At 63.2% G+C, this 114,167-nt stretch carries 103 protein-coding genes, 2 tRNA genes and 1 riboswitch (2 of these 106 running past the window's edge); of the genes, 39 read left to right on the top strand and 66 right to left on the bottom strand.

Going from position 1 to position 114,167, the window contains the following annotated elements:
- Window positions 1-307, top strand: the end of a protein-coding gene (locus tag OSJ75_RS20785) for a glutathione S-transferase family protein (protein ID WP_250014657.1). It extends 314 nt beyond the left edge of the window; the window shows 307 of its 621 coding nt (coding positions 315-621); its start codon lies beyond the left edge, outside the window; it ends in the stop codon at window positions 305-307.
- Between the two features lie 453 nt (window positions 308-760).
- Window positions 761-1,699, top strand: a complete 939-nt coding sequence (locus tag OSJ75_RS20780) for a DUF2336 domain-containing protein (protein WP_267229344.1) — start codon at window positions 761-763, stop codon at window positions 1,697-1,699.
- Here the strand turns inward: OSJ75_RS20780 and OSJ75_RS20775 are convergent, their stop codons facing one another.
- Genes OSJ75_RS20775 through OSJ75_RS20765 form a run of 3 tightly spaced genes read right to left on the bottom strand, consistent with a single transcriptional unit; the run spans window position 1,700 to window position 4,812 of the window.
- A complete protein-coding gene (locus tag OSJ75_RS20775; RefSeq protein WP_267229343.1) occupies window positions 1,700-2,053 on the bottom strand; it encodes a DUF1491 family protein in 354 nt (117 codons plus the stop codon).
- Window positions 2,054-2,066: 13 nt separating this feature from the next.
- Complete coding sequence (locus OSJ75_RS20770) at window positions 2,067-2,960, bottom strand: peptidoglycan-binding protein (protein ID WP_267229342.1); 894 nt, start codon at window positions 2,958-2,960, stop codon at window positions 2,067-2,069.
- Window positions 2,935-4,812 carry a PAS domain-containing sensor histidine kinase gene (locus OSJ75_RS20765; protein WP_267229341.1) on the bottom strand — a complete coding sequence of 626 codons (1,878 nt, stop codon included), beginning with the start codon at window positions 4,810-4,812 and terminating at the stop codon, window positions 2,935-2,937. Before OSJ75_RS20765 ends, OSJ75_RS20770 begins: the two co-directional genes overlap by 26 nt.
- A 371-nt stretch (window positions 4,813-5,183) precedes the next feature.
- Between OSJ75_RS20765 and OSJ75_RS20760 the strand changes: the two genes are divergently transcribed.
- Together OSJ75_RS20760 and OSJ75_RS20755 are read left to right on the top strand one after the other, a co-directional pair.
- Window positions 5,184-5,690, top strand: a complete 507-nt coding sequence (locus tag OSJ75_RS20760) for a DUF5330 domain-containing protein (RefSeq protein WP_267229340.1) — start codon at window positions 5,184-5,186, stop codon at window positions 5,688-5,690.
- 71 nt (window positions 5,691-5,761) lie between these two features.
- Complete coding sequence (locus OSJ75_RS20755; protein ID WP_267229339.1) at window positions 5,762-6,205, top strand: SufE family protein; 444 nt, start codon at window positions 5,762-5,764, stop codon at window positions 6,203-6,205.
- Between the two features lie 7 nt (window positions 6,206-6,212).
- Here the strand turns inward: OSJ75_RS20755 and OSJ75_RS20750 are convergent, their stop codons facing one another.
- Window positions 6,213-7,016: a DUF6456 domain-containing protein gene (locus tag OSJ75_RS20750; protein ID WP_267229338.1), complete on the bottom strand. Its 804-nt coding sequence runs from the start codon at window positions 7,014-7,016 to the stop codon at window positions 6,213-6,215.
- Window positions 7,016-7,465, bottom strand: a complete 450-nt coding sequence (locus OSJ75_RS20745) for a helix-turn-helix domain-containing protein (RefSeq protein ID WP_267229337.1) — start codon at window positions 7,463-7,465, stop codon at window positions 7,016-7,018. Before OSJ75_RS20745 ends, OSJ75_RS20750 begins: the two co-directional genes overlap by 1 nt.
- A gap of 195 nt (window positions 7,466-7,660) precedes the next feature.
- Between OSJ75_RS20745 and OSJ75_RS20740 the strand changes: the two genes are divergently transcribed.
- A complete protein-coding gene (locus tag OSJ75_RS20740; protein WP_250014669.1) occupies window positions 7,661-7,951 on the top strand; it encodes a cytoplasmic protein in 291 nt (96 codons plus the stop codon).
- Between the two features lie 72 nt (window positions 7,952-8,023).
- Here the strand turns inward: OSJ75_RS20740 and OSJ75_RS20735 are convergent, their stop codons facing one another.
- On the bottom strand, window positions 8,024-8,461 hold the full coding sequence (locus tag OSJ75_RS20735) for a MucR family transcriptional regulator (RefSeq protein ID WP_250014671.1): 438 nt from the start codon (window positions 8,459-8,461) through the stop codon (window positions 8,024-8,026).
- 393 nt (window positions 8,462-8,854) lie between these two features.
- On the opposite strand from OSJ75_RS20735, the gene msrB reads away from it, so the two are divergent.
- The 3 genes from msrB to OSJ75_RS20720 all read left to right on the top strand — a co-directional run bounded on the left by msrB (window position 8,855) and on the right by OSJ75_RS20720 (window position 11,968).
- Window positions 8,855-9,259, top strand: coding sequence for a peptide-methionine (R)-S-oxide reductase MsrB (gene msrB, locus OSJ75_RS20730; protein WP_250014673.1), 405 nt, complete (start codon window positions 8,855-8,857; stop codon window positions 9,257-9,259).
- Between the two features lie 188 nt (window positions 9,260-9,447).
- Window positions 9,448-11,550, top strand: a complete 2,103-nt coding sequence (locus tag OSJ75_RS20725; RefSeq protein WP_267229336.1) for a S9 family peptidase — start codon at window positions 9,448-9,450, stop codon at window positions 11,548-11,550.
- 79 nt (window positions 11,551-11,629) lie between these two features.
- Window positions 11,630-11,968 carry a metallophosphoesterase gene (locus tag OSJ75_RS20720; protein ID WP_250014677.1) on the top strand — a complete coding sequence of 113 codons (339 nt, stop codon included), beginning with the start codon at window positions 11,630-11,632 and terminating at the stop codon, window positions 11,966-11,968.
- Between the two features lie 10 nt (window positions 11,969-11,978).
- Here OSJ75_RS20720 and OSJ75_RS20715 read toward each other — a convergent pair whose 3' ends face one another.
- The 5 genes from OSJ75_RS20715 to OSJ75_RS20695 form a co-directional block, all read right to left on the bottom strand.
- Window positions 11,979-12,902: a cytochrome c gene (locus OSJ75_RS20715; RefSeq protein ID WP_267229335.1), complete on the bottom strand. Its 924-nt coding sequence runs from the start codon at window positions 12,900-12,902 to the stop codon at window positions 11,979-11,981.
- 11 nt (window positions 12,903-12,913) lie between these two features.
- On the bottom strand, window positions 12,914-13,366 hold the full coding sequence (locus tag OSJ75_RS20710; RefSeq protein WP_267229334.1) for a c-type cytochrome: 453 nt from the start codon (window positions 13,364-13,366) through the stop codon (window positions 12,914-12,916).
- Between the two features lie 196 nt (window positions 13,367-13,562).
- On the bottom strand, window positions 13,563-13,925 hold the full coding sequence (locus OSJ75_RS20705; protein WP_267229333.1) for a hypothetical protein: 363 nt from the start codon (window positions 13,923-13,925) through the stop codon (window positions 13,563-13,565).
- 225 nt (window positions 13,926-14,150) lie between these two features.
- Complete coding sequence (locus OSJ75_RS20700; protein WP_267229332.1) at window positions 14,151-14,750, bottom strand: superoxide dismutase; 600 nt, start codon at window positions 14,748-14,750, stop codon at window positions 14,151-14,153.
- Window positions 14,751-14,903: 153 nt separating this feature from the next.
- A complete protein-coding gene (locus OSJ75_RS20695; RefSeq protein ID WP_250014689.1) occupies window positions 14,904-15,782 on the bottom strand; it encodes a branched-chain amino acid aminotransferase in 879 nt (292 codons plus the stop codon).
- 331 nt (window positions 15,783-16,113) lie between these two features.
- Here OSJ75_RS20695 and OSJ75_RS20690 point away from each other — a divergent pair, with 331 nt between their 5' ends.
- A complete protein-coding gene (locus tag OSJ75_RS20690; RefSeq protein WP_267229331.1) occupies window positions 16,114-16,824 on the top strand; it encodes a L,D-transpeptidase in 711 nt (236 codons plus the stop codon).
- A 34-nt stretch (window positions 16,825-16,858) separates the two neighbouring features.
- Here the strand turns inward: OSJ75_RS20690 and rfbD are convergent, their stop codons facing one another.
- Genes rfbD through rfbA form a run of 4 tightly spaced genes read right to left on the bottom strand, consistent with a single transcriptional unit; the run spans window position 16,859 to window position 20,280 of the window.
- Window positions 16,859-17,758: a dTDP-4-dehydrorhamnose reductase gene (rfbD, locus tag OSJ75_RS20685; protein ID WP_267229330.1), complete on the bottom strand. Its 900-nt coding sequence runs from the start codon at window positions 17,756-17,758 to the stop codon at window positions 16,859-16,861.
- Window positions 17,755-18,837 (bottom strand): dTDP-glucose 4,6-dehydratase, encoded by a 1,083-nt coding sequence (rfbB, locus tag OSJ75_RS20680; protein ID WP_267229329.1) that lies wholly within the window; start codon window positions 18,835-18,837, stop codon window positions 17,755-17,757. The genes rfbD and rfbB overlap by 4 nt, the downstream gene beginning before the upstream one ends.
- A gap of 10 nt (window positions 18,838-18,847) precedes the next feature.
- Window positions 18,848-19,399, bottom strand: a complete 552-nt coding sequence (gene rfbC / locus OSJ75_RS20675; protein WP_250014698.1) for a dTDP-4-dehydrorhamnose 3,5-epimerase — start codon at window positions 19,397-19,399, stop codon at window positions 18,848-18,850.
- Between the two features lie 2 nt (window positions 19,400-19,401).
- Window positions 19,402-20,280: a glucose-1-phosphate thymidylyltransferase RfbA gene (gene rfbA / locus OSJ75_RS20670; RefSeq protein WP_250014701.1), complete on the bottom strand. Its 879-nt coding sequence runs from the start codon at window positions 20,278-20,280 to the stop codon at window positions 19,402-19,404.
- 178 nt (window positions 20,281-20,458) lie between these two features.
- Here rfbA and OSJ75_RS20665 point away from each other — a divergent pair, with 178 nt between their 5' ends.
- Window positions 20,459-21,283, top strand: a complete 825-nt coding sequence (locus tag OSJ75_RS20665; protein WP_267229328.1) for a glycosyltransferase family 2 protein — start codon at window positions 20,459-20,461, stop codon at window positions 21,281-21,283.
- Window positions 21,284-21,295: 12 nt separating this feature from the next.
- Here OSJ75_RS20665 and OSJ75_RS20660 read toward each other — a convergent pair whose 3' ends face one another.
- The 4 genes from OSJ75_RS20660 to OSJ75_RS20645 form a co-directional block, all read right to left on the bottom strand.
- Window positions 21,296-22,975 (bottom strand): methyltransferase type 11, encoded by a 1,680-nt coding sequence (locus tag OSJ75_RS20660; RefSeq protein WP_267229327.1) that lies wholly within the window; start codon window positions 22,973-22,975, stop codon window positions 21,296-21,298.
- Window positions 22,976-22,987: 12 nt separating this feature from the next.
- Window positions 22,988-23,728 (bottom strand): ABC transporter ATP-binding protein, encoded by a 741-nt coding sequence (locus tag OSJ75_RS20655; RefSeq protein WP_267229326.1) that lies wholly within the window; start codon window positions 23,726-23,728, stop codon window positions 22,988-22,990.
- Between the two features lies 1 nt (window position 23,729).
- Entirely contained in the window at window positions 23,730-24,581 is an 852-nt protein-coding gene (locus OSJ75_RS20650; protein ID WP_250014709.1) for an ABC transporter permease, read from the bottom strand.
- Window positions 24,582-24,773: 192 nt separating this feature from the next.
- Entirely contained in the window at window positions 24,774-26,291 is a 1,518-nt protein-coding gene (locus OSJ75_RS20645; RefSeq protein WP_250014710.1) for a helicase HerA-like C-terminal domain-containing protein, read from the bottom strand.
- Between the two features lie 333 nt (window positions 26,292-26,624).
- Between OSJ75_RS20645 and OSJ75_RS20640 the strand changes: the two genes are divergently transcribed.
- Window positions 26,625-26,990 (top strand): DUF2267 domain-containing protein, encoded by a 366-nt coding sequence (locus tag OSJ75_RS20640; RefSeq protein WP_250014711.1) that lies wholly within the window; start codon window positions 26,625-26,627, stop codon window positions 26,988-26,990.
- Window positions 26,991-27,060: 70 nt separating this feature from the next.
- On the opposite strand, the gene OSJ75_RS20635 is transcribed toward OSJ75_RS20640, so the two are convergent.
- Window positions 27,061-27,825 (bottom strand): SDR family oxidoreductase, encoded by a 765-nt coding sequence (locus OSJ75_RS20635; RefSeq protein ID WP_267229325.1) that lies wholly within the window; start codon window positions 27,823-27,825, stop codon window positions 27,061-27,063.
- Between the two features lie 204 nt (window positions 27,826-28,029).
- Between OSJ75_RS20635 and OSJ75_RS20630 the strand changes: the two genes are divergently transcribed.
- From OSJ75_RS20630 to OSJ75_RS20620, 3 genes are read left to right on the top strand one after another with little or no spacing between them, the layout of a single operon-like run.
- A complete protein-coding gene (locus OSJ75_RS20630; RefSeq protein ID WP_267229324.1) occupies window positions 28,030-29,469 on the top strand; it encodes a methylmalonyl-CoA mutase subunit beta in 1,440 nt (479 codons plus the stop codon).
- The gene (gene scpA / locus OSJ75_RS20625) at window positions 29,469-31,601 is read left to right on the top strand and encodes a methylmalonyl-CoA mutase (protein WP_267229323.1); all 2,133 of its coding nucleotides are present in this window, start codon (window positions 29,469-29,471) and stop codon (window positions 31,599-31,601) included. The genes OSJ75_RS20630 and scpA overlap by 1 nt, the downstream gene beginning before the upstream one ends.
- Window positions 31,602-32,594, top strand: a complete 993-nt coding sequence (locus OSJ75_RS20620) for a magnesium transporter CorA family protein (RefSeq protein WP_267229322.1) — start codon at window positions 31,602-31,604, stop codon at window positions 32,592-32,594.
- Between the two features lie 15 nt (window positions 32,595-32,609).
- Here the strand turns inward: OSJ75_RS20620 and OSJ75_RS20615 are convergent, their stop codons facing one another.
- The 4 genes from OSJ75_RS20615 to OSJ75_RS20600 all read right to left on the bottom strand — a co-directional run bounded on the left by OSJ75_RS20615 (window position 32,610) and on the right by OSJ75_RS20600 (window position 36,155).
- Window positions 32,610-33,080, bottom strand: a complete 471-nt coding sequence (locus OSJ75_RS20615) for a GreA/GreB family elongation factor (RefSeq protein ID WP_267229321.1) — start codon at window positions 33,078-33,080, stop codon at window positions 32,610-32,612.
- Window positions 33,081-33,142: 62 nt separating this feature from the next.
- Complete coding sequence (locus OSJ75_RS20610) at window positions 33,143-34,165, bottom strand: asparaginase (protein WP_267229370.1); 1,023 nt, start codon at window positions 34,163-34,165, stop codon at window positions 33,143-33,145.
- A 103-nt stretch (window positions 34,166-34,268) separates the two neighbouring features.
- Window positions 34,269-34,985 (bottom strand): class I SAM-dependent methyltransferase, encoded by a 717-nt coding sequence (locus OSJ75_RS20605; protein ID WP_267229320.1) that lies wholly within the window; start codon window positions 34,983-34,985, stop codon window positions 34,269-34,271.
- A gap of 3 nt (window positions 34,986-34,988) precedes the next feature.
- Entirely contained in the window at window positions 34,989-36,155 is a 1,167-nt protein-coding gene (locus tag OSJ75_RS20600) for an acetyl-CoA acetyltransferase (RefSeq protein ID WP_267229319.1), read from the bottom strand.
- A gap of 150 nt (window positions 36,156-36,305) precedes the next feature.
- On the opposite strand from OSJ75_RS20600, the gene betI reads away from it, so the two are divergent.
- The 4 genes from betI (at window position 36,306) to betB (ending at window position 41,596) form a co-directional block, all read left to right on the top strand.
- Complete coding sequence (gene betI, locus OSJ75_RS20595; protein ID WP_250014723.1) at window positions 36,306-36,896, top strand: transcriptional regulator BetI; 591 nt, start codon at window positions 36,306-36,308, stop codon at window positions 36,894-36,896.
- A complete protein-coding gene (gene betC, locus OSJ75_RS20590) occupies window positions 36,893-38,413 on the top strand; it encodes a choline-sulfatase (RefSeq protein WP_267229318.1) in 1,521 nt (506 codons plus the stop codon). The genes betI and betC overlap by 4 nt, the downstream gene beginning before the upstream one ends.
- A 7-nt stretch (window positions 38,414-38,420) precedes the next feature.
- Window positions 38,421-40,070 (top strand): choline dehydrogenase, encoded by a 1,650-nt coding sequence (gene betA / locus OSJ75_RS20585; protein WP_267229317.1) that lies wholly within the window; start codon window positions 38,421-38,423, stop codon window positions 40,068-40,070.
- A gap of 62 nt (window positions 40,071-40,132) precedes the next feature.
- The gene (gene betB, locus OSJ75_RS20580) at window positions 40,133-41,596 is read left to right on the top strand and encodes a betaine-aldehyde dehydrogenase (RefSeq protein WP_250014729.1); all 1,464 of its coding nucleotides are present in this window, start codon (window positions 40,133-40,135) and stop codon (window positions 41,594-41,596) included.
- A 17-nt stretch (window positions 41,597-41,613) separates the two neighbouring features.
- On the opposite strand, the gene OSJ75_RS20575 is transcribed toward betB, so the two are convergent.
- Window positions 41,614-43,854, bottom strand: coding sequence for an AGE family epimerase/isomerase (locus tag OSJ75_RS20575; RefSeq protein ID WP_250014731.1), 2,241 nt, complete (start codon window positions 43,852-43,854; stop codon window positions 41,614-41,616).
- A gap of 190 nt (window positions 43,855-44,044) precedes the next feature.
- Between OSJ75_RS20575 and OSJ75_RS20570 the strand changes: the two genes are divergently transcribed.
- From OSJ75_RS20570 to OSJ75_RS20560, 3 genes are all read left to right on the top strand, one after another.
- Window positions 44,045-44,121: transfer RNA gene (locus tag OSJ75_RS20570), tRNA-Pro, on the top strand.
- 813 nt (window positions 44,122-44,934) lie between these two features.
- Window positions 44,935-46,008, top strand: coding sequence for an HPP family protein (locus tag OSJ75_RS20565; protein WP_250014733.1), 1,074 nt, complete (start codon window positions 44,935-44,937; stop codon window positions 46,006-46,008).
- Window positions 46,009-46,062: 54 nt separating this feature from the next.
- Window positions 46,063-46,431, top strand: coding sequence for a DUF427 domain-containing protein (locus OSJ75_RS20560; protein ID WP_250014735.1), 369 nt, complete (start codon window positions 46,063-46,065; stop codon window positions 46,429-46,431).
- Here OSJ75_RS20560 and OSJ75_RS20555 read toward each other — a convergent pair.
- The 9 genes from OSJ75_RS20555 to OSJ75_RS20515 form a co-directional block, all read right to left on the bottom strand.
- The gene (locus tag OSJ75_RS20555) at window positions 46,428-47,213 is read right to left on the bottom strand and encodes an ABC transporter ATP-binding protein (protein ID WP_250014737.1); all 786 of its coding nucleotides are present in this window, start codon (window positions 47,211-47,213) and stop codon (window positions 46,428-46,430) included. The two genes, OSJ75_RS20560 and OSJ75_RS20555, sit on opposite strands and share 4 nt — an antisense overlap.
- Window positions 47,210-48,013: an ABC transporter ATP-binding protein gene (locus OSJ75_RS20550; protein WP_267229316.1), complete on the bottom strand. Its 804-nt coding sequence runs from the start codon at window positions 48,011-48,013 to the stop codon at window positions 47,210-47,212. Before OSJ75_RS20550 ends, OSJ75_RS20555 begins: the two co-directional genes overlap by 4 nt.
- The gene (locus OSJ75_RS20545) at window positions 48,010-48,843 is read right to left on the bottom strand and encodes an ABC transporter permease (protein ID WP_267229314.1); all 834 of its coding nucleotides are present in this window, start codon (window positions 48,841-48,843) and stop codon (window positions 48,010-48,012) included. The genes OSJ75_RS20550 and OSJ75_RS20545 overlap by 4 nt, the downstream gene beginning before the upstream one ends.
- On the bottom strand, window positions 48,840-49,820 hold the full coding sequence (locus OSJ75_RS20540) for an ABC transporter permease (RefSeq protein WP_267229313.1): 981 nt from the start codon (window positions 49,818-49,820) through the stop codon (window positions 48,840-48,842). The genes OSJ75_RS20545 and OSJ75_RS20540 overlap by 4 nt, the downstream gene beginning before the upstream one ends.
- Before the next feature lie 66 nt (window positions 49,821-49,886).
- Window positions 49,887-51,530 (bottom strand): ABC transporter substrate-binding protein, encoded by a 1,644-nt coding sequence (locus tag OSJ75_RS20535; protein WP_267229312.1) that lies wholly within the window; start codon window positions 51,528-51,530, stop codon window positions 49,887-49,889.
- A gap of 2 nt (window positions 51,531-51,532) precedes the next feature.
- Window positions 51,533-52,621, bottom strand: a complete 1,089-nt coding sequence (locus OSJ75_RS20530; protein WP_267229311.1) for a pyridoxal-phosphate-dependent aminotransferase family protein — start codon at window positions 52,619-52,621, stop codon at window positions 51,533-51,535.
- A gap of 155 nt (window positions 52,622-52,776) precedes the next feature.
- Window positions 52,777-53,664, bottom strand: a complete 888-nt coding sequence (locus tag OSJ75_RS20525) for a transglutaminase family protein (protein WP_250014750.1) — start codon at window positions 53,662-53,664, stop codon at window positions 52,777-52,779.
- A gap of 10 nt (window positions 53,665-53,674) precedes the next feature.
- The gene (locus OSJ75_RS20520) at window positions 53,675-56,074 is read right to left on the bottom strand and encodes a circularly permuted type 2 ATP-grasp protein (RefSeq protein WP_416362591.1); all 2,400 of its coding nucleotides are present in this window, start codon (window positions 56,072-56,074) and stop codon (window positions 53,675-53,677) included.
- Between the two features lie 68 nt (window positions 56,075-56,142).
- Entirely contained in the window at window positions 56,143-59,511 is a 3,369-nt protein-coding gene (locus OSJ75_RS20515; RefSeq protein WP_267229310.1) for a DUF2126 domain-containing protein, read from the bottom strand.
- Between the two features lie 166 nt (window positions 59,512-59,677).
- Window positions 59,678-59,887, top strand: a riboswitch (cobalamin riboswitch).
- A 295-nt stretch (window positions 59,888-60,182) separates the two neighbouring features.
- Here OSJ75_RS20515 and OSJ75_RS20510 point away from each other — a divergent pair.
- From OSJ75_RS20510 to OSJ75_RS20495, 4 genes are all read left to right on the top strand, one after another.
- Window positions 60,183-60,992 (top strand): ABC transporter ATP-binding protein, encoded by an 810-nt coding sequence (locus OSJ75_RS20510; RefSeq protein WP_267229309.1) that lies wholly within the window; start codon window positions 60,183-60,185, stop codon window positions 60,990-60,992.
- Window positions 60,989-61,945 (top strand): ABC transporter substrate-binding protein, encoded by a 957-nt coding sequence (locus OSJ75_RS20505; protein WP_267229308.1) that lies wholly within the window; start codon window positions 60,989-60,991, stop codon window positions 61,943-61,945. The genes OSJ75_RS20510 and OSJ75_RS20505 overlap by 4 nt, the downstream gene beginning before the upstream one ends.
- Complete coding sequence (locus tag OSJ75_RS20500) at window positions 61,946-62,968, top strand: FecCD family ABC transporter permease (protein WP_267229307.1); 1,023 nt, start codon at window positions 61,946-61,948, stop codon at window positions 62,966-62,968.
- 149 nt (window positions 62,969-63,117) lie between these two features.
- Entirely contained in the window at window positions 63,118-64,086 is a 969-nt protein-coding gene (locus tag OSJ75_RS20495; RefSeq protein WP_267229306.1) for a glycosyl transferase family 90, read from the top strand.
- Here the strand turns inward: OSJ75_RS20495 and cysQ are convergent.
- The 4 genes from cysQ to OSJ75_RS20475 form a co-directional block, all read right to left on the bottom strand.
- Complete coding sequence (cysQ, locus tag OSJ75_RS20490) at window positions 64,083-64,898, bottom strand: 3'(2'),5'-bisphosphate nucleotidase CysQ (RefSeq protein WP_267229305.1); 816 nt, start codon at window positions 64,896-64,898, stop codon at window positions 64,083-64,085. The genes OSJ75_RS20495 and cysQ overlap by 4 nt on opposite strands.
- A gap of 89 nt (window positions 64,899-64,987) precedes the next feature.
- Window positions 64,988-66,940, bottom strand: coding sequence for a sulfate adenylyltransferase subunit CysN (gene cysN, locus OSJ75_RS20485; RefSeq protein ID WP_267229304.1), 1,953 nt, complete (start codon window positions 66,938-66,940; stop codon window positions 64,988-64,990).
- Window positions 66,940-67,845, bottom strand: a complete 906-nt coding sequence (gene cysD / locus OSJ75_RS20480; RefSeq protein ID WP_250014760.1) for a sulfate adenylyltransferase subunit CysD — start codon at window positions 67,843-67,845, stop codon at window positions 66,940-66,942. The genes cysN and cysD overlap by 1 nt, the downstream gene beginning before the upstream one ends.
- Before the next feature lie 318 nt (window positions 67,846-68,163).
- A tRNA-Gln gene (locus OSJ75_RS20475) sits at window positions 68,164-68,238 on the bottom strand.
- Window positions 68,239-68,392: 154 nt separating this feature from the next.
- Here OSJ75_RS20475 and OSJ75_RS20470 point away from each other — a divergent pair.
- Window positions 68,393-69,397 carry a glycoside hydrolase gene (locus OSJ75_RS20470; protein WP_267229303.1) on the top strand — a complete coding sequence of 335 codons (1,005 nt, stop codon included), beginning with the start codon at window positions 68,393-68,395 and terminating at the stop codon, window positions 69,395-69,397.
- Here OSJ75_RS20470 and OSJ75_RS20465 read toward each other — a convergent pair.
- On the bottom strand, window positions 69,394-71,229 hold the full coding sequence (locus tag OSJ75_RS20465) for a polysaccharide biosynthesis protein (protein WP_250015427.1): 1,836 nt from the start codon (window positions 71,227-71,229) through the stop codon (window positions 69,394-69,396). The genes OSJ75_RS20470 and OSJ75_RS20465 overlap by 4 nt on opposite strands.
- 194 nt (window positions 71,230-71,423) lie before the next feature.
- Here OSJ75_RS20465 and OSJ75_RS20460 point away from each other — a divergent pair, with 194 nt between their 5' ends.
- On the top strand, window positions 71,424-72,584 hold the full coding sequence (locus OSJ75_RS20460; RefSeq protein ID WP_267229302.1) for a DUF2793 domain-containing protein: 1,161 nt from the start codon (window positions 71,424-71,426) through the stop codon (window positions 72,582-72,584).
- A gap of 8 nt (window positions 72,585-72,592) precedes the next feature.
- Here OSJ75_RS20460 and uraH read toward each other — a convergent pair whose 3' ends face one another.
- The 7 genes from uraH to OSJ75_RS20425 all read right to left on the bottom strand — a co-directional run bounded on the left by uraH (window position 72,593) and on the right by OSJ75_RS20425 (window position 79,325).
- Complete coding sequence (gene uraH / locus OSJ75_RS20455) at window positions 72,593-72,949, bottom strand: hydroxyisourate hydrolase (RefSeq protein WP_267229301.1); 357 nt, start codon at window positions 72,947-72,949, stop codon at window positions 72,593-72,595.
- Window positions 72,949-73,461 (bottom strand): 2-oxo-4-hydroxy-4-carboxy-5-ureidoimidazoline decarboxylase, encoded by a 513-nt coding sequence (gene uraD / locus OSJ75_RS20450; RefSeq protein WP_267229300.1) that lies wholly within the window; start codon window positions 73,459-73,461, stop codon window positions 72,949-72,951. The genes uraH and uraD overlap by 1 nt, the downstream gene beginning before the upstream one ends.
- Window positions 73,458-75,791, bottom strand: a complete 2,334-nt coding sequence (xdhB, locus tag OSJ75_RS20445) for a xanthine dehydrogenase molybdopterin binding subunit (protein ID WP_267229299.1) — start codon at window positions 75,789-75,791, stop codon at window positions 73,458-73,460. Before xdhB ends, uraD begins: the two co-directional genes overlap by 4 nt.
- Window positions 75,788-77,200, bottom strand: a complete 1,413-nt coding sequence (gene xdhA / locus OSJ75_RS20440; RefSeq protein WP_267229298.1) for a xanthine dehydrogenase small subunit — start codon at window positions 77,198-77,200, stop codon at window positions 75,788-75,790. Before xdhA ends, xdhB begins: the two co-directional genes overlap by 4 nt.
- 110 nt (window positions 77,201-77,310) lie before the next feature.
- On the bottom strand, window positions 77,311-77,820 hold the full coding sequence (locus tag OSJ75_RS20435) for an ureidoglycolate lyase (RefSeq protein ID WP_267229296.1): 510 nt from the start codon (window positions 77,818-77,820) through the stop codon (window positions 77,311-77,313).
- On the bottom strand, window positions 77,817-78,731 hold the full coding sequence (gene puuE, locus OSJ75_RS20430; protein ID WP_323748402.1) for an allantoinase PuuE: 915 nt from the start codon (window positions 78,729-78,731) through the stop codon (window positions 77,817-77,819). Before puuE ends, OSJ75_RS20435 begins: the two co-directional genes overlap by 4 nt.
- Window positions 78,732-78,737: 6 nt before the next feature.
- Window positions 78,738-79,325: a biotin transporter BioY gene (locus OSJ75_RS20425; RefSeq protein ID WP_267229295.1), complete on the bottom strand. Its 588-nt coding sequence runs from the start codon at window positions 79,323-79,325 to the stop codon at window positions 78,738-78,740.
- A 102-nt stretch (window positions 79,326-79,427) separates the two neighbouring features.
- Between OSJ75_RS20425 and OSJ75_RS20420 the strand changes: the two genes are divergently transcribed.
- The gene (locus OSJ75_RS20420) at window positions 79,428-80,327 is read left to right on the top strand and encodes an MBL fold metallo-hydrolase (protein ID WP_267229294.1); all 900 of its coding nucleotides are present in this window, start codon (window positions 79,428-79,430) and stop codon (window positions 80,325-80,327) included.
- Window positions 80,328-80,352: 25 nt separating this feature from the next.
- On the opposite strand, the gene OSJ75_RS20415 is transcribed toward OSJ75_RS20420, so the two are convergent.
- The gene (locus tag OSJ75_RS20415; protein ID WP_250014778.1) at window positions 80,353-81,162 is read right to left on the bottom strand and encodes a DUF1499 domain-containing protein; all 810 of its coding nucleotides are present in this window, start codon (window positions 81,160-81,162) and stop codon (window positions 80,353-80,355) included.
- A 178-nt stretch (window positions 81,163-81,340) separates the two neighbouring features.
- Between OSJ75_RS20415 and OSJ75_RS20410 the strand changes: the two genes are divergently transcribed.
- Window positions 81,341-81,697 (top strand): hypothetical protein, encoded by a 357-nt coding sequence (locus OSJ75_RS20410; RefSeq protein WP_250014779.1) that lies wholly within the window; start codon window positions 81,341-81,343, stop codon window positions 81,695-81,697.
- 102 nt (window positions 81,698-81,799) lie between these two features.
- A complete protein-coding gene (locus OSJ75_RS20405; protein WP_267229293.1) occupies window positions 81,800-83,191 on the top strand; it encodes an aminotransferase in 1,392 nt (463 codons plus the stop codon).
- Window positions 83,192-83,256: 65 nt separating this feature from the next.
- Here OSJ75_RS20405 and OSJ75_RS20400 read toward each other — a convergent pair whose 3' ends face one another.
- The 9 genes from OSJ75_RS20400 to OSJ75_RS20360 all read right to left on the bottom strand — a co-directional run bounded on the left by OSJ75_RS20400 (window position 83,257) and on the right by OSJ75_RS20360 (window position 96,218).
- Window positions 83,257-84,612: an esterase-like activity of phytase family protein gene (locus OSJ75_RS20400; RefSeq protein WP_267229292.1), complete on the bottom strand. Its 1,356-nt coding sequence runs from the start codon at window positions 84,610-84,612 to the stop codon at window positions 83,257-83,259.
- 113 nt (window positions 84,613-84,725) lie between these two features.
- Window positions 84,726-85,475 carry a polysaccharide deacetylase family protein gene (locus OSJ75_RS20395; RefSeq protein WP_267229291.1) on the bottom strand — a complete coding sequence of 250 codons (750 nt, stop codon included), beginning with the start codon at window positions 85,473-85,475 and terminating at the stop codon, window positions 84,726-84,728.
- A 67-nt stretch (window positions 85,476-85,542) separates the two neighbouring features.
- The gene (gene ppdK / locus OSJ75_RS20390; RefSeq protein ID WP_267229290.1) at window positions 85,543-88,209 is read right to left on the bottom strand and encodes a pyruvate, phosphate dikinase; all 2,667 of its coding nucleotides are present in this window, start codon (window positions 88,207-88,209) and stop codon (window positions 85,543-85,545) included.
- Between the two features lie 139 nt (window positions 88,210-88,348).
- The gene (locus OSJ75_RS20385; protein ID WP_267229289.1) at window positions 88,349-91,807 is read right to left on the bottom strand and encodes a chromosome segregation SMC family protein; all 3,459 of its coding nucleotides are present in this window, start codon (window positions 91,805-91,807) and stop codon (window positions 88,349-88,351) included.
- Window positions 91,808-91,883: 76 nt separating this feature from the next.
- On the bottom strand, window positions 91,884-92,549 hold the full coding sequence (locus OSJ75_RS20380) for a DsbA family protein (RefSeq protein ID WP_250014788.1): 666 nt from the start codon (window positions 92,547-92,549) through the stop codon (window positions 91,884-91,886).
- 119 nt (window positions 92,550-92,668) lie between these two features.
- Window positions 92,669-93,175: a DUF721 domain-containing protein gene (locus OSJ75_RS20375; protein WP_250014790.1), complete on the bottom strand. Its 507-nt coding sequence runs from the start codon at window positions 93,173-93,175 to the stop codon at window positions 92,669-92,671.
- Between the two features lie 24 nt (window positions 93,176-93,199).
- Window positions 93,200-94,174: an NAD-dependent epimerase/dehydratase family protein gene (locus tag OSJ75_RS20370; protein WP_267229288.1), complete on the bottom strand. Its 975-nt coding sequence runs from the start codon at window positions 94,172-94,174 to the stop codon at window positions 93,200-93,202.
- A complete protein-coding gene (locus tag OSJ75_RS20365) occupies window positions 94,171-95,469 on the bottom strand; it encodes an O-antigen ligase family protein (protein WP_250014792.1) in 1,299 nt (432 codons plus the stop codon). Before OSJ75_RS20365 ends, OSJ75_RS20370 begins: the two co-directional genes overlap by 4 nt.
- The gene (locus OSJ75_RS20360) at window positions 95,466-96,218 is read right to left on the bottom strand and encodes a glycosyltransferase family 25 protein (RefSeq protein WP_267229287.1); all 753 of its coding nucleotides are present in this window, start codon (window positions 96,216-96,218) and stop codon (window positions 95,466-95,468) included. The genes OSJ75_RS20365 and OSJ75_RS20360 overlap by 4 nt, the downstream gene beginning before the upstream one ends.
- A 187-nt stretch (window positions 96,219-96,405) precedes the next feature.
- Here OSJ75_RS20360 and mutY point away from each other — a divergent pair, with 187 nt between their 5' ends.
- Window positions 96,406-97,494 (top strand): A/G-specific adenine glycosylase, encoded by a 1,089-nt coding sequence (mutY, locus tag OSJ75_RS20355; protein WP_267229286.1) that lies wholly within the window; start codon window positions 96,406-96,408, stop codon window positions 97,492-97,494.
- A complete protein-coding gene (locus OSJ75_RS20350; protein WP_267229368.1) occupies window positions 97,494-98,105 on the top strand; it encodes an HAD family hydrolase in 612 nt (203 codons plus the stop codon). Before mutY ends, OSJ75_RS20350 begins: the two co-directional genes overlap by 1 nt.
- Window positions 98,106-98,178: 73 nt before the next feature.
- Here the strand turns inward: OSJ75_RS20350 and OSJ75_RS20345 are convergent, their stop codons facing one another.
- The gene (locus OSJ75_RS20345) at window positions 98,179-99,312 is read right to left on the bottom strand and encodes a site-specific DNA-methyltransferase (protein ID WP_250014796.1); all 1,134 of its coding nucleotides are present in this window, start codon (window positions 99,310-99,312) and stop codon (window positions 98,179-98,181) included.
- 189 nt (window positions 99,313-99,501) lie between these two features.
- Between OSJ75_RS20345 and OSJ75_RS20340 the strand changes: the two genes are divergently transcribed.
- The gene (locus OSJ75_RS20340; protein ID WP_267229367.1) at window positions 99,502-100,191 is read left to right on the top strand and encodes an HAD family hydrolase; all 690 of its coding nucleotides are present in this window, start codon (window positions 99,502-99,504) and stop codon (window positions 100,189-100,191) included.
- 36 nt (window positions 100,192-100,227) lie between these two features.
- Here the strand turns inward: OSJ75_RS20340 and OSJ75_RS20335 are convergent, their stop codons facing one another.
- On the bottom strand, window positions 100,228-100,827 hold the full coding sequence (locus OSJ75_RS20335; RefSeq protein ID WP_250014797.1) for a hypothetical protein: 600 nt from the start codon (window positions 100,825-100,827) through the stop codon (window positions 100,228-100,230).
- Window positions 100,828-100,970: 143 nt separating this feature from the next.
- Here OSJ75_RS20335 and thrC point away from each other — a divergent pair, with 143 nt between their 5' ends.
- The 4 genes from thrC to OSJ75_RS20315 are packed head-to-tail and all read left to right on the top strand — an operon-like array spanning window position 100,971 to window position 107,178.
- A complete protein-coding gene (gene thrC, locus OSJ75_RS20330; RefSeq protein WP_267229285.1) occupies window positions 100,971-102,368 on the top strand; it encodes a threonine synthase in 1,398 nt (465 codons plus the stop codon).
- A gap of 10 nt (window positions 102,369-102,378) precedes the next feature.
- Entirely contained in the window at window positions 102,379-103,674 is a 1,296-nt protein-coding gene (locus OSJ75_RS20325) for a M16 family metallopeptidase (protein ID WP_250014802.1), read from the top strand.
- A gap of 6 nt (window positions 103,675-103,680) precedes the next feature.
- Window positions 103,681-104,262, top strand: a complete 582-nt coding sequence (locus OSJ75_RS20320) for a GNAT family N-acetyltransferase (RefSeq protein WP_250014804.1) — start codon at window positions 103,681-103,683, stop codon at window positions 104,260-104,262.
- A 39-nt stretch (window positions 104,263-104,301) separates the two neighbouring features.
- Window positions 104,302-107,178 carry an EAL domain-containing protein gene (locus OSJ75_RS20315; protein WP_267229366.1) on the top strand — a complete coding sequence of 959 codons (2,877 nt, stop codon included), beginning with the start codon at window positions 104,302-104,304 and terminating at the stop codon, window positions 107,176-107,178.
- Window positions 107,179-107,184: 6 nt separating this feature from the next.
- On the opposite strand, the gene OSJ75_RS20310 is transcribed toward OSJ75_RS20315, so the two are convergent.
- Window positions 107,185-107,787 (bottom strand): YqgE/AlgH family protein, encoded by a 603-nt coding sequence (locus OSJ75_RS20310; protein WP_250014806.1) that lies wholly within the window; start codon window positions 107,785-107,787, stop codon window positions 107,185-107,187.
- A 161-nt stretch (window positions 107,788-107,948) separates the two neighbouring features.
- On the opposite strand from OSJ75_RS20310, the gene OSJ75_RS20305 reads away from it, so the two are divergent.
- Both OSJ75_RS20305 and OSJ75_RS20300 read left to right on the top strand, forming a co-directional pair.
- Window positions 107,949-108,746: a protein-disulfide reductase DsbD domain-containing protein gene (locus tag OSJ75_RS20305; protein WP_267229284.1), complete on the top strand. Its 798-nt coding sequence runs from the start codon at window positions 107,949-107,951 to the stop codon at window positions 108,744-108,746.
- Between the two features lie 79 nt (window positions 108,747-108,825).
- Window positions 108,826-109,311, top strand: a complete 486-nt coding sequence (locus OSJ75_RS20300; protein WP_250014812.1) for a peroxiredoxin — start codon at window positions 108,826-108,828, stop codon at window positions 109,309-109,311.
- Window positions 109,312-109,378: 67 nt separating this feature from the next.
- On the opposite strand, the gene rnhA is transcribed toward OSJ75_RS20300, so the two are convergent.
- The 7 genes from rnhA to OSJ75_RS20265 all read right to left on the bottom strand — a co-directional run.
- The gene (gene rnhA, locus OSJ75_RS20295; protein ID WP_267229283.1) at window positions 109,379-109,831 is read right to left on the bottom strand and encodes a ribonuclease HI; all 453 of its coding nucleotides are present in this window, start codon (window positions 109,829-109,831) and stop codon (window positions 109,379-109,381) included.
- Window positions 109,828-110,808, bottom strand: coding sequence for a homoserine kinase (locus OSJ75_RS20290; RefSeq protein ID WP_267229282.1), 981 nt, complete (start codon window positions 110,806-110,808; stop codon window positions 109,828-109,830). Before OSJ75_RS20290 ends, rnhA begins: the two co-directional genes overlap by 4 nt.
- 2 nt (window positions 110,809-110,810) lie before the next feature.
- Window positions 110,811-111,812, bottom strand: coding sequence for a 4-hydroxy-3-methylbut-2-enyl diphosphate reductase (gene ispH, locus OSJ75_RS20285; protein ID WP_250014819.1), 1,002 nt, complete (start codon window positions 111,810-111,812; stop codon window positions 110,811-110,813).
- An 83-nt stretch (window positions 111,813-111,895) separates the two neighbouring features.
- Window positions 111,896-112,642 (bottom strand): SURF1 family protein, encoded by a 747-nt coding sequence (locus tag OSJ75_RS20280; protein ID WP_267229281.1) that lies wholly within the window; start codon window positions 112,640-112,642, stop codon window positions 111,896-111,898.
- A 3-nt stretch (window positions 112,643-112,645) separates the two neighbouring features.
- Entirely contained in the window at window positions 112,646-113,044 is a 399-nt protein-coding gene (locus OSJ75_RS20275) for a DUF983 domain-containing protein (protein WP_250014823.1), read from the bottom strand.
- Between the two features lie 10 nt (window positions 113,045-113,054).
- Entirely contained in the window at window positions 113,055-113,555 is a 501-nt protein-coding gene (locus OSJ75_RS20270; RefSeq protein WP_371929588.1) for a L,D-transpeptidase family protein, read from the bottom strand.
- Between the two features lie 89 nt (window positions 113,556-113,644).
- A protein-coding gene (locus tag OSJ75_RS20265; protein WP_250014825.1) for a cytochrome c oxidase subunit 3 crosses the window boundary here: on the bottom strand, window positions 113,645-114,167 show its 3' portion. It continues 356 nt past the right edge of the window; 523 of the gene's 879 nt are visible here — the last part of the coding sequence; the start codon falls outside the window, past its right edge; the stop codon is at window positions 113,645-113,647.

The following is a 114,167-nucleotide window of genomic DNA, read 5'->3' as shown; positions in this document are numbered from 1 at the left end:
GACGATCTATTTCGAGAACCTGATCAAGCCGAAACTCGGCTTCGGCGAGCCCGACACGGCCATCGTCGCGGAGGCGAGCGGCTTTGTGCAGAAATATGGCGCCGTGCTCAACGAACATTTGAAGAGCCGCGACTATCTGGTGGCCGACCGGCTGACGCTGGCGGATTTTGCCGTGGCGACGACGCTGCCCTTTGCAACCGAAGCGCGTATTCCCATCGAGGCGTTCGACGCCATCAACCGCTGGTATGGGCGCCTGATGGAGATACCCGCATGGCGTGAGCCATTCCCGGCGCGGCAGGTCAATTAACGCTTGAAGCGGCAGGGCTGGCTGGCGCCCGGGATCGAGCGCCACGCAATAGTGCGGCCGAGGTTCGGATTTGCGCCGTCTCAGCTTGGCTGAGGCAATTTGTCGAAAAAGCCGTTGCGCAAATCCGGCTTGCTTCGGTTCGGCTTGCCGGCGGAAAGGCGCTCATAGCGCACGCCGGGGAAGATCGTGATCTCAGCCGTGACCTTGCCTTTGGGGGAAGGCCTGTTCCTGCGTCTCATGGCACTGACTGGAAATGCTATGACAAATCCCATCTTGCTGATCCGTGTGTGGTTGATCTCCTGAACTCTGCTGCTACGCGGATTCGTACCTTATGCCCTCTGCGCGATTTGCGCGATAATTTTATTACACACGCCGATGGTTAACGGCTTGCTAACGCTTCGGCGCTAATTTTAGCTGCGGAAGCGTTGTTTTGCGTCGAGTTGGAGTGTGTTCGTGAAGTATCCTGAGTTTCGGGCGCTTGAAGACCGCAATGGCGGCAGCAAGGCTGACGATCTCCTGACCGCGTCCATCACCGCCTTTTCGAGCGTTGCGCGCCCGACCAGAAGCGACGCGCAGCAACTCGAGGATCTGGCCGTTCCCCTGCTCGCCCTCGTTTCGCCGCGCGTCCGCCGCCACGCCGCCGCCATCCTTTCCGAGCTTCCCCATGCGCCAAAACGGCTGATCCAGACGCTGGCCCGCGAGGACGTCGATATCTCGGCCCCGCTCCTGCTGCGCTCCGCCGCCCTGTCGACCGACGACCTCATTGAAATCATTCACGAAAAGGGCATTGCCCATGCCCGCGCCGTGGCGCGCCGCTCGGTCCTCGAGCCGGAGCTGGTCGAGATCCTCCGCGCCATGCGGGACAGCGCCATCGACAGGAGCCTTGCGCTTGCCGCCGAAGCCGAGCCCCACGAGGAAGCGGATACCGGCAGCGGCGAATCGGAGCGTCTGCGCCAGGCCCGCGCCGCCTTGAAGGCGCTGGTACAGGCCGGCCAGCCAGCTGGATCAGGCGCGGCGAGCCTCGCCGACCGTCTCATCGATGCCGCGCTGCTCGACCAGACCGACCGCTTCCACAGGGAATTCGCCGAGGCGCTGGATCTCGATGCGGAAAGTGTCACCGGCATTGTCGGCCATGGGCTCAATGCCGAACTGACCATCGCCCTTGCCGCGCTCGGGCTGAGCGCCGAGGCGGCGCATCTCGTGCTTACGGGGCTGTTCGGGCTGGTGCACGAGGATCTGAACTCGCTGCGCCTCTTCGTGCATTCCTATCGCCAGATCGACCGGGAGAAGGCGCAATCCACCGTCCTGCGCTGGAAAACGCGCGAACATTCGCGCAAATTGCGGCAGAAGCTGCAGGAAATGGCTGCCGCCGACGAGCGCCGCATATCCTGATCAATAGTCGAAATCGGTGACCGGAAAGAGATCGTCCCGCGCGGCGCGATAATCCTCGATCTCGACGATCCACAGGTCGCGGTCCCACCGCATCTGCCGCTGCAATTCGTCATCGACCTCCATTTCCGCCACGCCGGTCTTGACGAGCACGAAGATGCGCTCGTCCGGCTTGCGCTCGTCATAGGCGAGTTGCGGCGCGGGCCCGAAAAGGTCGTAGCTGCCATCCTTGTTGCGGAACTTGATGAAGATGGCGCCGGCTTCCGCCGCGCCCTTGTTGCCGAGCGCGGCAAAGGCACCGCTGTCATTGACGCGGCGCACAAGGGCGGCGACCCAGAATTCCGATGTCAGGCGCATCCCGGCCGTCCCGTCAATTGATCAGCCCGATTTCCTGCATCTTCGCCAGCAGCTTCGCATCCGGATCGCCGGTGACGGGCAGCCGGAACAGTTTCTGGAACTCGCTGACCGCCTCGCGCGTCGAATTACCGACCTTGCCGTCTATCTCGACCTTGTCATTGCCGAAGGCGCGAAGGCCGGCCTGGACACGGACGATATCGGCGGGAGCAAGCCCGCCGCCTGCCGTGCCGGTGGCATCGTCGGCCTTGGCAGAGACCTTCTGCACCGTCGCGCCGCCATCACCGGCAGGCGCGGCATCGGGCTTGCGCGCCGGAATGGCGATGCTCGCGGTCGTGTCTTCCGGGCTGCCGACGGCGGGCTCCGCCTCGATGCCGAGTTCGGCGCTCGCCTTGCGGTAGGCCTCCATGGCGGCGCGGGTGCCCTTGCCGGAAATGCCGTCGACGGTACCGTGGTAGAAGCCGAGCTCGAGCAGCTTCTGCTGCAACTTCGCCACTTCCGGATCGCCGCCGGGGCCAAGCACGGGATTGCCGCCGGAATCGCCCCCCGCGTCGCCATTGATGGCGGCCGCGATCGCATCCTGGCTCTTCGGGATCGGCACCGAATTCACCTTGCGCACCGGCGCATCGACGGAGGATTGCCGCTTGTCGCCCTGCAGCGTCACCGGCTCCTGTTTCACCGGCTTGAACACGAGTTCCGGCCGGGTGCGGAAGAACACGCCCTCATGCACCTGCGGCTGATACCAGAGCGCATTGGCCGAAACGAAGCCGAGCGTAACGAGAAACGCCGTCGTACCGCCGGCAATGCCGGGATTGCTGGCGATAAGGCTTCCCGTTGCGATCAATGCCCTCGCCGCGCGGCCGCGCTTCGGGGCGCGCCGCTTGCTAGGCCGTTTTGCGGGCTTCCCCATGGGAACCTCCCTTCACATCGCTATCTACTTTGAATTCCACGATATTGCCGCCGGCCGACTCCAGCGCGGCCTTGCCGCCGGTTTGCCCCAAGGCGGCGTCGTCCATGACGGCGGGGCAGGCCTGGCCGTCCAGCGGCAGGCGCACTTCCACCACGGTGCCACGGCCGGGCAGGCTGTCGATCTTCATCTCGCCGCCATGGAGATGCACGAGGCCCTTGACCGTCGCGAGGCCGAGGCCGGTGCCTTCCTGCTGGCGGGTATAGTCGTTCTGCACCTGGCGGAAGGGCTGGCAGAGCGTCGCAAGGTCGGCGGCGTCGATGCCGATGCCGGTATCGCTGACGACGAAGACCAGCGTGCCGTCCTCCACCTGCGCGTCGATGGTGACGACGCCGCCGGCCTCGGTGAACTTCACGCCATTGCAGACGAGATTGATCAGCACCTGCTGGATGGCGCGGCGATCGGCGACGACCGTGCCGATGCGCGGGCTGACCCGGTCGCACAGCGTGACATTCTTCTGCTGCGCCTGGTGGCCGAGCATGTCGCTGACCATGACGACCGCCTCCTTGAAGGCGAAGGGCTCGGCGGTGATCGGATAGGCGCCGGCCTCGATCCGCGAAATGTCGAGTATCGAATTGACCACCGACAGGAGATGATTGCCGGAGCGATGCACCAGTTCGACATATTCGCGCTGGCGGCTGTCCGGCAGCTTGCCGCAGATTTCCTGCAGCAGGATATCGGAGAAGCCGATGATGGAATTCAGCGGCGTGCGCAATTCATGGCTGACCGTCGAAAGAAAGCGGTTCTTGGCGCTTTCCGCCGTCTCCACCTTGCTGCGCGCCACGGCCAGCGCATTGCGGTCGGCGACCGCCTGCGAAATGTCGCTGGCAACGACGAGGAACCCGCCTCCCCGGCTGCGCTGGACGGCGCAGAGCCGATAGGTGGCAAAGCGCACCCGGTGGGCATGTTCGCCCGTATCCGCCGGCGCGACACAGCGAAGCCGGACTTCGGCCGTCGCGCGCCCGGCACCGTCCTTCAAATCGGCGAGGAAGCTCAGATAATGCACGCGGTCGCCGACATGGACCCGCTCGAAAAGCGGCGTGCCGATGAGTAGATTGCGCGCAACGCCGAAATGTTCCTGCGCCGAGGCAGAGAGCGATTTCAACAGCCCGTCGGCGCCGAGGACGAGGCTGACGCCTTCCAGCGCCCGCTCCATGTCGGCGGCCTCGTCGGCGCGGCTGGCGGCGCTGGCCGCATCTTCGGCGATGGAGCGCGACAGGCGCGCGAGCACGAAGCCGCCATAGGCAAAGGTGCCGAGCAGCGCCGGAGCGGACAGGCCGACTTCGCCGCCATGGCCCGAGGCAACGGCAAGGAGCACGACGGTCACCGCGCCGGCGGCAAGCAAAGACGGCAGCAGCATGCGCCGGCTGCGCTCGATGAAGCGGACTTCGAGCGGAATGGCGGCGGCCATGGTCCAGAGCATCAGATTGGCCGATGAAGCGCCGAGCGCTATTGCCGCCAGCGCCAGAGCATAGGTGGCAAGCGCGCTGAGCCCGACCGGACGATGGTCGCGGCAGGTCAGCAGCAGGCCGCAGAAGATCATAGGCAGCGCCAGAACGCCGAGCGCCAGCGTAACGACCTCCTCCGCGCCGATGGGCAGACTGGAACCCAATGCAGCTGCCAATGCAGCGGCAAGCGCGCCGGCGAGCGCGACCGGCATGGCGAGGAACACGCCGAACAGCCGCTGCCTCTGCGCGCGGATGGCGGCAGTGGCAGCCGATGCCCCGGCCCAGCGCCCGCAAAGACGCTGGTAGGAAGCGGCAATTTCGGATCGGTTGACGGAACTGAACGGCACTAATTTCTTCCTGCTTACCCGCCAATCCCGATCGATGAACCGGGGCTGGCGGTCATGTCCCGAATGTCGTCGCCAACATTCTCTTCGCCGTTAACCTTTGCAGACGAGGCTTTAAGGAAAGGATAAAACGCGGGTGCGGAACGGGGTTTCGGCCAATTGTGACGGGCATGGTAAATGAAGGGTTGCGCGCTTTGCCGCGTGCGGCGGCGAATCGCCCCGATCGCCGTTTTCGACCTCAGCGATTGTTAATCCTTGGTTTCTATCATGGGCCAAAAGCACTGAAAGCGCTCAACCGGTTCTTGCCGCCTTCCGTGCCAATATCCGCCGATGTCCGCAGCTATGGGCATTCTGTTTCAAGCCGTGGGGCCGACATGTTCTTCTTGATCAGGTTTGCGATCAAATTCTGCTTCTGGATGTGGCTCGTATCGCTGTTCATGCCGAATCTCGCCGGTGACGACAGCAAGGGGCCGGGGGCGATCGAAGCGCTGATCGCGGCGCAGGAGACGATCAGCGATCTCTCCGGCTTCTGCGAGCGCAAGCCCGACGCCTGCGCCACGGGCAAGGCGGCGCTTGCCGATGCGGGGCTGCGCGCCGGCGAAGCGGCGAAGGCGGGATTCGACTATCTCGGCACGCGGCTTGCCAATACGCCGCCCGATCCGGATGCCGCCGTCGCCGCCGCCCATCAGGGCAGCGAAACGGCGCTGGACGGCGAAAGCCTGAAGGCCAGGCTGCGCGATGCGGCCATGCGCGAGATCATCTCATCCGCCAAACGGCAATATAATGCGGGCGCCGAGCATACGGGTTCTGTCAAGCCCACTCCCAGGCCCACTCCCAAGCCCACTCCCAACCCCGGCCCAAAGCCCGTATCGGCCGAGTGATCGCCTGTTGCGATTTGAGGGGTGACCTTTGCGCTCGGCGTCACTATATGTGACGCAACAGGACGGATATAATGGCACAGACGATCGACGACATCATTGCGGATTTCGACTTCCTCGACGATTGGGAAGACCGCTATCGCTATGTCATCGACCTCGGCCGCGACCTCAAGCCCTATCCCGATGCGGCGCGCGATGCGCAGCACAAGGTCAATGGCTGCGTCAGCCAGGTCTGGCTGAAAAGCACCATCGGCGATGGTCCCGACCCGACGATCGAACTGCTCGGCGATTCCGACGCCCATATCGTGCGCGGTCTCGTGGCGATCATGATGGCGCTCTATTCCGGGCGGCGGGCTTCCGAAATCCTCGCCATCGACCCCGAAGCCATCCTGCGCAAGCTCGGGCTCAACGAGAACCTGACGCCGCAGCGGTCCAACGGGCTGCGGGCCATGGTCGGCCGCATCCGGCGCGAGGCCGAAATGGTGCTGGGCGCGCAGCAAGGCGCCACCCAGCACTAGGTCATCGTCAGCTGCGCGGCATTTGCGGCCGGTAATCGGCGGCACCCCAATGCAGCAGGGTTTTCGAGCGCCGCCCCGGCGCGGCCGGATGATAATGCCGGTCGAGTACGGCGAGCGCCGTCTTCAACACCACTTTCGCCGAACGCACCGGCCAGCTGCGTTCGCGCTCCACCATTTCCAGCCCTTTCAGGAAACAGCAGATGTCGATCAGCACATCCGCCAGTTCCGGCCCCACCGCCTCCAGCGCCTGCTCGACCCGCTGGCGCGCCGCCAGCGCCGCATCCGTCGCTTCGAGCATGCCGTTGCGGCGCGTGCCGGAACCCGACGCGCTCCAGTCGACACCGATGGAAGGCAGCATCTGGCCAAGGGTGAAATCCTGCCGCAGCCGCTCGCCCGCCTTGAAGGCCTCCTCGCTGATCAGCGGCTGTCCGGTGGCATCCTTGCGGCTGCGAAGCAGGGTCAGCGGCGATTCCGCATCATTGGCGAGCACGAAGCTCGCGCCATCGTCGCGGGTCACGAGCCTCTCCGCGCGGTGCTGGGCCGCAAAGGGATCCATGACGGCGGCGTAGCGGCGCAGCCATGCGCGTCCGGCCTCATTGGGCAGGATGGCATTGCCGGCGCGGGCAACCAGCCCACGGCTCAGCGCCGCCGCCAGGATGGCGGCATCGACGGCAAGGACGCCGTGATCCGCGCTCTCCAGCGCCAGCCTGCCCGCCTGCGCCGTCGCCGCCGGCAATGCCCGGCCCTTGGCGATAAAGCTCAGCAGGCGCAACATCTTTCGCCGGTCGCCGGCGGGAACGGGACGCACCATCAAAATACCCTCCCCGTTGGGCTGAAGGCGACGCGGATGATGGCCTCGACGCGGCTGATGACGCGGTCGAAATCATCGTGCGAGCGCAGGTCCTCGATAAGATGGCAGGCATAGGAGACGGTGGTCTTGTCGCGTCCGAAAGCCAGTCCGACGCGCGGCATTGGCGTGGAGAGCGTGACATGCATCACATACATGGCGATCTGCCGCACGCGGGCTACGGGCAGGTCGCAGCGGCGGTTCGAGCGCAATTCGCGCCCGCTGACGTTGAAGAAGGCCGCCAATATGTCCATGAGGTAGTCGCATGCCTCGAACATCCTGTCGTCCGATTCGTCAATCCTGCCTCTGAGGGTCGATAGCGGCGCCTCCAGCGGAGGCAGGCCGATGCTCAATGCTACCCCGGGGTCCGGCAGGGTTTCCGTGGGACAGGCGCGGCGCGATTTCGAAGACATTTCCACTCTCCTTCATAATAGGAATATCTTCTTATAAATCACCCCGCAACAGGGGGGATAAGTTTTTAGGCCTCTTCGCGATAAGCTATTGTTATCGCTTCGATAAAATATTTATTTGTGCCAAATATGCGGAATTTTATCCTACCACTTCTGCCAGCGCGCATACTCATTGCATCGACATCAGGAGCAATTGGAATGAACGAAAGCAGCTTGAGCAGGGAACGCGACGCCTTCAGCGCAGCGAGGCGGAGACTGGCGGACGAGGCGCGCCAGCGCCTGGCGCTACGGATATTGTTCAATGGCGATCTGGACGAGATGATCGGCGAGGATGCGCAAAGCAAGGCGCGCACCTGCTGCCGGCTGAAGCGGCTGATCGAACGGGAACGGCTGAAAGGCCAGCGCGGCCATTGGAGCTACGACCTCAACCGCCATATCGGCCTGAAACAGGCATTGGACCGGCTGAAGGCAACGATGCAGCAGGGGTGACGGCCGGACAAAGAAAAACGGCGCCGCGAGGCGCCGTTCCAAATGCGGTGAATGCGGTCGGGGGCGTGTTGCTTACGCCGCCTTCTTGCGCTTGCGGCCGAGGCCCATATTCTTGGCCAGGCGCGAACGGGCCGCGGCATAGTTCGGAGCAACCATCGGATAGGACGGATCCAGATCCCACTTCTCGCGATACTGTTCCGGCGTCAGGCTGTAATGGGTCATCAGATGGCGCTTGAGCGATTTGAATTTCTTGCCGTCCTCGAGGCAGACGATGTAATCGTCGGCGACGGACTTTTTCGGGTTTACCGCAGGCTTCGGCTTCTCCTGGACGGTGGCGACGGTTTCCGTCACGCCATTGACGCGGCCGAGCGCGGCATGGACATCCGCGATCAAACTCGGAAGATCACCCGCCGGAACCGAATTATTGCTGACATAAGCAGCCACCAGTTCCGCTGTGAGTTCGAGAAGAACATCGTTGGCGCTATTGTTCGAATTGTCAAACGTGGTCATTAAAGTCCAATTCCTTCGTCTAATCTGAAAAATTCGGAAGCGAGTTAAAAAACCCAATATAAAGATTGAGACACTTGCATTCTCAGCTACCGTTGGGCACACTCTTTTTCGGATTTTGCATAATTTGTCAAATCAATACTTCATTTTAGAAAGAAATATTTCGAACATTCGTTATTCTAGAGTTTAACAGAAAGGCACCATGCAACCGCGTAATAAACAGCGCTCTCTTGCCCGGCATACACACGCAATCACCGAAATAGAATTCTTAAATCACCACTAAGACAAAAAATGGCAAAAATGAGGAAATACAGGTCTTATCCCAAGCATTCTATAATAAAGGGATGTTGCGGATTTTAGTCTTGACGCCTACATCTGCATCGAAAGGATGTCAAAATGAATACTAGAACATTCAAAGTCGTCAAGTCGGATGCGCAGTGGCGCGAACAGCTTACGCCGGAACAGTACCAGATTACACGCAATCATGGCACTGAACGCGCATTTTCCAGCCCTAATTTCAACAGCAAGGCCAAGGGCGTCTACAAGTGCGTCTGCTGCGGGCGGCCGCTCTACCGTTCCGAGACCAAGTACGATTCCGGCACCGGCTGGCCAAGCTTCACCGGCCCGATCGAACCCGACGCCGTATTCGCCGTCGAGGACCGTTCCTACGGCATGGTGCGCACGGAAATCAAGTGCTCGGACTGCGATGCGCATCTCGGCCACGTCTTCCCCGATGGCCCGCCGCCGGTCGGCCTGCGCTATTGCATGAACGGCAATGCGCTGGTGTTCGAGCCGGAATGACGCGCCGGCCGCGACAGCCGGCCGAAACTGTTTCCCGAACTGTTTCCCAAACTGTTTCCCGAACTGTTAGTTGACGGCGTCGGCGGTTTCGTCCACTCCCTATCGGATATTTCATCCTTGCCGGGCGGCTTCGGCCGCCCTCCCGCCTTGCCGGGCAGCCTTGGCTGCCCTTCCGTCGAGAGTACCAGATGAACAAGACCGTTTTCCCAGTCCATCCCGCGCCGGCAGCCGCCCGGCACCCAGTCAGCGATACGAGGCACGGCATCACCCGCACGGATGATTATGCCTGGCTGCGCGCCGACAACTGGCAGGACGTCTTCCGCGATCCTGCCACGCTCGATCCGGCGATCCGGGCGCATCTCGACGCCGAAAACGCCTACCAGACCGTGCTGATGGCCGACACCAGGGCCTTGCAGGGCCAGCTTTTCAACGAGATGAAGGGCCGCATCAAGGAGGATGATTCCTCCGTGCCGGCCAAGGATGGTCCCTTCGCCTATGGCACGTCCTACAAGACGGGCGGCCAGCACCCGCGCTATTTCCGCACGCCGCGCGACGGCGGGGCGGAGACCATGCTGATCGACGGCGATCTCGAAGCGGAGGGCAAGGCCTATTTCAGCCTCGGCTCGGCCGATCATTCGCCCGATCACAGCAAGATGATCTGGGGCTTCGACGACAAGGGCTCCGAATACTACACGTTGAAGATACGCGACCTCGGCACGCTGGCCGATGCTGCCGAGACGATCAGCGATACTGCGGGCGGCGGCGTGTGGAATGCCCGCTCGGACGGCTTCTACTATACGCGGGTCGACGCCAACCATCGTCCGTCGCGCCTGTTCTACCATGAACTCGGCCGGCCGGAGAGCGAGGACCGGCTGATCCATGAGGAGAAGGATCCGGGCTTCTTCCTCGGCGTTTCCGGTAGCAGCCTGCACGATTTCATCTTCATCGACATCCACGACCACGAAACGTCGGAAGTCTGGCTATTGCCGGCCAATGATGCCGGCGCCGCGCCGAAACTCGTCATGGAGCGCCAGACCGGCGTCGAATACAGCCTCGCCGAGGGCGGCGACGTCTTCTACATCCTGACCAATGCCGACGGCGCCAAGGATTTCAAGATCATGAGCGCGCCGGTCGATGCGCCCGAAAAGGCGAACTGGCAGGAGGTGGTGAGCCACAAGCCCGGCCGCCTGCTGCTCGCCCATTCGGCCTATCGCAACCATCTCGTCTGGCTGGAGCGCGAGGACGGCCTGCCCCGCATCATGATCCGCGATCGTCACAGCGGCGAGGAACACGCCATCGCCTTCGAGGAAGAGGCGTTCTCGCTCGGCCTGCATGGCAGCGCCGAATATGATACGGACGTCATCCGCTTCTCCTATTCCTCGATGACGACGCCGACGCAGCTCTTCGACTATGACATGCGCACCCGCGAGCGCCGGCTCTTGAAGACGCAGATCGTGCCCTCGGGCCACAATGCGGATGATTATGTGACGCGCCGCCTGCTCGCCCCCGCCGAGGATGGCGCGCTGGTGCCGGTTTCCATCGTCTACCACAAGGATACGCCGCTCGACGGCACGGCGCCCTGCCTGCTCTATGGCTATGGCTCCTATGGCATCACCATTCCGGCGAGCTTCAGCACGAACTGCCTGTCGCTGGTCGATCGCGGCTTCGTCTATGCCATTGCCCATGTGCGCGGCGGCAAGGACAAGGGCTATGACTGGTACGAGAACGGCAAGCGCCTCAACAAGCGCAACACGTTCACGGATTTCATCGCGGCTTCCAACCATCTCGTGGCCAATGGCTTCACCAGCCATGACAGGACGATTGCCCAGGGCGGTTCCGCCGGCGGCATGCTGATGGGCGCCATCGCCAACATGGCGCCGGGCAATTTCGGAGGCATCGTCGCGGAAGTGCCCTTCGTCGACGTCATCAATACCATGCTCGACGATACGCTGCCGCTCACGCCGCCCGAATGGACGGAATGGGGCAATCCGATCACTTCCGCCGCCGATTATGCCTATATGGCATCCTATTCGCCCTATGATAACGTGACGGCGCAGGCCTATCCGCCGATTTTGGCGGTTGCCGGCCTCACCGATCCGCGCGTCACCTATTGGGAGCCGGCAAAATGGGTGGCGAAGCTGCGCGAAGTGAAGACCGACGACAATCCCGTTCTGTTCCGCATCAACATGGATGCCGGCCATGCGGGCGCCTCGGGCCGGTTCTCGCGGCTGGAAGAGATCGCCTATGTCTATGCCTTCGCGCTGAAACTGGTTGGCAAGGCCGGCGCATGAAAATGATCGGGAGCGGCGAACCAACCGGCGCTCCCCGGGTTGCCTGGGCTACCTGGGTTGCCTTGAACGGGAGACGATGATGCGAAAGGCTGTTTTTGCTGTGTTGATCGCGTCCGGCGCGCTGGTCAATCCCGCCATACCGACCATCGGCCTCGACCAGGCCGATGCTGCCGTGCGCAAGAATGTCAGCGAATATGCGGGACGCCGCTGCAATCCGCCGCGGCGTGGCTCGGGAATCGTCATCGGCCGCTATACGGGCACGACCGACAACCCGATCCTGTCCTTCGGCGGCGATACCGCAACGATCTCGCGCTATCGCTGCTTCGAGACCCTGGCCGAATGCCGCGGCTGGCTTTATACGATGCGCAGCAAATATGTGGACGGCAATTCGGTGCTGATCGGCTGCGAGCGGCGCTGATCAATTCGCGCTAGCGCGTGGCGGGATAGCCGTTCGGATGCGCCGGAATGGCCTTGAGATAGGCGGCTATCGCCTCCCTGTCGGCGGCCGAGACATGCGACATGTTCTGCACCACGTCGGCCATCGACCCGCCGAGCGAATCGAAATCCGGCGTGAAGCCGCTTTCCAGCGCATAGGCGATATCCTGCGCCGACCAGCTGTCGATGCCGCCCTCGCCGCCGGTAATGTTCGGAATGACGCCCTTGCCCTCCGGCGACGGCGCGCCCGCCATCCAGCGCGACGTGTCGAGCCCGCCGAAGCCGTCGCGCGGCGTGTGGCACTCGCCGCAATGTCCTGGACCCTCGACCAGATACTGGCCGCGTTTGACGGCCTCGTCGGCGCTGGCAAGGGTGACGGCCGGCTGGCTCGAAAGATAGAGCCGCTTCCACAGGCCGATGCCGCGGCGCAGCGTATAGGGGAATTTCAGCCGGTGCGGCTCCGCGACGTGATCGGAGGGCGGCAGGGTCTGCAGGAAAGCGTGGAGATCGGCGATATCCTGCACCTGCATGCGGGCATAGGACGCATAGGGAAAGGCCGGATAAAAATGCCGGCCGTCCGGCGCGACGCCCTTCATCATGGCATTGGCAAGGTCCTCGAACGACCAGCCGCCGATGCCCTGCGGCGATGGCGAGATATTGGGCGCGACGAAAGTGCCGAAATCGGTCACCAGCTGCACGCCGCCCGCAAGGACGCGCCTTGCATCGCCGCTCGCGCCCGGCGCCGCATGGCAGGAGGCGCAGCCGCCCTGCCAGAACACCGCCTCGCCGCGCGTCGCATCGCCCGGCTGGGCGGCGGCAAGAAGCTGCGGCTCGAGCCGTGTCGGCGCCGAGAGCAGCCAGAAGCCACCTCCGGCGACGAGGAGAAGCACGATCAGGAGCATTGCGAGCTTGCGCATGCGGCCTCAGCTCAGTCCTTCTTGATGCGGTAGGTCTGGTGGCAGGTGCCGCAATTCTTGGAGACCTGGCTGAACGCGGTCTTGAAGCTTTCGAGATCCTTCGGGTCGGCGGCGACGGCTGCTGCCGTATCGGCCTTGTACTTTTCGATCGCGGCGACGAAACCGGCATTGTCCTCCCAGATCTTCGGCGAGGCGGTGGTGTCGCCCTTGTCGGTGCCGGCGGGGAAAAGCGTGGCGGCGTCGATCTTCTGCGCATCGTCGTTCAGCTTTTTCAACGCGCTCTGGACAATGGCGGCGTCGAACGGCTTCTCGCCCTTCATGATGGGCGTCACTGTGCCGACGGCGCGGCCCTGGTCCTTCATCAGCGCCTGGCGCTCGGTTATCGGATCGGCAGTGGCGGCCGAAGCGGCCGACAGGGCAAGTGCAAGCGCGAGAATGAGGGCGATCAGGCGGGAAGACTGCATGGTGGGGAACTCCGACTCTTGTGGCTGTAACAATGGCTTCAAGGGCATCGGCGGCAGTTTAATTGAAAGATCGCCGTTTGCACGTTGGAGAAAATCACATTTTCGTTGCCGTTCAAAGTGAGCGCCACCGGTCGGTCCACGGCAATGGCATCAATGTCCGGCAAAAAAATAGCCCCGCTGCAACGGGGCTATTTCATCAGAGCTCGAGAATGATTCTCGATCCGGTGTGGCGATAGGGCCGGTCGTAGTAACGGCGGTCCCAGCGATGGTGGCGGCCGTAATAGCGACGGTCATGCCTGTCCCACCGGCGATGGTGGTGGCGGCGCGACCACCGGCGGTCGTCCCAATGACGGCGGTGATGCCAGCGGCGATCGTCCCAATGACGCCGGTGATGCCAGCGCCGATGATCTACTTTCTGAACCTGGCTGGTGCCCTCATTGGCCGATATTTCCACCGGCTTTTGCAGCGCTGCGGGGGCGGCGCCTGCCGCGCCAGCTCCAAGGCCGAGAGTTCCAACCGATATCAAGACAGCACAAATTGCTGAAATCAGCTTTCTCATCTTTCCTCCAGTGACTGCCCGCTTGCGTAGGCACTCGACTCGTTAGTCCCTAAGAACACAACTTTAGTCGCATCCTCTGAACCTGGGATGAACGAGCAATATGGCAAGCCGAGGGCGATGACCACTTTGGGGGAAACAGCCGGGAAAAAACCCGTTGAACAGGTGCCGGAAAGCAAAAAGGCCCCTGCCGGGCAGGAGCCTTTTCTTGAAGCGATCGGCCGGAGCTTACTTCGCCTTTTCGTACTGTTCGAGCACGTAATCCCAGTTGATGAGATTGTCGACGAAGGCCTCGAGATATTTCGGGCGGGCATTGCGATAGTCGATATAGTAGGAATGTTCCCACACATCGACACCGAGGATCGGCGTCGCGCCATGAACCAGCGGGCTCTCGCCGTTCGGCGTCTTGGAGATTTCCAGCTTGCCGTCCTTGACTGCGAGCCAGGCCCAGCCGGAGCCGAACTGGGTGGTGCCGGCATTGATGAAGTCCGCGCGGAACTTGTCGTAGCCGCCGAGATCGGATTCCACTGCCTTTTCGAGGGCGCCGGGAAGCTTGTTGCCGCCGCCGCCCTTCTTCAGCCAGTTCCAGAAATGCAGATGATTGTAGTGCTGGCCGGCATTGTTGAACAGGCCGGCATTCTTGCCATAGGACTGCTTGACGATCTCTTCGAGAGAAAGATTGTCGAGACCGGCTTCGGCGGCCAGTTTGTTGCCGTTGTCAACATACGCCTTGTGGTGCTTGTCGTGGTGAAATTCGAGCGTCTCGCGCGACATGTAGGGTGCGAGCGCATCATAATCATACGGCAGTGCGGGCAATTCGAAAGCCATGGAAGTCTCCTCTTCGATTCAATCTGTGACAGCATGGGAAGGCCACAGGCAACAGGTCCCCATCCTGACAAAACCTGCCTTCGTTACATAGGTCCCAAATTCCACGGGAGCAATGCGGGGCGGATCAATATTTCGTCTCTATCGGCCTGTTGGTTAAATTTTCGGGGTCGAGTGGGCGAATTCCCAATAAAGCTCCCTCGCCTTCCGCGTGATCGGCCCCAATGCGAGCTCGCGGTCCTCGATGCGGGAAACGGGAACGACCTTGGAATGGTTCCCGGTCGAGAAGATTTCGTCGGCATCAAGGAAGTCCTGCACCGTCAGGGTCGTCTGCGTGGTGCGGAAGCCATAATCGGCCAGCACGTCGATGACCCGGGAGCGCGTTATGCCGGAAAGGAAGGTCCCATTCGGCGCCGGCGTGAAGATGTGCCCGTCCTTGACGAGGAAGATATTCGATGTCCCGGTCTCGGCGACATTGCCCAGCATGTCGAGCACCAGCGCATTGTCGAAACCGCGCGAGCGGGCCTCCAGGATGGCGCGGCCATTATTGGGGTACAGACAGCCGGCCTTGGCATTGGTCGGCATGGTTTCGAGCGTCGGACGGCGGAAGGGCGACACCGTCAGCGAGAAACCCGTCGGCTCCAGCATCGGCGCCTCGTAGATCGAAAGGCAGAAACGGGTGGATTCCGGATCGGCCGGCACGCCCATATAGCCGCCATGTTCGCCCCAGTACATCGGCCTGATGTAGACGGCGGTCTTGCCGTCGAACTTCTTCAGCCCCTCATGGGTAAGGCCGACGATCTCGTCCACGCCCATTGTCGGCTTGAGCCCGAGCGCGGTCGCCGAATTGTTGACGCGCGCGCAGTGGCGGTCGAGATCCGGCGCGACGCCTTCAAACCAGCGCGCGCCGTCGAACACCGTCGAAGCGAGCCACATGGCATGGCTGCGCGGACCGATGAGCGGCACATTGCCCTCGAACCAATCGCCATCGACATAGGTCCAGGTCAGGGTTTGCGCTGCGGTATTGATTGCCATGATATTGATTCCATTCATGCTGTTGGTTCGCCCATCGAAATCGCATTTGCGCCGAAGGTCAATGCTTCTCAGCGACGGACAGGCCGAATCAGATGCAAGGGCGGCTCAGGCCATGACAGCGCCGAGGCATGTTACAAGCTTACGTCTCACGAAGTATTTATCGCCTTTGTCCCGGCCAGGGCCGCCCACCCTCGCCTTTTTGTTGCACATGGGCAACAGGTTCAACCCCGCCTTGTTTGCGCCCTATTGTCAACGGCGCTCTGCCATATTCATTGTGCGTTTAGGGCGCGGTTCGATCCAATCCCTATCCCGCCACCAATCTGGTTGTAAGATGCAAAACACACTTTCCCGCCGCGGCTTCCTCACCGCACTGACTGCAACAGCTGCAGCCGGTCTTGCAGGTTGCGCGCAGATCCGCAGCGATATGCCGGTCATCCGCGTCGACGATTATGGCAATCCCCTCACGCCGCAGACGGATGTCGATCCGGCTCTTGGCTCCTTCGAGGCGATGTATGCCGCCCGCGAGGATGGCGGCTTCCTCCTGCCGGCGATCCCGATCAGCAAGATGGACAAGCGTTACCTGCGCCAGATCGTCAGGGACCCCACCGGCGAGCAGCCGGGCACCATCGTCGTCGATACGCAGAACAAGTTCTGCTATCTCGTTCGCGAGAATGGCGAGGCTATCCGCTATGGCGTCGGTATCGGCCGCGACGGCTTTGCCTGGTCGGGCCGGGCCGTGATCCAGTGGAAGCGCCACTGGCCGAAATGGACGCCGCCGGACGAGATGGTCGCCCGCCAGCCGGAACTCGCGCAATACAGCGCCGCAAATGGCGGCATGCAGCCCGGGCTCAACAATCCGCTCGGCTCGCGCGCGCTTTATATTTTCCAGAATGGCGAGGATACGCTCTATCGCCTGCACGGATCGCCGGAATGGTGGTCGATTGGCAAGGCGGTTTCGTCCGGCTGCGTGCGCTTCCTCAACCAGGATATCATCGATCTCTACGACCGCGTCCCGAACAAGACGCCGATCGTCGTCATCTGATGCCGCAATGGGGGGCCGAGTTGCCCCCTTTTTGCTACGCCTTTACCAGTCTTTCGACCACATCGGCGAGCGAAACGCGCCAGTCCGGCATGGTGAAGCCGAAGCGCTTTTGCAGTTTGGCCGTCGAAAGGCGGGAATTTGCCGGGCGGGCCGCCTTGGTCGGATAATCGGCGGTGGCGATATCGGCTACATCGGCCACCGGACCGCCTCTTTCGGCGCTTTCTTCGAAGATGGCGCGGGCAAAACCGCTCCAGTTGACATCGCCGCTGCCCGCCAGATGGTAAATGCCATAATCGGCGAAGCCCGGCTCATTGCCGAGACGATCGACGACATGGATGATCGCATCGGCAATATCGAGCGCGCTGGTCGGATTGCCCCATTGGTCGCAAACGACCGACAGCCCGTCGCGCGTTTCAGCCAGTTTCAGCATCGTCTTGACGAAATTCCTGCCGAAAGGGCTGAAAATCCACGCCGTGCGCAGGATGATGTGGCGCGCATTGGCCGCTGCGACGAGGCGCTCGCCTTCAAGCTTGGAGCGCCCATAGGAACTTTTCGGCGCCACGGCATCGGTTTCGGCATAGGCCGAGGGCGCATCGCCGGAGAACACGTAATCCGTCGACAGGTGAATGACGGGCGCGCCGCAGGCCTGCGCCGCGGCAGCAACCGCTCCGGCACCTATGGCATTGACCGCGAAGGCGAGTTCCGGCTCGTCCTCCGCCTGGTCGACGGCCGTATAGGCCGCCGCCGAGACCACGATGTCGGGCCTTGCGGCCTCGATCGCCGCCCTGACGCTATCGGGGCGAGACAGATCGAGTTCCGGCCGACCGACCGCAATCACCTGCAGGTCGGGCACCTGCAGGTCGGGGCGGGCTGCCGACCGCTCCAGAAGGCTTTGGACAACCTGCCCTTCCTTTCCGGTGACCAGTATCTTCATGCGGCCCCGGCTTTGGCCTTCGCGTCTGCGCCGCCGAGACGCTCTCCGGCGTAGCGGCCGCTGCGGATCGGCTGCCACCACCATTCATTGTCGAGATACCATTGCACCGTCTTGTCGAGGCCGCTCTCGAACGTCTCCTGCGGGGTCCAGCCCAGTTCGCGCTCGATCTTCGAGGCATCGATGGCGTAGCGGCGATCATGGCCGGGGCGATCGGTGACGAAATTGATCAGATCGGCATAGGGCTTGCCATTGGCGCGCGGGCGCTTGCGATCGAGAACCGCGCAGATCGTCTTGACCACGTCGAGATTGGTGCGCTCCGAGCGGCCGCCAATATTATAGCTCTCGCCGAGCTTGCCCTGTGTCGCCACCAGTTCCAGCGCCCGGGCATGATCCTCGACGAACAGCCAGTCGCGGACATTGGCCCCGGCCCCATAGACCGGCAGGGGCTTTTCATCCAGCGCGTTGAGGATCACCAGCGGAATGAGCTTTTCCGGGAAATGGAAGGGCCCGTAATTGTTGGAGCAATTGGACAGGACCACCGGCAGACCGTAGGTTTCGTGCCATGCCCGCACCAGATGGTCGGAAGCTGCCTTGGAGGCCGAATAGGGCGAAGACGGATTGTAGGGCGTTTCCTCGGTGAAGATACCGCTGTCGAAGGGCAGATCGCCGAAAACCTCGTCGGTCGAGATATGGTGGAAGCGGAAGCGGGATTTGCGCTCGTCCGGCAATTCGCGCCAATAGGTCAGCGCCGCGTTGAGCAGGCGGAACGTGCCGACGATATTGGTTTCGATGAAGGCCGCCGGCCCGTCGATGGAACGATCGACATGGCTCTCCGCCGCCAGATGCATGATCACATCGATCTGGTTGTTGCGCAGAATGTCGAGAACGGAAACATCGTCGCAAATGTCGCCTTCGGCGAACTGGTAGTTCGGATGGTTTTCGATCTGCCGCAGCGATGCGAGATTGCCGGCATAGGTAAGCTTGTCGAGATTCACCACATTGATCGCGCGATTGGCGGCAAGATGCCGGCAAACCGCCGATCCGATGAAACCAGCACCACCAGTGACAAGAATGTTCATTTCATGATCCTCAAGCGAAAACTTCAGCGGCACCGAGCAGCGGAGCGTTGCGATCCTTGTCCGAGAGCGCAAACTCCGATGCCGGAAGCGGCCAGTCGATGCCGATCGCGGCATCACTGAACAAGATCGACCGATCATGCTCGGGCGAATAATAATCAGTCACCTTATAGACGACCTCGGTATGTTCGACGAGCGTGACGAAACCATGGGCGAAGCCCGCCGGCACCAGGATCTGGTTCCACTTCTCGGCCGATACTTCGAGCGAAACCCATTTGCCGAAGGTGGGCGAGCTTTTGCGGATGTCGACGACGACGTCCAATATGGAGCCGCGGACGACACGGACGAGCTTGTTCTGCGCCCGTGGCGGCAATTGATAGTGCAAGCCGCGCAGGACGCCCTTCGCCGCGGAATGGGAATGATTGTCCTGGACGAATTGCAGGTTGATGCCGGCCTCGGCGAACGACTTCTCATTATAGGTTTCCGACAAGAACCCGCGATGATCGCCGAATTTGCGCGGTGTTATTTCGAGGACTCCCTCGAGCCCGAGCGACCGTACTTGCATTGTCACATCCCTAATTCATCGACACGCCGGCGTAGATAGGCTGCATATTCGGTTTTTCCAAGCTTGGCCGCTCGCTCCAGCACGGCTTCACCGTTCAGCCAGCCCTTTTCCAGGCCGATCTCCTCCGGACAGGCGATCTTGATGCCCTGGCGCTTCTCGATCGTACGCACGAATGACGAGGCTTCATGCAGGCTGTCATGGGTGCCGGTGTCCAGCCAGGCATAGCCCCGGCCGAGCTGCCGCACGCTCAATTCGCCGCGTTCGAGATAGATATTGTTGACGGTGGTAATCTCCAGCTCGCCCCGGGCCGAAGGCTCGATCGAATGGGCGATGTCCACCACCTGATTGTCGTAGAAATAAAGCCCGGTGACCGCCCAATGGGATTTCGGCTTTTCCGGCTTCTCCTCGATGGAGATGGCCTTTCCGGTCTTGCTTTCGAATTCCACGACGCCATAGCGATGGGGATCGTCGACATGATAGGCGAACACGGAGCCGCCTTTCTTCACCGCGGCGGATGTCTGGCAAAGTTTCGACAGGCCGTCGCCGAAATAGATATTGTCGCCGAGGATCATCGCCACGCTGTCATTGCCGATGAATTCGCGGCCGATGATGAAGGCTTCCGCAAGGCCATTGGGTTGCGGCTGTTCGGCATAGGCGAAATTGACGCCGAATTCGCTGCCATCGCCCAGCAGCTTCTGGAACAGCGGCAGGTCGTGCGGCGTGGAGATGATCAATATGTCCTGGATGCCCGCAAGCATGAGCACGCTCAGTGGATAATAGATCATGGGTTTGTCGTAGATCGGAAGTATCTGCTTCGACACTGCTATCGTCAGGGGGTAGAGCCTCGTGCCGCTGCCGCCCGCCAGAATAATACCCTTCATCTAGATTCCCTTGTCCAATTCAGCTAAACGGCACCTCCTTAGCACCGCATTCACGTTTTGGCGACAGAGCGGAATACATATTCGGGCCGGACTCCCGGAACATTCTGTTAAAGTTGGTGACACCTTCATCATTGCCATCAGCAGAGATTGCCGAGGCGCGGCCGAACAAGGACAGGGAATGACAGACAGCACCGAAGCGGTTGCCGACAGACTTGAGCTGACGATTTCCATCGTCACGTTCGATCCCGATCCGACGCAACTGCGCACGACGCTGGAAAGCCTTGCCGAAGCACTCGTTCCGCTGGCGCCGGATGCGGTCCTCGTCACCCTCATCGACAATTCGCCCAAGGACGAAGTGTCGGCGCTGCTTCGGTCCATCGAATTCGGCGCACCGCTTCGGCTTCAGCATGGGCACGGCAATATAGGCTTCGGCCGCGGCCATAATCTGGCACTGGACAGGCTGGGCGAGTTCCATCTCATTCTCAATCCGGATGTCCAATTGCGATCCGACGCGCTGACCACGGCCTTGAGCTTCATGCGCGACAATCCGCAATGCGGACTTGTCACTCCCCATGCAGAATGGCCGGGCGGCCGGAAGCAATATTTGTGCAAGCGCTTTCCGCCGGCCTTCGATCTCTTGCTCAGGGGCTTTGCGCCGGCGCCAATCCGGTCGCTATTCCATGACCGCCTGTCGCGCTACGAAATGCGGGACGAGACACAAGACGAAACATTCTGGAACCCGCCGATCGTGAGCGGCTGCTTCATGTTCTTCCGCAGCGAGGTCCTGCGCCGGCTTGGCGGCTTCGACGAAGATTATTTCCTCTATTTCGAGGATTTCGACCTGTCGATCCGCTCCGCGCAAATCGCCAAGACCGCCTATGTGCCGATGGTACGGATCGTGCATGAGGGCGGCCATGCCGGACGAAAAGGCTGGTGGCATATCCGCCAGTTCCTGATTTCGGCCGCGCGCTTCTACCGGTCCCACGGCTTCAGGCTGTTTTGAGACCGGGGCGATTTACCGGTTGGCGGCGCGCCATTTCTCGGCCAGAACCTTGATCTTGTTCTCAGCCTCCGCGATCATCGGCGCATAGCGGTCATTGTCGATCCCCCAGAGCGTGGATGCGACATCCTCCCGGTGACCCGCGATGAAGGGCAGCGCCACGACAACCTTCAGGTCGTCCTGCCGTTCCATGTAGCGATCGACCGTATTGGTGCTGGCGTCCGTGTCCATGGGGTTCCATGCCGACAGTCGTTTCAGCGCGCGTTCACTGTAGATATTGAAAACATTGCTCATCATCTTGTCGATGGTCACATAGGTGCGGCCATCAACGTCATCGACAGACAGAACGCGTGCCGAGGTGTGAAGATCAGCCATGACGCCGGAAAAAATGTCCCAGTTTCCCTCGCATGTGTCGAGGTAGGCCATCACCTCCCCGAGTATCCGGCCAAAATCAGGGGGGAGGAGTATGTCGTCCTCGATGACGATCAATCTTTTCATGCCGTTGTCGAGCGCATAGCGCGACAAGGCGGTGAAGCTGCTGCCGCAGCCGACCCAGCCGAGACTGTTTCTTATTCCGTCGAAGATGACGCAGCCCTCGGGCAGAGCCTCGGTGATCGCCTGCCGGCGCTCGACCGTCTCCGGAAGGGAGAGCGCCAGGAAACTGCTTTTCTCGCGAAGGTAGATCGGTGTTTCCAGCACGACATTCGCCGGCAGCATGCCCAGGGCGCCAAGGAAGCGGTCGAACATGAAGTTGAAACGGCCGGCGCTGGCGGCAACGACGCCGCCGATGGTCGCATTCATGGTGTCGATATCGTCGAGCATGGCTTGCGCCGCGCTCATCATCGCTTCTATCGAGCCTTCCTCGAAGAACCTCACTGCCCCCGCCAGCTCCGGATAATCGTGCCGGTCGCGCGAACTCTCGGAAAGGATTGGTACGCCGAGCGAGATACATTCGCATATGCGCGGCATCTCCAGCAGCGCGCCCTCGTAATAGTGGATGTTGATGACCGCCCTTGCCGAACGGATGATTTCATACATCTCCTCGCCAAAGACCTCGTTGCAGATCTTCACCGAGTAGCGCGACTGGAGTTGCTTCAGGAACGCCCTGCGCCGTTCGGAGCTCAGGCTGTCGCCATAGAAGACGAAATCGTACTTCTTGGCCGTGTCCATACCCGTCGCGCCGCCGGTCACCGCCCCGATCGGCAGATAATGCACGGTCGGATATTTCACCTTGTGCTGGGCGAGGAACGCAATATTGGACAGCGAATAGTCGAGAACGCCCAACGATTCCCGCAATATCCTGAAATATTCCGGCGTGAACCAGCGCGAACTCACATGCTGTTCCAGCTGGAACACCACCCGCTTGTCCGCCGGCGGCAGGCTTTTGAACATTTGCGGGCAAAGGACGATGTAGAAGGCATGGTCGAAACGGTCGAGCTGGCCAATTATGACCTCGCTGCCCATGCCATGGGCTGCGAGCCGCGCGGAGATCGCATTGGCGATGAATTCCGTGTGCGGCGTGCAGAGGATGCCCCAGGTCGAACCGCCATCGCCCGCCAGGCGCTTGCGCACCTTCACCACCGCATGTTCGCGCCGATACCAGTCCAGGCGCTTCAGCAGGCCGGAAAAATCACCACGCCCGACATAGCGCAGGGCATTGACGATCTGCGTCAGACGATTGTTCAGTTTCCCCATCGAACTGCTTTCTCAGCCGAAATAGGCCGGCAGCACCTCATCCGGAGTGCCATCCACCTTGACGCGGCCATGTTCGAGCCAGATCACCCTGTTGCAGTTCTTCAGCATCAGTTCCTTGGAATGGCTGGCAAGGACGAGGATCTTGGTCGAATCGACCAGTTCCCGCATGCGCTGATTGGCCCGTTCCTTGAAATCCTCGTCGCCCGTCGACAGCCACTCATCCATGATGAGTATTTCCGGCCGCACGGCCGTGGAAGTGGCGAAGGCGAGGCGCAGCTGCATGCCCGAGGAGTAGGTTCTGAACGGCACGTCGAGAAACTCGCCCAGGCCGGAGAATTCCGCGATCTGCTCGAATTTCTCCGCGATTTCCTTCGGCTCCATCCCCATCATGGCCGAGCGAAGGCGGATGTTCTCGCGACCCGTCGCGTCGGGGTCGATGCCGAGATTGATATTGATCAGCGACACCGCATGGCCGCGGATGAGCGCGCTGCCCCGCGTCGGCGTGTAGATGCCGGAGAGCACGCGGAGCAATGTCGTCTTGCCCGAGCCATTATGGCCGATGAGGCCGACGCGATCGCCGTCGTTGAATTGCAGGGACACGTCGTCCAGGCCGCGCACGATGATCAACCCATCGCTACGCCGTTCGATCTTTCCGCCGGTGGCGATGCTCAGGACACGATTCTTGAGCGAGCGGCTTGAGGAATTGTAGATCGGGAATTCGACACTGACATTCTGAAGTCGGATGGAGCTCATTTTACAACCAATACGCTACGCGCCAACGATACTTGCCGAAGAATGCGATGGCGGCCAGCCAGCCGATGATCGCAATTCCGCCGGCGACGCCCCAGTTGAGCAGGGTGGGCGACGTGCCGAGCAGTGGCGCCCTGACCAGCTCGATGAAGTGGGCGAAGGGGTTCCATTCGATGAATGCCCGCGAGACATGGTCCGGCAATATCTTCACCATCCACATGATAGGCGTGGCGTAGAACAGGACCTGCAGCACGTTGGTGACCACCTGCGTCATGTCGCGGAACCGGGCGCAGACTATGGCCAGGACCAGCATGATCCAGGCGAGGTTGACGCAGAGCAGCAGGAAGCCGGGTATCGACCAGAGCACGCTGAAAGTGACGCCTTTTCCCATGATCAGAAGGAGGACGGGAAAGATCACGATATTATGGCCGAAGATGATCATGTTGCGCCAGAGTGCGCGCAATATATGGGTGAACAGCGGCATGCGGACCTGCAATATGATGCCTTCGGAGGAGCTGAAAGCCCCGCATCCTTCGGAAAGGCAGGACGTAATAAAGCCCCATGTGATGACGCCCGCGCAAAGATAGGGCAGGAATTCGTGCATCTCCGACTGGAACAGCGTGCCGAAGATGAGACCGAGCGCGCCGATGAACACGGCCATGTTCAGCGTCAGCCAGAAGGCGCCGACGCGCGAACGCCGGTAGCGCTGCGCTACATCCTGCCAGCCGAAGATCAGCGCCAGGCGGTATTTGACGAATGCCTCGACAATATCGCGCCAGGCGACGGCAATACCCGTCGTCGGCAGCGTCAGGTCTTCGCGATCGCTTTCTCGTTCCCGATAGGTTTCGACACTCATGCCTGGCCCTGGTGGTGTATGCTGGTCTCGATCAAATCCGGACGCCTTCTATACCAAAACAAGATGGATCGCCGTACCTGAAGAAATAAATCCCACAAGTCAACAGCGCACCTCTTCCTTGGCACCTCTTCCCTGAATGAGGCGCATTTACGACGCCGGGCCAAATAGGCCCGGATTGACGATGAACTGCGGCTAGCGCCGGCTCAGGCTGCCCAATATACCGCGGACCAGCGCCCGTCCGAGCGAGCTGCCGACCGATCGGACAACGGATTTCATCGCAGCTTCGGCGACAGTCTGCCGGCCGCGCGGCTGGCCGCCCCTGGGGCCCCTTTGCGGTTCCCCGCCGAGGAAATCCGGCAGTTTCCAGCCGCCGGTGCTGTCTGCGCTGGCTTCCTCCGGCTCCTTGGCCTCGACCGCCTTCTTCTGCAGCAATTCATAGGCGGATTCGCGATCCACCATCTCGTCATAGATGCCGACAACCGGACTGCTGTTGATCAGCGTGCGGCGCTCGTCCGGGGTGACCGGTCCGATACGTCCTGCCGGCGGGCGCATCAATGTGCGCTGCACGATCGACGGAACGCCCTTTTCGGCGAGGGCCGAGACCAGCGCTTCGCCGGTGCTCAGATTGGTGATCGCCTCGAACGTGTTGAAGTCCGGGTTCGGGCGGAACGTGTCTGCCGCGGTCTTGACCGCATTCTGCTCGCGCGGCGTATAGGCGCGGAGCGCGTGCTGGATGCGGTTGCCGAGCTGCGCCAATACGGTTTCCGGTACGTCCAGCGGGTTCTGCGAGATGAAGAAGACGCCGACGCCCTTGGACCGGATCAGCCGCACCACCTGCTCCACCCGGTCGAGCAGCGCCTTCGGCGCCTCGTTGAACAAAAGGTGGGCTTCGTCGAAGAAGAAGACGAGGCGAGGCTTTTCCGGATCGCCGACCTCGGGCAGTTCCTCGAAGAGCTCGGACAGGAGCCAGAGCAGGAAGGTCGAATAAAGCCGCGGGTTCATCATCAGCTTGTCGGCGGCGAGCACGCTGACGACGCCACGGCCATTGGTGTCGGTGCGCATGATATCCGAGATCTTGAGCGCCGGCTCGCCGAAGAATTTGGTGCCGCCCTGCTGTTCGAGAACCAGCAGCGAGCGCTGGATGGCGCCGACCGACGGCTTGGTGACATTGCCGTAGCGCGCCGAGATCTCTTCCGACCGCTCGGCAATATTGACCAGCAGTGCTTGCAGATCCTTCATGTCGAGGAGCAGCAGCCCCTCTTCGTCGGCGATCTTGAAGGCGATGTTCAGAACGCCCTCCTGCGCATCTGTCAGGTTCATGAGGCGCGACAGGAGCAAGGGGCCCATCTCCGAGATCGTCGCCCGGACAGGATGGCCCTGCTCGCCGAAAATGTCCCAGAAGATGACCGGCGACGCGCTGAATTCATAAGGCTCGAGCTTCACCTCGCCGGCGCGCTTCAGCAGGAAATCCTTGGCCTCGCCCTTCTCCGCTATGCCCGAAAGATCGCCCTTGATGTCGGCGCAGAAAACCGGCACGCCGACAGCCGAGAACCCCTCGGCGAGCACCTGCAGGCTCACCGTCTTGCCCGTACCGGTGGCGCCGGTGATGAGGCCGTGCCGGTTGCCGTATTTCAGGAGGAGTTCCACCGCCCCCTGGTAGCTGTCATCGGGCTTCCGGCTGGCACCAAGGAAAATGCTGTTCTCGGCCATGTCGTTCGTTCCTCGTCCTGCTGTGTTCGAATTCCATCGCAAATCAGGGCGCCCCCATCGGCCAGGACATCCCCATCGACATGAATCCGGTATAAACAGCCCTGGCCGTTGCGACAATGGGGCGCCTATGATTCAAGTTTCCGGCGATTCAAATTATTGGCAATTGAATTTCGAGCGGGATCGGCAGGCGCGACGATGGACGAACCAATGTCATTCTGCCGCGTTCTTCCCGGAATGGAGTTAAAAACGACCGGAAATGCCAGAAGCGGACTTGTGCGGCGGGCAATTCCTACATATTACGTAAACGTAATTCGAATAGACGGGAGATCGAACATGGAAGAACTCATCGCGCGCATCACTGCCAATGTCGGCACCAGCCCCGACACGGCCCGCAAGGCTGTCGGGCTCATTCTTGCGTTCCTGCAGAAGGAAGCGCCCGCCGACAAGGTGGACCAGCTCATCGCCGGCGTACCGGGCAGCGAGGCCGCCATTGCGGAAGCAAAAGGCAGCGGCGGGTTCCTTTCGGGGATGATGCCCGGCGTGATGGGCCTTGGCTCGCAGCTCATGGGCATGGGCCTCGGCATGGGCGAAATCAGCGGCATCTCCAAGGAAACCATTGCCTTTGCCCGCGAAAAGGCCGGCGACGGTCCCGTCGACGAGGTGGTGAACTCCATTCCCGGTCTCAGCCAGTTCGTCTGAGTCCAGCCTGGTTCAACGATCAGGCAAGTGCGCGCCCATCATGGACGCGCACTTCTTTTTTGCCCTGCCGTCACGTCCTGTTGATGGAAACGCCGCCATCGACCAGCATGGCCGAGCCGGTCATGAAGCTTGCCGCATCCGATGCCAGGAACAGCACCGAGCGGGCGATCTCCTCCGGTTCGGCCCGTCGTTTGAGCGCGTGCAGGTTCTCGACGAAAGCCAGCTTTTCCGGCGTGTCCACCCAGGCTTCCGCCATGGACGTCGCCGTTCCGCCGGGCAATATCGCGTTGACGCGGATGCCTTCGCTGCCGAGTTCCACCGCCAGCGTCTTCATCAGGCCAATGATTCCCGCCTTGCTTGCCGCATAGGCGGCTGTTCCCGGCATGCCGGCCGTATGGCCGACGAAAGTCGAGGTGAACAGCAGCGAACCGCCGCCGCGGCGCCGCAACGCGGGTATCTGGTATTTGGCGCCGAGAAAGGCGCCGGTCAGGTTGACGTCGAGCGTCGCTTTCCAGCCCTCCAGCGATATGTCGGCGCTGGGGCCCATCTCGCCATTGGTGCCGGCATTGTTGAAACCGATATCGAGCCCGCCGAATTCGCTCTCGGCCAGCGCCACCAGCGAGCGGGCAAAGGCTTCGTCGGCGACGTCGCCGGCAAGGAACAGCGCTGCCGTGCCGCGTGAGCGCAGCAATGCCGCAACTTCGCCGAGTTCCCTTTCCCTGCGGGCGGCGAGCACCAGATTGGCGCCCTCTTCCGCAAAGAGCAGCGCCGTCGCCCGGCCTATGCCGGAGCTCGCCCCGGTGATGATCGCCGTCTTTCCACACAATATTCCCATGATATTCCCTTTCAGCTTCTGGAACCTGCCGCTATCTCGATGGGCGCATCCTCCCGTGCCCGGCGGCGCTTCGCCACCCGAAAGCTGCGCGGCTTCGGAGCACATATTTTTCAAAAGCTTAGACCGGGTGACACTTTGCTTTATTGCGAAGCAGCATGGTTGCCCCTAAAGTCGCGCCAACAAATCGTGCAGCCGGGAGAAAGCATGGACGCGTCACTGCTCAAGGAAACGGAATTTGCCGCGATGGACCGGGACAAATGGGTCCAGCTCGCGCAAAATGCCCTGAAAGGCGCTGATTTCGACAGCACCCTGGTCTCCAGGACGGATGATGATGTTCTCATTCAGCCGCTCTACGACCGGCGGCGCAATGCACAGCTCGTTCCGCGGCGGCGTGCCGCGCGTCCCTGGCATATCGTGCAGCGCATCGACGATCCGGATCCCGTTCGCGCCAACAGGCAATTGCTCGAGGATCTCGACAATGGCGCCACCGGCATAGCGCTGGTGTTCGAAGGCGCGCCGAATGCTTTCGGCTATGGCTTGCCGGCGACGAAGGAAGCCGTCGACAAGGTGCTCTACGGCGTTCATCTCGACATGATCCATCTTCGCATGGACGTACACCCGAAGAGCCGCGCCTGTGCCGACTGGTTCGTCGATTACATGCGGCCGCGCGACGTCAACACCAAGACCCTGAGCTTTTCGATGGGCATCGATCCGGCTGCGACGCTGGCCGGCACCGGGCGGCTGCGCATGACGATCGCGGCGCTGAAGGCCTCGCTGCCGCAATCCCTGTCCGGCTTCTTCTCGCCCGACCTGCCGGGCATCGTCCTGGAGGCGGATGGACGCGTCTATCACAATGCCGGCGCGACCGAGGCCCAGGAGCTCGGCGCCATGCTGTCGATCGCGGCCGGGCATTTCCGCCTGTTCGAAGAGGCTCGCCAGCCCATCGTCTTCGCCGCGCCGCATATCGGCTTCGCCCTTTCCGTCGACCAGGACCAGTTCCTGTCGATCGCCAAGATTCGCGCCCTGCGCAAGCTCTGGGCCCGCCTGCAGGAGGCCTGCAATGTCCGCCCTGCGCCGACCATGATCCATGCGGAAACCTCGATGCGCATGATGACGAAGCGCGACCCGGAGACCAATATATTGCGCACGACCATCGCCGCCTTTGCCGCGGCGGTCGGCGGGGCGGACACCATCGCCGTGCTGCCGCATACGATCGCGCACGGGCTTCCCGATGCGGCCGCAAGGCGTCTCGCCCGCAATACGCAGCTCGTCCTCGCCGATGAAAGCAACCTTGCCTTCGTCGCCGACCCCGCCTGCGGCTCCGGCGCGGTGGAAACATTGACGGACGGGCTGTGCGAGGCCGCCTGGAAGGAATTCCAGCAGCTCGAAAGGGATGGCGGCATCCTGCAGAGCCTGGTGGACGGCAAGCTGCAGGCGCGCATCGTCGCCGCCCGGAACGAGCGCGCACGCGCCTTCGCCGACGGCAAGCGCTCGATCGTCGGCACGACGGTGTTCCCCGCCGGCAACGAGCGGCCCGTACGGGTGCTCGAGGCGCCACGGATGCCGCTTCCCACCGATGGCGTCGTCCACTGCCAGCCGCTCACCTTCCCGCGCATCGACGAAACATTGCAGGCATCCGCATAATGAGAGTTCCCGATTTCAGCACCATCGAGTGGTCCAGCCCGAAGAATTCGGCGGAGAAGCCGGATGCAGCGGTGTGGAAGACGCCGGAAGGCATCAAGGTCAAGCGGTCCTATGGCGAGACCAGCCTGCGCGGCGTGCCCCATCTCGACAGCTATCCCGGCGCCGCCCCCTTCATCCGCGGCCCCTACCCGACGATGTATGTGCAGCAGCCATGGACGATCCGGCAATATGCGGGTTTTTCCACGGCAGAGGAATCCAATGCCTTCTACCGGCGCAATCTCGCCGCGGGCCAGAAGGGATTGTCGGTGGCCTTCGATCTCGCCACCCATCGCGGTTATGACAGCGACCATCCGCGCGTGGCGGGCGATGTCGGCATGGCTGGCGTGGCCATCGATTCCATCCTCGACATGCAGCAATTGTTCGATGGCATACCGCTCGGCGAGATGACGGTTTCCATGACGATGAATGGCGCGGTCCTGCCGATCCTCGCGCTTTATATCGTCGCGGCGGAAGAACAGGGCGTGAAGCAGAGCCAGCTTGCCGGCACCATCCAGAACGACATCCTCAAGGAGTTCATGGTCCGCAACACCTATATCTACCCGCCGCAGCCCTCGATGCGGATCATCTCGGACATCTTCTCCTATACTTCGCAGCATATGCCGAAGTTCAACTCGATCTCGATTTCCGGCTATCACATGCAGGAAGCGGGAGCGACCGCCGATCTCGAACTGGCCTATACGATCGCCGACGGCATCGAATATGTGCGCGCGGGCGTGGCGGCGGGCCTCGACATAGACAGTTTCGCGCCACGTCTGTCGTTCTTCTGGGCCATCGGCATGAATTTCTTCATGGAGGTGGCGAAGCTGCGCGCGGCGCGGCTGTTGTGGTCCGTGCTGATGAAGAAGAACTTCAATCCGAAGGACGAACGGTCGCTATCCCTTCGGACCCACTCGCAGACGTCCGGCTGGTCGCTGACGGCGCAGGACCCGCACAACAACATCATGCGCACCATGGTCGAGGCGATGGCCTCGACGCAGGGCCACACCCAATCGCTGCACACGAATTCCTTCGACGAGGCGCTGGCGCTGCCGACGGATCATTCGGCGCGGATCGCCCGCAACACGCAGCTCGTGCTGCAGAAGGAATCCGGCACGACCCGCATCATCGATCCATGGGGCGGCTCGGCCTATGTCGAGCGGCTGACCCATGATCTCGCCCGCCGCGCCCTCACCCATATCGAGGAGATCGAGGCGCTGGGCGGCATGGCCGCGGCCATCGAGAAAGGCATTCCGAAACTGCGCATCGAGGCAGCAGCAGCCCGCACCCAGGCGCGCATCGACAGCGGCCAGCAGCCGGTGATCGGCGTCAATTCCTACCGCCCGTCGGAAGAGACCGAAGTCGATGTGCTGAAGGTGGACAATGCCGAGGTTCGTGCCCGGCAATTGTCGAAGCTGCAGCAGTTGAAGGGGACGCGCGACGTCGCCGAGGTCGACAGCGCCTTGACGGCGCTGACGGATGCGGCGCGCAGCGGCAAGGGCAATCTGCTCGAATTCGCCATCAGGGCCGCCCGCGCCCGCGCCACGGTCGGCGAAATCTCGCTGGCGCTGGAAAAGGCGTTCGGCCGGCATGTCGCCACGATCCGCACCATCTCCGGCGTCTACCGCAAGGAAGCCGGCAAGAGCGCGATCATGGACCGGGTGCAATCCAAGGCTGCGGCCTATGAGAAGCGCACGGGCGAAAAGCCGCGCATCCTGGTGGCGAAGATGGGCCAGGACGGGCATGATCGCGGCCAGAAGGTCATCGCCACGGCTTTTGGCGATCTGGGCTTCGACGTCGTCGTCGGCGCCATGTTCCAGACGCCGGACGAGGTGGCCGAACTCGCCGCCGAGAGCAATGTGAACATCATCGGCGTTTCCTCGCTTGCGGCCGGGCATCTGACGCTGGTGCCGGAATTGAAGGAGGCGCTGCAACGCCGCGGCCGAAGCGACATCCTGATCATCGTCGGCGGCGTGATCCCGCCACAGGATTACGAGGCGGTGCTGCAGGCCGGCGCGACGGCCATCTTCCCGCCGGGAACGGTCATCGGCGAAGCGGCCGAATCCCTGATCGACAAACTGATGGGTTCGCTCTGAATGATCACGATCTACACGCTCGACAAGGACCGGCTCGTCGCCCAGGCGGCAAAGGCCGGAGACCCGCTTCCGGACGGCACCGTCTGGATCGACCTGCTCCACCCGACGCGCGAGGAGGACCTGCAGACCGAGGAGTGGACGAAGGCCGCCATCCCGACTCATGAGGACATGGTGGAGATCGAGGAATCGAGCCGCTTCTATTCCGAGGCGGGTTCGCAATATCTGACCGCGTCGATCCTCTATGCGGGCGAGAACAATCATCACTCCATCGCCCCGATTTCCTTCATCCTCGCCGGAAAGTTCCTCGTCACGGTGCGCTACAGTGAGCCGAGGGCCTTCACGCTCTATACGAGCCGGGCGACCAAGAGCGGCAATGGCCTCGTCAGCGAGAATTGCAGCGGCGTGACCATACTCCTCGGCATCATCGAAGCGGTGACGGACCGTATCGCCGATATCCTCGAAGGCGTGGCCAGCGAGATCGACCATAATTCCGCGATGATCTTCCGGCGCTCCGAAAAGGACCGGCCGATGACCACCAAGAATTTTCGCGACAGCCTCACCCGCATCGGCGGACAAGGCGCCTTCCTGTCGAAGATCAGGGAGAGCACCGCCGGCGTCAGCCGCCTGCTCGTCTACATGACGGCGATCACCGACCAGAACAGCTACAAGAAGGAGACCCGCGCCTGGATCAAGTCGCTGGAGCGCGATACCCAGTCGCTGAGCACCTATGTGGATTTCCTGTCGAACAAGATCACCTTCCTGCTCGATACGGTGGTGGGACTGATCTCGATCGAGCAGAACGCGATCATCAAGATCTTTTCCGTCGCGGCGGTGGCCTTCATGCCGCCGACGCTGGTCGCCTCGATCTATGGCATGAACTTCCAGTTCATGCCGGAACTCAGCCAGGTCTGGGGCTATCCGATGGCACTCGGCCTGATGGTCGCCTCCGCGGTCATTCCGCTGCTGATCTTCAAGAAAAAGGGCTGGCTATAGCCGGGACAATGCGGCTCAGCGGACGGACAGGCTGAGGATTTCCCACTCGCGCTCGTTCAGCACGAAGGATTCGCCCACCGCCTTGCCGAACATCTGCACCGCCAGCGGCGAGACATGCGATATCTTGCCCTGCGCCGCATCGGCCTCGTCCTCGCCGACAATGGTCCAGCTCTGGCTGCGATCGTCCTCGTCGACGATCTCGACGGTCATGCCGAAGCGCACGACATCGCTATGCGGGTCGGGCTGCGATAGTTCCGCCGTCTCGCGGCGCGCCTTCCAGTAGCGAAGATCGCGGGACGCGCGGGCGATCAGTTCGCGGTCGGCCTCCGAATTTCCCTTCGCCAGGGCATCATGCGCGGCGGCGAGCTCCGCCTCGATCATGGCGAGCCCATTGGGCGTCACCAGATTGCGGTGGCTGCTGACCGGACGCTCGCCGACATCGATGGAGGCGTTGCTGTCGTCCTCTTTGGTAAAAGCTCTGCTCATGGATATCAGGTAGGTATTGCGGCCCCGCAGGGCAAGTGCAAGCCTGTGCAGGCGTCGCCGGCCTAGCCGATGAGCGCCTCGGTCAGGACTTCCGTCGGGCTGACGACGCCATAGGTGATGCCGTTCCAATTGCGCATTTCGCGATCGGCGAAACGGTCGAGCTTCGATTCGAGCTCGTCCTCGGCGCGGAAGATCCGCCCCAGCACGGTGGCGATGATCGCTTCGGCGGCGCGCGTCGCGCCATCGTCGCATTTGACGGCAATGCCGAGCCCGAGTTCCGGCAAGGCGCCGGTGAACACGCCCTCGGCGCCCGTCTTGACGAATATCCGCCCCGGCGCCATCTCCATCAGCCGCGTGCAGGCGCGGCCGGTGCCCGCCACGTAGAACGGCGCCGCCATCGCCGCATCGACGAGCCGCCGCGCGGCCTTGCGGCGTTCCGCTTCGAGCCCGACGCCGCTCGCCATGCGGGCAAAGCCGTGGGCGAGATTGCGCAGCGGAATGGCATAGGTCGGGATCGAACAGCCATCGGTGCCGCATTGATCGAGCGCGTGCGGCGCGCCGGTCACGCCCTCCATCGCGTCGCGCACCAGATCCTGCTCGGGCGAGCCGAGGGCCGAATAGCCCTTCTTTTCGAGGCCGAGATGCTGGCAGGTGCACAGGAAGCCGGCATGTTTGCCGGAGCAATTATTGTGCAGCGGCGTCGGCTGCCCGCCGCTTCTCGCAAGCTCGATCGTCACCGCCTGTTCGAAAGGCCAATGGGTACCGCACTCCAGCGCCGAGGCATCGAGGCCGGCCTGGCGCAGCATTTGCTCGGCCTTGGCGACGTGCAGGGGCTCGCCCGAATGCGAGGCGCAGGCCATCGCCAGCTCTTCATTGCCGAAACCATAGGCATCCGCCGCGCCGCTTTCGACCAGCGGCAGCGCCTGGATCGCCTTTATGGCCGAACGCGGGAAAACAGGGCGCTCAATATCGCCGAGCGAGAACACCAGCCGCCCATCGCCATCGACGACGGCGACGGCGCCGCGATGGAGGCTCTCCACCGTTTCACCGCGAAATACTTCCACCAGAACCGGGTTGCTCATGATTTGCGCTGTCCTTCGATCAGACCGAACCGGCCGAAACTCCTGACCTTATAGAATGGTCGCGCGCGCAAATCCATTGCAGATGCAGCGGGTGGACGAACCGGCCTCACAGCGCCGGCTTCTGCCAGTCCATGACAAGGAAATGCGGCACGCGGCGGTGGCGCTCGATCTTGAGCGGGTCGCCGCCATAGGGCGCCGGCTCGTCGAAATAGCGCAGTTGCAGCCCATGGCCGAGCAGGATGCGCATATAGAGGCTGAGGGGCCGGTGCCAGTTGCGCACCCTTATTCCCAGCCATTCATACCATTCCGGCCGTTCCTCGAGGTAATTGTCGATGTAGAAGCGCGGATTGCCGTCGGCATCCTTCATCCAGCCGCGCGGCGGCCCGGCCGTGTTGAAACTGTTGAGATTGGCGATCAGCAGCGTGCCGCCGGGTTTCAGCACCCTGACCATTTCGGCGAGGGCATTATGAATGTCGGGAATATCCACCAATGTCAGGTAGCTGACCACGAGATCGAAGCTCTCATCGGCGAATTCGAGCCGTTCCGCGCGGCCATCGCGATAGTCGCCGGCCGGGTCCTTCTCGCGGGCCCGGCAGAGCAGCCTTTCCGTCGGGTCGACGCCGATCGTCCTGATGCCCTCCGCCGCCAGCATCCGGCAGAACCGCCCCTCGCCGCAGCCGACATCCAGCGCGCTGGCAAAGCCCCTGCCGCGGATGCGCGACATCATCGGCGCATCGAGAACGAAGCGGCGGCCGAAATCCCCGTCTTCCCCCTGAACGTCGATCCAGGCCGAAGCAGATTCCGTCCACCCGTTTTCGATCATGCTTTATTTTATCCGCTCAAGAACCGATACGTAATTGGCGACTGCCGCCCCACCCATATTGAATATGCCGGCAAGCCTGGCGTCTGCAACCTGTATTCCGCCGGCCTCACCCATAAGTTGCATCGACGACAGGACGTGCATGGAAACGCCGCTGGCGCCGATCGGGTGGCCCTTGGCCTTCAGCCCGCCGGATGGATTGACCGGCAGGCGCCCGCCCATGGCCGTCTGGCCCTCCAGCGCCACCTTGGCGCCCTCGCCCGGCCGCGCCAGGCCCATCGCCTCATATTCGATCAGTTCAGCGATGGTGAAGCAATCATGGGTCTCGACGAAGGAAAGATCGTCGATGGTCACGCCGGCCTCGCCGAGAGCGCGTTTCCAGCCCTCCTCGCAGCCCTCGAAGCGCAGAATGTCGCGCCTGGATATGGGCAGGAAGTCCTGCACGTGCTGCGCGGCGCGGAACGCCACCGCCCGGCGCATGCGCAGCGCCGTCTGCGTGTCGGTCAGCACCAGTGCCGCCGCGCCATCGGAAACGAGCGAGCAATCGGTGCGCTTGAGCGGCCCGGCGACAAAGGGGTTCTTCTCGCTTTCATGGCGGCAGAATTCATAGCCGAGATCCTTGCGCATCTGCGCATAGGGATTGTTGACGCCGTTCTTGTGGTTCTTGGCGGCAATCGTCGCCAGGGCATCGGACTGGTCGCCATATTTCTGGAAATAGGCGGCGGCGATCTGGCCGAACACACCGGCGAACCCGGCGGGCGTATCGCCCTCTTCCGGCAGATAGGAAGCCTTGAGCAGGTTCTTGCCGATCTCGGGTCCGGGCGTCGAGGTCATCTTTTCGACGCCGACGACGAGCACCACCCGCGCCGAGCCGGCTCGGATCGTCTTTATGCCCTGATGAACCGCCGCCGAGCCCGTGGCGCAGGCGTTTTCGACGCGCGTCGCCGGCTTGAAGCGGAATGCGTCGCTCGCCTGCAATACGAGGCTCGCGGTGAAATCCTGCGGCGAGAACCCGGCATTGAAATGGCCGAGCACGATTTCATCGACATCTTCGGGTCCGATACCGGCATGATCGAGCGCCGCAACGGCTGCCTTGACGATCAGCGTCTCGACCGTCTCTTCCTCCAGTTTGCCAAAGGGCAAATGGGACCATCCCACGATGCAGGCTGTCATAACTTCCTCCAAAAACCGTCTCCTCAACGTAAAGATGCGCCCGCGCCCGTGCAAGGTAAAGCAGCATAATCACTACATTCCTGCGCATAGTTTTTTATTGATTGAGCAGTCAATCAAGAATAGGATCATGCGGAATCCAGGACCCCGCTCATGCCCAAGATTGGAATGGAACCCCTGCGCAAGCGCGCATTGATCGATGCCGCCATCCGGGCCATCGGCGACCGCGGCTCGCTCGACGTGACCGTCGCGCAGATCGCCCAGGAAGCCGGCGTTTCGGCGGCCCTCGCCCATCATTATTTCGGCGGCAAGGAGCAGCTCTTCCTTGCCACCATGCGGCATCTTTTGACCGAGCTCGGGCAGGACCTGCGCTCCGCCCTGCACCAGGCAACGACCCCCGCGGCAAGGGTTGCCGCCGTCATCGCGGTCAATTTCTCCGCATCGCAGTTCGCGCCGCAGACCGTCGCCGCCTGGCTGACCTTCTATATTCACGCGCAGCAATCGGAAGAAACGCGCCGGCTGTTGCGGGTCTATGCGCGGCGGCTGCATTCGAACCTTGCCCATGCGCTGTGCCAGCTGACCGACCGGGCAAGCGCGGTCGCGATCGCCGAGGGCGCGGGCGCGCTGATCGACGGCCTCTATATCCGCCATGCCCTGCGCAACGGCGCGCCGGATGCGGTCGCGGCCATCGCCCTCGTCGAAGATTACGTAGCCACCAAACTCGCCTGCGGAAGAAAAGCATGAAGCCCAATATCCTCATCCTGATGGTCGACCAGCTCAACGGAACCTTCTTTCCGGACGGCCCCGCCGATTTTCTGCATGCGCCGCACCTGAAGGCGCTGGCGGCGCGCTCGGCCCGCTTCGTCAATACCTATACGGCCTCGCCGCTCTGCGCCCCGGCGCGGGCCTCGTTCATGTCGGGGCAGCTGCCTTCGCGCACGCGCGTCTACGACAATGCCGCCGAATTCGCCTCCGACATTCCGACCTATGCGCATCATCTGCGTCGGGCGGGCTATTACACCGGGCTTTCCGGCAAGATGCACTTTGTCGGTCCCGACCAGCTGCACGGTTTCGAGGAGCGGCTGACCACGGATATCTATCCGGCCGATTTCGGCTGGACGCCGGATTACCGCAAGCCGGGCGAGCGGATCGACTGGTGGTATCACAATCTCGGCTCGGTGACGGGCGCGGGCGTCGCCGAGATAACCAACCAGATGGAATATGATGACGAGGTGGCGTTCCACGCCCGGCAGAAGCTCTACCAATTGGCGCGCCGCCCGGCCGAAGAGCACCGCCGTCCCTGGTGCCTGACCGTATCCTTCACCCATCCGCATGATCCCTATGTGGCGCGGCGCAAATATTGGGACCTCTACGAGGATTGCCCGGCGCTCGACCCGGAGGTGGGCGCCATCGATTTCGCCCGGCAGGACCCGCATTCGCAGCGGCTGCTGGAGGCCTGCGACCATGGCGCCTTCGAAATCACGCGCGATGAGGTCAGGCGGGCGCGGCGCGGCTACTTCGCCAATATCTCCTATGTCGACGACAAGATCGGCGCGTTGATCGAGACGTTGCAAACGACGCGTATGCTCGACGATACGATCATCCTCTTCACCTCCGATCATGGCGACATGCTCGGCGAGCGCGGCTTGTGGTTCAAGATGAACTTCTTCGAAGGTTCGGCCCGCGTGCCGCTGATGATAGCGGCGCACGGCATCGACCCGGCCGCCATCACCCGGCCGGTCTCGACGCTCGACATCAATCCGACCCTTGCCGCCCTCGCCGGCATCGAGATCGCCGACGTCATGCCCTGGACCGATGGCTGCGATCTGACGCCGCTGCTGCATGGCGGCGAGCGGACGGAACCGGTGCTGATGGAATATGCCGCCGAAGGTTCGAACGCCCCGCTCGTCTCCATCCGCGAGGGGCGCTACAAGTTCATCCATTGCGAGATCGATCCGCCGCAACTGTTTGATCTGGAATCCGATCCCCTGGAAAAGGTCAACCTTGCCGCCGATCCGGCCCATGCGGCGACGCTGGCCAGCTTCCAGGAGAAGGCGCGCCAGCGCTGGGACATGGCAGCTTTCGATGCGGCGGTGCGGGAAAGCCAGGCGCGGCGGTGGGTGGTCTACGAGGCGCTGCGCAACGGTTCCTATTATCCATGGGACTACCAGCCGCTGCAGCGGGCGTCGGAGCGCTACATGCGCAACCATATGGATCTGAACGTTCTGGAAGAGAACGCCCGCTTTCCGCGCGGCGAGTGAGGCGAATGTGGAAGCAGATTTCGTCATTATCGGCTCCGGCTCGGCGGGTTCTGCCATGGCCTACCGGCTGTCGGAGGATGGCCGGCATTCGGTGATCGTCATCGAATATGGCGGCACGGATATCGGCCCCTTCATCCAGATGCCGGCGGCGCTGTCGTTTCCGATGAACATGAGCACCTATGATTGGGGCTTCTCCTCCGAGCCCGAGCCGCATCTCGGCGGCCGCCGTCTGGTGACGCCGCGCGGCAAGGTCATCGGCGGATCGTCCTCGATCAACGGCATGGTCTATGTGCGCGGCCATGCGCGCGATTTCGACCATTGGGCGGAGAGCGGCGCGGCCGGTTGGTCCTATGCCGACGTGCTTCCCTATTTCAAGCGCATGGAGAACTCCAGGGGCGGCGAGGCCGGGTGGCGCGGCACCGATGGGCCGCTCCATGTGCAACGCGGCAAGCGCGACAATCCACTGTTCCACGCCTTTGTCGCGGCGGGACAGCAGGCGGGATTCGAAGTCACCGAGGATTATAACGGCTCGAAGCAGGAAGGTTTCGGACCGATGGAGCAGACCATCTACAAGGGGCGGCGCTGGTCGGCGGCCAATGCCTATCTGCGCCCTGCCCTCAAGCGGCAGAATGTCAGGCTCGTCAATGGCTTGGCGCGAAAAGTGCTGATCGAGAATCAAAAGGCGGTCGGCGTCGAGATTGCGCGGCGCGGCCGGACCGAGACCGTGCGGGCGCGGCGCGAAGTCATCATCGCCGCCTCGTCGATCAATTCGCCCAAGCTGCTGATGCTTTCGGGCATCGGCCCGGCGGCGCAGCTGCGCGCGTTGGGGATCGAGGTCGTCGCGGACCGGCCGGGCGTCGGCGCCAATCTGCAGGACCATCTCGAGGTCTATATCCAGCAGGAGAGCCTGAAGCCGATCACCCTGAACTCGCGCCTCGGCCTGTTCTCCAAGGCGATGATCGGCGCGCAATGGCTGTTCTTCAAGACCGGGCATGGCGCGACCAACCATTTCGAATCCGCCGCCTTCGTACGCTCGAAGGCCGGCGTCGATTATCCCGACATCCAATATCATTTCCTGCCGGCGGCCGTCCGCTATGACGGCAAGGCCGCGGCCAAGGGCCATGGTTTCCAGGCGCATGTCGGGCCAATGCGCTCGCGCTCGCGCGGCAGCGTCACCCTCCGCTCGGCCGATCCGTTCGACAAGCCGAAGATCCAGTTCAACTACATGTCGCATCCCGAGGATTGGGCCGACTTCCGCCACGCGGTAAGGCTGACGCGCGAGATATTCGGCCAGGAGGCGCTGACGCTCTATCGGGGCCGGGAAATATCGCCGGGGTCCGCCGTGCAATCGGACGAGGAGATCGACGATTTCCTGCGCGAGCATGTGGAAAGCGCGTTCCACCCCTGCGGGACGTGCAGGATGGGCGCGGCCTCGGACCCGATGGCGGTGGTCGACCCGCTCTGCCGCGTCATCGGCGTTGCCGGGCTGCGCGTCGCCGATTCCTCGATCTTCCCGCGCGTGACCAATGGCAATCTCAACGGCCCTTCCATCATGACCGGCGAAAAGGCCTCCGACCATATTCTCGGCCGCGATCCGCTGCCGCGCTCGAACCAGGAACCGTGGATCAATCCGCGCTGGGAAGTGAGCGACCGCTGACGTAACATCAATCTGCCATCGGCGCGATGAGCGGCCGGTGATCAACATTCCAGGAGAGTTTCATGCGCGCACAGCCCAAGGCATCGCATTTCATCAATGGGCGCTTTGTCGAGGACGAGGCGGGCAAGCCTCTCGACGTGATCTATCCGGCGACCGGCGAGATCATTGCCAGGCTGCACGGCGCGACGCCGGCGCTGGTGGAGCAAGCGGTGCGCGCCGCCGCCGCGGCACAGCCGGCCTGGGCAGCGCTGAAGCCTGTCGAGCGCGGCCGCATATTGCGCCGGGCGGCAGACCTGCTGCGTGAGCGCAATGCCGAGATCGCCCGCCTCGAGACGCTCGATACGGGCAAGGCCATCCAGGAAACGCTGGTGGCCGATCCGGCTTCCGCCGCCGACGCGCTCGAATTCTATGGCGGGATCATCGCCGGGTTCAATGGCGAGATGATCGAGCTTGGCGGCGCCTATGCCTATACGCGGCGCGAGCCGCTCGGCATCTGCGTCGGCATCGGCGCCTGGAACTATCCGATCCAGGGCGCCGGCTGGAAGTCGGCGCCGGCGCTCGCGGCCGGCAATGCCATGATCTTCAAGCCTTCGGAGAACACGCCGCTTTCGGCGCTGGCGCTTGCGGAAATCTACAAGGAGGCCGGGCTGCCGGACGGGTTGTTCAATGTCCTGCAGGGCTATGGCGACGTCGGCTCGCTGCTCGTCGATCATCCGCTCGTCGCCAAGGTCTCGCTGACCGGCTCGGTGCCCACCGGCAGGAAGGTGCTGGCGCAGGCCGGATCGCATATGAAACATGCGACGATGGAGCTCGGCGGCAAGTCGCCCCTCATCATTTTCGACGATGCCGACGTGGAGAACGCCGTCGGCGGCGCGTTGCTCGGCAATTTCTATTCCACCGGCCAGGTCTGCTCCAACGGCACGCGCGTCTTCGTCCAGCGCGGCATCAAGGACAGGTTCCTGCAGCGGCTGACCGAGCGCACGAAGGCGATCAGGCTCGGCGATCCGCTCGATCCCGAAATCCATCTCGGCCCGCTCGTCAATGCGGCGCAGCGCGACAAGGTCGTCTCCTATATCGAAAAGGGCAAGGCCGAGGGTGCGACGCTCCATCATGGCGGCGGCGTGCCGCAGATGCAGGGCTTCGAGGGCGGCTGCTTCGTCGAGCCGACCATCTTCACCAATGTCACCGACGACATGGTGATCGCCCGCGAGGAAATATTCGGCCCGGTCATGGCCGTTCTCGATTTCGACGGCGAGGAGGAAGCGGTGCGCCGCGCCAACGACACGGAATTCGGCCTGTCGGCGGGCGTCTTCACGAAGGATCTGGCCCGGGCGCACCGCGTCATCGGGCAATTGAAGGCCGGCACCTGCTGGATCAACACCTATAATCTAGCGCCGGTGGAAATGCCGTTCGGCGGGTTCAAGCAGTCCGGCATCGGCCGCGAGAACGGCCTTGCCGCGCTCTATCACTACAGCCAGGTCAAGTCCGTCTATGTGGAAACCGGCAACGTCGACAGCCCCTATTGAGGCCGCCGGCGCTTCAGTCAGGCCTTGCCGACATAATGGACATATTGGGTCAGCGCGCTGACGAGATGATAGAAGATCGAGGCCGGCACGTCCTCGGCGCGGGCGCGGCCCTTGTCGTCGATAAGATCGATCCACAGCCCCTTCGGCGCCGGTTCGATATGCCAGCGGAACAGCCGGCCGACGCGCGCCTCGACCTCCGGCTTGAGATCGGGCCCGCCATTGCCGTCGAGCGCGATGGCGGCCTTGACCGCCTCGGTCTGCGGCCAGCTGCGCGAATTCGTATCGAGCGGCAGGCCGAAGCGCGACACCGCGCCATAGGCGAGCTCGGTCGAGCGGTTGAGGCCATTGGCGACGGCGGAGGCATAGAGCTTGCGCCCATAGCGCACCGCATCCTTCTGGCCTGAAGCGGCGGCGAAGGCGGCCAGCAGGTGCGCCCATTCGAAGTGATGGCCGGGCTCGGTCCACTCGCCCTGCTCGCCCGGCGCACGCTCCCATTCCTGCGTGAAATATTCGCCCAGCGTCCAGGTTTCCGCATCGAACATGTGATGGCGGAACAGATCGACCATGCGCGCGGCGCGCTGCAGATAGTCGCGATTGCCGGTCACGTCATACCAGGCAAGGAAGGTTTCGAGCATGTGCATATGCGGGTTCGAGCGGCGCAGGCCGGTATCGCCCGGCATTTCCAGGAAGCCGGTCAGGCGCGAATCCGCCAGATGTTCGTCGATGAAGGCGAATGTCTCCGTCGCCAGCGTCAGGGCCTGCTGGTGGCCGGCCTTGTAGGCATGGGCGAGCGCGAGCAGCACGAAGGAATGGTCGTAAGTGTCCTCGGAGGCATCGAGAATGCTGCCATCGGGATTGAAGCTCTTGACCCAGCCGCCCTTGTCGGTGCGCCCGCGGGTGATGAAATCCAGCCCGTGGGCGATCAGGTCCTGCGCCGGTCCCTCCCAGCCCATTTCCTTGGCCACGGCGAAGGCGTAGATCTGGCGCGCCATGGTGCGCATGCGCTTGGTCTTGACGACCGGCGTCGCCTCGAAGGACAGCGCCTCGTGGAAGCCGCCATGGCGCGTATCGACGCCGACGGTGGACCATAGCGGCAGGGTTTCGCTGAAGAGCCAATGCCTGACGCGGTTGCCATAGGCGCCGACCTTCGGCAGCCGGTCCTGCGCCGGGGTGAAGCTCGTCTCCAGCCGCCCGGTCTTTTCCAGCTGCTCGACGATCTTGCGCACGTTCTGGCTCTCGCGCACCGGCGCGACGAAGGTCGCATCCGCCGTCACCACCACGGCCGTGTCCTTGAGGCCGACGGCGGAGAGCAGCTTGCCCTCGCTGCGCAGGTAGCTGTGCTCGCAGTCGATCGCCACCACATCGCCGACGAGGACATTGCCATTGCCGTCGACCGAGCCGACTTCGAGCAGCGATTGCCACGAGCCGAGATCGTTCCAGCGGAATTTTGCCGGCACGAGCGCGATATCCGTCGCATGCTCCATGATCGCGTAGTCGACCGAGATCGACGGCACCGCCGCATAGAGATCGTGCGGCAGGTAGGTGCCGGAGATATTGGTGTTCGCCTCGTCGAGCGCGGCGACGGCCTTTTGCCAGATGTCGGCGGCATGGGTCTTGAAGGCATCGCGCATGACGCTGGCGCGGAAGAGGAAAATACCGGCATTCCAGAGGAAATTGCCGGAGTTCAGATATTCGATCGCCTTTTCCTCGTTGGGCTTTTCGACGAAGCGGATGACATTGCGCGTCTCGGCCTCCTCCGGCGTCACTTCGATATAGCCGAAGCCGGTTTCCGGCCGGTCCGGCTTGATGCCGAAGACGACGATGCGCCCGGCCTCGGCCGCCGCCACGCCCGCCTCGACCGACGACCAGAAGTCGCGGTCGGTTGTAATCTCATGGTCCGACGGCACCACCAGCACCAGTTGATCGCCATGTTCGCGCAGGGTCACTTCGGTGGCGAGCACGACCGCCGCCGCCGTGTTGCGGCCCATGGGTTCGAGGATCGGGCGCCCGCCGGCAAGGTCGATGCCGGCAAGGTCGTGGCCGATGCGGTCCGAATGGCGCTCCGAGGCGAGAAGATAGACCGGAACCGCGGTGCCCGCCCGCGCCGCCATGCGCTTGACCGTGCGCAGCAGCATCGAGCCCTGGCCGGAAAGATTATGAAATTGCTTCGGAAAATCCTCGCGCGATAGCGGCCAGAGCCTTGAGCCCACGCCGCCGCTCATGACGAAGCTGATAATCGCTGCCTTTTCAGATGTCATCGATTCCCCACAACCCGGTACGATATTCCACAACTTGCCGCAGAAGGGATACTAGACTTTCGGCGACGTTCACAGGTGGAAAACCGTCAATCTGGCCGACAAGGTAAATTCTGCCGTCACAATCGTGAAAACTCGCGCGGAAACGCTTGCAGCGCGCCAAATCGGACGTTATATACCGCGCCACTGGTCACGGAGTGTAGCGCAGCCTGGTAGCGCACATCGTTCGGGACGATGGGGTCGGAGGTTCGAATCCTCTCACTCCGACCAGTTTTCCCGATTTTCCCGTATCGTTGCCCACCTTGCCTCCAATGAGCTCGATTGCTCATGGTGACCTCAGCGTTTTTCAGGCTGAACCAACCTCCCTCATGCTGAGGAGATTGGGTGTTTGGCAGGGGGATAGTTCTGCGAGGTTTCAGATCTTGGTTCCCTGCTTTTCTGCAATCAAATCAATCATCCTCATCCTGAGCCTGTGGAAAGACCCCACAACGGCGATCCCACCCGCGCATGGTCCGGTGGGATAAATGGAAACTTATCCCACCACTTTGAAACCGGGTTATTGTGATTCGGTCCTTCCTAGGGGAGCAGCTTCCGGAGCTGTTTCGATAAGCTGGGGAAGGGTGGCGTTGCCGGATGGTCGGAAGTGACAACCCCGACTATCCGGCAAACTGCAGAAGGAAACGGAGGTGGCGCTCCGGTTTCCGGGTTGTTGCGCCTGACAAACGCAACAACAGCAGGGCAAAGACGCCATGGGCGGTCTTCGGACCTCGACCCTGATACTATAGACGCGCGAAGACCGCCCGTCTCCCCCCTTTCAATGACCAGACGCGATTTTGCGGGCGTGGTGACGATTTTCTGTATCCAGCGGTTCTGCTGCCGCCGATCCGAGACGTTTGCAGGAGCCAATCCGGGCCATCCGGCCCACAAAACTGCATTCCAGGAACAATTAATCCCGAAATTCCATCCATCTAGGCGAATATTCTCAAAAAAGCGGTGGTGGGGAACGAAATGGCCTTCCGCAACCGCCGATATGAAAATACACGTGGGGCGCTCCCGATTTCCGCCCTCCGGTCCGGCGTCCGCATGAACATGAACAGATCCAGTTTTCGTATTTTCCAGCCCATTCTTGCTGGCGCGACCCTGCGCGACCGAATCATCGGCTGCGTCGGCGCGCTGGTCGGCATCGGCCTCACCGGCTATCTCTGCGGCCTGTCGATGGGCGATGGCTTCACGCCGATGATCGTGGCGCCCATCGGCGCCTCCGCCGTGCTGCTGTTCGCGGTTCCCGCCAGCCCGCTCGCCCAGCCCTGGCCGATCATTGGCGGCAATACGATCTCGGCGCTGGTCGGCGTCACCGTCTCGCACTTCGTCGCCGAGCCCGCCATTGCCATTGCGCTCGCGGTGGCGCTGGCGATCGCCGCCATGTCGGTCACCCGCAGCCTGCATCCGCCCGGCGGCGCGGCGGCATTGACCGCGGTGATCGGCGGCAGCGCCGTCACCTCCGCCGGCTTCTATTTCCCCTTCTTCCCCGTGGCCGTGAACTCCGTCCTGCTCGTCGGGCTCGGCATCCTGTTCCATCGCCTGTCGCGGCGCTCCTATCCCCATGTGGCGCCGGCGCCGGTCAATATCCATGGCACCGCGGACGAGCCGCCGATCCTGCGCGCCGGTTTCCGCAGCGAGGACGTGGATGCCGCGCTCGAGACGATGCACGAGACCTTCGACATCGACCGCAAGGATATCGAGGAACTGCTGCGCCAGGTCCAGCGCCGCGCGCTCGCACGCGGCTACCGGCCGCTGACCTGCAAGGACATCATGTCCCGCGACGTGATCCGGCTCGAAACGGGCGAAAGCGCCGGCAAGGCGCGGCAGCTGCTGATCGACCACAATATCCGCACGCTGCCGCTCGTCGACGATGGCGACCGTCTCGCCGGCACCGTCGGCCTGCGCGAACTCATCGATGCGACGGGAAGCGTCGCCGACGTCATGGCGCCGCCGCAGACGGCCTCGCCCGACAGTCCGGCGCTCGATCTTCTCGACATATTGACCAGCGGGCGCGTCCACGCGGTTGTCGTCATCGACGAGGAGCGCCATATAAAGGGACTGGTGACCCAGACCGACCTTCTGGCGGCGCTGGCGGCACGACCCAGCGGCCGCTAGGCGGAACAAAGTCGGCGGCCGATGCTTTATCTGAATGAGCATAAGGAGACGATCATGGACGACGGCGGCATTACCATTCGACCCTATCCGGAATCGGTGACTGTCCGATTCAGGGATGTGGTCATCGCTTCATCCGACAAGGCGCTTGAATTGCGGGAGCCGGGGCACGATCCGGTGCTCTATATCCCCTTCGACGACATTTATTTCACCCATCTGGAAAAGACCTCGACCGAGACGAAGTGCCCGTGGAAGGGCACGGCCACCTATTGGCGCATCAATGGCCAGGGCGAATCGGCCGACGATGCCATGTGGGCCTATGAGGAGCCGAAGGCGGAAGTGGCGCAGATCGCCGGGCACGGCGCCTTTGATCCGAAGCATGTCGTGTTCGAGGGTGTCATCGACGCGGAACAGGTGCTTCGCTAGCCCGGCCCTCCTGGCGGCAGGCGCGGAACTGCGGCGATCAGCGCGCGGGTGGCCTCGGCCTGCGGGGCGGCCAGTACAGCGGCCGTAGCGCCCTCCTCCACCAGCCGGCCCTCGTCGAGCACGATCAGCCTGTCCGCCACCGCATTGATGACCGCAAGATCGTGGGAGATGAAGAGATAGGCGATGCCGGTCTCCTCCTGCAGGTCGAGCAGCAGATTGAGTATCTGGGCGCGGATGGAAAGATCGAGCGCCGATACCGGCTCGTCCAGCACCAGCAGCTGCGGCTGGGTGAGCATGGCGCGGGCGATGGCGACGCGCTGGCGCTGGCCGCCGGAGAGCGAGCGCGGCAGGCGGTCGAGATGTTCCGCCCCGAGCCCGACCTTTTCCAGCATGCGGATGATGATGGGCTCGCAGGCGCCCTTGGCCGCCAGCTTGTGGATGCGCAGCGGCGCCTCGAGGATGCGGCGCACGGAGGCGCGCGGATTGAACGCGGCCATGCTGTCCTGGAACACCATCTGAAACCGTGGCCGCATGCGCCGCAGCGCTTCGCCGCCAAGCCGGGTTATGTCCTGGCCGAGCAGCTGGATCGTGCCGTGGTCCGGCTCCTGCAGGCGCAGCACGAGCTGCGCCAGCGTCGTCTTGCCCGAGCCGGACGCACCGGCGATGGCCAGCGTCTCGCCGCGCGACAGCGAGAAGCCGATATCGCGCAGGCCGGCCGGACCCGCCTTGCCGAAGCGTTTCGACAGGCCGCTGACCTGCAGCAGGGGAGCGCCACGGGTCATGACGGCACATCCTCGCCGATTTCCGGCAGCCGGCGCGGCCGCGCCATGCCGAGCGGCAGATGCAGGGCGACGAGCGCCCGGCTATAGGCATGGGCGGGGCTTGAAAGCAGCCCGGCGGTGGCGGCGGTCTCGACGATCCTTCCATGGCGCAGGACGGCGATACGGTCGGCGCGCTCGGCCGCCAGCGCTACATCGTGGGTGACGAAAACCAGCGTCAGCGCCGCCTCGCGCACCAGTTCGTCCAGCAGGTCGACGATGTGCCGCTGCGTCACCGTATCGAGCGCGCTGGTCGGCTCGTCGGCGATGAGCAGTTGCGGCTTGCCCGCCAGCGCGGCGGCGAGCGCGATGCGCTGCTTCTGGCCGCCGGAGAACTGGTGCGGATAGTCGTCGAGCCGCGCCAGCGCCTTCGGGATCCGGACGCGGTCCAGCAATTGCGCCGCCTCCACCCGCGCCGCGATCCAGCCCATGCCGCGATGCGACATCATGATCTCGGCGATCTGGTCGCCGATCTTCATCATGGGATCAAGACTGCCCGAGGCGTCCTGGAACAGAAAGCCGATATCGGCGCCGGGCCTTGCCGCCCGCTCCAGACCCGGAAAGTCAATCGTGCCGGACCGCACGGCATCGCCGGGCAACAAGCCGGCAATGGCGAGCGCCAGCGTGGATTTGCCGGAGCCGCTTTCGCCGATGATCGCCAGCCTCTCGCCGCGCCCGAGCTCCAGCGAAACATCGTCGAGCGCGGTCTGCGCGCCATAGGCGACGCTGCAATTCTTCACGGCCAGAAACGGCAATTCGCTCATTGCGCCACCCTTTCCCGCCGGGACACCCTTTCCCGCAGAGCTAGGCCGCGCCCGGCAAAATGGACGCCGAGCACCGTGGCGACGAGCGCGATGCCCGGCACGACCGACAGATAGGGCGCGGCGCGCAGGACAGTGCGGCCTTCGGCGATCATGCTGCCCCAGGTGACGCGGTTCGGATCGCCGAAGCCGAGGAACGACAGCGCCGCCTCGATCAGGATCGCCGAAGCCACCGAGATCGCGGCGAGCGAAACCAGCGGGCCGAAAGCGTTCGGCAGTATCTCGCGGAAGGCGATTTCGAGCGGCCGCATGCCGAGGACGCGCGCGGCGGCAACGAAATCGCGCTCGCGCAGGGAAAGCACCTCCGCCCGCGTCACCCGCGCCGCCTGCGTCCAGTTGCCGAGGCTTATGGCGAAGACCAGCGTCGGGATGCCGGGGCCGCTCATGCTGATGGCGGCGAGCGCCAGCAGGAAGGCCGGCACGGTCTGGAACGCCTCGGTGAGACGCATCAGCGCCAGATCGACGATGCCGCCGAGAAAGCCGGAAAGCGTGCCGATGAGGCTGCCGAACATCAGCGCCGCCGCCGCGGAAAACAGCGCGACCATGAGGGTCGTGCGGCTGCCATGCACGATGCCGGCCAGCACGTCGCGGCCAAGGCGATCGGTGCCGAGCGGATGGGCGGCATCGAGGAACGGCCGCAACAGCGGCGGCCCGGAAAGCGCCAGCGGATCGCCCGGCGCGATGAGCGGCGCCGCCAGCGCCATCAACCCGAGCGCGGCAAGGAGCAGCAGGCCAAACCGCGCCTGCCAGCCGATATTGCTCCAGCCGGTCATGTCCTGATCCTCACCCGCGGATCGAGCTTGCCATAGGCGAGGTCGACCAGCAGATTGGCGAGGATGACGATGAGCGCGCTGCACAGGATGACGCCGAGGAGCAGCGGCGTGTCGCGCCGCGAAACCGCCTCGGCGGCAAGCCGGCCGAAGCCCGGTATGGCGAAGACGCTCTCGATCACGACGCTGCCGCCGAGCATCGCCGCCGCCTGCAGCCCCAGCATCGTCACGGCCGGCACGATGGCATTGCGGGCGATGTGGCGCCAGACGATGCGCGTCCGGCTCAATCCGCGCGCCTTGAGCGCAAGCGCGAAGGGCTCGTTCCATATTGCCGCCATGCGGTCGCGCATGAGCCGAAGGTAGAGGCCGAGATAGATCATCGACAGCGAGGCGACCGGCAGGACCATGTGCGCGGCGATATCGCCGATGCGGGCAAGGCCTGTCCTGCCCGATGCCACAGCTTCGATGCCGCCGATCGGCAGCCAGCGCAAATGGACGCTGAAGACGACGATCAGCACGAGCCCGAGCCAGAAGCCCGGCACCGCATAGAGCGCCAGCGAGGCCGTGGAGAGGAAGCGGTCGCGCCACGAGCCGGGCCGGGCGCCGGCGACGACGCCGAGCAGCGAGCCGAGCAGGAAGGCCAGCGCCGTCGAGACGCCCATCAGCAGCAGCGTTACCGGCAGGCGCTCGGCCACCACCGAGGCAACCGGCCGCTCGAAGGCCGAGGACCAGCCCAGATCGCCCCGGGCAAGCGCGGAGACATAGGCGGCAAGCCGGTTGGCCGGCCCCTCATCCAGCCGCAATTCCCGCCGCAGCGCCTCAATCTGCCCGGCATCGAGCGCGCCGGACCGGCCGATATAGGCATCGACCGCATCGCCGGGCGCGGCTTCGAGCAGGGCAAAGCTTCCAAGGAGCACGATGGCGAGAACCGGGAGAGCCGCCGCGAGGCGTTTGAGAAGAAAAGTGGCAAGAGGCGGCAAGAACAGCTCCGGCAGTCATGAGGATGCGAGCCTAGAGGCAATTGCCGCGCCTGACAATGTGGCCGCTCAGCCGGCGATCCAGACATTCGACCAGTTCGATACCGCCCATCGCGGATTGTCCGAGACGTTCCTTACCGTATCGCGGGCGACCGTGATGAAGGAGAAATCGGCGACATTGATCAAGGGCAGCTTCTGCGCCACCTCTTTCTGCAATTGCCGGTAGAGCCCGGCCCGCCTGGCTCCGTCGATCTCCACTGCCGCCTGGTCGATGAGCGCATCGATCGGCTGGTCGGCGAAACCATATTGGTTGGAGAACGGCACGCCCGCCGGCAGGCCGCTCTGGAACAGGATCGTCGTCGAGATGGCGGGGTCGGAGCGGTAGACCGGCGTTGCGACCGCGATGTCGAAATCATGATCCGTATAGACCGCCTTCAGATGGGCCGGCGTATCGTTGCCGACGATCTGCGCGTCGATGCCGATCTTCGCCAGCGCCTGCCGCAGATAGTCGCCGAATTGCTTCGTCTCGTTGAAGAACGGCGCCGGGAGGAGCCTGAGCGCGAACCGGGTTCCGCCCTCGCCCCGCTTGTAGCCCGCCTCGTCGAGCAGCGCTTCCGCCCGGACGGGATCGAACGCGGCGCGCAACAGGTCGGGTTCGAAAAAAGTGGCGTCCGTCGCCGGAATGGGACCGAAGGCCGGCTTGGCATAGCCGAGGAAGATGGTCTTGACGACGAAATCACGGTCGATGGCATGGGCGATGGCCTGGCGCACCTTCAGATCCGCCAGTTCCTTGCGCCGATGGTTGATTTCGACGATCAGCTGGTAGGTCAGGCTCTCATAGCCATTGGCATGGACCTTGAGGCCCGGCACCTGCGAAATACGGTCGAGATCGGCGAGCGGCACGGCGGAAAAGGCGGCGAGATGGATTTCCTCCGCTTCGAGCGCATTGCCGGCGGCGGCGCGATCGGGAAGAAACTGGTAGACGATCTCGTCCAGCAGCGGCTCGCCCTTCTTCCAGTAATTCTCGTTGCGCCTGAGCAGGAAATATTCGCCCGGCCGATGCTCGGCGAAGACGAACGGCCCGGTGCCGACCAGCTTCTGGTTCGCCGGGTTGCGGGCAATGTCGGTGTCGCGGTAGAGATGCGCCGGCAGCACCGACGTCACCACCGGCAAGGCATTGCGGATCAGCTGGAACGGCGTCGGGGCGGAGAATTTGAAGATGGCGGTGTGATCGTCCGGCGTTTCCACCGTTTCGAGGTTCCTGAAGACGACACGGCCGAGATTCTGCAGCTTTTTCCAGACTTCCAGCGCCGAAAACGCCACATCCGCCGCGGTGAAGGGCTTGCCGTCGTGCCAGCTGACGCCCTCGCGCAGCCTGAAGGTGACGGAGAGCCCGTCTTTCGATCCCTCCCAGGACGTGGCAAGCCGCGGCTCCAATCCGTCGGTGCCGCCATAGGATTGCTCGGCGAGCGGTTCGATGACCTTGCTGGCGACGAAGAACACGCCGTTGGATGCGACGATGGCGGGATTGAGATTGGTCGGCTCGCTGTCGCCCGCCACCACCAGCCTGCCGCCCCGGACGGGTTCCTGCGCCCATGCACGGCCCGATTGCGTACCGCCCAATGGCACACTGCCCAATGGCAGCACCGTCAGGGCGGCGGCGCTGGCACTTGCGGCAAGGAACCGGCGCCGGGTCAGGAAAAAGGCTGACATGTTCATACTCCCTGTCGTGAAACCACTGATTCGAGCGCGGCCAGGAACTTCGTTGCATTTTCGGGCCGGGCGGCGGGGCCCATATGCCCGACCCGCAGCACCTTGCCGGCTGTCGCCCCTCGCCCGAGCGAGATCAGGATATCATGTTCGCGGACAAGCCGGTTCCTGAGTTCGGTCGCATCGCAGCCTTCCGGCACGCGGAAGACCGTCGCTGTCGACGAGCACCATTCGGGCCTGCGCGGCCAAAGCTCGTAGCCGAGGTCGAGCAGGCCGTGCCGGGTCGCCGCCGCCGTCGCCGCATGGCGGGCCCAGACATTCTCGGCGCCCTCGGCCTCGTGCAGGTCCAGCGCGGCATCGAGCGCGTGTATCTCGGCGATGGAAGGCGTCACCGGAAAGGCGGCGCCCGGCCGCGAGGCGCCGCGCCAGTCGGCGAGGCTCAGGAAGGAAGCGCGCGGCGCAGCCGGATTGGCCTCGATCTTGCGCCAGCCACGCTCGCTGACGGCGACGAGGCTGAGGCCCGGGGCGCTGCCGAGGCATTTCGACGGCGAGGTGACGAAGATGTCCGCCGCGCATGAATGCGGAAAGATGTCCATGCCGCCGAAGGAGGAAACCGCATCGACGATCAGATAGGCGCCATGTTCGGCGACGATGGCGCCGATCTCCTCGACCGGATTGATCGTGCCGGACGGCGTGTCGTGATGGCAGATCGCGACGATGCTTATGTCGGGCCTCTGCCGCAGCGCCGCGCGCACCGCCTGCGGGTCCACCACCTCGTCGAATGGCACGGCAACCTCGACCACCTCGCGGCCATGGCGCCGCGCCCATGTCTCGAAGCCCTTGCCATAGACACCGGACACGATGTTGAGAACGACGTCGCCATCGCCGATGAGGGCGGCGGCCGCAGCCTCTATGCCGAGAATGGCCTCGCCCTGCATGATGACCGGATCGTCATCCATGCGCAGGACCCGGCGCAACCTGGCGATCACGCCGGCATAATAATCCTGATAGGCCGGAAGATAATCATATTGCATCGGCCGGCCAAGCGCGGCGAGCACCTGCGGATAGGCCTCCACCGGACCGGTCGTCAACATCAGCGGCGAATGCGATTGTCGGGGATTCACGGCGGCTTTACCCGGGGTCGAATTGGCAGGATGCGCCAATCTATTCCGCCCGCCGCCCGAAACCAAGAAAAACAGTTCCAACTGTCCCTGCCGGGCCAAACTATCTTGTCACGGTGGCAAATGCCCTACCCTGCCAACTCCAGCGGAACGACATCGACCGACTGCTTGCCCTCCTGCGCGCCGCTGGTCTTCAGGACGCCGACAATGGGCGAAACATCGGCATAATCGCGGCCATGGCCGACGATGATATGGTCGTTGCCGGCCATCATGTCGTTGGTCGGGTCGAATTCGAGCCAGCCCGTCTCCCGCCCGCACCAGGCGCGCACCCAGGCGTGCATCGCATCGGCGCCTTCCAGCCGCTCCTTTCCGGGCGCGGGGATCGTCCTCAGGAAACCGCTGACATAGCCGGCGGGAATGCCGAGGCCGCGCAATCCGGCGATCATCACATGGGCGAAATCCTGGCAGACGCCGGCCCGCAGGCGGAAGGCCTCGCCCGCCGTGGTGCGGACATTGGTGGCGCCGCCATCATAGGCGAAATCCGCATGGATGCGCCTGTTGAGATCGGCCACCGTCTCGATGATGGTGCGGCCGGCGCGGATGCTCGTCCCGGCATAGGCGGTGATCTCCGGCGTGATTTCGGCGTGTATCCCCGATGTCAGGAAATGATGCGGCGCCTCCGCGTCGACCGCCCAGAGCGAGCGGATTTCCCGGCGCAGCCCGGCAAGATCCGGCGAGACGTCGAGCATCATCGGCGGGCGCGAGACATTGACCCGCGCCGTCATGCCGATGTCGAGCGTCTCATGCGGATTGCGATAGACGATGGCGGTGACGATATTGGAGAAGAAATCCTTGAACTCCGAGCGCTCGGCCGGCGACGGCTCGAACGACAGGCTGGAGGCGACGACGCGCTGGATGCCCGGCAGCGTCTGCGGCATGACCCGCACGTGATGACGCCCGCCGGCGGCGGATCTCTCATAGTCATAATGGAGGCGCAGGCGAATATCGTAGAGCATGTTCCGCCTCCTATGCCAGGTAAGTCGCTGAAATCGTGTTGGAGAGGTCCGCGATATCGTGACCGATGCCGCGCAACGCCTCCGGCGTCAGTTCGCCCGCCTCGGCCACCGCCAGTTCCGTATGCAGCCTCAGGACGTCCTTGGAGAAAGGCAGCATGCCGGCGCTGCCATCGGGGCGCGGCAACAGGCCGAACTCCGTCTTCAGCGCATCGACCTGGAACATGATGGAGCGCGGATTGAGCGGATCGAGCGCCAGCAGGTCGAGCACGCTGATGCGGCCGGAATAGACGCTGTACTGGCGGCGGTGGGTCATGACGCTGTCGCCGATCTCGAGCAGCATGTCCAGCGAACCCTCGGCGGCATCGTGGCGGCCGAGCCGCGACAGAATGTTCGCCATCTGGATGCCGCGCTCCAGCCGCCGGCCGATCTCGAGGAAGCGCCAGCCGGTGAACCGGTACATGTTTTCGTGGACGAGGCCGGAAAAGCCGACAAGCTTGCGCAGGATAATGGTCATGGCGCGGGTGGCGTCGTCGCCCGGCGTCACCACGCCGGCAAATCGGCGCACGGTCTTCGAAAGGTCGTGCAGCGCCAGCCAGCCATCGGAGGAGAAGCGGTCGCGAATGCGCCCGGCGCTCAGCACGGCGCCGTCGATGGAGCGCTGCAGGCCCATCGGCACCGCCTCGTCGAGGTCGATGCCGAGCGGTTCCAGATAATCGCGCATCTCGGCCAGCAGCGGCAATTCGCGGTTGGGCGTCTCGGCATAGCGCGCGTGGCAGGCGCGAAGCATGCGCGCCGTTCCCTCGGCCCGCTCGATATAGCGGCCCATCCACATCAGGTTTTCCGCCGCCCTGCTCGGCAGCGTGCCGGGCACGTTGCGGCGGAAGCCGGCATCCTCGCGCGGCAGCAGCGTGTTCTGCTCCACCGGCGTGCTGCTGGTCACCCACACATCCGCCGCCTGTCCGCCGCGCTGCATGGCGATGGCGGCCGTATCCTCGCTGGTGCCGACGCGGGCGAACCCGCCGGGCATGAAGCTCCAGCCGCCCTTGTGCCTGGCGGCAAAGACCCGCAGCACGAAGGGCCGGGGTTCGAGCCGCCCGTCGACATAGACCGGCGTCGTCGACAGTTTCACCGCCTCCTGCCCGACCAGCGACCGTCCATCCTGCCTCAGCCGTTCGACAAGCCCGGCCTTCGCGGCAGGGTCCAGCGATGCGCCAAGCTGAGTCGCCTCCGTGTCCTCGAATGGCAGCCGCGTCGAAAGCGCCGGGCCGACCATCATCCGGTCGATGCGATCGATGACCTGTTCGCGCTCGGCCTCCTGGCCGCACCACCAGGTAGCGATGCTCGGCAGTTCGAGTTCGCGGCCCTGCAGGGCGCGCGAGACGGCCGGAAGGAAGGCGAGGAGCGCGCGCGTCTCGAGGATGCCCGAGCCCAGCGCATTGACCATGGAGACGGATTTGCGCCGCAGGGCGCCGACCATGCCGGGCGTGCCGATCCACGAATCCGGCTTCAGTTCCAGCGGATCGACATAGGCGGCATCGAGGCGGCGCCACAGCACGTCGACAGGCTTCAGGCCGGAAACGGTGCGCACCATCACCCGGCCATTGCTGACGGTCAGGTCCTCTCCCTCCAGCAGCATGAAGCCGAGATAGCGGGCAATATAGGCATGTTCGAAATAGGTCTCGTTATTGGGTCCCGGCGTCAGGATGGCGGCCCTGCCCTGCGGATCGCGGATCAGCGCCTGGAGCGAGTCGCGGAAATGCCTGAAGAACCCGGCGAGGCGATGGACATTCATCGAGCTTGCGATGTCGGAGAGCGCGCGCGTCGTCGCCACGCGGTTCTCCAGCGCAAAGCCGGCGCCGGAGGGCGCCTGCGTCCTGTCGCCCAGCACCCACCATTGCCCGTCCGGCGCGCGTCCGAGCTCGAAGGCGCAGAATTGCAGGAAATGGCCGCTGGCCGGCGCCACGCCCGCAAGCGGATGCAGGAATTCGGGGCTGTGGGCGATGAGGTCCGGCGGCAGAACCCCGTCCCGCACCAGCCGCGCCTCGCCATAGATATCGGCGACCATCGCCTCCAGGAGGTCGGCTCTCTGCGTCAGGCCGGACGTGATGAGGCTCCAGTCGTTCTCGTTGATCAGGATCGGTATGTGCGCCAGCGGCCATTGCCGCTCCTGCGTGCCGGTCTCGTCATAGATGCGGTAGAAGACCCCGGCGTCGAGCAGATACTGGCTGGCCCTGGCGAAGCGCGTGGCAAGCTTTTCCGGGCCGATCCCGTCCAGCGCGCTCAGCAGCTGCTCCCAGCCGGGGCGCACATTGCCATCATGGTCGATCATCTCGTCGGAGGTGGCCGGCAAGGGGCGATATCCGGCCAGCAGGCTGGAGAGCGATTGCGCCTTTTCTGGTTGCATCATCATCGTATGTCGCGGTTTCCAGCGTTCGGGTCGGTCGGGCATCGCCATTCATGCGGCAATGCCCGTAACGCTTATAGTCTCGTTCGCCTGAGGTCCAATGTCATCGGGAATTCCGGCGATGGCTGTTCCTTGCGCAGTTCGTAATTGCCGGCCGTATGGCCGCGCGGTTCGAAACGGGCGAGCCGGCGCGCTTCGGCTTCGTTGCCATTGACCGGAAAGCTCTCATAATTGCGCCCGCCGGGATGTGCAACGTGGTAGGTGCAACCGCCGATCGCCCGGCCGGACCATCGGTCGTAAACATCGAAGACCAGCGGCACGTTCACCGGCAGCATCGGATGCAGGCCGGAGCGCGGCTGCCACGCCTTGAAGCGGACGCCAGCGGCGGCGGTGCCATTGACCGCCGTCGGCGCAAGCGGCACCTCGCGGCCATTGCAGGCCACGCCATAGCGCCCGGCATTGGCGCCTTCGAGCCGGACCTGCAGCCTCTCGACCGAACTATCGACGAAGCGGACGGTTCCGCCGATGGCGCCCTGCTCGCCCATGACATGCCATGGTTCCAGCGCCTGGCGCAGTTCGAGCTTGACGCCTTCCAGCGCAAGTTCGCCGCAGAAGGGGAAGCGGAATTCGAGCTGGGCCTCGAACCATTCGGGCCTGAGGTCGAAACCATGCTGGCGCAGATCGGCGAGGACTTCGAGGAAATCCTCCCAGACGAAGGCCGGCAGCATGAAACGGTCGTGCAAGGTCGTTCCCCAGCGCACGAAACTGCCCTCGATCGGCTCGGTCCAGAACCGCGCGATCAGGGCGCGTATCAGCAATTGCTGGGCAAGGCTCATCCGCGCATCGGGCGGCATTTCGAAGCCGCGGAACTCGACGAGGCCGAGCCGGCCCGTCGGGCCATCGGGCGAGAACAGCTTGTCGATGCAGATTTCGGAGCGATGGGTATTGCCGGTCACGTCCACGAGCAGGTTGCGGAACAGCCTGTCCACCAGCCATGGTAGCGGCGGCGCGCCCTTGCCCGGCATCGGCACCTGCGCAAGCGCGATCTCCAATTCGTAGAGACTGTCGTGCCGCGCCTCGTCGATGCGCGGCGCCTGGCTCGTCGGGCCGATGAACAGCCCGGAAAACAGGTAGGACAGGGCCGGATGGCGCTGCCAGTAGAGCACGAGGCTCTTCAACAGGTCCGGCCGGCGCAGGAACGGGCTGTCATTGGGCGTTTCGCCGCCCACCACCACGTGATTGCCGCCACCCGTGCCGGTATGGCGGCCGTCGATCATGAACTTGTCGGCGCCGAGCCGGGTCTGGCGCGCCTCCTCATAGACCGCCGTGGTGATATCGACGCATTCGCGCCAATTGGCCGCCGGATGGACATTGACCTCGATGACGCCGGGATCGGGCGCCACGCGAATGACATTGATGCGCGGGTCCTGCGGCGGGGCATAGCCTTCGATGTGGACGGGTATGCCGAGCCGGGCGGCCGCGCTCTCCGCCGCCGCGACCAGTTCCAGATAATCCTCCAGCGCCTCGACCGGCGGCATGAACACACTCAGGCGTCCCTCGCGCGGCTCGACCGAGATCGCGGTGCGCACGGCGCCGCCGATCTCGCCGAGTTCCTGCTCGATCCGCTGCTGCTGGTTTCCCTCTGCCGCCGTGAAGGATGCCACCGCCTGCGGCGGGCTATCAGTCGCCGTGGAAGATGCCACCGCCTGCGGCGGAGTGGCCGGGGCGGCAGCCGGATGGGGCGCGGGCAATGGCCCCCTGTCCACCGAAGGGTCCACCGGCACGATATAGGGATATTCGGCAGGCGGCACCCGCGGCAGCGCGCCGAGAGGCAGGCGATAGCCGACCGGCGAATCGCCCGGGACCAGGAAGAGCTTGCCGCGCCGCGTCGTCCATTTCTCGCTGCGCCAGCGCCGGTCCGGAACCGCCTGGCTGTTCCAGCGCTGCACCGGCAGGACGAAGCCCGTCGGCTCGGTCAGGCCGCGCTCGAAGACGCGGATCATGCGGCTGCGCTCTTCGGGGTCCTTGAGCTCGGGATTGGTCGGATCGACATTCTCCGGCAGATTGCCCTCCTTGAGCAGCCATTCGCCCGGGTCCTCATAGGCTGCGGCCACCATGCCGGTTTCGACGCCGAGTTCGTCCGCAATGGCGGTGAGCAGCTTTCCGGCATCTTCCGTCGAGATTTCGGCACTGCTGGTTTCGGCGGCGACGAGCGCGGGATCGGTCCAGATCGGCTTGCCGTCCCTGCGCCAATAGAGCGAGAAGGTCCAGCGCGGCAGGCTTTCGCCGGGATACCATTTGCCCTGGCCATAATGCAGGAAGCCGCCCGGCGCGAAACGCTGGCGCAACCGGCGGATGAGCTTGTCGGCGAGTTCCCGCTTCGTCGGGCCGACCGCATCGGTATTCCATTCGCCCGCCTCAAAATCGTCGATGGAAACGAAGGTCGGTTCGCCGCCCATCGTCAGCCGCACATCCCTTTCCTTGAGGATCGCGTCCACCCGGTCGCCGAGCGCATCGAGCGCCTGCCAGGATTCGTCCGAGAACGGCCTGGTGATGCGCGGATGTTCGGCGATGCGCGTCACCCGCATGTCGAAGCCGAATTCGACATTGGCGGGTTCGGCCATGCCCGATATCGGCGCGGCATTGCGATAATGCGGCGTCGCGGCAAGCGGAATATGGCTTTCGCCGGTCAGGAGCCCGGAAGTCGGATCGAGGCCGATCCAGCCCGCACCGGGCAGGTAAACCTCGCACCAGGCGTGGAGGTCGGTGAAATCGACGCTGGTGCCGGCCGGGCCGTCGAGCGCCACGAGGTCCGGCTTGAGCTGGATGAGATAGCCGGACACGAACCGCGCCGCCAGCCCGAGATTCCGCAGTACCTGGACGAGAAGCCAGCTCGTATCGCGGCACGAGCCGGTTCCGGCGCGCAGCGTATCCTCCGGCTCCTGCACCCCGGGCTCGAGGCGGATGACATAGCCGATCTCGCGCTGCAGGCGGGCATTGAGCGCGACGACGAAATCGACCGTATTGACCGGCGTCCTCTCGATGGAGGCGAGGAAATCGGCCACCAGCGGCCCGCATGGCTCGGGCTCCGTATAGATCGACAGGTCCCGGCGCAGCTCCTGCGGATATTCGAACGGCCAGGTCTCCGCTTCCGGCTCGACGAAGAAATCGAACGGATTGTAGACGGTCATGTCGGCAACGAGATCGACTTCGATCTTCAATTCGCTCACCGGTTCCGGAAAGACGAAACGCGCGAGGAAATTGCCGTATGGGTCCTGCTGCAGATTGACGAAATGATTGGCCGGGCTGACCTTCAGCGAATGGCTTGGAACCTTGGTGCGGGAATGGGGCGCAGGCTGGAGCCGGATGATCTGCGGCCCGAGCCGGATGGGCCGATCATATTTATAGTGCGTCAGATGGTAGAGCGCAGCTTGTATTGCCATGTGGCCTCATATCCAGACAGAGATCCCTCGGGTGCGAAGCCCACCTTAAGCTAACCTACTGCGGGGCCTTGTCACGCTCAAAATTTGATCACGCCCAAAATTTGTTCCCTGCCGCTTTTTATCGCCAGCCGGCCAGTGCGGGCTGTTCCCTTTGCCTGCGCTTTGGGTTACAGATTCGAGCGATGGTTTCTCCGGTTCGACAAAGCCGGAGATGAAAAGGGAACACGGTAAGGCGTACCCAAACGGGACCGATGCCGTGGCTGCCCCCGCAACTGTAGGCGGTGAGTGAAGCCCGATATGCCACTGGGAAACCGGGAAGGCAGGGCGGAATGACGACCCGCAAGCCAGGAGACCTGCCATCAAACGGATAACTCGAACCGGACGGGGTGTGCCGGCGGCGATGCAGTGCCGGTAGATTCGCGTCTACTTTTCCGGTCCATTCGAAGGCCCGGTCCGTTTCGGAGGCATAATCGTCCCTGCTGACCCCTTCCAGAACAGCCGGACATGCCAACGCCGAAAGCAAGTATCTCCGCCCTCTTCGCATCGTCTCCCGCCGCTCCGTGGGTGAGCGTCGCCCTGCGGCCCGGCAAGGTCAAATGCCTCGCCGACACTTGCGCATGTTATAACATATCATTATGGCTTGCCCATCATGCAGCATCGAGGATATCTCAATGAGTGAGCCCGCCCTGTCGATGGATGCGCTCGGCTACCGCGCCGGCAATGGCCGCATGCTGGTCGAGCCGACGAGCCTCGAGATCGGCGCCGAACAGCGGCTGGCGATCATCGGTCCGAACGGCGCGGGCAAATCGACATTGCTGCGCATGATGGCCGGGCTGCTGAAGCCCTCCTCCGGCAGCGTCCGCATCCATGGCGACGACATTGCGGCGCTTCGGCCGCTCGACCGTGCCCGGCTGATCGCCGTCGTCGGCCAGACCGATGCGCCCGCCGGGCAATTGCTCGTGCAGGATTATGTCGCGCTCGGCCGCATCCCGCACAGCGGCGCCTTCAGGCGCGACGAGGACGCGGCAATCGTCGAGGAGGCGCTTGTCCGCGTCGATCTGGCGGCATTCGCGCGCCGGCCGGTCGCCTCGCTGTCGGGCGGGGAGCGCCAGCGCATGCAGCTCGCCCGCGCCCTCTGCCAGAAGCCGAAAGTGCTCTTCCTCGACGAGCCGACCAATCATCTCGATCCGCGGGCGCGAAGCGAGCTGCTGGCGCTGGTCGGCGGCCTCGGCGTCACCACGATCGCCGTGCTGCACGACCTGCCGCTCGTCGCCCCCTTCGCCACGCGCATCGCCGTCATGCAGCAGGGTCGGGTCGTCGCGACCGGCACCCCGGACGAATGCCTGACGCCGCGGATCGTCAGCGACGTCTTCGCCCTCGACGTGCTGAGGATGCGCCATCCCTCGCAGGACCGCGACCTGATGGTCTTCGAGGCCAGCCTCCCCCATTCCGCATCCCAGCCCATACGGAGCAAATCATGAAGAAGTTCGCGCTATCCCTCGCTCACATGCTTGCGCTGCTGGTGCCGCTGCCGGCGCTTGCCTTCCCAGTCACCGTCGAAAGCTGCGGCCGCTCCGTCACCTTCGACAGCGCGCCGAAGCGGGCGGTGATCCAGGACATCAATATGAGCGAGATGGCCTTCGCGCTCGGCCTGCAGCCGTCGATCGTCGGCGTCAGCGGCATTACCGGCTGGTACAAGCTGGACGATGCGTTCAAGCAGCAGCTCGGCGACATTCCGGAACTCGCGCCGAAATATGCCAGCGTGGAAAACCTCGTGGCGGCAAGCCCGGATTTCTTCTTCGCCGGCTGGTATTACGGCATGAAGCCCGGCGGCGACGTGACGCCCGATACGCTGGCGCCCTATGGCATCAAGACGCTGGAGCTGACGGAAAGCTGCATCCATCTCGACAGGAACAGGCCGGCGGCGACCATGGAACTGCTCTATGGCGACATGAAGAAGCTCGGCATCATCTTCGGCAAGGAGGCCGAGGCCGACAGGCTGATCGCCGGCTGGAAAGAGCGCCTGGCCGAGATAAGGTCGAAGATCGGCAGCGACAGCGGCACCCGCGTCTTCCTCTATGATTCAGGCGACGACAAGCCTTTCACGGCCGGCAAGTTCGCCATCCCGACCGCGATGATCGCCGAAGCCGGCGGCACCAATATCATGGCCGACATGGAAACCAGCTGGGGCACGACATCCTGGGAAACCGTGGCGGCGCGCAACCCGCAATTCCTCGTGCTGCTCGATTACCAGGACAATGCGGGCTATGCCAAGCTGCTCGACTTCCTGAAATCGCACCCGGCGATGAAGGAGACCGACGCGGTGAGAAACCAACGCTTCGTCGCCCTGCGCTATGCGGAACTGACGCCCGGGCCGGCCAATGTCGAGGCAATCGCCAAGATCGCCAACGCGATGCACCCGGAAGCATTCTGAGTGCAGATACCGGGCCGCACGATCTTCGGACTGGGCGCGGGCGTGGTGCTGATCGCCACGCTTGCCGTGCTGTCCGTCGCCTATGGATCGACCTTCATCGCGCCGGGAGAGGTCATTCGCTCCCTTGCCGCCAGCCTTGGCCTTGGCGGCTCGGACACGCCGCTGCCGATCCAGCGCATCGTCGTCGATCTGCGGCTGCCGCGGGCGGTGCTGGCGATAGCCGTCGGCGCGGGTCTGGGCGTCATCGGCGCCATGCTGCAGACGGTGACGCGCAACGACCTCGCCGATCCCTTCCTGTTCGGGCTCTCCTCGGGCGCGGCGGCCGGTGCCGTCTCGGTCATCACCGTGCTTGGCGACAGGTTCGGCGTCTGGACGCTGCCCCTTGCCGCCTTCAGCGGCGGCATGCTCGCGGCAATCATCGTGCTGCTCCTGACGCGGCGGGTGCATGGCCAGGGCCCGGAGCGCCTCATCCTCGCCGGCCTCGCCGTCTCCTTCATCTTCGCCGCCCTGACGAACTATCTCGTCTTCGCCGGGGACCAGCGCGCGGCGCATTCCATCCTGTTCTGGACGCTGGGCGGGCTCGGCCTCGCGCGCTGGGACAATCTGCCCCTCGCCCTGGTCGGCTTCGCCGCAATCATGATCTTTGCGCTGCTGTTTCACCGCAGGCTCGACGCGTTCCTTGCCGGCGAGAGCACCGCCGAAAGCCTCGGCATCGAGACGCACCGGATGCGCAGCACGGTCTTCATCGTCTGCGCCTTTTCGACGGCGATCTTCGTTTCCTCGGCCGGGGTCATCGGCTTTGTCGGGCTGATGATACCGCATGTGGCGCGCATGCTGGCAGGGCCGCTGCATGCGGGTCTCGTGCTGACCTGCGCCATGCTCGGCGCGCTGCTGGTGCTGCTCAGCGACCTCGCCGCGCGGCTGATCCTCGCGCCGCAGGAACTTCCCATCGGCATCGTCACCAGTTCCATCGGCGCATTCTTCGTCGTCTGGCTGCTCCTGCGCAGCAAGACCAGCAGCTAGTGACCCGAATCTAGGTTCTGTCTCGGTTGTTGCGGCGCATTGCGCCCAGCGCTGCTTCTGCCTATCATCCAGCGCATATTCATCCGGCCCGGCCGGGACCGGCTTTTTCAGTATTTGTAATTCCATTCATATTTCAAGGAACGCATTGCGTGTTACGGAAAGCATTGGACAGAGCTACCTATTATTCGTCGCACTTCATCAAGGACAACATGCCGGCGGTGCTGTTCCGCCGAAGCATCGACAGTATTCTCGGTTCGCACCTGCACGACGCCATTATCGATAGAGTCAATTATTACAACAAGTTGGACGCCGGCTTCAAAGTCGATCCCGGCCGCAATATCGGCAATATCGAGAAATCCAGCAGCATGTATTATTACGACCTGAAGGAATATTGCCGGTACTTCGCCGACGATCTCGGCCTTTCCTACCGGTTCGGCGACATCACCGACATTCCCGCCACGCCGTCGATCGTCAAGAGCAGGCCGGCGGGCGGCGAGAACGGCAATTCCGTCATCATGAACCTCGACCGGTTGCGGCACTTCGCCAAGGTGAGAGACAGCCACGCCTTTGCGCAGAAGCTGCCCCAGGCGGTGTGGAGAGGGCGAAACAACAACGCCAAAAAGCTGGTGCTGGCCGGGAATTATTCCAGTCATCGCCTGTGCAATGTCGGGCTCGTCGATCGGTCCGATGGTTCTTTCAAGCCCTGGCTGCCGGTGAAACAGCAGCTGCGCTACAGATATATCATATCCGTCGAAGGCATCGATGTTGCGACCAATCTCAAATGGATCATGTCGAGCAATTCTCTGTGCTTGATGCCGCGCTGCCGCTATGAGACGTGGTTCATGGAGGGGCGGCTCAGGCCCGGCGTTCATTTCGTCCTGCTGAAGGATGATTTTTCCGACCTCGAAGAGAAGATCACCTTCTACAATGGCAATCCGTCACTGGCCGAAGCGATCATCCGCAACGCCAAGGCCCATCATGCCGTCTTTGCCGACCGCAAGTCCGAAACACTGATATCGCTGCTCGTCCTGCTGAAATATTTTTACCTCAGCGGCCAATTGCAGCTGCCGGAGTGTTCGAGGGCCTGGTTTTCGACGCAGCCGGCGGAGAATGCCTAGAGCCGGCCGCGCGCGACAAAACCCGGATTGGCGAAATCCGCATCGTTGGCCTGGTTGCGGCGGCCATAGGTCAGCAACTGGCCGTCGAGGGTGAGCGTCGCTCCGCCCGCGGCGCGCAAGACCGCGTCGCCCGCCGCCGTATCCCATTCCATGGTGCGGCCGAGGCGCGGATAGATATCCGCCTCGCCCCGCGCCAGCAGTCCGAACTTGATGGAAGAGCCGACGGAAACGCATTCGCCGACGGTGAAACCCTCGAGATAGCTGTTGGTCTCGGGCGTGCGATGCGAGCGGCTGGCGACCGCAATCAATTGCGCCGGTGCCTTGCGGCAGGAAATGGCGCGGCGGCCCGTCACTTTGCCGCCTTCGCCGATGCCTGCTTCCTCCGCGCCGTCCGGGCCACCGAGGAAAAGCCAGCCCCGCACCGGCGCATAGACGACGCCGAGGACGGGCGCGCCATGTTCGATGAGGGCGATATTGACCGTGAAATCGCCGTTCCGGTTGACGAATTCGCGCGTTCCATCCAGCGGGTCGACCAGATAGAAGCGCGAACCGAGTTCGCCCGGCACATGGCCGCCGGAAATTTCCTCCTCGGCGACGATCGGGATATCGGGCGTCGCCCGGCGCAGCGCTTCGAGGATGATCGCCTCCGCCGCATGGTCGGCAGCGGTCACCGGCGACTTGTCTTCCTTGAGCAGGACGTCGCAGCCTTCCTCATAGATGCGCAATATCTCCTGTCCGGCATCTATCGCCATGCGTTCGAAAGCCCTGAGCAAGGCCGCATGGTCGATGGTGGCAGTCGCGATATCGGTCATCTATTCGCCTATGAAACATGAGGGCCCAGACTTTGCCGGGCACATTATACGAGGTTGGACGCGCCCGCCTAGTGGAACGAACCGGACCACTAGATCGACCAGGAGCTCTGGTCGTAATTGAACAGGCTGCCGCGTTCGATGAGGAGTTTTTCGACCTCCGAGGCGAGTTCCTCGGTGCTTCTGCCGACTGTCTCCAGATGAAGCTCCGGGTGTTCCGGCCGCTCATAGGGAGAATCGACGCCGGTGAAATTCTTGATCTCGCCGCGCAGCGCCTTGGCGTAGAGGCCTTTCGGATCGCGCCGCGCGCATTCCTCGAAGGGCGTATCGACGAAGATCTCCATGAACTCGCCATCGGACAGCAATTCGCGCACCATCCGGCGCTCGGAGGCGAAGGGCGAAATGAACGAGACGAGCACGATCAGGCCGGCATCGACCATCAGCTTCGCCACCTCGCCGACGCGCCTGATATTCTCGACGCGATCCTCCTCGGTGAAGCCCAGATCCCGGTTCAGCCCATGGCGCACATTGTCGCCATCGAGGATGTAAGTGTGCTTGCCGAGCGCGGCGAGCCGTTTTTCGACGAGGTTGGCCACCGTCGATTTGCCGGAGCCCGACAGGCCGGTGAACCATAGAACCGCCGGCTTCTGGTCCTTGCGCGCCGCGCGCGAGGCCTTGTCGACGTCGAGCGCCTGCCAATGGACATTGGAGGCGCGCCGCAGCGCGAAATCGATCATGCCGGCGCCGACGGTCGCGTTGGTCAGCCGGTCGATGAGGATGAACGAACCCGTGGACCGGTTGGAACCATAGGCGTCGAAGACGACCGCTTCCTGCGTCGAGACATTGACGACGCCGACTTCGTTGAGGTCAAGCGACTTGGCCGCTTCCTGGGCGAAGCTGTTGATATCGATTCGGTATTTGAGGTCGGTGATCGTCGCCGTCACCTGGTCCGTCTCGGTGCGCAGGATATAGGAACGCCCCGGTATGAGCGCCTGCTCGGCGAACCAGACGAGATGGGCGGCGAACTGGTCGGCGACATCCGGGCGGGCATCGGGCGCAACGAGCATATTGCCGCGCGAGAGCTCGACTTCATCCTCGAGCACCAGCGTCACCGCCTCGCCCTCGCGGGCCAGCTCCAGATCGCCATCCATGGCGACGATGCGCTTCACCCGCGACGATTTCCCCGATTTCGCCACGACGACTTCATCGCCCGGCGCGACGGAACCCGAAGCGATGGTGCCGGCAAAGCCGCGGAAGTCGAGATTGGGCCGGTTGACATATTGCACGGGGAAGCGGAAGGGCTTCGCCTCGTCGGCATCGTCCAGCGGCACATCCTCCAGATATTGGAGCAGCGCCGGGCCGTCATACCATGTCATGTTCTGCGAAGGGGCGATCACATTGTCGCCGAAGCGGGCCGAAAGCGGGATGGCCCTTACGGATTTGAATCCGAGACTGCCGGCAAATTCCTGATATTCCTCGACGATCCGCTCGAACACATCCTGCGAATAATCGACGAGGTCGATCTTGTTGACCGCCAGCACGATATTGCGGATGCCGAGCAGCGAGGCGATGAAACTGTGGCGCCGCGTCTGCCGCAGCACGCCCTGGCGCGCATCGACGAGCACGATGGCAAGGTCCGCCGTCGAAGCGCCCGTCGCCATGTTGCGGGTATATTGCTCGTGTCCGGGCGTATCGGCGACGATGAACTTGCGCTTCGGCGTCGAAAAGAAGCGATAGGCGACATCGATGGTGATGCCCTGCTCGCGCTCCGCCTCCAGCCCGTCGACCAGGAGGGCGAAGTCGATATCCTCGCCATTGGTGCCATGCTTGCGGCTGTCGCGGTGCAGTGCGGCAAGCTGGTCCTCGAAGATCAGCTTCGTGTCGTAGAGAAGCCGGCCGATCAGCGTCGATTTTCCGTCGTCGACGGAGCCGCAGGTGAGGAAGCGCAGCAGCGATTTCTTCTCCTGCTCCGCCATGTAGGCATTGATATCGAGCGCGGCGCCTTCGGCTTCCTGTGCCTGGTCGATCTGGGCAAGACTGTTCATCAGAAATAGCCCTCGCGCTTCTTCTTTTCCATTGATCCGGCCTCGTCCCTGTCGATCATGCGCCCCTGCCGCTCGGAGGTGCGCGCCACCAGCATCTCGCTGACGATCTCCGGCAGCGTCGTTGCGGTCGATTCCACCGCGCCGGTCAAAGGATAGCAGCCAAGCGTGCGGAATCGCACCATTTTCTGCTGCAGCACCTCGCCCGGCAAGAGGTCCATCCGCTCGTCGTCGCGCATGATCAGCATGCCGTCGCGCTCGACCACCGGCCGCATCGCCGCATAATAGAGCGGGACGATCGGTATCTTCTCCTGCAGGATATATTGCCAGATATCGAGTTCGGTCCAGTTGGAGATCGGAAAGACGCGGATCGATTCGCCCTTGGCGACGCGCGTATTGTAGATCTTCCACATTTCGGGGCGCTGGTTCTTCGGGTCCCAGGAATGCTGCGCATTGCGGAACGAGAATACGCGCTCCTTGGCGCGGGCCTTTTCCTCATCCCGGCGCGCACCGCCAAAGGCGGCATCGAAACCGTATTTGTCGAGCGCCTGGCGCAGGGCCACCGTCTTCATGATGTGGGTATGGGTGTTGGAACCATGGATGAAGGGGCTGATGCCCTGCTCCACGCCTTCCTGGTTGCTGTGCACCAGGAGGTCGAACCCGAGCCGCTGCGCTTCTGAATCACGAAACGCGATCATCTCCTTGAATTTCCAGCGACTGTCGATGTGCAGGAACGGAAATGGCGGCTTGCCCGGATAGAAGGCCTTCATGGCCAGATGCAGCATGACGGAGGAATCCTTGCCGATCGAATACATCATGACCGGATTGGCGAAGGTCGCCGCGACCTCACGAAAGATATGGATGGCCTCGGCTTCGAGACGCTGAAGATGCGTCAGATTCTTGCCCATGAATTCCCTGTCCAATTACAACAGGACCCTCGCGCGATGTTGCACGATGGCCCGAAACCTATTTGCCGAATTCAGCACATATCCGGCGTGGCGGCAAACATAGGGGAAGACTATTCCATAGTGAAAGGATGGAATATCCGGCGAATGGAATAATGCGCCAATTATTTTCCCAATGGACGCGGTTTGCAGAACGTCATTCTCGCCGGCGCCGGAGCGGGAATTCGAGTTTTTCAAGACTTGCCGCGCGTAGAAAAATGATCCGGGCAGAAACCGGGCCATGGACCGTGCCGCAGAACTGGATATCGGAGGGGGAGGATCTGGCTGGGGCGGGAGGGTTCGAACCTCCGAATGGCGGTACCAAAAACCGCTGCCTTACCACTTGGCTACGCCCCAATCGGGTCAGGATGATTGGTTTGACAGCGCGGCTTATAGCTGCTGGCCTCGGCTTGTGCAACGTGAATGATCGGCCAGTTTGTCGCTTCTCACAATTGTTTCGGCGTTATTTTCATGACAAGGGTTCAGCATCATTCGCTTATGAGGTCTCGACGTGTCGGCAATCACCCTTCCCTTCCTGGCGGCGGCCCTGGCAAGCGTGGCGCTGCTCGCCGCGCTGCGGCGGTTCCTGCCGCGGGGCTTTCTCGTCGCGGCCGTCAACGAGCGCTCCAACCATTCGCAGCCGGCGCGGCAGATCGGCGGCCTCGCGCTGGTGCCGGTCATCCTCGTCGGCCTCGTGCTGTTTGGCGGCGCCGCCGGCCTGTCGGCGCATTTCCTCTTCCATGTCTGCCTCGCGGCGCTGCTGCTCTGGATCATAGGCTTTCTCGACGATCGCCATCACCTGCCGGAATATGTCAGGCTGACGGCGCAGGCGGTCGCATCCATTCTCGCCATCCACGGCCTCGGCGCGGATTTCCAGCTGCTGCCCGAGGTTCTGCCTCTCCTCGCCGAGCGGGTCCTGCTGGTGATCGCGCTGATCTATTTCATCAACCTGACCAATTTCATGGACGGCCTCGACCTCATGGTGGTGTCGGGACTCGGCATCCCGCTCCTCGCCGCCGCTGGCCTTGCCGCCGTCGGCCTTGCAGCCATGGGCGGCGGGCTGATCGCGGCGCTGGCGGCGGGCGCGCTGGCGGGCTTTGCCTTCTTCAACCGGCCAAGGGCGCTGATATTCCTCGGCGATTCCGGCAGCCTTCCGCTCGGCCTCCTGAGCGGGCTCGTATTCTTCATGCTGGCGCGCGATATCTCGATCTGGATCGGCCTCGTGCTGCCGCTGTTCTTCATCTGCGACGCGACATCGACATTGATCCTGCGGCTGCTGGCGGGCGAGAACATCTTCGCGGCACATTCGAAACATGCCTATCAGCTCGCGAGGCGGGCCGGCTGGCCCGTCTGGCGCATCATCGGCAGCGTCGCCGTCCTGAACCTGCTATTGATCGTCTGCGCCGTGGCAATGGCCGATGGCGGCCTCCACCGGCCGGCCATCTTCGTCGGGGCACTCGTCCTCACCGGCATTGTCCTGCGCGCATTGCGAACCCGCAAGCCGCGCGCGCCCTAAAGCCCGGCGTGCTCGAACAGCAGCTTGCGGACGCCTTCCGCATCCTGCGCCGCGATCAGTTCCCGCAGCCCTGCAATCGCCGGCGAGAGGTGATCGAGCGAGTTCACGCGGCGCTTGGCCTGCATGATCTTCGGGTGCCGCGTCGCCGAAACGCCCTGCGGATCGTAGAACAGTTCCTCATGCAGCTTTTCGCCGTCGCGGATGCCGACCGTGACGATCTCGATGTCGCCATCCGGATGCTGCGCATCCTTGACCGTCAGCCCCGCGAGGAGAATCATGTTCTCGGCGAGATCGCGGATACGCACCGCCTCGCCCATTTCGAGCAGCAATATATCGCCGCCATGGGACAGGGCTCCGGCCTGGATGATCAGTTCCGCCGCCTCGCGCACCGACATGAAATAGCGCGTCATCTCGTCATGGGTGACGGTGAGCGGCCCGCCATTGGCGATCTGTTCGCGAAAGAGCGGAACGACCGAACCGCTCGAACCGATGACATTGCCGAAGCGGACGGAGGCGAATATCTGCCCGGTGCCGGCGGCGCGCGCCATATCGCCCTGCTGGCGCACGAGCAGCTCGGCCCAGCGCTTGGTCGCGCCCATCACATTGCTCGGCCTGACGGCCTTGTCGGAGGAGATGAGCACGAAATTGCGCACGCCCGCCTCGCGCGAAAGCCGCGCCAGCACTTCCGTCCCGAGCACATTGTTGCGTGCGCCCTCGACGGCATTTTCCTCGACGAGGGGAACATGCTTGTAGGCCGCGCAATGATAGACGTTCTCGACCTCATGGCTGGAAAGCACCTTGCGGATCAGCGCTTCGTCGCTGATCGAACCGAGGACCGGCACCACTTCGCAATCGCTGATGACGTTGAGTTCGCGGTGCAGCTGGTAAATGCCGTGCTCGTTGACGTCGAACACCACCAGCCGCGCCGGGGCGAGCTTGACGATGGTGCGGCAGAGCTCCGATCCGATGGAACCAGCGGCGCCGGTAACGAGGATGACGCGCCCCTCCACCGTCTTGTCGAGCAGCGCCGGATCGGCCGGAACGGGAGAGCGTCCGAGCAGGTCGTCGATGTCGATGTCGCGCAGATTGCTGACGATGTACTTGCCGGCGGTGAGGTCCGAGATCGCCGGCAGGATGCGTACCTTCACGTCGCGGGATTTGAGCCTGCTGATCAGCCGGCGGCGCTCGGTGCCGCCAACGGCGGATGTCGTCACGATCATCTCGTTGATACCGAGATTCTCGATCAGGTCGTCAATCCTGTTTGTCGGATAGACCCGGATGCCGAGAATATCCATGCCCTGAAGGCTCGGATCATCATCGATGAACCCGGCAACGAAGACCTCGTTCTGCGACCTGAGGGCATTGGCCAATTGCCGCCCGGCATCGCCGGCCCCGAAGATCAGGCACTGGCGCTCCAGGCTACGGGCGCCCAGCGGGCTCCACAAGACCCAGCGCGCGGCGAACCGGCTGCCGCAGATGAAGGCGATGCTGATCACCCAGTAGAGAAACGGAACGGCGCGCGGCACGCCTTCGGCCCCGGTCATCTGCGTGATGAATGCGAGGCAGACCCAGAGAATGACGGAAATCGTCACCGTCTGGATCATGGTCCAGATCGCTTTATCCGGCAGGTAGCGGATGACGGCGCGGTAAAGGCCGAGGCGGATGAAGATGGGAAGCGCAATGATCGGCGCGGAAACGATGAGCAGGAACTGTTCGGTATTGGGAACGAAGATTCGCCCCAACCTCAGCGAATAGCTGAGCCAGACGGCAGCCGATAGCCAGATCATGTCGAAAATGACAAGCAGGAGTTGCTTGTAGCGACGCGGCATCATCGCGATGCTTTGCCGGAGTTTTTCCAATTTTGTGTTTCCCTCAACGTCGGACAGGCCGGATCAGTAGCATAGGGCGGCATAAAAGCAATGCTTTCATCCCCCTGTCGGCCGCAGATGGAGGATAGATGGCAACTTATCCCACCGCTTCTGCGAGGGCTTAGAATGCGGGCGTAACCAACTGGAAAAGGTCCAACATGGAACAGACGCCCAACCTCAAGCTTCCCTATATCGCGCCGTCGCAGGCGCAGAAGCACGTCACCCACAATGAGGCGATCCGCGCGCTCGATGCGCTGGTGCAACTCTGCGTGGCCAGCCGCGACCTGAGCGCACCGCCGGATGCAGCAGCGGAGGGAGAAAGACACATCATCGCCGCGCCGGCGACGGGCGCATGGAAAGGCAGGGATGGCTGGCTCGCGGCCTGGCTCGATGGCGGCTGGTTCTGCTTTCCGCCACAGGAAGGCTGGCACGCCTGGGTGGCGGGTGAAGGACGCTCCGTCGTCTTCCACAAGTCCCGCTGGATGGAGGCAGGCGGGGATGCCAGGGCCTTGCCCCGCCTCGGCATCGGCGCCGATGCGGACGATTACAATCGGCTCGTGGTGCGCGGCAAGGCCAGCCTGTTCGACGATGGCGGCGATGGCCATGAATTGAAGCTCAACCGGGCGCAGGCGGGCGGCAAGGCCTCGATCCTGTTTCAGACCGGCTATAGCGGCAGGGCCGAAATGGGCACGATCTTCGGGCCCGACTTCTCGATCAAGACCAGCGCGGACAATGCCACATGGCACGAAGCCATGGTCGCCGATACCGCAACCGGCGCTGTGCGCTTCCCCTCCGGCGTCGTCCATGCCCGGACCGGCAAGACTCTCTCCGGCCTCATATTCCTGCCGGAGCCGGAGCCGGTATTCGTCCCCGCCATCCCGGCAAGCGCGACGGTGGAACATGTCGCCCCGGACGCGATAGGCATTGCGGAACAGGCGGGTTTCTTCCCGGCCGGATTGCGCACGTCCATCCTGCTGCGGCTATGGAATGTCTCGCTGTCGCCCGCCATTCCCGCCTGGTTCGGCTCTGATCCCGCCACCGGCGCGCTGCGGCCGATCGAACCCGCGCAGATCGCCGAATGGCGCAGAGGCCATCTGTTGCACCTCGCCGGGCCGGACGGGACGATCGCGCTCGACATTTCGCCGGTGATGCAACGCGCTGTCGGCACGGTCCTCGCGCAGGCGGGCGTGCTGCTTGCCGCGGAGACGGGCGATGTTTCGCTTCCCTGCGCGGAAAAATCGCCGGTTTCGGCCAGCAATCTCGTCCATATCAGGGCGGATGAGCGCCGCAGCCTGCGCCTGCGGGGTCTTTATGGCTGAACAGCGGATCAGCTGCCGCGATAGGTGGAATAGGACCAGGGCGTAACGAGCAGCGGGACGTGATAATTCGCGCCCGCATCAGCTATGGCGAAGCGCACGGGAACGTCGTCGAGGAACGGCACGGCGTCCGCCGGCGCTCGCTTCGCGCCGAAATACTCGCCGACATGGAACGTGAGTTCATATTGGCCGGGGATCAGATCAGCCGCCGCAAGCAGCGGCTGGTCCGTCCGTCCGTCGCTGTTGGTGACGGCGGTGACGAGCAGATGGCGCACGCCTTCCGGATCGAGGCGATGCAGGGTTATCCTGATGCCTTCGGCAGGAATGCCGGCACTCGTATCGAGAACATGGGTCGACAGTTTTCCCATTATTGCTGTTCCTCCAGCAGGTCGCGCAGACGGAAGCCGGCAATGCGGCCGATCTGGCTCAAGGCCTCTTCCGTCTCCGCTTCGATATCATTCGCCAGCCGCTGGCGGAACGAAGCAAGGATCGAATGCTTGTCGTGGCCGCGCACCGCCAGGATGAACGGAAAGCCGAACCTGCCGCGATATTCGTCGTTGAGCCGATGAAACTCGGCAAACTCGGCTTCGGTCAGCCGATCGAGACCCGCGCCGCGCTGTTCGCCCGTCGATTCAGCGGTCAGCGCGCCGGCCAGCGCCGCCTTGCCGGCAAGGTCCGGATGGGCGCGGATGAGGTCGAGCTGCGCCTTGCGGCCGGCACGGGCGACAGCGCCGTTCATCGCCTCATGCAGGGCATCGACGGAGGCGAAAGGCCGTGCATCGGCAACGGCCTCGGCCACCCAGGGCGAATGTTCGTAGATGCCGGCCAGCGCAGCGACGAATGCGTCGCTTTCCGCCGAATTCAGGCTTTCGAGCTTCACAACGGCGCTCCTTGTTTTCGGGATTTGGCAATGCCGACAGCGCGCAGCACCGCCTCCGGCGTTGCCGGTGCATCAAGGTCGGGCACATCGCCATCGATCGACGCTATGGCGTCGCGAATGGCCAGCCAGACCGATATGCCGAGCATCAGCGGCGGCTCGCCGATCGCCTTGGATCGATAGACCGTCTCCTCGCGATTGGGCAGATTGTCGAGAATACGCACGTTGAAGGCCGGCGGCACATCGCGCGATCCGGGTATCTTGTAGGTGGATGGACCGACGGTGCGCAGCTTTCCGGCGCCGTCCCACCACAATTCCTCGCAGGTGACCCACCCCATGCCCTGGACGAAGGCGCCTTCGATCTGGCCAAGGTCGATGGCGGGATTGAGCGGCGATCCCACATCCTGCAATATGTCGGCGCGCAGGCAGCGCGTCTCGCCGGTCAATGTGTCGACAGCGACTTCCGCCACGGCAGCGCCATAGCTGAAATAGAAGAACGGCCGGCCCTTCATGGCCTTGCCGTCCCAATGGATCTTGGGCGTCGCATAATGCCCCGCTTCGGAAAGCTGCACCCGCTTCGCCCATGCCAGTTTCGCCAGTTCGCCGAACGAAATCGATTCATTGCCGGCATGGACGCGGCCCTCGCGGAAGAGGATGAGTTCCTCCCCGACGCCGAAATGTTCCGCGGCCACCCTGGTCATGCGCGCCTTGATGGCCGTCGCCGCCTTATAGGCCGCCATGCCGTTGAGGTCCGATCCGGTGGAGGCCGCCGTGGCGCTGGTATTCGGCACTTTCCCCGTCGCCGTCGATGAAATGCGCACCATGTCGAGATCGACCTGGAACACCTCGGCCACGACCTGCGCCACCTTGACGAACAGGCCCTGCCCCATCTCGGTGCCGCCATGGTTGAGGAAGATGGAGCCGTCGAGATAGACATGCACCAGCGCACCGGCCTGGTTCAGCGATGTGAGGTTGAAGGAAATGCCGAACTTGACCGGCATCATCGCCAGACCCCGCCTGATCACGGGATCGGCGGAATTGTGCCGGTCGATCTCCGCGCGCCGCTGCTGCCATTCGGACGAGGCGAGAACCGCCTCGGTGACCTCGACGAGCCTGTTATCTTCGACCTTCTGCCCATAGGGCGTCATGTCGCCGGTGTCGCTGCCGTAATAATTGACCCCGCGCACCCTGTTCGGATCGAGCTTCAGCTTGCGGGCGATGGTGTCGATCACGGCCTCGATGGTGATGATCCCCTGCGGCCCGCCAAAGCCGCGAAACGCCGTATTGGAGACCGTATTGGTCTTGCAGGCATGGCCGGCAAAGCGCGCATGGGCAATGTGATAGGCATTGTCGGTGTGGGTGAGCGCACGGGTAATGACGGGCCCGGTAAGGTCCGCGACATTGCCGGCGCGGGCCAGATATTCGGCCTCCAGCCCATGGATGCGGCCCGTTGCATCGGTGCCGACGCGCCAGTGCACGACGAAATCATGGCGCTTGCCCGTCGCCGCCATGTCGTCGCGGCGCTTCAGCCGCAATTTGCAGGGCCTGCCGGTTTTCACCGCCACCAGGGCCGCTGCACCGGCGATGATCGTCGGCTGGCTTTCCTTGCCTCCGAACCCGCCGCCCATGCGGCGCACCTGGCATTCGACCGCATTGGCGTGAATGCCGAGGATGCCGGCGACGTGATGCTGCACCTCCGTCGGATGCTGCGTGGACGAATGCACCAGCATTTCGCCATTCTCGCCCGGAATGGCATAGGCGATGTGGGTTTCGAGGTAGAAATGGTCCTGCCCGCCCATGCGAAGCGTGCCGGAAAATACGTGGGGGGCGGCATCGATGGCCGTCGCTGCATCTCCGTCCACCACTTCCTGCAGCGGCACCACATAATTCTTGCGGCGGTGCGCTTCTTCGATGTCGAGCACCGGATCGAGCTTTTCGATGTCGAGCCTGACGCGTTTCGCCGCCCGGTAGGCGGTTTCGAAATCACGCGCCGCGACGATGCCGATGACCTGGCCCTCATGTTCGAGGATGGTTTCGGCGAAAAGCGGCTCGCCCGTATGGATCGGGCCGACTTCATTATGGCCGGGCACATCGCCGGCGCTCCAGAAACCGGCGACGCCCTCCATGGCGAGCGCTTCGCCGGCATCGACGCCCTTCAGCCGGCCATGGGCCACCGGCGAAAGCACCAGCGCGCCATGCAGCGTTCCCGGCAGTTCGGGCATGTCGTCGATATAGGCGGCCTCGCCCGCCACGTGACGAGCAGCCGAATCATGGGCGATGCCCTTGCCGACGATCGAGCGCTGGACGATGCGCGCCGCGGTTTCGCTGCTCATAGCGCCATGACCTCCACGGTCTCGCCGCCGACGTCCCTGTGGAAGCGGCGGACGAGATTGGCGGCGACCTGAAGCCGGTAGGCCGCGGTGCCGCGCCAATCGGTCAGCGGCTCGAAGCCGGAAGATATGGCGGCGGCGCAGGCCTCGATCGCCCGTTCGTCGAAACTGCTGCCGACCAGGGCCGCCTCGCCGGCCACGGCGCGCATGGGAACGGCGGCCATGCCGCCAAAGGCGATACGGGCCTGGCGGACCTGCCCCATCTCGCGCTGGATCGAAAAGGCGCCGCAGACGGTCGATATGTCCTGGTCGTAGCGCTTGGATATTTTGTAGACGCGGAATTCCTGTCCCTCGCGCGGCTTTGGTATCGAGACGGAAGCAATGACCTCGCCCGCACGCAGCGCCGTCTTGCGATAGCCGGAGAAGAAATCCTCAAGCGCCATGAAGCGGTGGCCGGTGAGCGAGGCGAGCTCGATTTCGGCACCGAGCGCGATCAAGGCGGGCGGTCCATCGCCGATAGGGCTCGCCGTGCCGATATTGCCGCCGATCGTGCCCATGGAGCGGATCTGCGCCGAGCCGAACCGGCGAATGAGCGTTGCCAGCGACGGGTAGAGCGGAGCGACGCTGCCGAGCACTTCTTCCCATGTCACCGCCGCGCCGAAACTCAAATGATGCTCCGTCTCGCGGATGGCGCGCAACTCGCGCACCCGGGCGAGCGATATGACCTCGTTCCATTCACCATGATAATCGGCAAGCGCAACGCCGAGATCGGTGCCGCCGGCAAGCAGCACCGCATCCGGCTTTTCGCCCCGCAACGGCAGGAGCTCGTTCAGCGAGACCGGCTGGTGAAAGGCGGCGCCTTCCGCCTCCAGCAAGCCGGGCTGCAGCGCGGCGACCTCGGCGGCGCCGGGTCCGGCGATCGCGGCGCCCCCGCCGGCGACGACCTTGCGCGCGGCCTCGACGATCGGTCGATAACCGGTACAGCGGCAGAGATTGCCCGCCAGCGCATCATGGATGGCCTCGTCATCGGCATCCTTGTTCGCTGCCGTGAGGCCTGCCAGAGAAATGACGATGCCGGGGGTGCAGAAGCCGCATTGCGACGAGCCGTTTTCCGCCATCGCCGCCTGTATCGGATGCAATTCGCCCGCCTTCAGCCCCTCCACGGTCACGACCGCGCGGCCATCGACCTGCCCCATGGCGAGGATGCAGCTATTGGCGGCATGGTAGCGCATGTCGCCGTCGTCCGGGTCGCCGATGAGGACCGAACATGCGCCGCAATCGCCCTCCGCGCAGCCCTCCTTGGTGCCCGTGAGGCGGGCGGAAAGGCGCAGCCAGTCGAGCACCGTCATGTCCGGCCGGACCGATGCCTCCTGCTTCCTGCCATTGAGAAAGAACCTTATGGAATTTGCCATGTATCCAGCTTCAACCGGCGTGGCGCAGCCGTCAAGTGGGCCCGGACGCCAATCCCGCGAACTATTTTCGGGCGCCGGGAAGCCTTTTTCCGCCATGGGTGCGAACCGAACTATGCCGGATCGAGCCGCGCTATCCTGAATTTGCTCCCGGCAAAGAAATGCTCTTCGAGATTGTCGCCTGCGCCGCCGCGATCGACGACGAGAAAGGCCGAATTCTCCCCGAGGGCGATCAGCGGATGATGCCAGACGTTGCGGCCATAATTGACGCCCTGGTCGCCGCGGCACAGAAAAGCTCGCGGCCGGCCGGGAACGCCATTCTCGTCCGGCGCGACCACGGCCAGGAACGGCCGCGCCTGCAGCGGATAGAAGGCCTGGCTGCCGAACGGGTGACGTTCGAGCATCTCGATCGTGATCGGCGGCGAGAAGGCCTGGCCGACAAATATATTGACGAGGACGCGGGCGTCCGGCCCGGCAATATCGACCTTGGCAAGATCGTGGAAGCGCTCGGTGCTGCCGCCATTGATCAGGCGCATCTGCGCGCCCTCCGTCTCGATCACATCGCCGAACGGCGCGAACGCCGCCCTGGTCAAGGGCTCCACCGTGAGGTCTTCGACACTCATGGCTGCGACGGCCGATGATGTTCGTGCCAATGACGGGCGATATCGACGCGCTGCGCCACCCAGACCTTGTCGTGCTGCTGCACATAATCCAGGAACCGCTCCAGCGCCGCCGCGCGGCCGGGCCGGCCGACCAGGCGGCAATGCAGGCCGACGGACATCATTTTCGGTGCGCCTTCGAGGCCCTCGCGGTAGAGGACGTCGAAACTGTCCTTGAGGTAGCAGAAGAACTGATCGCCGCTGTTGAAGCCCTGCGGCGTGGCAAAGCGCATGTCGTTGGCGTCCAGCGTATAGGGCACGATCAGATGCGGCCCCTTCGGCCCCTGCACCCAATAGGGCAATTCATCGGCATAACTATCGGCCGAATAGAGAAACCCGCCCTCTTCCATCACCAGTTTCAATGTCTGGCTGGACGGCTTGCCCTGGTAGATGCCGAGGGGACGGGAACCGGTGATCTCCGTATGAAGCCTCACCGCCTCCAATATGTGTTCGCGCTCGCGCTCCTCGGAAAAGTCCTTGTATTCGAGCCAGCGCAGGCCATGGCTGGCAATCTCCCAGCCCGCTTCCTTCATGGCGGCGACGGCTTCCGGATTGCGGGCCATGGCAAGGGTGACGCCATAGACGGTTACCGGCAGGGAGCGGCGCGTGAACATGCGCCACAGGCGCCAGAACCCGGCGCGCGCGCCATATTCATAGATCGATTCCATGTTGAGATTGCGCTGGCCCGGCCAGGGCTGGGCGCCGACGATCTCGGAAAGCAGGCTCTCCGAGACGGGATCGTCATCGAGAATGCAGCTCTCGCCGCCCTCCTCGTAATTGACGACGAATTGTATGGCGAGCTTGGCGCCCTCCGGCCATTGCGGGTCCGGAGGGTTGCGCCCATAGCCGACGAGATCGCGCGGATAGGCCTGCAAGGACGATCAACCGCGCTTGAGCAGCGCGCCGACGGCAGGAACCGCAAGCGCGGCGAGAACGAGCTTGAGCACATCGCCGAAGATGAACGGGCCGACGCCGAAGGCCAGCGCCCTTTCCGCACCGAAGAGATAGGCCATCCACAGGAAGCCCATGCCGAGGATGATGATCTCGCCGGCGGCCATGGCGAGCCCCAGCCGCAGCGGATTGCGGGTGAAACCGATATCGGCAGCCTTGCCGATCACCCAGGCGGCGACGAGATAGGCGAGAAGATAGCCGCCGGTGGGGCCGACCATATAGGCAAGGCCGATGCCCTTTTCCGGCGTCCCGGTGAAGACCGGCATGCCGAGCGCGCCCTGCATGAGATAGAGAGCCATGGTCGCCACGGCAAGGCGCGAGCCATAGGCCGCGGAGATGGCGAAGACCGCGAATGTCTGCATCGTCACATTGACGAACACCATGTCCACCTTGGTCTTGGCGGCAAGGGTCATGAGCGCCGAACCGACCAGGGCGAGGCTGACATACCAGACCGCCTTGGCGATTTGCGATTCGGGCTGGAACGTCTCGGCGAGCGAACGGGTCTGGGCGGTATTCATTCTCTGGTCCTCCGGGCTGGCTTTCACCACTTGATGCAAACGGTATATTAAGGAACATGCCGCACCGCAATACGCCATTTGTAGCACAAGGACCTTCCCCGCATGTCTCTGGTTTTCGACAATAGCTTCGCCCCGAATTATGGCGAGGCGGTAGAGATCGCACCTGCCATACGGCGGATGACGGTGAACAACCCCAGTCCCTTCACCTTTCACGGCACCAATTCCTATATCATCGGACGCGACACGCTCGCCATCATCGATCCCGGCCCGCTGGACGACCACCATCTTGCCGCCCTGCGAAGGGCGATCGGCCCGCGCCCGGTCAGCCACATCTTCGTCAGCCACACGCATCGCGACCACTCGCCGCTCGCCGAGACATTGCGCCGGGAAACGGGGGCGCTGGTCGTCGCCGAGGGTCCGCACCGGCCGGCGCGGCCGCTCCACACCGGCGAGGTGAACCTGCTCGACGCCAGCGCCGACACGGAGTTTTCGCCCGATATCGAGGCCGCCGACCAGTCGCTGATTGCCGGGGATGGCTGGACCATCCGCACGATCCACACGCCGGGACACACCGCCAATCATGCCGTCTTCGCGCTGGAAGGAACCGGCATCGTCTTTTCCGCCGATCATGTCATGGCCTGGTCGACATCGATCGTCGCGCCGCCGGATGGCTCCATGTCGGACTACATAGCCTCGCTCGACCGCATGCTGGAACGCCGCGACCGCGTCTATTTCCCCGGCCATGGCGGACCCGTCACAAAGCCAGGCGCCTTCGTCAGGGGCCTGAAAACACACCGCAAGATGCGCGAGCGCGCCATTCTCGAGCGCGTGCGTGCCGGCGACCGGACCATTCCCGCAATGGTCAAAGCGATCTATCGCGAAACCGATCCGCGGCTGCATGGCGCGGCCGGCCTCTCGGTATTGGCGCATCTGGAGGACATGGTGGCGCGCGGCCTGGTGCAGACCGAGGGCAACCCCGCCATCGACGGCATCTACTCGTAGCTATCCGTACCTATTGCCTGTCCGGTCAGGTCGGGTCTTCCGCCGGCGACCGCGTCGTTTCCTCTTCCGGCTGCGCCCCCTGCACCTCGGCGTCGAGCGCCGTCATGAAAGCCGCGATGCGGTCGGCATTCTCGCCGAGATCATGAATGCCATAGCGGGAGACGGAGCGCATATCGACATAGGTCGTCTCGCTCTCGTCGCTCAGGCGGATCGCCACGTCGCTGGTGAAGCCGAGCAGCCAGGTGCGGGCGACGACCTGCACGAGGATTTCCTCGTCCTCGCCGGGCTCGCCCTTCTGCTGTACGATCGTCCAGCCATTATTGGCGATCACCGTCTTCACGGCGGTCAGGATACGGTCCGGCGAGCCGTCATAGCGCCGGCCGGTCACCTGCGGATAGGCGGCGGTCTGCAACTGCCGCGAGGCGCGATCGCTCACCAGCGGGTTCATCCGCTCGGTTCGGCCCGACGCCGCGAAGAGCGACGGCGGATCGACGATATCGGTCGAGACGTCATAGATCGTCGGCAATGCCAGGATCTGGTAGAGGGTTGTTGCGAAGGGAACGAGGACCAGCAAGGCGACAATCGCGCCCCAGAACGCCTTGGAGAAGCCGATATCGCCGCGCCGCCACAGGCTGGTGAAGCCCTTCATCGCGAGGAGCAGCGCCAGGATGGCCATGGTGCCGACGATCGCCAGCAGCCACAGGAACTCCGGCGTCTCGATGCGCTCGAACCGATGCCCCAGCCCCGACAGCACGAAGAGAATCACCGCGAGAAAAGCGATGCGAACCGACCATCGGGCCGAGATGGAGTGACGGCGGCGAATATGCGTTCGCATGGGTTCCTCGTATCAAGCGCTTCACAGCTAACCCCAATTGGCATTCCAGACAAGCGCCAGACGCCCGTGCCGCCACGGAACAATCGCCATCATGTATGCCATTCACAATTTATGAATGTATCGCGTTGCACAAACCTGTCATCATTCCGCCATGTGATTTGGCGGATTGCCGCAAACAATGGAGGATGAGGGCCTGTCGCAATCGGGAAACAACAAGAACGGGCTTGAGAACAGCCCGCAGATAAACGAAACGATCTCGCTCGAGATGGTCGAGGTGGAACTGGCGCTGGGCGCACAGGACATCGTCACCCAGGGCTTCGAGGAAACGCTGCGCAAAGCCGCGGATCTTGTCGGCGGCAAGCTGATATTCAACGTCCGCGCCGAGGAAGACAGCGATCATCAACGGATCGCGGCCATCGCCATTTCCGATGGTTCCGCCGAACAGACCGTCTATGTGCTCCTCGCCAATGACGGGCTGACAATGACCGTGACCTCCGACAAGAGTTCATTCCACCGCGGACTGCCGCAACTGTAGAAAGTCACCGCCTCTTCGCACCGCTTCCGACGGCGTCCCTCTTTGCTCTTTGAGGGGAGTCTGGTTAAGCTCGCTCAACCAGACAAGACGGAGTGATTTGAAATGGCCAGCATGCCCCTTACCAATGTCCAGCAGCGCGACATGGACGCCCTCCTCCATCCCTATACGCCCCTGCACAAGCTGCATGAAAACGGCCCGCTGGTGATGGGCCAGGGCAAGGGCGTCTATCTCTACGATACGCAGGGCAAGGAATATATCGAGGGCATGTCCGGCCTCTGGTGCGCCGGCCTCGGCTTCGGCGACGAGGAGATGATCGAAGCGGCGACGGAGCAGATGCGCACTTTGCCCTATTATCACCTCTTCGGCGGCAAGGGCATGGAACCGGCGATCGAGCTTGCCGAGAAACTGAAGGAGATCGCACCGGTGCCGATCTCCAAGGTCTTCTACACTTCCTCCGGCTCGGAAGCGAACGATACGCAGGTGAAGCTGGCCTGGTATTACAACAATGCGCTCGGGCGGCCGAAGAAGAAAAAGATCATTTCGCGGGTCAAGGCCTATCACGGCGTCACCGTCATGGCGGCTTCGCTGACCGGCCTGCCCTATAATCACAAGGGCTGGGATCTGCCCGTCGAGGGCGTCCTGCACGCGGATTGCCCGCATTATTACAGGTTCGGCCTCGAAGGCGAGAGCGAGGCCGAATTCGTGCAGCGGCTGGCCGCATCGCTGAAGGACATGATCGAGCGCGAGGGGCCGGACACGATAGCCGCCTTCATCGCCGAGCCGGTCATGGGCGCCGGCGGCGTGCTGGTGCCGCCTTCCGGCTATTTTGCCGCCATCGAGCCGATCCTGCGCGAGCACGACATTCTGATCATCGCCGACGAGGTGATCAATGGCTTCGGCCGTACCGGCAATTGGTGGGGCAGCCAGAGCGTCGGCATGACGCCCACCACCATTTCCGCCGCCAAGCAGCTGACGGCCGCCTATTCGCCGCTCGGCGCCGTGCTGGTGCCGGAGGATGTCTACCAGGCCTATGTCGACCACAGCGCCGCCATCGGCACTTTCGGCCATGGCTTCACCTATGGCGGGCACCCGGTCGGCTGCGCGCTGGGGGTCAAGGCGATCGAGATCTACCAGCGGCGCAACATCGTCGATGAGGTGCGCAAGCTGACGCCGACATTCGAGGCAAGGCTGGCCCGGGTCAGCGACCATCCGCTGGTCGGCGAAGTGCGCAATTGCGGGCTGATGGGCGCCGTGGAACTCGTAGCCGACAAGGCGACCAAGCGGCCGTTCAACCCCGCCGATGGCGTCGGTCCGGCCCTGGCGCGTTTCCTCGAGGGCCATGGAGCGGTGCTGCGCGCCGTCGGCGACGCGATCGCCTTCTGCCCGCCGATGATCATCACCGAGGACGAACTGAACGAATTGTTCAACCGGTTCGAGCTCGCCCTGGCCGATACGGAAGCCCTGGTCTCGACGCAGGATCTGCGCGCGGCGTAACATCCGGCGGCGGAGGCGAAGGCCTCCGCCCCGTCTCCTGTTTGCGGCCGTCTGCTATTTGCGGCCTAGCGGGCCTTGAGGAAATCGCCGACTTCGAGCACGACGAATTCGGTATCGTCAGCCCGGTCCACCGCACGCCCGGCCGAGAATGGCAGGTTGTTGTCATTGCCGACGATGATATGCGTGGCATCCACCACGTCGACGTTCTCGATGGTGACGAACGGCATGCCATAATAGCCGTCGCCGCCGCCCTGGCGCTTCTTGCCGTCCGGATCGGCAATCTTCATCAGGTCGATATAGCCGATCTTGCGCGCGGCTTTGCCGACTTCGGCATCCGACATTTCGATCTTGTAGATGCGCTTGTGCTTCGATGGAGCTTCGAAGCAATCGGCTTTCGGTGCCTTCGGGTCGGCGCATGCCTTGGCCGCGGTGCCGGCGCCATTGTCCCGCTCGATGACGAGGGCGGTGGTCGCATCGATCATGTTGAAATCGCCGATGGCCTCGCCGCCGGCCGATAGCGGATAGAGCCAGGAACGGCCCGTCCAGGCTTTGTCCGCGACATTGAACTCGATGATCCTGAGGGCAGGCATGCCATCGACCTTTTCGACAGTGCCGTCCTCGCCGAACAGCGGGCCTTCCAGCAGCGCATAGAGCTTGCTGCCATCCTTCGACTGGGCGAGGCCTTCGAAGCCACCGGAGCGCTTCAGGTTGAAGGCCGGGTTTTTCAGGCTCGGATTGGCGGGCAGCCCGATGGCCGGATTGTCTGGCGAGCGCACCGCGATATCGCCGACCATGGTCGGCACGACATCGGTGACCTTGCCGTCGCGGCTAACCTTGACGAGATAGGGGCCGAACTCCTCGCCGAGCCAGAAACCGTCCTCGACCGGCTGAATGGATTCGACATCGAAATCGCTACCGGTCAGATAGCGGCTGTCGCTGCCTTCCATCACGATCGGAAATGGCACTTTACGGTCCGGGTCGCGCAGGAATATGGTCTCGCGGCGATCGACGACACCCTTGTCCCAGTCGAAGGCGACATGGTGCAGCATCAGCATCGCATCCGGCGAATTGAACTTGCTGCCGAAGCCATTGTCCGAAAGCGTCCAGTAGGTGCCGTCGCCGATTGCCTTGATACCGGAAAAGCCCTGCAATGGCTGGCCCTGGAACGGCATCGACAGGCCGGTCAGGCGTGCGCCATCCTTGCCGGGGACCGTGCCCATGCCTTCGGCGCGCTTGCGGTCGGGCGTGGTGAATTTCCCCGATGTCTTGAGGTGCTCCGGCGCGTCGTTCGGCGCATCGACCATGGTATTGGCGGGAAGGATGGCCTGGGAGACGAGCTTGGCGTCAAATTGCCGTTCGTCGGCATGGGCAGCCGTGATCGCCAATGCCGAAGCAATAATGGAAAGAAATATCGGTCGCATGAATTCACCTGGGAGTTGAACTTTAATCATCTCCACCGGCATAGGTGTGCCAAATTACAGCCGTTTGTTGTTTTCATGAAACATTTACAACGCCCCGTCCGTGGCCGCTTTCATCAGGCTCCCGGCCTGACCGGACGCTCCGCCGTGGTGACGTCTTCGAGGCGCACGAAGCGGAAGCCGCGCGCCTTGAGCGCGAGGATACCCTTCACCACCCCCTCGCCGGCCGCGCGCGTAGGCTGGTTGATATGGGCGATGATCACGTCGCCATCCCTCGCCTTTTCCAGCCGTCGCTCCACCTGCCCCGCCAGCAGCGAAGCGCCCATGTCGGCATTGAGCGAATATCCTGCCAGCCGGTAGCCGAGGCCGTGAATGAGCGCCACCGCATCGGTGCTGTATCGGGCAGTGGCGTCGCGGTACCAATGCGGCCGCGGCAGGGCGGCCCGTTGCATGGCATTGGCGCCGCCATCGATTTCGCCCTGGATGGCTGCCAGCGATCCCGCCGTTTTCAGCCCGAACATCGTCGGCTGGTCGTCAATCGCCGGCACATGGGCCAGCCCATGATTCTCGAGTTCGAACAGGTCCGGGTGAGCCAGCAGCGTCGCGACGGCGACGGGGTTGCGCTTCAGCCACCGCCCGGTGACGAAGATCGTCGCCTGGATCCGGTTGGCGACCAGCATGTCGAGTATGCGCTGGTCCGTCTGACCCGAACATGCGTCGAGCGTCAAGGCCAGTTGCGGTGCATCCGGGCCGCCCTGGTGCACGTAAAGCTGCGGCTCGACGAAATGCGGCCTGCCGCCGCCGATCGCCGTACCGGCAGCCGCAAATGTGAAGATGGCAGCCAAGGCTGCAGCATGAGCACGCATTTTTTCGCCGAAAACTCCGTTTGCTCGCGAAGATCGCGCAAATAGAGCCGGATTTAAGGCAAGCCCACTAGCTGGCGGGTTTTGCCGATGCCTGCGCTGCCGCCAGCCTGGCGATCGGCACGCGGAACGGCGAACAGGAGACGTAATCCAGCCCCACCTCCTCGCAGAAGTGGATCGAAGCGGGGTCGCCGCCATGCTCGCCGCAGATGCCGAGCTTGATGTCGGGTCGCGTCGCCCTGCCCTTTTCCGCCGCCAGCCGCACGAGTTCGCCGACGCCATCGACATCGATGGAGACGAAGGGGTCCTGGGCGATGATGCCCTTTGCCTGATAGGTCGTCAGGAAGGAAGAGGCGTCGTCGCGGGAGATGCCGAACGTGGTCTGGGTGAGGTCATTGGTGCCGAACGAGAAGAACTCGGCGGCTTCGGCAATCGAATTCGCCCTCACCGCCGCACGCGGCAATTCGATCATCGTGCCGACAAGATAGTCGATGGTGAGACCGGCTTCCCGCATCACCTCCGCCGCCACGGCGTCGATCCTGGCCTTGACGAAATCGAGTTCGGCCCGAAGCCCGACCAGCGGCACCATGATTTCCGGCACGACCGGAGCGCCCGTGGACTTGGCGGCTTCGACCGCGGCTTCGAAAATGGCGCGCGCCTGCATCTCGGCGATTTCCGGATAGGAGATGGCGAGGCGGCAGCCGCGATGGCCCAGCATCGGGTTGAATTCATGCAGGGCGTCGGTGCGCTCGCGCAGCTTTTCGACGCCGACATTCATCACCGCCGCCACTTCCGCTATTTCCTCGTCGGTCTTCGGCAGGAATTCATGCAGCGGCGGATCGAGCAGGCGGATCGTTACCGGCAGGCCGTTCATGATCTCGAAAAGCTCGACGAAATCCGCACGCTGCATCGGCAGCAGCTTGTCGAGCGCGGCCCTGCGGCCTTTTTCGTTCTCGGCGAGGATCATTTCGCGCATGGCGATGATCCGCTCGCCATCGAAGAACATGTGTTCCGTGCGGCAAAGGCCAATGCCCTCCGCGCCGAAGGAGCGGGCGGTGCGGGCATCATTGGGTGTTTCGGCGTTTGCCCTGACCTTCATGCGGCGCGCGCCGTCCGCCCATTCCATGATCTTGCCGAAATCGCCGGAAAGCTCCGGCTGCAGCATCGGAACCGCGCCCTTGAGCACCTGGCCGATGCCGCCATCTATGGTGATGATATCGCCCTTCTTCAGGGTGACGCCCATGGCGAGCAAGGTCTCGTTGCGGTAATCGACCCGCAGCGAGCCGGCACCCGATACGCAGGGCTTGCCCATGCCCCTTGCGACCACCGCCGCATGGCTGGTCATGCCGCCGCGCGTCGTCAGGATGGCTTCGGCGGCGTGCATGCCGTGAATATCCTCGGGGCTCGTCTCGATGCGCACGAGAATGGCCTTGCGGCCCTCGGATTTGAGCTGCTCGGCATCCTCGGAGGAGAAGACGATTTCGCCGGTCGCCGCGCCGGGCGAAGCCGGCAGGCCGGTGCCGATCACCTCGCGCTGCGCGCGCGGGTCGATGGTCGGATGCAGCAATTGATCGAGCGATCCCGGCTCGATGCGCAGCACCGCCTCTTCGCGCGAAATCAGCCCCTCTTCGGCCATTTCCACGGCGATCTTGAGTGCGGCCTTGGCTGTGCGCTTGCCGGAACGGGTCTGCAGCATCCACAACTTGCCGTTCTCGATGGTGAATTCGAGATCCTGCATGTCCCGGTAGTGCTTCTCGAGCCTGTCCGAAACGGCACAGAATTCGGCGAAGGCCTCGGGCATGATCTTTTCCAGCGAGGGCCGGTCGGAACCGGCGGCAAGGCGCGCCTCTTCGGTGATGTTCTGCGGGGTGCGGATGCCGGCGACGACGTCCTCGCCCTGGGCATTGACGAGAAATTCGCCATAGAGCTTCTTTTCGCCGGTCGACGGGTTGCGGGTGAAGGCCACGCCCGTGGCGGACCGGTCGCCCATGTTGCCGAAGACCATAGCCTGGACATTGACCGCCGTGCCCCAGCTCTCCGGTATGTTGTGCAGGCGGCGATAGGTCACCGCGCGCGCGTTCATCCAGCTTGAGAATACAGCGCCGATCGCGCCCCATAATTGCTGCTGCGGATCCTGCGGGAATGGCGCTTCGAGTTCTTCCTCGATCTTTTCCTTGTAAAGGGCGATCACGCCTTTCCAGTCGTCCGCCGTCAGGGCCGTATCGACATCATGGCCGAGATTTGCCTTGGTATCCTCCAAAATCTCTTCGAAAACCGAGTGATCCAGCCCCATCACCACGTCGGAATACATCTGGATGAAGCGCCGATAACTGTCATAGGCAAAGCGGGCATCGCCGGATTCGCGTGCGATCGCCTCGACCGTCTCGTCGTTGAGGCCGAGATTGAGCACTGTATCCATCATGCCGGGCATCGAAGCGCGCGAGCCGGAGCGCACGGAAACCAGCAATGGCCTGGCATTGTCGCCGAGCTTGCGGCCTGTCACCGCGGCAATGTGCCCGAGCGCGGCCTCGACGTCCTTTTCCAGCGATGCGGGGTAGCTGCGGCCGTTCTCATAATACCAGCTGCAAACTTGCGAGGTGATGGTGAAACCGGGCGGAACCGGCAGGCCCAGCGCGCACATCTCGGCGAGGTTTGCGCCCTTGCCTCCCAGAAGATCACGATCGCCGGCGGATCCTTCCGCCTTGCCATCGCCGAAAGTATATACCCACTTTTCCATTCGCAGCCTCCCATGCCGACGAGCATGATTGAGGTCTACGCGATCGACCGGGCAAGCGCCAGTGCGAATTGTTGCGATGCAGCATTCAAATCGATTAAGAGGGTAAAACCACGTTAACCCTTGAAATTCTTCGTCAAAACTAGCTGGCTTCGCGCAACTGCTCGGCGGTCTGAAGATCGACGGAAACGAGCTGGCTAACACCCTGCTCGGCCATGGTCACGCCGAAGAGCCGGTTCATGCGCGCCATGGTGATCGGATTGTGGGTGATCACCACGAACCTCGTATCGGTCGAAGCGGCCATCTCGTCCATGAGATTGCAGAAGCGCTCGACATTGTGGTCATCGAGCGGGGCATCCACCTCGTCGAGCACGCAGATCGGCGCGGGATTGGTGAGGAACACCGCGAAGATCAGCGCCATGGCGGTAAGCGCCTGCTCGCCGCCCGAAAGCAGCGTCATCGTCTGCGGCTTCTTGCCGGGCGGGCGGGCAAGTATCTCAAGTCCCGCTTCCAGTGGGTCGTCGGATTCGATCAGCTGCAATTCCGCCGTTCCGCCACCGAAAAGATGGGTGAAAAGCCGCTTGAACTGGACGTTCACCACTTCGAACGCCGCCAGCAGCCGCTCACGCCCCTCGCGGTTCAGGCTTTGTATGGCCTGGCGCAATTTCTTGACGGCCTCGATAATGTCTTCGCGCTCGCCGATCAGCGCTTCCAGCCGCTCGGAAAGCTCCTGCTGCTCCTCCTCGGCGCGCAGATTGACGGCGCCGAGCCGCTCGCGCTCGATCTTCAGGCGCTCCAGATTGCGCTCGATCCCATCCACGTCCGGCAGTGGCGATTCCGGCGTCAGGCCGGTCAGCTTGACCGCCTCGTGCGGCGGGCAGTTCAGCGCCTCGACGATGCGCGTCTCGGCATCCTGGCGGCGCTCCTGCGTGGCGGCCAGCCGCTCCTCCGCGCGGGCCCTCGCCTCGCGCGCGGTCGCCAGCGCCTGAATGGCGTCGGTGGCGCTGCGGTCGAGTTCCTGCTGCCGGCTCTCCGCCAGTGCGAGCCGGTCGCCGGCCTCCTTGCGCAGGCCCTCGGCTTCGGACAATTGCGAAAGCAGCGTGCGGTTGCGCTGCTCGATGTCGTCCGGCGCATCGGCGAGGCTCTGGGCCTCCCGGTCCGCCTCGATGCGGCGCTCTTCGAGCGAGCGGATATGATTGTCGGCGTTCTGGGCGCGTGTGATCCAGCTCTTGCGCTCATCGCCGATGGCCTCAAGCCGGCGCTGGCGCGTTTCCGCCTCGCGCCGCAAGCCGTCATGGATCGCCCGCGCCTCGGCCAGCGCCGCACGGTCGCGCATGACAGCGGCCGTCAGATCGGCCAGCCGCGCATTGATGTCCTCCAGATCGGCGGCGGTTTCGAGCCGCATCTCGATCTCGATGAACTGCTCCTGCGCCTCCTCCAGCGATTCGGCGAGCCTCGAGCGCCCCTCATCGAGCGCCGCACGGCGGCTGGCCAACTGGCCGGATGCACGCTCGGCAGCGGCAAGCGCCTCACGGGCATCGCCCAGCGCGCGCTGCATCGCACGCCATTGGTCGCGCGCGGTGCGCTCGGCCTCGACCTGCTGGCGTACCTGCGCCTCCGCCTCGGCAAGCGCTGTCTCCGCCGAGCGCAGCCGCTTCGTCGCCTCGACGATCTCCTCGTCCAGTTCCGCCAGGCGGTTCTTCTGGGCAAGGCGTTGCGCCGCCGGTGTCGGAGCATCGGCGCTGGCCGTATAGCCATCCCAGCGCCATAGCGCGCCCGACCGGCTGACGAGGCGCTGGCCCGCCTTCAACTGTGCCTGGAGGCGCGGGCCGTCAGCCTCGTCCACGACGCCGATCTGCGCCAGGCGGCGCGCCAGCTGCGTCGGCGCCTTGACGAAATCGGCGAGCGAAGGGACCGCTGAAGGCAGCGGCGCGTCGCCGCCCCTGTCGCCTGGCTCGCCCCAATAGACCGGCGCCGCCTTGTCGAGCGGTGCATCGAGATCCTCGCCAAGCGCTGCGCCGAGGGCAGTCTCGAAGCCCTTTTCGACCCTGACCGTCTCCAGAACGGCGGGAAAGAGGTCGGCGCCGCCGGCATTGATCATCCGCGACAGCGTATTCGCCTCCGCTTCGAGGCTGCTCAGCCTGCCGCGTGCTTCCTGCAGGGGCTGGCGCAATTCCGTCTCGCGGCGACGCGCTGCCTCGACCGCCGCTTCCGCGCCCATGGCCGCCTCTTCCGCCTGAACGAGAACGGCCTCGGCTTCATCGACAAGCCGCTGTTTCTCGGCGGGATCGTCCAGCGCCGCAATCTGCGCCGTCACGCTGGCGAGGTCGCGCTCGACATCGCCGATCTGGCGAACGAAGCGGTCGCGGCGCTCGGTGCTTTCGCGCAGCAGCCGCTCGATCTGCGCCCGCTCGGCAGCGGCCTCGGCGCGTTCCGCCGTCACCTTGCCAAGCGCGGACTCGCTTTCGCCGAGCTTCGCCTGCGCCTGTTCGAAGGCCGCGCGCGTCTCGATCTCGCGCTCGCCGGCATTGGCATTGTCGTCGTTGAGCCTGCGCTCCTCCTCGTCGAGGCGGACCAGGACATCCGCATTCTCGCGGACCATCTGCTCTTCCCGGGCGATATCCTCGCCAAATTGCAGCAGGCGCTTGGCGATTTCCGACTGCCGCGCACGCACGCGCTCGGCCTCTTCCTGCAATTGGCTTCGCGCAATCGTCAGCCGCTGCAGGGCGGCGGCGGCGCGAGCCTCGGCCTCGCGAAGGTCGGGAAGCTGATGCGCGCCGATCCCCTGTTCCCTGGCGGCGTTCATCTGGCGTTGCGCCTGCTCGGCGACGCCGGAGGTCGCTACGGCGAGGGTGGATTGCGCCTCGGCTTCCTGCGCCTTGGCCAGCGACCATTTGAGATGCAGCAGGATCGCCTCGGAACGGCGGATATCCGCCGACAGGCTCTTGAACCTGCTTGCCTGCCGCGACTGGCGCCGCAGGCTCTCGATCTGCGCTTCCAGCTGTCCGACCACGTCTTCCAGCCGTTCGAGATTCTGTTCCGCCGCCCGCAGCCGCAGCTCCGCCTCGTGGCGGCGCGTGTGCAGCCCGGAAATGCCGGCCGCCTCTTCCAGCAGCGCACGCCGCGCCTGCGGCTTGGCCTGGATCAGCTCGCCGATGCGCCCCTGCCCGACCATCGACGGCGAGCGGGCGCCGGTCGACTGGTCGGCGAACAGCAATTGCACGTCCTTGGCGCGCGCATCCTTGCCATTGATACGGTAGACCGAACCGGCCTCGCGCTCGATGCGGCGCGAAACCTGCAGCTCGTCGGCATTGTTGAAGGCCGGCGGGGCGCTGCGATCCTGATTGTCGAGGAAAAGCGTGACTTCGGCGGTGTTGCGGGCGGGACGTGCGCCCGAGCCGGAGAAGATGACGTCGTCCATGCCGGAAGCGCGCATGTTCTTGTACGAGCTCTCGCCCATGACCCAGCGCAGTGCTTCGACGAGATTGGACTTGCCGCAGCCATTGGGACCGACGACGCCGGTCAGGCCGCCCTCGATGACGAATTCCGCCGGTTCGACGAAGGATTTGAAGCCGAGAAGCCGGAGCTTGGTAAAGCGCATCGGCCGCCCCTACCCGACCATCGGGGAAGAAATGACGGGCGCGCCGCGGCGCCCGCCAGTTGAAGGAAGGCGGGACCTAGAGAAGCGGGTCGATAATCGCTGACATCTGGTCAACCGTCAGGGCTCCCGAATATTTGGCGCCGTTGATGAAGAAGGTCGGGGTCGAATCCACACCGAAATCATTTGCGCCGCGCTCGCGCACTGCATTCACATCATCCAGAAGTTTCTGGTTCGTCAAGCAAGCCTTGAATGACTCTTGTGTAAAACCGGCCAATTTGGAGATTTGCAGCAGCGGTTCCTCTGCATTGGCCGCCGCGGCCCATTGTTCCTGCTGTTTGAACAGCACTTCGACCAGCGGATAATAACGCTCTTCCGGCGCGCACCTGGCCAGCATGAAGGCTGCCGCGGCGCGCGGATCGAAGGGGAATTCGCGCAGGATCAGCTTCGCCTTGCCCGTATCGATATATTTCGCCTTGATCGTAGGCAGTGTCGTCACCGAGAAATGGGCGCAGTGCGGGCAGGTCATCGACGCATATTCGACGATGGTCACAGGCGCATCCGCCTTGCCCATGACCATGTCCTTCAGGCTGCCCTGTTCCAGAAGCTTCGCCGCATCGACCTTGCCGCTCGAGGCTGGCGCAGCTTCCTGCGACCAGGCAGACCCGTTTGCGGCCAGTGTCATGGCGGCCGTGGAAACGGCGGCGAGCGCCAGGATTTGTCTACGTGTCAGCGGTTCATTCATCAGGGTCACCTGTCTCCGGCGTTGATGTCAGTTTTTCGCAATTAGTATGCAATGCCAGTCTCTTTAAGGCACGCTTGCCCGTCTGTCTTTGAATTTTTCGTGATTTCGGGGCCCCGAGCTCAGGATTTGCCGAGCTGTCTGGCCGCGTGGATGGTCTGCCCGAGCCGCTGCAGCGCCTCTCTCAGCCCGTCGTCCTCGATACCGCCGACCGAACGATTGATCCTGCTTGCAGTCGCCGCATCCACCGGCGGCAAGGCGGGCCGCCGCTTGACCGGCTGGCTGACGGGCTTCTGCTCGATCTTGATGCGGCCGACCGCCGAAAAGCCAAGGAAAGCGTTGACGCGGCTGATCAGTTCGCCGGTCTCATGCTGGAGGCGCATGGCGGTGAAGCCCTGGCAGGCAATGAGCAGCGTCGCCGGTTGAAACGGATCATCCTCATGGGCGCGGCGGGGCCAGATCAGCTTGAGGGGCCGCGACTGCTCGCCGAGAGCCGGCCCGACGATCTCCTCCCAGGATTGCACCAGTTCGATGGCTACGCCCGCACGCTTGCGCAGCACCGGATCGAGAACGCCGGATGCCGGATCCGCGAGCGGGCGGAAGCCTCTCTTGTCACGTTCATTGCTCATGGCATTTCCTGACGGTTCTCGGGCTCAGCGCCCATTATAGCCGCGAAACCATTCGACGAACAATGGAAGCCCGTCTTCCAGCGAAGTGGCCGGCGAAAAGCCGAGATCGCGCGCAGCAAGGCCGATATCGGCATAGGTCCGCGGCACGTCCGCCGCCGGCATGGGCGCAAACTGCTTGATCGCCTCGCGCCCGCAGGCCTTCTCGATGATCTCGATGAAGCGCATCAGCTGCACCGGCTTGTTGTTGCCGAGATTGTAGACCGGCGCGGTTTCGTCCGGCCGATCCAGTATGCGGCGCACCGCGCCCACGACGCCGGCGACGATATCGTCGATGAAGGTGAAATCGCGCTCCATCTTTCCGTGGTTGTAGACCTTGATCGGTTCACCCTTCAAGATTGCGTCGGTAAAGAGCCAGGGCGCCATGTCGGGCCGGCCATAGGGCCCGTAGACGGTGAAGAATCGCAGCCCGGTCGACGCGATGCCATGGACATGGCGGTAGGAATAGGCCAGCAGTTCGGCAGAGCGTTTCGTCGCCGCATAGATCGAAACGGGATGATCGACCCGATCCGTCTCCGAAAACGGCACCTTGGTATTGGCGCCATAGACCGACGAGGAGCTGGCATAGACGACCGGCGGGCGCCTGGACATCCGCCGCGCCTGCTCGAATGCGGCGACCTGCCCGTGGATATTGGCATCGACATAGGCGGCGGGGTTTTCGACGGAATAGCGCACGCCGGCCTGGGCAGCGAGATGGACGATGACATCGGCATCCTGGTGGGAGCGAAGCGCCGATGCGAGGGCTTCACCATCCGCCACATCGACGAGCGCGAACTCGACATTGCTCGCCCCCTCGAGGGCGGCAAGCCGCGTTTCCTTGAGAGCGACGGGATAATAGGGGTTCATGTTGTCGAGGCCGACAATTTCGAAACCCTGTTGCGCCAATCGCCGCGCGACGTGAAAACCTATGAAGCCGGCGGCCCCTGTAACGATTGCCTTCATGCTGTACCCGGCACTGCCAGTTTTCGCCTTTCCTGCATTATCCTGCGCGACGTCGCGGCGTTCAGCGCCCCGAAAAAGAAGAACAGAGCCGCGATGGTCGTCTCGTGCAAGAGCGGATTGTGCAGGACACCGTAGCTGATTCCCACCACGACGAAATAGCATGTGGCGCGCACGAGGCCCGCACTGGACGCATTGCGCAGGATGTGCCACAGGCCGAACGCCCAGGTGCCGATAAGCAGGATCAGCCCGATGGCGCCATTGTTGAGGAGCTCGTCCAGAATGGCATTGTGCACATGCAGGTACCCGCTCAGCATCGGCGCCTTGTCGCCCGCCTTGGCGCGAACCGCATCCATCTTGCCGTAGGAACCGACGCCGGTGACGGGATTTTCCTTGATGACCCGGACCGCCCCCGACCAAAGCGTCATGCGGATATCCGCCGAGGCCTTGTCCTTCCATTTCGAACTGTCGCCGGTGTCGTAATATTCGACCATGCCGAAGAAGCGCTCATGGATCTTGTGCCCGATCGGCCCCACCATGACGACGGCAGCCAGGGCCACTGACGAGCCGATATAAATGGCGGAACGCCGAACCGGGCTGTGCTTCGCGGCGAAAACGAGGATCTCCACGAAGATGAAGATCGGCATCACCACGAGAACCGCCCGCGTTTCCGATATGGCGACCGATACCGCGCCGAAGATGAGATATTGCGGCCCGTCGGGCAGGAAGCGCGCGATTGCCGCCGTGAACGCGGACCAGAGGCCCGGCCGCTTCGGCGGAAAACGATTGGGCTGGTCGCGCAACGGTATGGTGGCGCCGATTGCCGCGAGGGCCGCAACGAAGGCGAAGACCGCCGCATTGCCGCCCACGCCGATGCGCCCGCCTTCCATGAGGAAGGAGCAGGCGGCGATGAGGAAGGCCAGCACCGTGCCGAGGCGGGAGCCTAGAACGAAGGCCCGCAGCGGATCGTGAATGAGGATCATGCCCGGCCCGGCAAAGGCGAAGAGCGAAAAGAGCAGCGTATAGCCGATCTGCCTGTTCCCGATGATCGGCTCGCCGCGATAGAAGATGAGCCCGAGCGACCATACGGCATAAAGCAGGGCGAAGAGGTAGAATTTCCCGGCGAACAGCCGCGCGGTACGGTGGCGCGCAATCGCGAGGTAGAGGCCGACGCAGGAGAAGATCAGCAGCGAGACCGGACCTATGACGATGCGGATCGGCATGGCGACAGCGCCTAGTCCGAGCAGCCATTTGTCAAAACGGCGCCGCATCAGGAAAATGCGTTGGACAAGCCTCACTCTTTCAGTTCCTTCAATCGAACCGTCTGCAATCCATAAAGGACTCGGCGGATATAGTCACCTGTCCGGAACAACAGCGCGCCGGAGCGCTTCCAGGCGGCAGGCTTGGTGGAGGAGTAGCGCTTGCGGCTCCCGATCGTCGTCGGCGCCTCGGGGGAAAGCCCGACAACACGCTCCCTGGTGGCAAACAGGCTGAAACGGCCGGCCCAGCCGCGCTCCAGCGCCACGTCATAGGGCAGCGACATGGGCAGCAGCGCACGCGCCAGCCGCGCCGCGCCTTCGCGGGTGACCATATAGGCCGCCGCACTGCCGAGCGGCCCGTGCAGGCAGCGGCCGACGTGAACGCCATCGATCGTCGCAAAGGTCCGGAAAGCCGCGGTGCGATGGTTGACGAGCTTCACCGCATCCCAGCCGCCGAGCCGCGACAGCCGTTCCACAAAGGGCAGAAAGCCCGGCTTGAACTCCACATCGTCCTCTACGATCACCGCATGGGGTTCCTCGCCGGCAGCGATCGCATTGAGCGCCGCGACATGGCTGAGATAACAGCCGATCTCGCCCGGAAGCACCGAGCGCCCATGCTGGCGGAAGAATGCGCGCTCATCGAGTTCAGCCACCCCGGGCACATAGGCGCCGCCATCGACGGCCTCTATGCGCCGGATATCGATGTCAAACTTTTCGGCACTGCCCCGAATTGTCTCCCAGCGCTTATGGGAGCGCTCGAGATTGATGACGTATACAGGTACAGACAAGCGTAAATTCTCGCATGGGTTTATTTGCGTATCTGCTCGTGGAGCGGTTGGACCTGAATGTCAACACAAACAAAATTACGGTGGCTTAGACAAAAGTTCGCGTCCGGGCGCTTTCGGGAACGCTCTGCGTTTGCTTGCGGCATTTCGGAAGATGCATTCGGTAACGGTCTGCGGTAATCAGGCGGCCATGGACAGTTGCGGCCCCGATCTCAGTGCGAAGCTCTTGGCATGGTACGATTCGCACCATCGGATTCTGCCATGGCGGACGGCCCCGGCGGACCGGCGGGCAGGCAAGCGGACCGATCCCTACGCCGTATGGCTTTCCGAAATCATGCTGCAGCAGACGACGGTCGAAGCGGTAAAGCCGTATTATCGAACCTTTCTCGAGCGCTGGCCGACGATCGAGCATCTCGCAGCGGCGAGCCAGGACGATATTTTGCGGGCCTGGGCCGGACTTGGCTATTATTCGCGCGCCCGCAACCTGAAGAAATGCGCGGATGTGGTCGCCAGCCAATATGGCGGGCGCTTTCCCGACGATGCGGAAGGGTTGAAGCGCTTGCCGGGAATTGGCGACTACACCGCCGCCGCCATCGCATCCATCGCGTTCGAGCGCCCTGTCGCGGTCGTCGATGGCAATGTGGAGCGCGTCGTCTCCCGGCTCCACGCCATCGAGACGCCGCTGGCGGCAGCCAAGCCATTGATCCGCTCGCATACGCAGCGCATCACCCCATTGGAGCGGCCCGGCGATTTTGCTCAGGCGATGATGGACCTCGGCGCCACGATCTGCACGCCGAAGCGGCCGGCCTGCATCATCTGCCCGGTGCAGCCCGATTGCGAGGCATTCCGCAGCGGCGACCCGGAACCCTTTCCGGTGAAGGCGCAAAAGCAGGCCAAGCCGGTGCGCGTCGGTGCGGCTTTCGTCGCCATTTCCGCCGATGGCGCGGTCTATCTGCAGCGGCGCGCCGAATCCGGCCTGCTCGGCGGCATGAGCGAGGTGCCGACGACGGCATGGACCGCACGGCAGGACGGCGAAGCCGGCGTGGCGGGCGCTCCCTACCCCGCGGACTGGCTCCCATGCGGCACGATCACCCATGTCTTCACCCATTTCGAACTGAGACTGAGCGTTTTTCGCCTCGAAGATGCGCCGGCATTGCCCGGACTTCCCGGCTGGTGGGTACAAATCGACCGATTGTCCGAAGAAGCGTTGCCGACGGTCATGAAAAAGGCCATTGCTGCTGCAATTCCCTACGCTTTCGCAACGAGAAGGAACAAATGATGACGCCCGTGAAGCATATTGTCTTCGATATCGGCCAGGTTTTGATCCATTATGAGCCGGACGCCGCCTTTCGTTCGTTGATACCCGATGCCGACGAGCGCAAATGGTTCTTCGACAATGTCTGCACCAGCGCCTGGAACATCGAGCAGGATCGCGGCCGCAAATGGGAAGACGCGGAGGCGCTGCTGATCGCCGATTTCCCCGATCGCGAGCAGCACATCAGGGCGTTCCGCCAGAACTGGCACCTGATGATCACCCATTCCATCGATGGCAGCGTGGAGATTCTCCGCAAGCTCATCGCCGATGGGCATGATGTGACGATGCTGACGAATTTCGCCTCGGATACATTGCGCGAGGCCTGGGAGCGCTTCCCGTTCCTGACGACAAGCCGCGGCGTGACGGTCTCCGGCGATATCGGGTATATCAAGCCGGACCGGGAAATCTATGACCGCCATGTCGCGGCCTTCGACCTCGACCCGGCGGCGACGCTGTTCATCGACGACAGTGCCAAGAATGTCGTCGGCGCACGCAATGCCGGCTGGCAGGCGGTGCAGTTCATCGACCCCGCGACATTGCGGGCCGACCTGGCGCGGTTCGGAATAACCGTCTGACGCAGTCGATCCCCGCTTCGGGGCGAGGATCGGTCTAGCGGCCAGGCAGCGGATCGCTCCGGCTCCGGCTCATTCAGGCTCCGGCTGGCGCCATGCCGCTGCGAACCTGCTTGCGCAGTTCATCGATGGGCTTCAACTGGCCTTCATCTTCGAAATGCCAGAAGGTCCATCCGTTGCAGGCATCCAGGCCCTGGACCCGGGCTCCCATGCGGTGGATCGATCCGGCATCGCCACCCGATGCGACAGTGCCGTCCGCGCGCACGATGGCCGCATGACGCCTGCGGGCGTCGCTGAGGATCGCGCCCGGCTTCAACATGCCGGATTCGACGATGGTCCCGAAGGCGACGCGCGGCTCGGCGCGCTTGCTCGACATGACCGTCAGTTCCGCTCCCGCCAGAGGCTCGACAGCCGCGATGCGAGCAGTCGCGGCATCAATATATTTCTGCTCCCGCTCGATGCCGACGAAGTGGCGCCCGAGACGTTTTGCGACGGCGCCGGTCGTCCCCGATCCGAAGAAGGGATCGAGAATGACGTCGCCGGGCTTGCTCGAAGCCATGAGTATTCGGGCCAGCAGCGCTTCGGGCTTCTGTGTCGGGTGGACCTTGTCGCCATTCTCATCCTTGAGACGCTCCGCCCCGGTGCAGATCGGGAAAAGCCAATCCGAACGCATCTGCAGATCGTCATTGGCTGCCTTCATGGCCTCGTAATTGAACGTGTATGATTTTGCCTGGCGATCCCGCGATGCCCAGATCATCGTCTCATGCGCATTCTGGAAGCGCCGGCCGCGGAAATTCGGCATGGGGTTGTTCTTGCGCCAGATGATGTCGTTGAGCATCCAGAAGCCAAGGTCCTGCATGGCGGTGCCGACGCGGAAGATATTGTGGTACGAGCCGATGACCCAGATCGTGCCGCTGGGTTTCAGGACACGGCGGCACGCCAGAAGCCAGGCGCGGGTGAAGGCGTCATAGGCCTGGAAACTGTCGAACTGGTCCCAATGATCGTCGACCGCATCAACTTTCGATTGATCTGGACGAAGCAACTCACCCTCAAGCTGCAAATTATAGGGCGGATCGGCGAAGATCACATCGACCGAATGGTCCGGCAGGCGGTTGAGGGCGGCGACGCAATCACCTTTCAGGATGGTGTCGCGCCAGGAAGCCTGCGGCGCAACTTGGGGAAGTTCATTCACAAGGCGTACAACTGACATGGGATACTCGACTACTCGGGACGCTAAACTCCGCTTATGGTTACCGGGCACGGTAAATATCGCGTTAAGAGGCCGCGCCCCGCCGCAAGATGCCAGCTTTTCTTTGACGCCCCGGCGATTAGCGTGTAGTCAGCCGCCATCCCCCAAGATTGTCCGCTGCTGGCGGACGCACTCCGCACGGACAGGTATATCATGGAACCCCAGCTCATTATTTTCGATTGCGACGGCGTGCTCGTCGATTCGGAATTTCTCGCCGCCCAGGTCGAGTCCGAATTGCTGACGCAGTCCGGCTATCCGATCGATCCCGAGACGATTGCCGAGCGTTTCGCGGGACTGACCTGGACGGACATCCTCCTCCAGGTGGAGAAGGAGTCCGGCATACCGATCTCGGCACAGCTCATCGAGGAATCCGCGCGGCAGATGGACCACAAGCTGCGTAACGAGCTGAACGTCATCGAGGGCGTGGAGCAGGTCGTGGCCAACCTGCCCTATCGCAAATGTATCGCATCCAACTCCATCGGATCGTCGCTCAAGATGATGCTCGAGCAGAGCACGCTCTACGAGCTCTTTGCTCCGCACATCTTTTCGGCAAGGGAAGTCGGCACGCAGAAGCCGAAGCCGGCGCCTGACGTCTTTCTCTATGCGGCCAAGCAGTTCGAGGTCGATCCACGCCACGCCATCGTGATCGAGGATTCGTCCCACGGCGTTCATGCGGCCTGCGCCGCCGGCATGCGGGTCATCGGTTTTACCGGCGGCTCCCATACCTATCCCGGCCATGCGGACCGGCTGACCGATGCGGGCGCCGAAACCGTCATCAGCCGGCACAAGGACCTGCCGGCCGTCATTCAGGCGCTGTCGATCTGGTCAGAGGCCAGCTGAGCCGGAAGCCGGGCCGGCCAGCCCGGCCTCTTTTATTTAGCTCTTGCGCTTCTTGGCGGGCGCCGCGCCAGCCTCGTCGAAACCGATGAAGACCTGCACATTCTGCGCCGTCGGCTTGGGGAATGCGACTTCCGCATCATTGAACACGAACTGCGTCGCTGCGCCCGGCGTCGCCGAAATCTGCTGCGTGTGCAGCTTCGAATAAAGCACATCGCTGCCCTGCACGACCGCGACGCGGATCGGCATGTTGACGGTGCCCGGCGCGAATTTCGGACCCGGCACGATCTTGCCGGCGATGGCGACATTCATCGTGAGCGTGCCGTCCACGGTCTTGCAGGAACGGGTCTCGTTCGAGATGGAGGCCTGGTAGATCAGGTTTTCAGGGGTTTTCTCCGCCTTGCCGTAATTGCTGATGATGGCCGTGCCTTCGCGGATGGTCACCGGCGGGCAAAAACCGAGCAGGTCCGACGCTTTGATGCGCTCCTGGGCCTGCGCCAGTTCCTGGGCCTTCGGGCTGTTTGGATCGGTGGCATCGCTCGATGTGGAACATGCACTCAGGCCGAAAGCGAAGATCATTGCAAAGAATGGGGCGCAATGTTGATAGAATGGCCGAGATTTTTCTGTTTCAGACTTCATGAACGGTATTTCCTCGAACAACAAACCTTGACGAATGGACATGATCTATACCAACGGTACGCCGAGAATGCGACGGGGCATTGCGAGCTTTTTTGCCGGTTGCAATAACCGCACTTCTACGCAAGGGATCTAGGGCAGGTAATATGAGATATGTCAGCACCCGCGGCACGGCGCCCGAGTTGAACTTTTCCGATGCGCTTCTGGCGGGTCTCGCGCGCGATGGCGGCTTGTACCTGCCGCGGGAGTTTCCGAGCTTTTCCGCCGAGCAGTTGAGGGCGATGCGCGGCAAGACCTATGCCGAGATCGCCATCGAAGTCCTGACGCCCTTCATCGAAGGCGATATCGACGGCGGCGAGTTCGAAACCATGGTCCGCGAGGCCTATGGCACCTTCCGCCACGAAGCCGTCTGCCCTCTGGTCCAGACCGGCCATAATGAATTCGTGCTCGAATTGTTTCATGGGCCGACACTCGCCTTCAAGGATGTCGCCATGCAGTTGCTTGCGCGCCTCATGGATCACATCCTGACCCGGCGCGACCAGCGCGCGACGATCGTCGGCGCGACCTCCGGCGATACGGGCGGCGCTGCCATCGAGGCTTTCGCCAATCGCGACCGCACGGATATTTTCATCCTGTTTCCGCATAACAGGGTCTCGCCGGTCCAGCAGCGGCAGATGACGACCTCCGGCGCGGCCAATGTGCATGCGCTGGCCGTAGAGGGCAATTTCGACGATTGCCAATCGCTCGTCAAAGGCATGTTCAACGACCTGAAATTCCGCGATTCTCTCGCGCTTTCCGGGGTGAATTCGATCAATTGGGCGCGGATCATGCCCCAGATCGTCTATTATTTCACCAGCGCCCTTGCGCTCGGCAGCCCGGACCGGCCAGTTTCCTTCACGGTGCCCACGGGCAATTTCGGCGATATTTTCGCAGGCTATGTCGCCAAGAAGATGGGGCTTCCGATAGAGCGGCTCGTCATCGCCACCAATGACAACGACATTCTGATGCGGACGCTTGCATCCGGTTCATATGAGACCCGCGGCGTCCTGCACACGACCTCGCCATCCATGGACATCCAGGTTTCCTCCAATTTCGAGCGATTGCTGTTCGAGGCGCACGGACGCGACGCCAGCGCGATCGTGCGGCTGATGGACGGGCTGAAACAGTCCGGGAGCTTCACCATCGGCGCGGATGCACTGACGCGGATCAGGGCGGAGTTCGACGCGGGCCGCTCCACCATGGACGAGACGGCAAAGACGATCGGCGATGTGCTGGAGAAGTCCGGTTATCTGCTCGACCCGCATTCCGCCATCGGCGTCAAGGTAGCGCGCGAAACGTTTGCCGCTGGCAGCACGAGCGTGGTCCTCGCAACGGCCCATCCGGCCAAATTTCCCGATGCAGTTCAAGCTGCTAGCGGCATCGCGCCCGAGCTTCCGCATTGGCTTGCCGACCTGATGCAGCGAAAAGAACGCTTTGCGGTACTTCCCAACGACCTGTTAAATGTGGAAGAGTACGTAAGCCGGCACTCAAGGGCCGCGAAGTAAGGAGCATTGCATGGGCGTTGAAATCAGTCGCCTCTCCAACGGTTTGACGATTGCGACAGAGACAATGCCGCATGTGGAGAGCGTAGCACTTGGCATCTGGGTCAAGGCGGGTTCGCGGAACGAGGCCAAGGGCCAGCATGGCATAGCCCATCTGCTCGAGCATATGGCGTTCAAGGGGACCGAAAACCGGTCCGCATGGAAGATCGCCGTGGATATCGAGGATGTCGGCGGCGAGATGAATGCCGCGACGAGCGTCGAGACGACATCCTATTTTGCACGTGTGCTGCGCGATGACATGCCGCTGGCGATCGATATTCTCACCGACATCCTGACCAGCCCCAAATTCGACGAGGAGGAACTGGAGCGCGAGAAAAACGTCATCATGCAGGAGATCGGCGCGGCGCATGATACGCCCGACGATGTCGTGTTCGACCGTTTTACCGAGGCTGCGTTCCAGGACCAGACGATCGGCCGGACCACGCTCGGCACGCCTGAAACCGTCGCATCCTTCTCATCGGCGGATCTGCGCCGCTACATGGAAGAACAATATAGCGCGGAGCGCATGGTGGTCGTGGCCGCCGGCGGCGTCCGGCACGACGAATTCGTGCGTGAGGTGGAAAAGCGCCTCGGCTCCTTCCGCTCCACGGCCACGGCGCCCGAGCCGGATGTTTCGACCTATATCGGAGGCGATTTCCGCGAGCATCGCGACCTGATGGACGCGCAGGTGGTGATCGGCTTCGAGGGTCGCGCCTATCACGTGCGCGATTTCTACGCCTCGCAGCTGCTTTCGATGGTCCTCGGCGGCGGAATGTCGTCGCGGCTGTTCCAGGAAGTGCGCGAAAAGCGCGGGCTGTGCTATTCCGTCTATGCCTTCCACTGGGGCTTTTCCGATACCGGCGTCTTCGGCATCCATGCCGCCACCGGGCGCGACCATCTGACGAAGCTGGTGCCCGTCATCATCGACCAGCTGCATGAAGCGTCGCAGAATATCCACCAGGACGAACTGAACCGCGCCAGGGCGCAATACCGCGCCAGCCTGCTGATGTCGCATGAGAGCGCGGCGAGCCGGGCCGGTCAGGTCGCGCGGCAGATGCTGCTTTACGGCAATCCGGTCTCGACCGAGGAACTCGTCGAGCGGCTGTCGAAGATCACGGTGGAACGCCTGACCGATCTTGCCGGCCGCCTGTTCCTCGATACGACGCCGACCATCGCAGCCGTCGGACCCATCAAACCCTTGATGGGCTTCGAGGATCTGCGCGGCCAATTGAAGCCAGCGACGGCAAGCCTGCGTAAAATCGCCGTCTAGCCAGCCATGATAGCGCTCCCCTTCCTGAAAAGCGCTACACCGACGCTGCAGGGGGAGCGGCTGCATCTCAGGCCGCCGCAGCTGTCCGACTACAGGGCCTGGGCCAGCCTGCGCGCCCAGAGCCGCGACTTTCTGGCGCCATGGGAGCCTCTCTGGGCGCCGGACGATCTGGAACGGGCCGCCTTCCGTCACAGGATCCGCCATTATGACGAGGAAGCCGCGGCCGGCACCGCCTTTCCGTATTTCCTGTTCCGCAACGCGGATTCCCGCCTGCTGGGCGGGATAACGCTCGGCAACATACGGCGCGGCGTCGGGCAGAACGCCATGATCGGCTATTGGATCGGCCAGCCCTTCGCCGGCCAGGGCTATATGTATGAGGCGCTGAAGCTGCTTATTCCCCATGCATTTGGCAAGGTAAGGTTGCACCGGCTGGAAGCGGCCTGTATTCCATCAAATGAGAGATCCATAAGGCTTCTCGAAAAAGCCGGATTTCAGAGGGAAGGACTGTTACGCTCTTACCTAAAGATTAATGGTGTATGGCAAAACCATCTGCTCTTCTCATTGATCGAAGACGATGTGCGGCGCTAGTTAAAGGTTCGATCAGTGGTATTTTCTATAGGACAGGTGCTGAAAGGCTTCATCCGCGTGTTTGTCCTTGCGGCAATTCTCGTGGCAACCCAATCGGCGGCGAATGCCCTTGAAACCATCAAGATCACCAAGGAGAGCACCGCGCTCGATCTCTCCAAGGCTGTGGAAATCTACCGCAACCAGGGCGATTCCTTCCAGATATCCACTGCACCCGGCGCGGATGGCATCGTCAGGCGCATCGAGGTTCCGGCCAATGACAAGCGCGCGACCGGCGACTGGGCGGCTTTCTCGCTGGCCAATCCGACCGACGAGCAGATCGACCGCCTCATCGTCGCGCCGCATTTCCGCCTCGTCGGCTCCGGTTTCATCTGGCCCGATCTCGGCTCGACCCGCATAGCGTCGATCACGCCCAGCGAAGGCTTCGCGCTGGACCGGCAGGCGAGCGACGATGCCGATGTGTTCCTCATCACGCTCGACCCGGGGACCGTCATCACGCTCGTCGCCGAGCTTGCCTCGCCCAACCTGCCGCAGGTCTATCTGTGGGAGCCCGATGCCTATAAGGACACGGTGAATTCCTATACGCTCTATCGCGGCATCCTGCTCGGCATTGCCGGGCTTCTCGCGCTGTTCCTGACCATTCTCTTCGTGGTCAAGGGCACTTCGCTCTTTCCGGCCACCGCCGCCCTCGCCTGGGCCGTGCTGGCCTATATCTGCGTCGATTTCGGCTTCTGGAGCAAGCTGATCGAGATCACGCCCGGCAATGAGCAGATGTGGCGCGCCGGCACCGAGGTGGCGCTGGCCGCGACGCTGGTGATCTTTCTCTTCACCTATCTCAACCTCAATCGCTGGCACGACAATTTCAGCTATGGCGCACTGACCTGGATTCTCGGCCTCGCCATCGTCTCCGGCGTCGCCATCTTCGATCCGCCGATCGCCGCAGGTATTGCCCGTTTCTCCTTCGCCCTGACCATCATCGCCGGAACCGTGCTGATCGGCTTCTTCTCGTTCCGCAGCTATGACCGGGCGGTGATGCTCATTCCCACCTGGCTGCTGCTGCTGGTCTGGCTGCTCGGCAGCTGGCTGACCGTCTCGGGTCTGCTTTCCAACGACATCATCCAGCCTGCCCTCGCCGGCGGCCTCGTGCTCATCGTGCTCCTGATCGGCTTCACGGTGATGCAGCATGCCTTTTCCGGCGGCGCGCTGCAGCAGGGGCTGTTCTCCGATGTCGAGCGGCAGGCGCTCGCGATCATCGGTTCGGGCGATATCGTCTGGGATTGGGACGTGCCGCGCGACCGCGTGGTGACGACGCCGGACCTCACCAATTTCCTCGGAGCCTCGGCGAGTTCCCTGCATGGCGCGGTGCGCAACTGGCTGCCATCATTGCATGCCGACGACCGCGACCGTTTCCGCACGACGCTCGACGTGATCCTGGAGAACCGGCGCGGGCGCATCTCGCAGACCTTCCGCCTGCGCGCCAATGACGGCCATTATTACTGGTATTCGCTGAAGGCCCGCCCGGTGATCGGCTCGGATGGCGAGATCGTCCGCTGCGTCGGCACGCTGATCGACGTGACCGAGCAGAAAAAGGCGGAAGAACGGCTCCTGCACAATGCCGTCCACGACAATCTGACCGGACTGCCGAACCGCGAGCTCTTTCTCGACCGCCTCGGCTCCGTCATCACCATGGCCCAGACGGAAAGCAAGATCCGCCCGACGGTGTTCATCATCGATATAGACCGCTTCAAGCAGGTCAATGACGGGCTTGGCCTCTCCGCCGGCGATACTTTCCTGCTGACGATTTCCCGCCGCCTGCACCGTCTCCTGCGCCCGCAGGACACGCTCAGCCGATTGAGCGCGGACCAGTTCGGGCTCATCCTCGTATCGGAGAGCGAGCCGGCCAAGATCGCCGCCTTCGCCGATGCCATCAAGCAGGCGATACGCGCGCCCATCGCCTTCTCCAAGCGCGAGATCGTGCTGACGGCGTCGCTCGGCCTCATCACCTGGACCAGCGGCAGCACCGCCTCGCCCGAGGATCTCGTCAAGGATGCGGAACTTGCGATGTTCCAGGCCAAACGTTTCGGCGGCGATCGTATCGAACCGTTCCGGCCGGCTTTCAGGGCCGTGGGCAGCGACCGCCTCCAGCTCGAATCCGATCTGCGCAGGGCGCTGGAGCGCCGCGAAATCCACATGGCCTACCAGCCCATCATCCGGCTCGAGGACAACAGCATTGCCGGGTTCGAAGCGCTGATGCGCTGGGACCATCCGCGCCGCGGCTCGATACCGCCTTCGGAGTTCATTCCCATTGCCGAAAGCTCCGGCCTGATCGTGCAGCTCGGCCTCTTCGCCATGCAACGCGCCGCCGAGGACCTTGTCGGCTGGCAGCGCACCGTCGGCGCCACGCCGCTGTTCGTATCGGTGAATATCTCCAGCAGCCAGCTCATCCGCCAGGACCTGATCGACGATGTGCGCTCGGTGCTGCTGCAGACCCAGATCAAGCCCGGCAGCCTGAAACTCGAGCTTACCGAGTCCCTGATGATGGAGAATCCGGAGCGTTCCGCCTATGTGCTTTCGAGCGTGCGGGCGATGGGCGTCGGCGTATCGCTCGACGATTTCGGCACGGGCTATTCGTCGCTCTCCTACCTCACCACGTTCCCGTTCGACATGATCAAGATCGACAGGTCGTTCCTGCGTGCCGAACAGCCGCAGAAGGTCACGCTGCTGCGCTCAATCATCAGCATGGCGCATGATCTTGGTCTATCCGTCGTCACGGAAGGCATCGAGAGCGAGAGCGATGCGCTTCAATTGCGCCAGATGGGCTGCGAATATGCGCAGAGCTTCATGTTCAGCCCGCCGCTGACGATCGACGCGGTGACAAAGCTGCTGCGCGAGCAGTTCCAGCAGTCGAAAGCTTCGTGAGATAGCTCAGGCGTGGCCGGCCTCGGTCGCCAGCCGCGAAGGATCGACACCCATGTGGTTCAGGATGCGATCATATTTCCGCTCGATATCCGTATCGAACAGCAATTCCTGGGTGGCGGTACAAGTCAGCCAGCCATTATTGGCGATCTCGTTTTCGAGCTGCCCCGAGGCCCAGCCGGAATAGCCAAGCGTCATCAGCGCCCGCCGCGGACCGCGGCCGCCGGAAATCGCCCGCAATATGTCGATCGTTCCGGTGAGGCAGATCTCCTCAGCCACGGGCATGGTCGAATCCGTCAAATAATCATCGGAATGCAGAACGAAACCGCGGCGCATCTCGACCGGCCCGCCGCTGCGCACCAGGAAATCCCGCGTCCTGTCGGGCATGACAATCGCCTGTTCCTCATCGAGCACGCCCAATTGCACCAGAATGTCGGCGAATTCCATCTCCTGCACCCGGTTGATGATCAGGCCCATGGCGCCCTTGTCCGAATGGGCGCAGACATAGATGACCGAACGTGCAAAACGGCTGTCATCCATTCCCGGCATGGCGAGAAGGAAGTGCCCATTGAGAAAACCAGTGTTCTTTGTCGGGTCGCTGAAAATCTCCATCCCTCAAGGTTACCAAGGAATTTGCAAATGACAACGACATGACGGATAAATTCTGCGCTCCGGCTCTCGTACTTTCGTAGCCCATACTCTCACGGATAAATGATGATTGCGGCCTGCAAGCTTCCTTGTTCCCGCCCCAAAGCGCTGTAATGTGCGCCTCCATGAGAAAAGCTCTCCTCATCATGCTGGCTGCCACCGCCTTCGCTTCGACTGCGAATGCCGGCAGTTCGCAATGGACGAAAACGCCCGGCGGAGCGGTTCGCCTTATCGTGGAAGAACCTGCCGCAGGCGCGCGCGCGGTGCGCGGTGCCTTGCAGATCAACCTCGATCCGGGCTGGAAGACCTATTGGCGCGAGCCGGGAGATGCCGGCGTTCCGCCCGAGCTCGATCTTTCGCAAAGCGCCAATATCGCCGGGCACGAATTGTCCTTCCCTGCCCCGCACCGCTTCAAGGATGGCGCGTCGCATTGGGCAGGGTACAAGAAGCCGGTATTTCTGCCGGTTTCCATCACGCTTGCCGATACATCCAGGCCTGCCCACATCAAGGGGCACGCTTTTCTCGGCATTTGCGAGACGGTCTGCATTCCGGTAACCGCGGAGTTCGACGTTGCGGTCGGCGGCCAGAAAAGCGATCCGCTGACCGATACGCTGGTCGATACCGCATTCCAGCAATTGCCGGCACCGGCCAGCGATGCCTTCGGCATATCGAGCGGCAGGAAGAAAGGCGATGTGCTCTACCTCACCGTCAAGCTGCCATCGCAGGACCCGGCCATCGATCTCTTCGCTGCGGGACAGAGCGGCATCACGCTCGGCATGGCTCATCTCAAGAAGCGCGAAGGCACGGAGGCGACGTTCGCCGTGCCAGTGCTTTCCGGCAAGGACCGCCCGGCCGGTGTCCTGGACTACACGCTGGTACAAGGGCAAGAGGCGGTTTCGGGCCACATATCCATCGAGGATTGAATATCGCGCCGCAACGCCTCGCAAATCCATGGCGCATCATCTATATGCGCTGTGTCGAAATTTTCACCAAGGAGCAGATATGACCATCAAGATCGGCGAACGCTTGCCTGACGCTACGTTCAAGAGCAAGACCGACGAGGGTGTCAGCAACATCACATCGGACGAGCTGTTCAAGGGCAAGAAGGTGGTATTGTTCGGAGTGCCGGGCGCTTTCACGCCCACATGCAGCATGAACCATCTGCCCGGATATCTGGAAAACCGCGATGCCATCCTCGGCAAGGGCGTCGATACGATCGCCGTCGTTGCGGTCAACGATCCCCATGTGATGGGCGCCTGGGCCAAGGCCACCAATGGCGAGGGCAAGATCCTCTATCTTTCCGATGGCAATGCCACTTTCACCAAGGCCGTCGGTCTGGAGATCGATCTGGCGGCGGGTTCCATGGGTGTCCGCTCGAAGCGCTATTCCATGCTCATCGAGGATGGCGTGGTCAAGCAGCTCAACATCGAAGACGCACCCGGCCAGGCCATTACCTCAAGCGCCGCGACCATACTGGAGCAGCTGTAGCAAACCCGCCGCGGTGGAAGCCCTCTTTCATCGCGGCTGGCAAGTTCTGCTGGTAGAGCACTGATTTTCAACCGGCTTTTCTCGGGCGCTTGAAGGGTGCCATGCCGGCACGGGCGAGCTCGTCGGCGCGCTCGTTCTCCGGATGGCCGGCATGCCCCTTGACCCAGTGCCAGACGACGTGATGACGCCGCCTCGCCTCGTCCAGTGCCTGCCAGAGCTCGGCGTTCTTCACCGGCTTCTTCGCCGCGGTCTTCCAGCCATTCCTCTTCCAGCCCTCGATCCAGCCGGAAATGCCGTCGCGCACATAGACGGAGTCGGTATAGAGATCGACATGGCATGGCTCTTTCAGCGCGTTGAGGGCGGAGATCGCCGCCATCAATTCCATGCGATTATTGGTCGTATCCGCCTCGCCGCCGGAAAGTTCCTTTTCATTGCCGTTCCAGCGCAGCACCGCTCCCCAGCCGCCGGGGCCGGGATTGCCCGAACAGGCGCCATCGGTAAAAGCCTCGATCTGCTTCACGAAGCGACCCTTTCGGCTGCAAGCCCATATTCCTCGGCCGTCTTCACAGCCCTGTGGAAGCGCATGCGCCGGACATATTCCATCGGGTCCTTCTTCACGACCAGGCTGCCCTCCGGCGTGTTCAACCAGTCGTAGAGGCGGGTCAGCATGAAGCGCAGCGCGGAACCGCGCGCCAGGACCGGCAGGCTTTCCACCTCCTGCGGCGAAAGCGGGCGCACCGAATTATAGCCGCGCAGCAATGCCGTGCCCTTGGTGATGTTGAAGGAATAGTCCTTTTCGAAGCACCAGGCGTTGAGACATACGGCAACGTCATAGGCCAGTATGTCCGTGCAGGCGAAATAGAAATCGATGAGGCCGGAAAGCTTCGCCCCGAGGAAGAAGACATTGTCGGGGAAGAGATCGGCATGGATGACGCCGGCAGGCAGATGCGCCGGCCAGTTCTCCTCGAGGAAGGCGAGATCGGCTTCCGTCTCGCGGGCCAGCCCCGGCTCGACGCGATCCGCATCGTCGCGCGAATTGTTCCAGAGCGGCCGCCAATCCTGCACCGAGAGCGCATTCCTGCGCCGCATGGGGAAATCGGCGCCTGCGACATGCAGATGCGCCAGCGCCTCGCCGACGGCATGGCAGTGCTGGGCGGTCGGCCGGCGCATCCACATGCCTTCGAGGAAGGTGACGAGGGCGGCAGGGCGTCCGGCCAGCCGTCCTATGCTGTTGCCGTCCTTGCCGATCACCGGCAGCGGACAGCTGATGCCCTTGCCGGCCAGGTGCTGCATGAGCCCGAGGAAGAATGGCAGATCGTTGCTGTCGACGCGCTTTTCGTAAAGCGTCAGGATATAGGCGGCCTTGCGCGTGTGCAGGAGATAGTTCGAATTCTCGACGCCTTCCGCGATCCCCTTGTAGGAGAGCAGTTCGCCAACGTCGTAATCCTTGAGAAAGCCCGCGAGGTCCGTTTCGTTGATATCCGTATAGACCGCCATGCTCAGTGCGCCCCGTTGACGAACGCCATGTCGCTGTTCGTCAATTCCACATCGCGCAAATCGCGCATGACGTGGAAATTCTCGGTTTCCACGGTCGTTTCGGCCAGTTCTATCGATACGGCATAACGCTCGGAAAATGCCTCGATGATCTCGTCGACGATGATCTCCGGGGCCGAGGCGCCAGCGGAAAGCCCGACAACGCCGATTTCGCCAATCGCCGCCCAGTCGATATCCGAGGCGCGCTGCACCAGCATGGACTGCGTTGCGCCCGAGCGCTCAGCCACTTCGACGAGGCGCTTGGAATTCGACGAATTGGGCGCACCGACGATAAGAAAGAGATCGCAGCCCGGCGCGGCCGCCTTCACCGCATCCTGTCGGTTGGTCGTGGCGTAGCAGATGGATTCGGCGGCCGGCGCGGTCAATTGCGGGAAACGGCGCTGCAGCGTCGCTATGATGCCTGCCGTATCATCCACCGACAGCGTCGTCTGCGTGACGAAACCGAGATTCGCCGGATCTTCGGGCATATAGGCCTCGGCATCCTCGATGGTTTCGATGAGGGTGACTGCCCCCTCCGGCAACTGGCCCATGGTCCCGATCACTTCGGGGTGGCCCGAATGCCCGACCAGCACCACATGGCGCCCGAGGCGCTGGTGCCGCATCGCCTGCTTGTGCACCTTGGACACAAGCGGACAGGTGGCGTCGAGATAGAAGAGATTCTTGTTCTCCGCATCCGTCGGCACGGATTTCGGCACGCCATGGGCGGAGAAGATCACCGGCTGCCGGCGGTGCCAGTCCGGTATCTCGTCGAGTTCCTCGACGAACACCGCGCCCCGCGCCTGCAAACCCTCGACCACATAGCGATTGTGCACGATCTCATGGCGCACATAGACCGGAGCGCCATATTTCTTCAGAGCGAGAATGACGATCTGGATGGCGCGATCCACCCCGGCGCAAAAACCGCGCGGCCCGCACAGGCGGATTGTCAGTGGGCTCTTGTCGGTCATGTTCTCCGGATCTCGCAGGTAGTGTTGCTTCACCACGGAATTGGGCGGCAAATGGCGCGAAGTCAAGCCCGAAACAGCTTTTCTCACGCCGGCTGCCCGTCCCGCGGGGTCTGTTTGCGGCGCAGGAAGGAGATTGCCGCGATGATCAGCAGCGTCGCTGCTAGCCCGTACCAAGTCACCGCATATTGCAGATGATTGTTGGGCAGGTCGATGATCGTGACGCCGCCGACGGGAAGCCCGCCGGGGTTCGGGGCCTCATTGGCATCGACGAAGAATGACAGCACTCTATCGGCAGCGATGCCCGATTGCGCCGCCATTCCCGCCAGGTCTTTCCAGTAATAGATATTGCTCGCGGCGTCATTGTCCGGCAGCAGCGAGGACGGCTTGCCGGGCAGCGGATTGCGCGCGAGGCCCGTTATCGTCACCGGCCCTGCCACCTGCCCCGCCGGACGGGTCGCCGGGTCCTTCCTGTCATAGGGAACGAAGCCGCGATTGACGAAGACCGTCCTGCCATCCTCCAGCGCCAGCGGCGTATAGACATTATAGCCGGACGTGCCCTTGTAGGTGGTGAAGAAGTGGCGTTCCTTGTCGTTCAGGAGCCGGCCCGACAGGGTGACCGTGCGGTAATCGACGTCCTGGCTGTCGCGCCAGAGCGCTTCGATTTCGCCAAGCGAGGCACCGGGGGCATGGCTGCGCGCCTCAATTTCCGCGAGCAGCCCTTCCTTCCATTGCAACCGCTCCACCTGCCATGTGCCAAGACCGATCAAGGCCAGGAACACCAGGAGGCCCAGGATGAATTTCACCCAGGGAAAGCGCCTTCGTTCAGCCATTGCTCAATGCTCATGCGTATGCGGGAGGTCGAGCTTGCCTTCTTCGGCCTTGTGCTTGTACTGGAGCGCGATCAGGACGCCCTTCATCCAGCGCAGCGCCGTCAGGCACAGGACGAGCGCGAGCGGTATCCACAGCAGGAAATGCACCCATAGCGGCGGGCCGACATTGACCTCCATCCACAGCGCCAGCCCGACGACGATGAAGCCTATGAGCAACATGACAAGCACGGCCGGGCCATCGCCGGAATCGATGAAGGAATAGTCCAGCCCGCAGCTCGAGCACTGGCGCGCCGGCGCTATGAAGCCATTGAACAGCCTGCCCTGGCCGCAGCGCGGGCAGCGGGCCTTGATTCCAGCGCTGAACGGATCAACGGGCGGATATAGGGCCTTGTCATCTTGCATGATTTCCAACTCAGGGGTTTATTTCGATTGGCGTTCCATCCTGGACGAGCGCCCAGATTTCATCCATCTGCGAATTAGTGACCGCTATGCAGCCATCTGTCCAGTCGATAAGTTGTAGCACCCAGCCCCACCAGCCATAGCCGTTGACGGCGCCATGGATCATGATGTCGCCGCCCGGCGAGACGCCAAGCGCGCGGGCCGCCGCCCTGTCCTGCGCATTGGGATAGGAGACATGGATGGATTTGTGCGCCATGCTTTTCGGGTTGCGCCAGTCGAGCACATATCGCCCCTCCGGCGTGCGTTCATCGCCTTCCCAGCGCTTGTGGCCGACGGGCCGCGCGCCAAGTGCGATCCTGTATTCCCTTATGGGCTTGCCCGCCGATAGCAGTTCCATGCGGCGCTCCGCCTTGTAGACGCGCACGAGATCGACCGGACCATCCTGCGCCGGCGCCGAAGCGGCCATGCCGAGGCAAAGCAGGATGGCGCAGAGGATGGTTTTCCAGATCGGCATGAATCCAGCATATCGCCGGCGAATGCGTCCAAATAAAGAGGGCGGCAGGTCTGACCTGCCGCCCTGATGACTCGCCCGGATCGGAGTGCCTATTCGGCGGCCAGCGGCGCGCCCCACGAAGCCCATACATAGACCGTGAAGAACAGGAACAGCCATACGACGTCGACGAAGTGCCAGTACCAGGCGGCAGCCTCGAAGCCGAAATGCTTCTGCGGGGTGAAATCGTTCTTGATCGCCCGGATGAGGCAGACGAGCAGGAAGATCGTCCCGATGATCACATGGAAGCCGTGGAAGCCGGTCGCCATGAAGAAGGTGGCGCCATAGATCGAATCCTTGAACGCGAATGGCGCATGGATGTACTCATAGGCCTGCACGAAGGAGAACAGCACGCCGAGGATCACCGTCAGCGACAGGCCGGTGATGAGGCCCTTGCGATCATTGTGCAGCAGGGCATGGTGCGCCCAGGTCACCGTGGTGCCGGAAAGCAGCAGGATCACCGTGTTGTAGAGCGGCAGGTGCAGCGGGTCGAGAACCTCGAGGCCCTTGGGCGGCCACACGCCGCCGGTGAAGGCTGCACGGGCTACCTGCTCCGCGTCGGCCGGGTAAAGGCTG

Source organism: Phyllobacterium sp. 0TCS1.6A, assembly GCF_026420825.1.
Lineage (GTDB): Bacteria > Pseudomonadota > Alphaproteobacteria > Rhizobiales > Rhizobiaceae > Phyllobacterium.
This window is presented reverse-complemented; position numbering and strand designations above follow the sequence as displayed.

Excerpts from the sequence above, each read along its gene's own strand:
- rfbC (WP_250014698.1), bottom strand. The coding sequence starts at position 19,399 with ATGCAAGTACGGTCGCTCGGGCTCGAGGGAGTCCTCGAAATAACACCG.
- OSJ75_RS20775 (WP_267229343.1), bottom strand. The coding sequence starts at position 2,053 with ATGCGCCTGACATCGGAATTCTGGGTCGCCGCCCTTGTGCGCCGCGTC.
- uraH (WP_267229301.1), bottom strand. The coding sequence starts at position 72,949 with ATGGGAAAACTGTCGACCCATGTTCTCGATACGAGTGCCGGCATTCCT.
- OSJ75_RS20420 (WP_267229294.1), top strand. The coding sequence starts at position 79,428 with ATGTCTCTGGTTTTCGACAATAGCTTCGCCCCGAATTATGGCGAGGCG.
- cysD (WP_250014760.1), bottom strand. The coding sequence starts at position 67,845 with ATGGGCAAGAATCTGACGCATCTTCAGCGTCTCGAAGCCGAGGCCATC.
- OSJ75_RS20690 (WP_267229331.1), top strand. The coding sequence starts at position 16,114 with ATGCAAAACACACTTTCCCGCCGCGGCTTCCTCACCGCACTGACTGCA.
- OSJ75_RS20735 (WP_250014671.1), bottom strand. The coding sequence starts at position 8,461 with ATGACCACGTTTGACAATTCGAACAATAGCGCCAACGATGTTCTTCTC.
- OSJ75_RS20605 (WP_267229320.1), bottom strand. The coding sequence starts at position 34,985 with ATGATCGAAAACGGGTGGACGGAATCTGCTTCGGCCTGGATCGACGTT.
- OSJ75_RS20270 (WP_371929588.1), bottom strand. The coding sequence starts at position 113,555 with ATGCCGATCTGGAAAACCATCCTCTGCGCCATCCTGCTTTGCCTCGGC.
- OSJ75_RS20395 (WP_267229291.1), bottom strand. The coding sequence starts at position 85,475 with ATGCGTGCTCATGCTGCAGCCTTGGCTGCCATCTTCACATTTGCGGCT.
- OSJ75_RS20655 (WP_267229326.1), bottom strand. The coding sequence starts at position 23,728 with ATGAGCTCCATCCGACTTCAGAATGTCAGTGTCGAATTCCCGATCTAC.
- OSJ75_RS20300 (WP_250014812.1), top strand. The coding sequence starts at position 108,826 with ATGACCATCAAGATCGGCGAACGCTTGCCTGACGCTACGTTCAAGAGC.
- OSJ75_RS20460 (WP_267229302.1), top strand. The coding sequence starts at position 71,424 with ATGGAACAGACGCCCAACCTCAAGCTTCCCTATATCGCGCCGTCGCAG.
- cysQ (WP_267229305.1), bottom strand. The coding sequence starts at position 64,898 with ATGACCGATATCGCGACTGCCACCATCGACCATGCGGCCTTGCTCAGG.
- OSJ75_RS20635 (WP_267229325.1), bottom strand. The coding sequence starts at position 27,825 with ATGGGAATATTGTGTGGAAAGACGGCGATCATCACCGGGGCGAGCTCC.
- OSJ75_RS20700 (WP_267229332.1), bottom strand. The coding sequence starts at position 14,750 with ATGGCTTTCGAATTGCCCGCACTGCCGTATGATTATGATGCGCTCGCA.
- OSJ75_RS20665 (WP_267229328.1), top strand. The coding sequence starts at position 20,459 with ATGACAGACAGCACCGAAGCGGTTGCCGACAGACTTGAGCTGACGATT.
- OSJ75_RS20510 (WP_267229309.1), top strand. The coding sequence starts at position 60,183 with ATGAGTGAGCCCGCCCTGTCGATGGATGCGCTCGGCTACCGCGCCGGC.
- OSJ75_RS20415 (WP_250014778.1), bottom strand. The coding sequence starts at position 81,162 with ATGCGAACGCATATTCGCCGCCGTCACTCCATCTCGGCCCGATGGTCG.
- thrC (WP_267229285.1), top strand. The coding sequence starts at position 100,971 with ATGAGATATGTCAGCACCCGCGGCACGGCGCCCGAGTTGAACTTTTCC.
- OSJ75_RS20435 (WP_267229296.1), bottom strand. The coding sequence starts at position 77,820 with ATGAGTGTCGAAGACCTCACGGTGGAGCCCTTGACCAGGGCGGCGTTC.
- OSJ75_RS20405 (WP_267229293.1), top strand. The coding sequence starts at position 81,800 with ATGGCCAGCATGCCCCTTACCAATGTCCAGCAGCGCGACATGGACGCC.
- OSJ75_RS20410 (WP_250014779.1), top strand. The coding sequence starts at position 81,341 with ATGGAGGATGAGGGCCTGTCGCAATCGGGAAACAACAAGAACGGGCTT.
- OSJ75_RS20615 (WP_267229321.1), bottom strand. The coding sequence starts at position 33,080 with ATGAGCAGAGCTTTTACCAAAGAGGACGACAGCAACGCCTCCATCGAT.
- OSJ75_RS20520 (WP_416362591.1), bottom strand. The coding sequence starts at position 56,074 with ATGATGATGCAACCAGAAAAGGCGCAATCGCTCTCCAGCCTGCTGGCC.
- OSJ75_RS20600 (WP_267229319.1), bottom strand. The coding sequence starts at position 36,155 with ATGACAGCCTGCATCGTGGGATGGTCCCATTTGCCCTTTGGCAAACTG.
- OSJ75_RS20740 (WP_250014669.1), top strand. The coding sequence starts at position 7,661 with ATGAACGAAAGCAGCTTGAGCAGGGAACGCGACGCCTTCAGCGCAGCG.
- OSJ75_RS20720 (WP_250014677.1), top strand. The coding sequence starts at position 11,630 with ATGCGAAAGGCTGTTTTTGCTGTGTTGATCGCGTCCGGCGCGCTGGTC.
- OSJ75_RS20375 (WP_250014790.1), bottom strand. The coding sequence starts at position 93,175 with ATGAGCAATGAACGTGACAAGAGAGGCTTCCGCCCGCTCGCGGATCCG.
- OSJ75_RS20750 (WP_267229338.1), bottom strand. The coding sequence starts at position 7,016 with ATGGTGCGTCCCGTTCCCGCCGGCGACCGGCGAAAGATGTTGCGCCTG.
- OSJ75_RS20660 (WP_267229327.1), bottom strand. The coding sequence starts at position 22,975 with ATGGGGAAACTGAACAATCGTCTGACGCAGATCGTCAATGCCCTGCGC.
- OSJ75_RS20310 (WP_250014806.1), bottom strand. The coding sequence starts at position 107,787 with ATGGAGATTTTCAGCGACCCGACAAAGAACACTGGTTTTCTCAATGGG.
- rfbB (WP_267229329.1), bottom strand. The coding sequence starts at position 18,837 with ATGAACATTCTTGTCACTGGTGGTGCTGGTTTCATCGGATCGGCGGTT.
- OSJ75_RS20620 (WP_267229322.1), top strand. The coding sequence starts at position 31,602 with ATGATCACGATCTACACGCTCGACAAGGACCGGCTCGTCGCCCAGGCG.
- OSJ75_RS20505 (WP_267229308.1), top strand. The coding sequence starts at position 60,989 with ATGAAGAAGTTCGCGCTATCCCTCGCTCACATGCTTGCGCTGCTGGTG.
- OSJ75_RS20555 (WP_250014737.1), bottom strand. The coding sequence starts at position 47,213 with ATGACCCGTGGCGCTCCCCTGCTGCAGGTCAGCGGCCTGTCGAAACGC.
- OSJ75_RS20290 (WP_267229282.1), bottom strand. The coding sequence starts at position 110,808 with ATGGCGGTCTATACGGATATCAACGAAACGGACCTCGCGGGCTTTCTC.
- OSJ75_RS20695 (WP_250014689.1), bottom strand. The coding sequence starts at position 15,782 with ATGGCAATCAATACCGCAGCGCAAACCCTGACCTGGACCTATGTCGAT.
- OSJ75_RS20345 (WP_250014796.1), bottom strand. The coding sequence starts at position 99,312 with ATGTCAGTTGTACGCCTTGTGAATGAACTTCCCCAAGTTGCGCCGCAG.
- OSJ75_RS20770 (WP_267229342.1), bottom strand. The coding sequence starts at position 2,960 with ATGGGGAAGCCCGCAAAACGGCCTAGCAAGCGGCGCGCCCCGAAGCGC.
- rfbD (WP_267229330.1), bottom strand. The coding sequence starts at position 17,758 with ATGAAGATACTGGTCACCGGAAAGGAAGGGCAGGTTGTCCAAAGCCTT.
- OSJ75_RS20650 (WP_250014709.1), bottom strand. The coding sequence starts at position 24,581 with ATGAGTGTCGAAACCTATCGGGAACGAGAAAGCGATCGCGAAGACCTG.
- OSJ75_RS20645 (WP_250014710.1), bottom strand. The coding sequence starts at position 26,291 with ATGGCCGAGAACAGCATTTTCCTTGGTGCCAGCCGGAAGCCCGATGAC.
- ppdK (WP_267229290.1), bottom strand. The coding sequence starts at position 88,209 with ATGGAAAAGTGGGTATATACTTTCGGCGATGGCAAGGCGGAAGGATCC.
- OSJ75_RS20565 (WP_250014733.1), top strand. The coding sequence starts at position 44,935 with ATGAACATGAACAGATCCAGTTTTCGTATTTTCCAGCCCATTCTTGCT.
- cysN (WP_267229304.1), bottom strand. The coding sequence starts at position 66,940 with ATGAACAGTCTTGCCCAGATCGACCAGGCACAGGAAGCCGAAGGCGCC.
- OSJ75_RS20550 (WP_267229316.1), bottom strand. The coding sequence starts at position 48,013 with ATGAGCGAATTGCCGTTTCTGGCCGTGAAGAATTGCAGCGTCGCCTAT.
- OSJ75_RS20280 (WP_267229281.1), bottom strand. The coding sequence starts at position 112,642 with ATGGCTGAACGAAGGCGCTTTCCCTGGGTGAAATTCATCCTGGGCCTC.
- OSJ75_RS20535 (WP_267229312.1), bottom strand. The coding sequence starts at position 51,530 with ATGTCAGCCTTTTTCCTGACCCGGCGCCGGTTCCTTGCCGCAAGTGCC.
- OSJ75_RS20525 (WP_250014750.1), bottom strand. The coding sequence starts at position 53,664 with ATGCTCTACGATATTCGCCTGCGCCTCCATTATGACTATGAGAGATCC.
- mutY (WP_267229286.1), top strand. The coding sequence starts at position 96,406 with ATGGACAGTTGCGGCCCCGATCTCAGTGCGAAGCTCTTGGCATGGTAC.
- xdhB (WP_267229299.1), bottom strand. The coding sequence starts at position 75,791 with ATGAGCAGCGAAACCGCGGCGCGCATCGTCCAGCGCTCGATCGTCGGC.
- msrB (WP_250014673.1), top strand. The coding sequence starts at position 8,855 with ATGAATACTAGAACATTCAAAGTCGTCAAGTCGGATGCGCAGTGGCGC.
- OSJ75_RS20370 (WP_267229288.1), bottom strand. The coding sequence starts at position 94,174 with ATGAAGGCAATCGTTACAGGGGCCGCCGGCTTCATAGGTTTTCACGTC.
- OSJ75_RS20425 (WP_267229295.1), bottom strand. The coding sequence starts at position 79,325 with ATGAATACCGCCCAGACCCGTTCGCTCGCCGAGACGTTCCAGCCCGAA.
- OSJ75_RS20560 (WP_250014735.1), top strand. The coding sequence starts at position 46,063 with ATGGACGACGGCGGCATTACCATTCGACCCTATCCGGAATCGGTGACT.
- scpA (WP_267229323.1), top strand. The coding sequence starts at position 29,469 with ATGAGAGTTCCCGATTTCAGCACCATCGAGTGGTCCAGCCCGAAGAAT.
- OSJ75_RS20530 (WP_267229311.1), bottom strand. The coding sequence starts at position 52,621 with ATGTTGACGACCGGTCCGGTGGAGGCCTATCCGCAGGTGCTCGCCGCG.
- OSJ75_RS20710 (WP_267229334.1), bottom strand. The coding sequence starts at position 13,366 with ATGCAGTCTTCCCGCCTGATCGCCCTCATTCTCGCGCTTGCACTTGCC.
- OSJ75_RS20705 (WP_267229333.1), bottom strand. The coding sequence starts at position 13,925 with ATGAGAAAGCTGATTTCAGCAATTTGTGCTGTCTTGATATCGGTTGGA.
- xdhA (WP_267229298.1), bottom strand. The coding sequence starts at position 77,200 with ATGGCAAATTCCATAAGGTTCTTTCTCAATGGCAGGAAGCAGGAGGCA.
- betI (WP_250014723.1), top strand. The coding sequence starts at position 36,306 with ATGCCCAAGATTGGAATGGAACCCCTGCGCAAGCGCGCATTGATCGAT.
- OSJ75_RS20755 (WP_267229339.1), top strand. The coding sequence starts at position 5,762 with ATGGCACAGACGATCGACGACATCATTGCGGATTTCGACTTCCTCGAC.
- OSJ75_RS20630 (WP_267229324.1), top strand. The coding sequence starts at position 28,030 with ATGGACGCGTCACTGCTCAAGGAAACGGAATTTGCCGCGATGGACCGG.
- OSJ75_RS20275 (WP_250014823.1), bottom strand. The coding sequence starts at position 113,044 with ATGCAAGATGACAAGGCCCTATATCCGCCCGTTGATCCGTTCAGCGCT.
- rfbA (WP_250014701.1), bottom strand. The coding sequence starts at position 20,280 with ATGAAGGGTATTATTCTGGCGGGCGGCAGCGGCACGAGGCTCTACCCC.
- OSJ75_RS20725 (WP_267229336.1), top strand. The coding sequence starts at position 9,448 with ATGAACAAGACCGTTTTCCCAGTCCATCCCGCGCCGGCAGCCGCCCGG.
- betB (WP_250014729.1), top strand. The coding sequence starts at position 40,133 with ATGCGCGCACAGCCCAAGGCATCGCATTTCATCAATGGGCGCTTTGTC.
- OSJ75_RS20400 (WP_267229292.1), bottom strand. The coding sequence starts at position 84,612 with ATGCGACCGATATTTCTTTCCATTATTGCTTCGGCATTGGCGATCACG.
- OSJ75_RS20515 (WP_267229310.1), bottom strand. The coding sequence starts at position 59,511 with ATGGCAATACAAGCTGCGCTCTACCATCTGACGCACTATAAATATGAT.
- OSJ75_RS20465 (WP_250015427.1), bottom strand. The coding sequence starts at position 71,229 with ATGATGCCGCGTCGCTACAAGCAACTCCTGCTTGTCATTTTCGACATG.
- OSJ75_RS20760 (WP_267229340.1), top strand. The coding sequence starts at position 5,184 with ATGTTCTTCTTGATCAGGTTTGCGATCAAATTCTGCTTCTGGATGTGG.
- OSJ75_RS20385 (WP_267229289.1), bottom strand. The coding sequence starts at position 91,807 with ATGCGCTTTACCAAGCTCCGGCTTCTCGGCTTCAAATCCTTCGTCGAA.
- OSJ75_RS20305 (WP_267229284.1), top strand. The coding sequence starts at position 107,949 with ATGAGAAAAGCTCTCCTCATCATGCTGGCTGCCACCGCCTTCGCTTCG.
- OSJ75_RS20380 (WP_250014788.1), bottom strand. The coding sequence starts at position 92,549 with ATGAATGAACCGCTGACACGTAGACAAATCCTGGCGCTCGCCGCCGTT.
- OSJ75_RS20325 (WP_250014802.1), top strand. The coding sequence starts at position 102,379 with ATGGGCGTTGAAATCAGTCGCCTCTCCAACGGTTTGACGATTGCGACA.
- ispH (WP_250014819.1), bottom strand. The coding sequence starts at position 111,812 with ATGACCGACAAGAGCCCACTGACAATCCGCCTGTGCGGGCCGCGCGGT.
- OSJ75_RS20545 (WP_267229314.1), bottom strand. The coding sequence starts at position 48,843 with ATGACCGGCTGGAGCAATATCGGCTGGCAGGCGCGGTTTGGCCTGCTG.
- OSJ75_RS20320 (WP_250014804.1), top strand. The coding sequence starts at position 103,681 with ATGATAGCGCTCCCCTTCCTGAAAAGCGCTACACCGACGCTGCAGGGG.
- OSJ75_RS20335 (WP_250014797.1), bottom strand. The coding sequence starts at position 100,827 with ATGAAGTCTGAAACAGAAAAATCTCGGCCATTCTATCAACATTGCGCC.
- OSJ75_RS20350 (WP_267229368.1), top strand. The coding sequence starts at position 97,494 with ATGACGCCCGTGAAGCATATTGTCTTCGATATCGGCCAGGTTTTGATC.
- OSJ75_RS20745 (WP_267229337.1), bottom strand. The coding sequence starts at position 7,465 with ATGTCTTCGAAATCGCGCCGCGCCTGTCCCACGGAAACCCTGCCGGAC.
- OSJ75_RS20575 (WP_250014731.1), bottom strand. The coding sequence starts at position 43,854 with ATGACATCTGAAAAGGCAGCGATTATCAGCTTCGTCATGAGCGGCGGC.
- OSJ75_RS20715 (WP_267229335.1), bottom strand. The coding sequence starts at position 12,902 with ATGCGCAAGCTCGCAATGCTCCTGATCGTGCTTCTCCTCGTCGCCGGA.
- OSJ75_RS20640 (WP_250014711.1), top strand. The coding sequence starts at position 26,625 with ATGGAAGAACTCATCGCGCGCATCACTGCCAATGTCGGCACCAGCCCC.
- betC (WP_267229318.1), top strand. The coding sequence starts at position 36,893 with ATGAAGCCCAATATCCTCATCCTGATGGTCGACCAGCTCAACGGAACC.